This window comes from Limnospira indica PCC 8005, assembly GCF_000973065.1.
In the GTDB taxonomy this organism is placed as follows: domain Bacteria; phylum Cyanobacteriota; class Cyanobacteriia; order Cyanobacteriales; family Microcoleaceae; genus Limnospira; species Limnospira fusiformis.
On record NZ_FO818640.1, the window covers coordinates 342,194 to 457,536 of the forward strand.

The 115,343-nt window shown below is 44.4% G+C and carries 105 protein-coding genes and 9 pseudogenes (1 of these 114 cut by a window edge); 46 read left to right on the forward strand and 68 right to left on the reverse strand.

Annotated features, from left to right (window positions below; all coding sequences use genetic code 11):
• From XZ46_RS01490 to XZ46_RS01505, 4 genes are all read left to right on the forward strand, one after another.
• Nucleotides 1-195 carry the 3' end of a sodium:solute symporter family protein gene (locus XZ46_RS01490; RefSeq protein ID WP_008056610.1) on the forward strand. 1,608 nt of this gene lie to the left of the window's left edge, so 195 of the gene's 1,803 nt are visible here — the last part of the coding sequence; its start codon lies beyond the left edge, outside the window; the stop codon is at nucleotides 193-195.
• Nucleotides 196-276: 81 nt separating this feature from the next.
• Nucleotides 277-564, forward strand: a complete 288-nt coding sequence (locus XZ46_RS01495; RefSeq protein ID WP_006621964.1) for a small RNA NsiR4-regulated ssr1528 family protein — start codon at nucleotides 277-279, stop codon at nucleotides 562-564.
• A gap of 131 nt (nucleotides 565-695) precedes the next feature.
• Complete coding sequence (locus XZ46_RS01500) at nucleotides 696-1,751, forward strand: AAA family ATPase (RefSeq protein ID WP_006668906.1); 1,056 nt, start codon at nucleotides 696-698, stop codon at nucleotides 1,749-1,751.
• A 2-nt stretch (nucleotides 1,752-1,753) separates the two neighbouring features.
• Nucleotides 1,754-2,638 (forward strand): hypothetical protein, encoded by an 885-nt coding sequence (locus XZ46_RS01505; protein ID WP_008056606.1) that lies wholly within the window; start codon nucleotides 1,754-1,756, stop codon nucleotides 2,636-2,638.
• A gap of 51 nt (nucleotides 2,639-2,689) precedes the next feature.
• On the opposite strand, the gene XZ46_RS01510 is transcribed toward XZ46_RS01505, so the two are convergent.
• The 4 genes from XZ46_RS01510 to XZ46_RS01525 form a co-directional block, all read right to left on the reverse strand.
• Nucleotides 2,690-4,315 carry a vWA domain-containing protein gene (locus tag XZ46_RS01510; protein WP_008056604.1) on the reverse strand — a complete coding sequence of 542 codons (1,626 nt, stop codon included), beginning with the start codon at nucleotides 4,313-4,315 and terminating at the stop codon, nucleotides 2,690-2,692.
• 76 nt (nucleotides 4,316-4,391) lie between these two features.
• Nucleotides 4,392-4,979 carry a deoxycytidylate deaminase gene (locus XZ46_RS01515; protein WP_008056603.1) on the reverse strand — a complete coding sequence of 196 codons (588 nt, stop codon included), beginning with the start codon at nucleotides 4,977-4,979 and terminating at the stop codon, nucleotides 4,392-4,394.
• Entirely contained in the window at nucleotides 4,948-5,382 is a 435-nt protein-coding gene (gene dut / locus XZ46_RS01520) for a dUTP diphosphatase (protein ID WP_006668904.1), read from the reverse strand. The genes XZ46_RS01515 and dut overlap by 32 nt, the downstream gene beginning before the upstream one ends.
• Before the next feature lie 75 nt (nucleotides 5,383-5,457).
• Nucleotides 5,458-6,909, reverse strand: coding sequence for an FAD-dependent thymidylate synthase (locus XZ46_RS01525; protein ID WP_008056602.1), 1,452 nt, complete (start codon nucleotides 6,907-6,909; stop codon nucleotides 5,458-5,460).
• A gap of 48 nt (nucleotides 6,910-6,957) precedes the next feature.
• Between XZ46_RS01525 and XZ46_RS01530 the strand changes: the two genes are divergently transcribed.
• The 6 genes from XZ46_RS01530 to XZ46_RS01555 all read left to right on the forward strand — a co-directional run bounded on the left by XZ46_RS01530 (nucleotide 6,958) and on the right by XZ46_RS01555 (nucleotide 10,797).
• Entirely contained in the window at nucleotides 6,958-7,530 is a 573-nt protein-coding gene (locus XZ46_RS01530; RefSeq protein ID WP_174447131.1) for an HD domain-containing protein, read from the forward strand.
• A gap of 22 nt (nucleotides 7,531-7,552) precedes the next feature.
• Complete coding sequence (locus XZ46_RS01535) at nucleotides 7,553-8,689, forward strand: ABC transporter ATP-binding protein (RefSeq protein ID WP_008056600.1); 1,137 nt, start codon at nucleotides 7,553-7,555, stop codon at nucleotides 8,687-8,689.
• 104 nt (nucleotides 8,690-8,793) lie between these two features.
• A complete protein-coding gene (locus XZ46_RS01540; protein WP_008052924.1) occupies nucleotides 8,794-9,114 on the forward strand; it encodes a hypothetical protein in 321 nt (106 codons plus the stop codon).
• 8 nt (nucleotides 9,115-9,122) lie between these two features.
• On the forward strand, nucleotides 9,123-9,578 hold the full coding sequence (locus tag XZ46_RS01545) for a type II toxin-antitoxin system VapC family toxin (protein WP_008052923.1): 456 nt from the start codon (nucleotides 9,123-9,125) through the stop codon (nucleotides 9,576-9,578).
• Between the two features lie 406 nt (nucleotides 9,579-9,984).
• On the forward strand, nucleotides 9,985-10,338 hold the full coding sequence (locus XZ46_RS01550) for a hypothetical protein (RefSeq protein ID WP_006621952.1): 354 nt from the start codon (nucleotides 9,985-9,987) through the stop codon (nucleotides 10,336-10,338).
• Between the two features lie 3 nt (nucleotides 10,339-10,341).
• On the forward strand, nucleotides 10,342-10,797 hold the full coding sequence (locus XZ46_RS01555; RefSeq protein WP_008056591.1) for a type II toxin-antitoxin system VapC family toxin: 456 nt from the start codon (nucleotides 10,342-10,344) through the stop codon (nucleotides 10,795-10,797).
• 273 nt (nucleotides 10,798-11,070) lie between these two features.
• Here XZ46_RS01555 and XZ46_RS01560 read toward each other — a convergent pair whose 3' ends face one another.
• A complete protein-coding gene (locus XZ46_RS01560) occupies nucleotides 11,071-11,814 on the reverse strand; it encodes a glycerophosphodiester phosphodiesterase (protein WP_006621950.1) in 744 nt (247 codons plus the stop codon).
• A gap of 17 nt (nucleotides 11,815-11,831) precedes the next feature.
• Nucleotides 11,832-12,674 (reverse strand): alpha/beta fold hydrolase, encoded by an 843-nt coding sequence (locus tag XZ46_RS01565; protein ID WP_006621949.1) that lies wholly within the window; start codon nucleotides 12,672-12,674, stop codon nucleotides 11,832-11,834.
• A 192-nt stretch (nucleotides 12,675-12,866) separates the two neighbouring features.
• Between XZ46_RS01565 and XZ46_RS01570 the strand changes: the two genes are divergently transcribed.
• The 3 genes from XZ46_RS01570 (at nucleotide 12,867) to XZ46_RS01580 (ending at nucleotide 17,279) form a co-directional block, all read left to right on the forward strand.
• A complete protein-coding gene (locus XZ46_RS01570) occupies nucleotides 12,867-14,327 on the forward strand; it encodes a RecQ family ATP-dependent DNA helicase (RefSeq protein WP_006621948.1) in 1,461 nt (486 codons plus the stop codon).
• A gap of 175 nt (nucleotides 14,328-14,502) precedes the next feature.
• Entirely contained in the window at nucleotides 14,503-15,090 is a 588-nt protein-coding gene (locus XZ46_RS01575; protein ID WP_228116452.1) for a type IV pilin-like G/H family protein, read from the forward strand.
• A 131-nt stretch (nucleotides 15,091-15,221) separates the two neighbouring features.
• A complete protein-coding gene (locus XZ46_RS01580; protein ID WP_006668899.1) occupies nucleotides 15,222-17,279 on the forward strand; it encodes a prolyl oligopeptidase family serine peptidase in 2,058 nt (685 codons plus the stop codon).
• Nucleotides 17,280-17,302: 23 nt separating this feature from the next.
• Here XZ46_RS01580 and XZ46_RS01585 read toward each other — a convergent pair whose 3' ends face one another.
• The 13 genes from XZ46_RS01585 to XZ46_RS01645 all read right to left on the reverse strand — a co-directional run bounded on the left by XZ46_RS01585 (nucleotide 17,303) and on the right by XZ46_RS01645 (nucleotide 28,913).
• The gene (locus XZ46_RS01585) at nucleotides 17,303-17,779 is read right to left on the reverse strand and encodes a nucleotide exchange factor GrpE (protein ID WP_006621944.1); all 477 of its coding nucleotides are present in this window, start codon (nucleotides 17,777-17,779) and stop codon (nucleotides 17,303-17,305) included.
• A 4-nt stretch (nucleotides 17,780-17,783) separates the two neighbouring features.
• Complete coding sequence (locus tag XZ46_RS01590; RefSeq protein WP_006621943.1) at nucleotides 17,784-18,155, reverse strand: J domain-containing protein; 372 nt, start codon at nucleotides 18,153-18,155, stop codon at nucleotides 17,784-17,786.
• A gap of 3 nt (nucleotides 18,156-18,158) precedes the next feature.
• The gene (locus tag XZ46_RS01595; protein ID WP_006621942.1) at nucleotides 18,159-20,672 is read right to left on the reverse strand and encodes a tetratricopeptide repeat protein; all 2,514 of its coding nucleotides are present in this window, start codon (nucleotides 20,670-20,672) and stop codon (nucleotides 18,159-18,161) included.
• Nucleotides 20,669-21,199 (reverse strand): LysM peptidoglycan-binding domain-containing protein, encoded by a 531-nt coding sequence (locus XZ46_RS01600; protein WP_006621941.1) that lies wholly within the window; start codon nucleotides 21,197-21,199, stop codon nucleotides 20,669-20,671. Before XZ46_RS01600 ends, XZ46_RS01595 begins: the two co-directional genes overlap by 4 nt.
• Nucleotides 21,196-23,409: an Hsp70 family protein gene (locus XZ46_RS01605; protein ID WP_008056588.1), complete on the reverse strand. Its 2,214-nt coding sequence runs from the start codon at nucleotides 23,407-23,409 to the stop codon at nucleotides 21,196-21,198. Before XZ46_RS01605 ends, XZ46_RS01600 begins: the two co-directional genes overlap by 4 nt.
• A gap of 94 nt (nucleotides 23,410-23,503) precedes the next feature.
• Nucleotides 23,504-25,078 carry a hypothetical protein gene (locus tag XZ46_RS01610; RefSeq protein ID WP_048894888.1) on the reverse strand — a complete coding sequence of 525 codons (1,575 nt, stop codon included), beginning with the start codon at nucleotides 25,076-25,078 and terminating at the stop codon, nucleotides 23,504-23,506.
• Between the two features lie 8 nt (nucleotides 25,079-25,086).
• A complete protein-coding gene (locus tag XZ46_RS01615; RefSeq protein ID WP_006621936.1) occupies nucleotides 25,087-25,341 on the reverse strand; it encodes a hypothetical protein in 255 nt (84 codons plus the stop codon).
• Between the two features lie 237 nt (nucleotides 25,342-25,578).
• Nucleotides 25,579-26,313 carry a class I SAM-dependent methyltransferase gene (locus tag XZ46_RS01620; protein WP_006621934.1) on the reverse strand — a complete coding sequence of 245 codons (735 nt, stop codon included), beginning with the start codon at nucleotides 26,311-26,313 and terminating at the stop codon, nucleotides 25,579-25,581.
• Nucleotides 26,314-26,328: 15 nt separating this feature from the next.
• Nucleotides 26,329-26,529 carry a hypothetical protein gene (locus tag XZ46_RS01625; protein WP_006668895.1) on the reverse strand — a complete coding sequence of 67 codons (201 nt, stop codon included), beginning with the start codon at nucleotides 26,527-26,529 and terminating at the stop codon, nucleotides 26,329-26,331.
• A gap of 64 nt (nucleotides 26,530-26,593) precedes the next feature.
• Entirely contained in the window at nucleotides 26,594-27,202 is a 609-nt protein-coding gene (locus XZ46_RS01630; protein WP_006668894.1) for a molybdenum cofactor guanylyltransferase, read from the reverse strand.
• Between the two features lie 10 nt (nucleotides 27,203-27,212).
• On the reverse strand, nucleotides 27,213-27,956 hold the full coding sequence (locus tag XZ46_RS01635) for a HEAT repeat domain-containing protein (RefSeq protein ID WP_035759910.1): 744 nt from the start codon (nucleotides 27,954-27,956) through the stop codon (nucleotides 27,213-27,215).
• Between the two features lie 314 nt (nucleotides 27,957-28,270).
• The gene (locus XZ46_RS01640; protein WP_006621930.1) at nucleotides 28,271-28,738 is read right to left on the reverse strand and encodes a GNAT family N-acetyltransferase; all 468 of its coding nucleotides are present in this window, start codon (nucleotides 28,736-28,738) and stop codon (nucleotides 28,271-28,273) included.
• Nucleotides 28,731-28,913, reverse strand: a complete 183-nt coding sequence (locus XZ46_RS01645; RefSeq protein ID WP_008056580.1) for a DUF8624 family small hydrophobic protein — start codon at nucleotides 28,911-28,913, stop codon at nucleotides 28,731-28,733. The genes XZ46_RS01640 and XZ46_RS01645 overlap by 8 nt, the downstream gene beginning before the upstream one ends.
• A 198-nt stretch (nucleotides 28,914-29,111) precedes the next feature.
• On the opposite strand from XZ46_RS01645, the gene XZ46_RS01650 reads away from it, so the two are divergent.
• The 6 genes from XZ46_RS01650 (at nucleotide 29,112) to XZ46_RS01675 (ending at nucleotide 36,454) form a co-directional block, all read left to right on the forward strand.
• Complete coding sequence (locus XZ46_RS01650) at nucleotides 29,112-30,185, forward strand: J domain-containing protein (RefSeq protein ID WP_008056578.1); 1,074 nt, start codon at nucleotides 29,112-29,114, stop codon at nucleotides 30,183-30,185.
• 88 nt (nucleotides 30,186-30,273) lie between these two features.
• Nucleotides 30,274-31,620 (forward strand): P-loop NTPase fold protein, encoded by a 1,347-nt coding sequence (locus XZ46_RS01655; RefSeq protein WP_008056576.1) that lies wholly within the window; start codon nucleotides 30,274-30,276, stop codon nucleotides 31,618-31,620.
• Between the two features lie 174 nt (nucleotides 31,621-31,794).
• A complete protein-coding gene (locus tag XZ46_RS01660) occupies nucleotides 31,795-32,652 on the forward strand; it encodes a shikimate dehydrogenase (protein WP_008056574.1) in 858 nt (285 codons plus the stop codon).
• 120 nt (nucleotides 32,653-32,772) lie between these two features.
• Nucleotides 32,773-33,381, forward strand: coding sequence for a hypothetical protein (locus tag XZ46_RS01665; RefSeq protein ID WP_006621926.1), 609 nt, complete (start codon nucleotides 32,773-32,775; stop codon nucleotides 33,379-33,381).
• Nucleotides 33,382-33,470: 89 nt separating this feature from the next.
• A complete protein-coding gene (locus tag XZ46_RS01670; RefSeq protein ID WP_006621925.1) occupies nucleotides 33,471-34,835 on the forward strand; it encodes a flotillin family protein in 1,365 nt (454 codons plus the stop codon).
• A 47-nt stretch (nucleotides 34,836-34,882) separates the two neighbouring features.
• Nucleotides 34,883-36,454, forward strand: coding sequence for a flotillin family protein (locus XZ46_RS01675; RefSeq protein ID WP_008056571.1), 1,572 nt, complete (start codon nucleotides 34,883-34,885; stop codon nucleotides 36,452-36,454).
• 143 nt (nucleotides 36,455-36,597) lie between these two features.
• Here the strand turns inward: XZ46_RS01675 and XZ46_RS01680 are convergent, their stop codons facing one another.
• Both XZ46_RS01680 and XZ46_RS01685 read right to left on the reverse strand, forming a co-directional pair.
• Nucleotides 36,598-36,762, reverse strand: coding sequence for a ubiquitin conjugating protein (locus XZ46_RS01680; RefSeq protein ID WP_228116453.1), 165 nt, complete (start codon nucleotides 36,760-36,762; stop codon nucleotides 36,598-36,600).
• 110 nt (nucleotides 36,763-36,872) lie between these two features.
• The gene (locus XZ46_RS01685; protein WP_006621922.1) at nucleotides 36,873-37,577 is read right to left on the reverse strand and encodes a uracil-DNA glycosylase; all 705 of its coding nucleotides are present in this window, start codon (nucleotides 37,575-37,577) and stop codon (nucleotides 36,873-36,875) included.
• Between the two features lie 57 nt (nucleotides 37,578-37,634).
• Here XZ46_RS01685 and XZ46_RS01690 point away from each other — a divergent pair, with 57 nt between their 5' ends.
• Entirely contained in the window at nucleotides 37,635-38,351 is a 717-nt protein-coding gene (locus tag XZ46_RS01690) for a phosphoribosyltransferase (RefSeq protein ID WP_006621921.1), read from the forward strand.
• 58 nt (nucleotides 38,352-38,409) lie between these two features.
• Here the strand turns inward: XZ46_RS01690 and XZ46_RS35985 are convergent, their stop codons facing one another.
• The 4 genes from XZ46_RS35985 to XZ46_RS01705 are packed head-to-tail and all read right to left on the reverse strand — an operon-like array spanning nucleotide 38,410 to nucleotide 41,627.
• The gene (locus XZ46_RS35985) at nucleotides 38,410-38,838 is read right to left on the reverse strand and encodes a hypothetical protein (protein WP_006621920.1); all 429 of its coding nucleotides are present in this window, start codon (nucleotides 38,836-38,838) and stop codon (nucleotides 38,410-38,412) included.
• Nucleotides 38,839-38,863: 25 nt separating this feature from the next.
• On the reverse strand, nucleotides 38,864-39,562 hold the full coding sequence (locus XZ46_RS35990) for a hypothetical protein (protein WP_008056554.1): 699 nt from the start codon (nucleotides 39,560-39,562) through the stop codon (nucleotides 38,864-38,866).
• A complete protein-coding gene (gene yhdJ / locus XZ46_RS01700) occupies nucleotides 39,543-40,430 on the reverse strand; it encodes an adenine-specific DNA-methyltransferase (RefSeq protein WP_006668885.1) in 888 nt (295 codons plus the stop codon). The genes XZ46_RS35990 and yhdJ overlap by 20 nt, the downstream gene beginning before the upstream one ends.
• A gap of 21 nt (nucleotides 40,431-40,451) precedes the next feature.
• On the reverse strand, nucleotides 40,452-41,627 hold the full coding sequence (locus XZ46_RS01705) for an aminotransferase class V-fold PLP-dependent enzyme (protein ID WP_006621917.1): 1,176 nt from the start codon (nucleotides 41,625-41,627) through the stop codon (nucleotides 40,452-40,454).
• Between the two features lie 127 nt (nucleotides 41,628-41,754).
• On the opposite strand from XZ46_RS01705, the gene XZ46_RS01710 reads away from it, so the two are divergent.
• Together XZ46_RS01710 and XZ46_RS01715 are read left to right on the forward strand one after the other, a co-directional pair.
• Nucleotides 41,755-43,314: a TM0106 family RecB-like putative nuclease gene (locus XZ46_RS01710; protein ID WP_008056545.1), complete on the forward strand. Its 1,560-nt coding sequence runs from the start codon at nucleotides 41,755-41,757 to the stop codon at nucleotides 43,312-43,314.
• A 23-nt stretch (nucleotides 43,315-43,337) separates the two neighbouring features.
• Nucleotides 43,338-43,799 (forward strand): nitrate reductase associated protein, encoded by a 462-nt coding sequence (locus XZ46_RS01715; RefSeq protein ID WP_008056544.1) that lies wholly within the window; start codon nucleotides 43,338-43,340, stop codon nucleotides 43,797-43,799.
• Here XZ46_RS01715 and hypE read toward each other — a convergent pair.
• Nucleotides 43,782-44,828 carry a hydrogenase expression/formation protein HypE gene (gene hypE, locus XZ46_RS01720; protein ID WP_006621914.1) on the reverse strand — a complete coding sequence of 349 codons (1,047 nt, stop codon included), beginning with the start codon at nucleotides 44,826-44,828 and terminating at the stop codon, nucleotides 43,782-43,784. The two genes, XZ46_RS01715 and hypE, sit on opposite strands and share 18 nt — an antisense overlap.
• Before the next feature lie 61 nt (nucleotides 44,829-44,889).
• Between hypE and XZ46_RS01725 the strand changes: the two genes are divergently transcribed.
• Both XZ46_RS01725 and XZ46_RS01730 read left to right on the forward strand, forming a co-directional pair.
• A complete protein-coding gene (locus XZ46_RS01725) occupies nucleotides 44,890-45,372 on the forward strand; it encodes a hypothetical protein (protein ID WP_006621913.1) in 483 nt (160 codons plus the stop codon).
• A 1-nt stretch (nucleotide 45,373) separates the two neighbouring features.
• Nucleotides 45,374-45,814: a hypothetical protein gene (locus tag XZ46_RS01730; RefSeq protein ID WP_008056543.1), complete on the forward strand. Its 441-nt coding sequence runs from the start codon at nucleotides 45,374-45,376 to the stop codon at nucleotides 45,812-45,814.
• A 347-nt stretch (nucleotides 45,815-46,161) separates the two neighbouring features.
• On the opposite strand, the gene hypD is transcribed toward XZ46_RS01730, so the two are convergent.
• From hypD to XZ46_RS01770, 9 genes are all read right to left on the reverse strand, one after another.
• Nucleotides 46,162-47,268, reverse strand: coding sequence for a hydrogenase formation protein HypD (hypD, locus tag XZ46_RS01735; RefSeq protein WP_008056542.1), 1,107 nt, complete (start codon nucleotides 47,266-47,268; stop codon nucleotides 46,162-46,164).
• A 130-nt stretch (nucleotides 47,269-47,398) separates the two neighbouring features.
• Nucleotides 47,399-48,466 (reverse strand): amino acid ABC transporter substrate-binding protein, encoded by a 1,068-nt coding sequence (locus tag XZ46_RS01740; protein WP_008056529.1) that lies wholly within the window; start codon nucleotides 48,464-48,466, stop codon nucleotides 47,399-47,401.
• 312 nt (nucleotides 48,467-48,778) lie between these two features.
• Complete coding sequence (locus XZ46_RS01745; protein WP_006668881.1) at nucleotides 48,779-49,009, reverse strand: hypothetical protein; 231 nt, start codon at nucleotides 49,007-49,009, stop codon at nucleotides 48,779-48,781.
• Nucleotides 49,010-49,323: 314 nt separating this feature from the next.
• Nucleotides 49,324-49,722 (reverse strand): hypothetical protein, encoded by a 399-nt coding sequence (locus XZ46_RS01750; RefSeq protein ID WP_048894889.1) that lies wholly within the window; start codon nucleotides 49,720-49,722, stop codon nucleotides 49,324-49,326.
• A 14-nt stretch (nucleotides 49,723-49,736) separates the two neighbouring features.
• Nucleotides 49,737-50,729: a protein translocase subunit SecF gene (secF, locus tag XZ46_RS01755; RefSeq protein WP_008052940.1), complete on the reverse strand. Its 993-nt coding sequence runs from the start codon at nucleotides 50,727-50,729 to the stop codon at nucleotides 49,737-49,739.
• A 57-nt stretch (nucleotides 50,730-50,786) separates the two neighbouring features.
• Nucleotides 50,787-52,178, reverse strand: a complete 1,392-nt coding sequence (secD, locus tag XZ46_RS01760; protein WP_006621903.1) for a protein translocase subunit SecD — start codon at nucleotides 52,176-52,178, stop codon at nucleotides 50,787-50,789.
• A 127-nt stretch (nucleotides 52,179-52,305) separates the two neighbouring features.
• Nucleotides 52,306-53,289, reverse strand: coding sequence for an alpha-ketoacid dehydrogenase subunit beta (locus XZ46_RS01765; protein ID WP_006621902.1), 984 nt, complete (start codon nucleotides 53,287-53,289; stop codon nucleotides 52,306-52,308).
• 1,646 nt (nucleotides 53,290-54,935) lie between these two features.
• Complete coding sequence (locus XZ46_RS33710; protein ID WP_081593337.1) at nucleotides 54,936-55,160, reverse strand: hypothetical protein; 225 nt, start codon at nucleotides 55,158-55,160, stop codon at nucleotides 54,936-54,938.
• Between the two features lie 220 nt (nucleotides 55,161-55,380).
• Nucleotides 55,381-57,003, reverse strand: a complete 1,623-nt coding sequence (locus tag XZ46_RS01770; protein ID WP_008056673.1) for an adenylate/guanylate cyclase domain-containing protein — start codon at nucleotides 57,001-57,003, stop codon at nucleotides 55,381-55,383.
• A 116-nt stretch (nucleotides 57,004-57,119) separates the two neighbouring features.
• Here XZ46_RS01770 and recF point away from each other — a divergent pair, with 116 nt between their 5' ends.
• The 7 genes from recF to XZ46_RS01805 all read left to right on the forward strand — a co-directional run bounded on the left by recF (nucleotide 57,120) and on the right by XZ46_RS01805 (nucleotide 64,901).
• A complete protein-coding gene (gene recF / locus XZ46_RS01775; RefSeq protein ID WP_006668876.1) occupies nucleotides 57,120-58,259 on the forward strand; it encodes a DNA replication/repair protein RecF in 1,140 nt (379 codons plus the stop codon).
• Nucleotides 58,260-58,351: 92 nt separating this feature from the next.
• The gene (locus tag XZ46_RS01780; RefSeq protein WP_006621897.1) at nucleotides 58,352-58,720 is read left to right on the forward strand and encodes a hypothetical protein; all 369 of its coding nucleotides are present in this window, start codon (nucleotides 58,352-58,354) and stop codon (nucleotides 58,718-58,720) included.
• Nucleotides 58,721-58,917: 197 nt separating this feature from the next.
• Complete coding sequence (locus XZ46_RS01785) at nucleotides 58,918-59,523, forward strand: TIGR02117 family protein (protein WP_006668873.1); 606 nt, start codon at nucleotides 58,918-58,920, stop codon at nucleotides 59,521-59,523.
• Between the two features lie 252 nt (nucleotides 59,524-59,775).
• A complete protein-coding gene (locus XZ46_RS01790) occupies nucleotides 59,776-62,376 on the forward strand; it encodes a PAS domain S-box protein (protein ID WP_006668872.1) in 2,601 nt (866 codons plus the stop codon).
• A 445-nt stretch (nucleotides 62,377-62,821) separates the two neighbouring features.
• Nucleotides 62,822-63,229 carry a response regulator gene (locus XZ46_RS01795; RefSeq protein WP_006621893.1) on the forward strand — a complete coding sequence of 136 codons (408 nt, stop codon included), beginning with the start codon at nucleotides 62,822-62,824 and terminating at the stop codon, nucleotides 63,227-63,229.
• Nucleotides 63,230-63,322: 93 nt separating this feature from the next.
• Nucleotides 63,323-64,000, forward strand: coding sequence for a 5'/3'-nucleotidase SurE (gene surE / locus XZ46_RS01800; RefSeq protein ID WP_006621892.1), 678 nt, complete (start codon nucleotides 63,323-63,325; stop codon nucleotides 63,998-64,000).
• Nucleotides 64,001-64,172: 172 nt separating this feature from the next.
• Nucleotides 64,173-64,901 (forward strand): biliverdin-producing heme oxygenase, encoded by a 729-nt coding sequence (locus XZ46_RS01805; RefSeq protein ID WP_006621891.1) that lies wholly within the window; start codon nucleotides 64,173-64,175, stop codon nucleotides 64,899-64,901.
• A 31-nt stretch (nucleotides 64,902-64,932) separates the two neighbouring features.
• Here the strand turns inward: XZ46_RS01805 and coaE are convergent.
• Nucleotides 64,933-65,549, reverse strand: a pseudogene (gene coaE, locus XZ46_RS01810) (dephospho-CoA kinase).
• A gap of 108 nt (nucleotides 65,550-65,657) precedes the next feature.
• Here coaE and XZ46_RS36200 point away from each other — a divergent pair.
• The 5 genes and pseudogenes from XZ46_RS36200 (at nucleotide 65,658) to XZ46_RS31395 (ending at nucleotide 73,520) form a co-directional block, all read left to right on the forward strand.
• Nucleotides 65,658-66,158 carry a filamentous hemagglutinin N-terminal domain-containing protein gene (locus XZ46_RS36200; protein WP_228116454.1) on the forward strand — a complete coding sequence of 167 codons (501 nt, stop codon included), beginning with the start codon at nucleotides 65,658-65,660 and terminating at the stop codon, nucleotides 66,156-66,158.
• A complete protein-coding gene (locus XZ46_RS01815) occupies nucleotides 66,155-71,227 on the forward strand; it encodes a CHAT domain-containing protein (RefSeq protein ID WP_228116455.1) in 5,073 nt (1,690 codons plus the stop codon). The genes XZ46_RS36200 and XZ46_RS01815 overlap by 4 nt, the downstream gene beginning before the upstream one ends.
• 142 nt (nucleotides 71,228-71,369) lie before the next feature.
• Nucleotides 71,370-72,245, forward strand: a pseudogene (locus XZ46_RS31390) (IS630 family transposase).
• A 17-nt stretch (nucleotides 72,246-72,262) separates the two neighbouring features.
• Nucleotides 72,263-72,475, forward strand: a pseudogene (locus XZ46_RS33715) (IS630-like element ISMae25 family transposase); the annotation flags it as partial.
• 111 nt (nucleotides 72,476-72,586) lie between these two features.
• A pseudogene (locus XZ46_RS31395) lies at nucleotides 72,587-73,520 on the forward strand (IS630-like element ISAtsp7 family transposase).
• A gap of 134 nt (nucleotides 73,521-73,654) precedes the next feature.
• On the opposite strand, the pseudogene XZ46_RS27890 reads toward XZ46_RS31395, so the two are convergent.
• A pseudogene (locus XZ46_RS27890) lies at nucleotides 73,655-74,537 on the reverse strand (IS630 family transposase).
• 59 nt (nucleotides 74,538-74,596) lie between these two features.
• Nucleotides 74,597-75,434: pseudogene (locus XZ46_RS01850) on the reverse strand (reverse transcriptase N-terminal domain-containing protein); the annotation flags it as partial.
• Between the two features lie 1,647 nt (nucleotides 75,435-77,081).
• Here XZ46_RS01850 and XZ46_RS36205 point away from each other — a divergent pair.
• Entirely contained in the window at nucleotides 77,082-77,234 is a 153-nt protein-coding gene (locus XZ46_RS36205) for a hypothetical protein (RefSeq protein ID WP_228116456.1), read from the forward strand.
• Nucleotides 77,221-77,949: pseudogene (locus XZ46_RS01870) on the forward strand (M48 family metallopeptidase). The gene XZ46_RS36205 and the pseudogene XZ46_RS01870 overlap by 14 nt, the downstream one beginning before the upstream one ends.
• On the opposite strand, the gene XZ46_RS01875 reads toward XZ46_RS01870, so the two are convergent.
• Both XZ46_RS01875 and XZ46_RS27900 read right to left on the reverse strand, forming a co-directional pair.
• Nucleotides 77,935-79,524 (reverse strand): SBBP repeat-containing protein, encoded by a 1,590-nt coding sequence (locus XZ46_RS01875; RefSeq protein ID WP_006668863.1) that lies wholly within the window; start codon nucleotides 79,522-79,524, stop codon nucleotides 77,935-77,937. The pseudogene XZ46_RS01870 and the gene XZ46_RS01875 sit on opposite strands and share 15 nt — an antisense overlap.
• A gap of 29 nt (nucleotides 79,525-79,553) precedes the next feature.
• Nucleotides 79,554-79,946 (reverse strand): annotated as a pseudogene (locus XZ46_RS27900) (zinc ribbon domain-containing protein); the annotation flags it as partial.
• Between the two features lie 1,125 nt (nucleotides 79,947-81,071).
• Here XZ46_RS27900 and fabG point away from each other — a divergent pair.
• The gene (fabG, locus tag XZ46_RS01880) at nucleotides 81,072-81,767 is read left to right on the forward strand and encodes a 3-oxoacyl-ACP reductase FabG (RefSeq protein WP_006621878.1); all 696 of its coding nucleotides are present in this window, start codon (nucleotides 81,072-81,074) and stop codon (nucleotides 81,765-81,767) included.
• Nucleotides 81,768-81,844: 77 nt separating this feature from the next.
• On the opposite strand, the gene XZ46_RS01885 is transcribed toward fabG, so the two are convergent.
• The 6 genes and pseudogenes from XZ46_RS01885 to XZ46_RS01910 all read right to left on the reverse strand — a co-directional run bounded on the left by XZ46_RS01885 (nucleotide 81,845) and on the right by XZ46_RS01910 (nucleotide 86,181).
• On the reverse strand, nucleotides 81,845-83,242 hold the full coding sequence (locus XZ46_RS01885) for an ATP-binding protein (protein ID WP_006621877.1): 1,398 nt from the start codon (nucleotides 83,240-83,242) through the stop codon (nucleotides 81,845-81,847).
• 5 nt (nucleotides 83,243-83,247) lie between these two features.
• Nucleotides 83,248-83,796, reverse strand: a complete 549-nt coding sequence (locus XZ46_RS01890) for a methanogen output domain 1-containing protein (RefSeq protein WP_006621876.1) — start codon at nucleotides 83,794-83,796, stop codon at nucleotides 83,248-83,250.
• A gap of 156 nt (nucleotides 83,797-83,952) precedes the next feature.
• Complete coding sequence (locus XZ46_RS01895) at nucleotides 83,953-84,546, reverse strand: CPBP family intramembrane glutamic endopeptidase (RefSeq protein WP_006621875.1); 594 nt, start codon at nucleotides 84,544-84,546, stop codon at nucleotides 83,953-83,955.
• A 29-nt stretch (nucleotides 84,547-84,575) separates the two neighbouring features.
• A pseudogene (locus XZ46_RS01900) lies at nucleotides 84,576-85,639 on the reverse strand (DUF3326 domain-containing protein).
• A gap of 6 nt (nucleotides 85,640-85,645) precedes the next feature.
• Entirely contained in the window at nucleotides 85,646-85,840 is a 195-nt protein-coding gene (locus tag XZ46_RS01905) for a DUF8621 family protein (protein ID WP_006621873.1), read from the reverse strand.
• A gap of 20 nt (nucleotides 85,841-85,860) precedes the next feature.
• Entirely contained in the window at nucleotides 85,861-86,181 is a 321-nt protein-coding gene (locus XZ46_RS01910) for a 2Fe-2S iron-sulfur cluster-binding protein (RefSeq protein ID WP_006668859.1), read from the reverse strand.
• 356 nt (nucleotides 86,182-86,537) lie between these two features.
• Between XZ46_RS01910 and XZ46_RS01915 the strand changes: the two genes are divergently transcribed.
• Nucleotides 86,538-88,502 (forward strand): ABC transporter ATP-binding protein/permease, encoded by a 1,965-nt coding sequence (locus XZ46_RS01915; RefSeq protein ID WP_008056793.1) that lies wholly within the window; start codon nucleotides 86,538-86,540, stop codon nucleotides 88,500-88,502.
• Nucleotides 88,503-88,536: 34 nt separating this feature from the next.
• On the opposite strand, the gene XZ46_RS01920 is transcribed toward XZ46_RS01915, so the two are convergent.
• Complete coding sequence (locus tag XZ46_RS01920; protein WP_006621870.1) at nucleotides 88,537-88,908, reverse strand: DUF6464 family protein; 372 nt, start codon at nucleotides 88,906-88,908, stop codon at nucleotides 88,537-88,539.
• A gap of 93 nt (nucleotides 88,909-89,001) precedes the next feature.
• Between XZ46_RS01920 and XZ46_RS33720 the strand changes: the two genes are divergently transcribed.
• Entirely contained in the window at nucleotides 89,002-89,148 is a 147-nt protein-coding gene (locus tag XZ46_RS33720; protein ID WP_155839094.1) for a hypothetical protein, read from the forward strand.
• Nucleotides 89,149-89,168: 20 nt separating this feature from the next.
• Complete coding sequence (locus XZ46_RS01925) at nucleotides 89,169-89,474, forward strand: ferredoxin-thioredoxin reductase variable chain (protein WP_006668855.1); 306 nt, start codon at nucleotides 89,169-89,171, stop codon at nucleotides 89,472-89,474.
• 73 nt (nucleotides 89,475-89,547) lie between these two features.
• Here XZ46_RS01925 and XZ46_RS01930 read toward each other — a convergent pair whose 3' ends face one another.
• Nucleotides 89,548-89,784, reverse strand: coding sequence for a hypothetical protein (locus XZ46_RS01930; RefSeq protein WP_006621868.1), 237 nt, complete (start codon nucleotides 89,782-89,784; stop codon nucleotides 89,548-89,550).
• 469 nt (nucleotides 89,785-90,253) lie between these two features.
• The gene (ppsA, locus tag XZ46_RS01935; RefSeq protein WP_008056789.1) at nucleotides 90,254-92,764 is read right to left on the reverse strand and encodes a phosphoenolpyruvate synthase; all 2,511 of its coding nucleotides are present in this window, start codon (nucleotides 92,762-92,764) and stop codon (nucleotides 90,254-90,256) included.
• Between the two features lie 450 nt (nucleotides 92,765-93,214).
• On the opposite strand from ppsA, the gene XZ46_RS01940 reads away from it, so the two are divergent.
• The gene (locus XZ46_RS01940; protein WP_006668853.1) at nucleotides 93,215-93,568 is read left to right on the forward strand and encodes a winged helix-turn-helix transcriptional regulator; all 354 of its coding nucleotides are present in this window, start codon (nucleotides 93,215-93,217) and stop codon (nucleotides 93,566-93,568) included.
• Here the strand turns inward: XZ46_RS01940 and XZ46_RS01945 are convergent.
• The 11 genes from XZ46_RS01945 to XZ46_RS01995 form a co-directional block, all read right to left on the reverse strand.
• Nucleotides 93,565-93,849, reverse strand: coding sequence for a DUF427 domain-containing protein (locus XZ46_RS01945; RefSeq protein WP_006621862.1), 285 nt, complete (start codon nucleotides 93,847-93,849; stop codon nucleotides 93,565-93,567). The two genes, XZ46_RS01940 and XZ46_RS01945, sit on opposite strands and share 4 nt — an antisense overlap.
• 89 nt (nucleotides 93,850-93,938) lie before the next feature.
• A complete protein-coding gene (locus XZ46_RS01950; RefSeq protein ID WP_008056787.1) occupies nucleotides 93,939-94,817 on the reverse strand; it encodes a putative bifunctional diguanylate cyclase/phosphodiesterase in 879 nt (292 codons plus the stop codon).
• Entirely contained in the window at nucleotides 94,818-95,015 is a 198-nt protein-coding gene (locus XZ46_RS01955; RefSeq protein ID WP_006621860.1) for a hypothetical protein, read from the reverse strand.
• A gap of 135 nt (nucleotides 95,016-95,150) precedes the next feature.
• Nucleotides 95,151-95,588, reverse strand: coding sequence for a hypothetical protein (locus tag XZ46_RS01960; protein WP_006621859.1), 438 nt, complete (start codon nucleotides 95,586-95,588; stop codon nucleotides 95,151-95,153).
• A gap of 107 nt (nucleotides 95,589-95,695) precedes the next feature.
• Nucleotides 95,696-97,804, reverse strand: coding sequence for a phosphate acetyltransferase (gene pta / locus XZ46_RS01965; RefSeq protein ID WP_006621858.1), 2,109 nt, complete (start codon nucleotides 97,802-97,804; stop codon nucleotides 95,696-95,698).
• Between the two features lie 120 nt (nucleotides 97,805-97,924).
• On the reverse strand, nucleotides 97,925-99,511 hold the full coding sequence (locus XZ46_RS01970) for a glucose-6-phosphate isomerase (RefSeq protein ID WP_008056783.1): 1,587 nt from the start codon (nucleotides 99,509-99,511) through the stop codon (nucleotides 97,925-97,927).
• A gap of 131 nt (nucleotides 99,512-99,642) precedes the next feature.
• A complete protein-coding gene (locus XZ46_RS01975) occupies nucleotides 99,643-99,900 on the reverse strand; it encodes a hypothetical protein (RefSeq protein WP_006621856.1) in 258 nt (85 codons plus the stop codon).
• A gap of 84 nt (nucleotides 99,901-99,984) precedes the next feature.
• Nucleotides 99,985-101,256, reverse strand: a complete 1,272-nt coding sequence (iscB, locus tag XZ46_RS01980; RefSeq protein ID WP_008056781.1) for an RNA-guided endonuclease IscB — start codon at nucleotides 101,254-101,256, stop codon at nucleotides 99,985-99,987.
• A gap of 285 nt (nucleotides 101,257-101,541) precedes the next feature.
• On the reverse strand, nucleotides 101,542-101,793 hold the full coding sequence (locus XZ46_RS01985; RefSeq protein ID WP_006668846.1) for a hypothetical protein: 252 nt from the start codon (nucleotides 101,791-101,793) through the stop codon (nucleotides 101,542-101,544).
• A 521-nt stretch (nucleotides 101,794-102,314) separates the two neighbouring features.
• Nucleotides 102,315-104,336 carry a WD40 repeat domain-containing serine/threonine-protein kinase gene (locus XZ46_RS01990; RefSeq protein WP_008056777.1) on the reverse strand — a complete coding sequence of 674 codons (2,022 nt, stop codon included), beginning with the start codon at nucleotides 104,334-104,336 and terminating at the stop codon, nucleotides 102,315-102,317.
• A gap of 37 nt (nucleotides 104,337-104,373) precedes the next feature.
• Nucleotides 104,374-104,844, reverse strand: a complete 471-nt coding sequence (locus XZ46_RS01995) for a DUF8738 domain-containing protein (RefSeq protein ID WP_008056776.1) — start codon at nucleotides 104,842-104,844, stop codon at nucleotides 104,374-104,376.
• A gap of 111 nt (nucleotides 104,845-104,955) precedes the next feature.
• Here XZ46_RS01995 and XZ46_RS02000 point away from each other — a divergent pair, with 111 nt between their 5' ends.
• A complete protein-coding gene (locus XZ46_RS02000; RefSeq protein ID WP_006621849.1) occupies nucleotides 104,956-105,591 on the forward strand; it encodes a vWA domain-containing protein in 636 nt (211 codons plus the stop codon).
• Between the two features lie 53 nt (nucleotides 105,592-105,644).
• Here XZ46_RS02000 and XZ46_RS02005 read toward each other — a convergent pair whose 3' ends face one another.
• Nucleotides 105,645-106,205, reverse strand: coding sequence for a thioredoxin family protein (locus XZ46_RS02005; RefSeq protein WP_006621848.1), 561 nt, complete (start codon nucleotides 106,203-106,205; stop codon nucleotides 105,645-105,647).
• A 182-nt stretch (nucleotides 106,206-106,387) separates the two neighbouring features.
• On the opposite strand from XZ46_RS02005, the gene XZ46_RS02010 reads away from it, so the two are divergent.
• A complete protein-coding gene (locus XZ46_RS02010) occupies nucleotides 106,388-106,726 on the forward strand; it encodes a cupin domain-containing protein (protein WP_006621847.1) in 339 nt (112 codons plus the stop codon).
• A gap of 5 nt (nucleotides 106,727-106,731) precedes the next feature.
• On the opposite strand, the gene thrB is transcribed toward XZ46_RS02010, so the two are convergent.
• The 5 genes from thrB to XZ46_RS02035 form a co-directional block, all read right to left on the reverse strand.
• On the reverse strand, nucleotides 106,732-107,649 hold the full coding sequence (thrB, locus tag XZ46_RS02015) for a homoserine kinase (protein ID WP_006621846.1): 918 nt from the start codon (nucleotides 107,647-107,649) through the stop codon (nucleotides 106,732-106,734).
• A gap of 81 nt (nucleotides 107,650-107,730) precedes the next feature.
• Entirely contained in the window at nucleotides 107,731-107,982 is a 252-nt protein-coding gene (locus tag XZ46_RS02020; protein WP_006621845.1) for a DUF7219 family protein, read from the reverse strand.
• Between the two features lie 386 nt (nucleotides 107,983-108,368).
• A complete protein-coding gene (locus XZ46_RS02030; RefSeq protein ID WP_008056769.1) occupies nucleotides 108,369-112,034 on the reverse strand; it encodes a hydantoinase B/oxoprolinase family protein in 3,666 nt (1,221 codons plus the stop codon).
• A gap of 146 nt (nucleotides 112,035-112,180) precedes the next feature.
• Nucleotides 112,181-112,348 (reverse strand): hypothetical protein, encoded by a 168-nt coding sequence (locus XZ46_RS27910; RefSeq protein ID WP_155839093.1) that lies wholly within the window; start codon nucleotides 112,346-112,348, stop codon nucleotides 112,181-112,183.
• A 100-nt stretch (nucleotides 112,349-112,448) separates the two neighbouring features.
• On the reverse strand, nucleotides 112,449-112,736 hold the full coding sequence (locus tag XZ46_RS02035; RefSeq protein ID WP_228116457.1) for a hypothetical protein: 288 nt from the start codon (nucleotides 112,734-112,736) through the stop codon (nucleotides 112,449-112,451).
• 271 nt (nucleotides 112,737-113,007) lie between these two features.
• Between XZ46_RS02035 and XZ46_RS02040 the strand changes: the two genes are divergently transcribed.
• On the forward strand, nucleotides 113,008-114,486 hold the full coding sequence (locus XZ46_RS02040) for an aminotransferase-like domain-containing protein (RefSeq protein ID WP_035759901.1): 1,479 nt from the start codon (nucleotides 113,008-113,010) through the stop codon (nucleotides 114,484-114,486).
• Here the strand turns inward: XZ46_RS02040 and XZ46_RS02045 are convergent.
• Both XZ46_RS02045 and XZ46_RS02050 read right to left on the reverse strand, forming a co-directional pair.
• Nucleotides 114,441-114,944, reverse strand: coding sequence for a GGDEF domain-containing protein (locus XZ46_RS02045; RefSeq protein ID WP_008056766.1), 504 nt, complete (start codon nucleotides 114,942-114,944; stop codon nucleotides 114,441-114,443). The two genes, XZ46_RS02040 and XZ46_RS02045, sit on opposite strands and share 46 nt — an antisense overlap.
• Before the next feature lie 70 nt (nucleotides 114,945-115,014).
• Nucleotides 115,015-115,332, reverse strand: a complete 318-nt coding sequence (locus XZ46_RS02050) for a hypothetical protein (RefSeq protein ID WP_228116458.1) — start codon at nucleotides 115,330-115,332, stop codon at nucleotides 115,015-115,017.
• Nucleotides 115,333-115,343: the final 11 nt, after the last annotated feature.

Below are 115,343 nucleotides of genomic sequence, written 5' to 3' on the forward strand. Positions count from 1 at the left end.
GATTTACAACGGGTTTTAGCCTCTATATTTTTATTGCTGGGGTTACTATTAGCGACGGGAGGATTTCTACTCCTACAACAGGCGATCGCATGGATATCACTAATTGTGGCGGTTATAGGTGGTGTCTGGTTGCGACATTTATCAAGGCTGAAAATTCAACCGACACCCAGACCGGGATTAGATGATCCCATCTAAACTGAGGGCTAGTCATGGTGTGATACGCCTACAAATGGCTGCTATAATAATGCTGGTCAAACATGGCAGTTATAATTTATCATGAGTGCAAATTCTACCAACACCGGAGCCGACGCTATTGATGTGGCGATCGCCCAAGGACTGGATTTTGATGGGAGTCCCATTCCCCCAGAAAAGCTAGAACTATATCATAAAGTGATGGCTTTGGAAGGACAGCGCCAACGCAGTGGGGTTAGTAATACTATGCGATCGCGCATCGTCCGCATTGGAGCGAAACATATCGCCCAGTCGGAACTAAACCAGATGCTAGAAGCGGCAGGTTTTGCACCCCTAAAAGATAAAGAAATCGAGTTTTATTATAACAAATAACCCTCGGGTTTGCTGGCGGCTCATTTCTAATCGCCATGGCTTGACCATTAAATATCTGGTTGGGCTATGGCGATATTAACTCAATCTTTAATTATGCCATATTCCAGAACTTTTGTGAATGGGTAAAACCGATGAAAATTGAATCGATTAACTTGCAGTATTTTAAAAAATTTCGGCACCTGGAGTTGGATTTTACGGACTCGGAAACCGGATTAGCAAAAGATTTGATTGTTTTAATCGGAATGAATGGTGCTGGCAAAACCAGCATTTTACAAGCTATAGCAGCCACTTTAGGGATGGCAACGGGTCGGATCCATCACTTTCATGACTTAAAATGGCTGGGATTTAACTATGAATTATTAGGGAGTAATTGGGGAAAGTTTGAGCCAGGGGTTGCCGTAAAAGTTCAATTTTCATCTCAGGAAATTAAGGCGATTCAAGAGTTTTATCAAAATCTGGAAGGCTCTGGTTATTCTCATGCTCCGGCTCAAGAAAATGTGGTAACTATTAAATGGCGAGATGGACGAGTTCAGGCTGAGACAGCGGCTGAACTTTTCCAATTTAAGGGTAGAGAATATGCCAAAAAATTGGTACGTTCCCACGGATTTAATGTCTTCGAGCGAGTGGGTACAGTGCTGTGGTACACAGAACAAAGAACTTCAACTAGCTTGACTACTGAAGATCCAGATAAAACAGTTGAAATTACCGATGATATTCTGCGCGATCGTTTATCTAAGTGGCGACAGTTTCATCAAGATATTAAATCGGGTAAAATCAAAAATTTACGACCCGGACAAAGAGATTTATATGGGGATCTCGAACGTGCTTATCAAGCTATTTTTCCCGAACGGAGTTTTGATGGTCCTGTGCTACGAGAGGGAGTAGATGACATTTTAAGTGAGCCTTGGTTTTACCTGTATGATAGTAAGAATCAGTACGAAATTTCGGAAATGTCGGGAGGAGAGCGATCGACTTTTCCCATATTGGTAGATTTTGCTAGTTGGAATATTCATAATTCAGTGATTTTAATTGATGAAATTGAACTGCATTTACATCCGCCTATGCAACAAGCATTACTGAGATCTTTGCCGAAACTTGGGAAAAACAATCAATTTATAATTACTACTCATTCGGATTATATAGAGCAGCTAGTCCCCGATGCAAATATTATCAGATTCGAGATATAGTTATGAGTGTAATTAGTGGTGGAAAAACTATTTTTTGCGAGGGGAAGGAAAGCAGCTTAGATTATCGTTTCCTTAATCGATTAGTTGAGGATATATCAGGCGATCGCCCCACGATTGTACCCACGGGTGGAAAGTTTGGATTTTCCATCTTTGCACAGGCTTACTTCGGACAAAATCAAACCACAAATCCAAGATATATTGCTTTTCGCGATCGGGATTTTGATCAGCAACCGACTCCCCAGACCCAACTGCTTTCACTGCGCCATAAAAGGGGTAAAGTATCGGCATACTTGACTTACAGATCTTGTCTGGAAAATTATCTATTGAATGCAGATTTAATTGATAAATATTGGCAGGAAAAGTATCAGGAAAAAATAGAAAATCCTTCCTCAAAATGGAGTTATAATAACTCACCGGGAATCAATAAAATTTCCGAATGGATTGAAACGAGTGCTAGAAATATACAAGATTATCAAGCTGTGCGATGGTCTTTAGGTGAGTTATTAGCTGGTAGTAGCGCCCGCGAAACACTGAAAACAACCTGGACAGGAGGCAGTGGCACTCTTCCGAGTTCATTAGTTTTACAGGAGTGTAAAATTAGTGCCTTAGAAATGATTACAAAATTTCGACAAGCTGTTGATACAGTGACATCGGAGAATTTGGAAAAACGTCTGACAACTTATCAAGAAAAATTTAGTGATGAAGAATTTTGGAATCGCCAACAATACTTAATTTGGTTTCACGGAAAAGATCTGATCAAACAAATGCAGAGACAGGAGAATAGATACCCCCCTTTAAAACAATTTTTAGATTGGGGAATTACTAGAATAAATATTAATCAATATCCTGATCTATTGGAGTTGAAAAATAAAATTGAGTCCCTTTAGTTGGAAGTGGCGATCGCCTTTTAATTGACAATCGCCTAAACTGCTGCGAGGTTAACGTTGGGGAGTCCTTTTTACTAACTGGATAAATTCGGATCGATAGCCGTGTAAATCAACACCTTTGGATGATTCTGCTAATTGTAAGACTTGTGGAAAACTGGAATTTCCGCGATAGGGGGAGTTTCTTAACAGCATCCCAAACTCAGCCACAGCCGCCGCAAATCGGAAGTTATCCGAGGTTTGATTCAGGGGAAGACTACGGTTAATTATGGGCTGTTCAAGTAACCGTGATTCTGTGTCCGTTGGGGGTTTATAACGGATTTTCAACCTCATTAATTCATTGCTATTATAGGCTTCTGAACTGACGACATTTTGCTGATAAGTTAACTGATCCACCGCCGGTAAATTTACATCTGATTCTACACCAACGGGGATAATTTCATAAAGGGCTGTTACGGAATGTCCCGCCCCAATTTCTCCCGCATCTTTGGTATCATCATGAAAGTCCTGATTTTCCAGGCGGCGATTTTCATAGCCAATTAACCGATATGCTTGAACTTGGGTGGGGTTAAACTCTACTTGAATTTTCACATCTTTAGCAATGGTAAATAGGGTTCCTGTTAATTCGGTAGACATCACTTTTTTGGCTTCCATTAGGTTGTCTATATAGGCATAGTTACCATTGCCATGATTCGATAGTTTCTCCATTTTGGAGTCTTTATAATTCCCCATACCGAAGCCTAACACGGTTAAATAAATACCGCGATCGCGATAAGATTCAATCAGCCGCACCAATTCCGCATCACTGGATACACCCACATTAAAATCGCCATCAGTAGCCAGAATTACCCGATTATTTTTGGCTTCACTTAGCATCCTGGTAGCTAACTCATAGGCTAATTTAATACCTTCACCGCCAGCGGTTGAACCTTGGGCTTGTAAGCCATCTATGGCGGCGATAATTTTCTGTTTTTCATTACCAGGGGTAGGAGGTAAAACCACACCAGCCGCCCCCGCATAAACAGCGATCGCCACCGTATCCTGTTCGGTGAGTTGGTCAACTAATAACTTAAATCCTTCCTTCAATAGGGGTAGTCTATTGGGCTGATTCATGGAACCAGATACATCCAATAAAAATACCAAATTACTAGGGGGTAATTCCTCGATCGCTAAAGTTTTACCCTGTAACCCAATATGAACTAATTGATGTTGCGGGTTCCAAGGGGCTGAGGATACTTCTGTGGTAACTGAAAAGGGTTCTTCGCCTTGGGGTTGAGGATAATCGTAGGAAAAATAATTAATCAATTCCTCAATTCGGACTGCATCAATGGGCGGACGTTGACGCTGGTTAATAAAGCGGCGTATATTACTATAGGATGCTGTATCAACATCAATCGAGAAGGTAGACAGGGGATTAGCTGCTACTAATTGAAAGTTATTTTCGGCAATTAAATCATAGGTTTCTGTGTTGGGAATTTCGGCATCCAATTCCAGCGGTATTGGTGACGGTGTGGCTGGTGTTAAGCCTGCATCTAAATGGGTTTCCCCTACGGGAGGGGTAGCTAACTCCCGTGGAGGAGACTGTAAGGATCTATTATAGGCATCATCACAGGAGGTAATTAGCAATACTGGTATCAAGCTAATTCCGACTAGCCAAGGTGAAGATTTGCGAGTAATCATTTTGCTGTCATCCTCACTAATTATTAGAGGTTGATAATCAGGCTTAAACCAGCATTATCTGGGGAATCATCACCAGTCAAGGACGAGGTACAGAAGTAGGATTTAGGAGAAACATGGCTCCTTGTTGAGCGATTTCCTCAGATAGATAGATTTGTTTAATGCTGACTAAACCTTCCTGAACGAACATATCCCGCAGCATAGCTTTTTCCCCACTATTAAAAACCTTCTCATAGTAGACTTCCTTAATCCCTGTAGAAATAATCAATTTCAGGCAATAAATACAGGGTTCTAAGGTGACATAAATACTGGCACCAGCGCAGCAAATACCATGTTTGGCGGCTTGAGCGATCGCATTAGCTTCAGCATGAACCGCCCGCGAAGGTAGGGTTTGACTAGCATCACAACTACTAAGTCCAGGATAACAGAAACCCTGGGTAGTACAGTGAACCGAACCGGAGGGGGAACCATTATAACCGGTTGCGAGAATTTGCCTATCTTTGACAATTACCGCCCCCACTGGGAAAGCCAAACAGGTTGATCGGGTGGCTGCTAGTTTAGCAAACATCAAAAAATACTCATCCCAGGTAGGTCTGATGGGGGGTTGGTAATTGGGCGCGATATCTTCCATAACATTAAACCCCGAAACCTGTCGATCCAAATCCATTATAACCCCTAAAGGTTGAATTGAGTTGTTCTACGGCTTCAACTTCGACCCGTACAATTGGCGAGATGACCATCTGGGCGATTTTCATGCCTATTTCTACTTTAAATGAGGTGGTGCCATGATTAATCAAGATCACGCCAATTTCTCCCCGATATCCGCCGTCAATGGTTCCGGGACTATTTAAGACTGTGATTTGGTGTTTGAGGGCTAAACCGCTGCGAGGACGAACCTGGGCTTCGGTGTTGGGGGGAAGGGCGATCGCAATTCCGGTGCGGACTAAATGACTTTTACCAGGGGGGATTTCTATATTTTCCACTGAGAATAAATCCAGCCCGGCATCATCTTCATGGGCATATTTGGGCAAAATGGCTGATGGTTTTAGTTGCTGAACTTCGAGTTTCATGATAGCTATATTTTCCAAGAGTTTAACCCCTAAGTATTGGGGCTGATTGTTGACCAGTTTACTTGACCGGATAACTTAGGGAGCGAGTCGGCTTTTACCGAGGCGATTTTTTTGATACCATTGGGCAATGGCTGGAGTCCATTCTTGTAGATGGGGCCACATCAAATCACAGAGTTTTTGGATTTCTAGTTGAGCGTCTTTTTTATAGCGTAAATCCAGAAAATGTAGAAGCGATCGCAGATTGAAACTCACGACAAAATGCTGTCGGTAGTCAAAGGGAATTTTACCCCTAGCGTGTTCTTCTGACAAACCATTATCTAAATCGGCTTTATAGCGTTTAGCTGCTTCTAAACACCAGTCCAAATCAGCTTGTCGCTGTTGGGGGGAATAATAGTATTTTTTTCCTTGGCGGTCTGTGTAGTCTCCTACTGGACGCAAATAAAAGATATCTTCCAAGTCTTTTTTGTTTTCGGCAAGTTCAAGGATCTGATTTCCCGTATACCGATAAGAATTGTGAACCACAATCCCATTAGCCACGAAATTATGCCAGGGTCCGTCAACCTCCAGATCATAAGTCATTTGTTTTCCAATATATTCGATTTGAGTGACTTTGACCGGATGTGCTTTTAAACTTTTAACTTCTCCTCTGGGTTGGTAAAACTTAGCCAATTGCAGATTTTGATTGGGCTGATTCAATTGTGCAACTTCCCCCAGCCGAGGATTTTCCCGAAGATTCAAACCTTGATTAATCTGGTCATCACAGCAATTTTTATGGGTATAAATAGCATCATTTGTCCAAACTCCATTACACATCAACTGACAATTTTGGGTGGTCGCCAAAACTTCGTGATTTTCGTCAACTATCAAACCCAAAGCATCGCCCATGGTCTGCCAACCTGCACTGGTTAAGAGACGGTGATTGATGGTACAATTTAGGGTTTTTCCATCCGCAAGGGTCAGCCGATAGACGGGTTGCAAACCACTACACATCACATTATTGACATGACCGATTTGGAAAGTTCCGGTTTCCTCATTCAGAACCCGCAGGGACATTTTCTGAATCCGTTTCTTGCCATGGCGGCGGTATTCTCCCGGGGGTTCGCCGTTGCGACCGATAATTTGGCGAGTCCGAATCGCTTTTTCTCCATTTTCCCAAACATCATATAAATCGGCAATTTTGATTTTTCTCAAACTGCCACTGGCTTGAATAAAGGTGACTTCTGTATCACCATCTAAACATTGGACATCGAAGGAAATTCCCACGCGATGAGTACGTGCTTGCTGCATCACACTATGGGGAAAATAGCCACAGTTAAATGTGATGCTAGGATGTTCTAAGGGGCCGTAGTGTCCACGCTCCCCTGCTAGTAGACGCTTAACAATTATCTCCCCCGCTTCCAATTCTGACGGCCAATGGCTTCTACCATCAAAAACAAACTTGTCTGTATAGTCCTGGTGCATCGCTGCATAAATTACCTGTTGCGGGTTGTGGGTTTTAGCGATGACTTCAACTCGGAACCGATCCATTATGATTAAAAAAAACGCCTCTATCTATTAAACCCTAGAATGGCAACTATGCAGTTATCAAAACGATTTACCCAGGCTGTGACCTACGCGACGGAATTACACGCTAATCAGGTTCGCAAGGGGTCTGGGGTTCCTTATGTGGCGCATTTGTTGGGGGTGGCGAGTTTGGCCCTAGAATATGGGGCCGATGAGGATGAAGCGATCGCCGCCTTACTTCATGATGCGATCGAAGACCAAGGGGGAGTGAAGACGGAAAAAGAAATCCGGCGTAAATTTGGCGATCGGGTCACGGAAATTGTGAAAGGCTGTACAGATAACCATCAGACCCCATTACCACCTTGGCGGGAACGTAAACAGGCTTATATTGCACATATTCCCACGGCTTCGGCTTCTGTGCAGTTAGTGTCTGCTTGCGACAAACTTCACAACGCCCGTTCGATTTTAAAAGATTATCGAGAAATTGGAGAGCAATTATGGGATCGCTTTAGTGGCAAGCGGGACGGTACGCTGTGGTATTATCGATCATTAATAACTGCTTTTCGTGCTGGGGGACTAACGCCCTTGGTAGATGAATTAGATCGGGTGGTTTCAGAACTTGAACGGCTAGTTAAAGCAAATTAAACCCTAATTTACTGGAAAGCTAATGGCAACTGTTCGTTTGGAAAATATTACCCGTAGTTATGATAGCGCTACGGCGATTGAGGGGATTAGCCTAAATATTCCTGATGGTCAGTTTTGGGTGTTGGTAGGACCTTCGGGCTGCGGTAAATCAACGATTTTGCGGACAATTGCGGGTTTAGAAAAAGCTACCAGTGGCGATATTTATATAGGCGATCGCTTAGTTAATGACATTATGGCACGCGATCGCAATGTGGCTATGGTATTTCAGAATTACGCCCTCTATCCGCATTTGACGGTCGCAGAAAACCTGGCTTTTGGTTTAAAAATGCGGGGGACTGATAGCGCTAAGATAGAACAACGGATTCAGGAAGTAGCGCGATCGCTATCTATTGAACATCTGTTAAGCCGCAAACCTAAACAATTGTCGGGGGGTCAACAGCAACGGGTGGCTTTAGGTAGGGCGATCGCCAGGGAACCTGATGTGTTCCTTTTAGATGAACCTCTATCTAATTTAGACGCACAATTACGAGACGATACACGCGCGGAACTGAAGCAACTTCACCAGCGCCTAGGAATTACCACAATTTATGTGACTCATGATCAGGTTGAGGCTATGACCTTAGCCGATCGGATTGTGATTTTAGAACAAGGTCGTATCCAACAGGTCGGGACTCCTCAACAGGTTTACAGTAAGCCTGCTAATAGGATGGTTGCCACTTTTTTGGGTAATCCTCCCATGAATATTATCCCGGCTACCTATGGTAATAGTTTATTTTGGGTGGGTAGTCAATCGGTGGCTTGTCCGATGGTTATTCGGGAGAAAATACACCCCCAGGAAGGACAGAGATTTGAGTTAGGAATTAGACCGGAACATTTACAATTAAACCTCAGCGAGTCGGAGACTGATCCGGTTGAAAAAGATGTTTGGGCTTTGGATAAAGTCCCTCTGGAATTAGAAGTTAGTGTGGTTGAACCCCTAGGACGGGAAACTTTAGTGAGGGCTACCTGGCCATCAAATGACCCGAAAACTGTACAGGGAAACATATTACAATTGATGGCTTCCCCCAGTGTGCGTGTGCGTCCTGGCGATCGCATTCCAGTCACCCTAGATTTAAACTATTTAATGATTTTTGACCCGGCTACAGGGAAAGTTTTATAATCAATCATCATCGGTGGCTCGCAGACCAGAGGCGATCGACCTCCAATTGTCGTTGCTATAATGGTTAAATATCAACCACTATCAACCCCACGGAGGAATTTTTTATGGATACTCAGAAAATTCTCAACAATCCTGAATCGAATCGGGAAGATAATCAGGTTTCGATTCAAGAACAATTCCATCAAGAAATTGAACAAACCCCCGATGAAATTTTAGCGATCGCTTTAGAATTTCTACTATTTATGAGGTCTCGCGCCTCGGATTCATCGCGATCGACAGCAGCATCAATCCTTAAAACTCTGGAAAAAATTGGTCAATGGGAAGGAGATGACTTGGAGGAATGTTTAGAGTTAGTCCATACATCTCGTGGTCAATTATATATTTCCACTGATGACACAGATACTCAAGCATTGAAAGCAGACTAACAGATTATATGTATTTATTAGATACCAATCACTGTAGTTTAGCCATGAATCATCAACCGGATATTATGGCTAGGTTAGCAGAACTTTATCAGTCCCAAATTTGTACTTGTGTGATTGTACAAGCCGAGTTAATTTATATGGCGGAGAATTCTCGACAGCGAGACAATAATCTGAATCGGGTAATCGAGTTTTTGCAAAATATTTTGATTTACGAAATTGATTCAAAGACTGCCGAAATTTATGGCTCATTTCAAGCAGATTTGATGAACAATTTTGGACCAAAAGAGAAAAATAAACGCCGTAAAACTCGACTGATTGATATTGGAGTCAGTCAACACGACTTATGGATTGCTTCAATTGCATGGCAACACAATCTGATTTTAGTTTCAGCAGATAGTGACTTTCAACGAATCCAAACGGTGCGGGATTTGACTGTGGAAAGTTGGTACAGACCAACTAACTAAACTTGAGGCGATCGCCTGCTCTATGTGGTCGGCTTAACCTACTAAAATCGACCATTAGGTGGCTGAAATAAGACGCTGTAAATAGGGGATTATAGGGGATTATGACCAGCATATTGACATCAAAAACTGCCCCAATGATGATGAGGGAATGACTAAGTAATAAGCTACCCGATGACCTAGTTTTGTTAGGTGACTTACTAAAAATAACCATCACCCAACTTGGCTTATATCTGCTGGAATAAGTAATTCATGGCTTCCCCCTGTGTGTGCGTCATGGCGATCGCATTCCAGTCACCCTAGATTTAAACTATATCGGTGGCTCGCAGACCAGAGGTGATCGACCTCCAATTGTCGTTGCTATAATGGTTAAATATCAACCACTATCAACCCCACGGAGTAATTTTTTATGGATACTCATAAAATTCTCAACAATCCTGAATCGAATCGGGAAGCTAATCAGGTTTCGATTCAAGAACAATTCCATCAAGAAATTGAGCAAACCCCCGATGAAATTTTAGCGATCGCTTTAGAATTTCTACTATTTATGAGGTCTCGCGCCTCGGATTCATCAACGGCAAAAACGACAAAGGACGCATCAGAAACATCTAACAAACTGTCTCAATTACCTTATCGTCAAGCGTCCGGAAAATCTCTAGTAGATTACCAAGGAGAATGGGTAGGAGATGATTTTGAAGAATGTCTGCGACTGGTTTTAGATAGCCGTAGCCAGGTCAATTTATCCAACCATCAGCCATTTTAAAGTATGTATTTACTAGACACGAATCATTGTAGTTATCTAATCAAAAAAGAAGCGACCGTATGGGAAAAAGCGCTGGCGATCGGTACAGAAAACTTGGCTACTTGTGTGATAGTTCAGGGGGAACTTATTTTGATGGCTGAAAAGTCGGCACAAAAGACACAAAACTTAGCTAATGTCAATGATTTTCTACAATACTTGCGGATTTATCTGACTGATGAAACGACAGCGGTTATTTATGGGCAAATTAAAGCAGCGTTGTTCGATCAGTTTGCTCCGAAAGAAAAAAGCCAAAGACGAAAAACTAAAATTAGAGATATTGGTTTTGATGATAATGACCTATGGATTGCTTCAATTGCATGGCAACACAATCTGATTTTAGTTTCAGCAGATAGTGACTTTCAACGAATCCAAACGGTGCGGGATTTGACTGTGGAAAGTTGGTACAGACCAACTAACTAAACTTGAGGCGATCGCCTGCTCTATGTGGTCGGCTTAACCTAGTCAAATCGACCATTAGGTGGCTGAAATCAGACGCTGTAAATAGGGGATTATGACCAGCATATTGACCTCAAAAACTGCCCCAATGATGATGAGGGAATGACTAAGTAAGAAGCTACCCGATGACCTAGTTTTGTTAGGTTACTTACTAAAAATAACCATCACCCAACTTGGCTTATATCTGCTGGAATAAGTAGGCGTAGCCAGGACAGATTATCGACATAGTAAACCTAACTAATAAGTGATATTTTTGATGACATTATCACCGATTAAACAGTTAGTTATAATCCGCTCAATTCCTAAATCTACTAATCTCTCAAAGTCTATAATCTTGTCTACAGTCCAGACTACTATATCAACTCCTTTATTCCGAGTTTCCTGAATTATACTAGGTTGGTCTAATATCACTTGATATTGACTACTTAAAATGGCATTACCGGCGGCTTCTGCTTTGCTAATTTGTTGGGGTAGTTGTGAAGCATTCACTACAAAATATCCCAGTTTTATTTGAGGATCTGACTGGCGACATTGCCATAGTAAATCTTCGTCAAAGGATGTTAAAATAGTGCGATCGCCCAAATTGGCTTCCTGAATCAGACCCAGGAGAGTTTTGATTTCTAAGTCCGACCATATAGCATGGGGTTTAATATCAAAATACAGCCATCCTTTAATCGATTTTAGGGCAGCTAATGCCTCCTCTAAGGTGGGGATACGTTCTCCCCTATAAGACTCCGCAAACCACGTCCCAGCGTCTAATTCTTTCAGTTCGGAAATGGTTTTTTCGCGGATAGTTCCGGGGGTTCCAGTAATTCGATTTAGGCTTTTGTCATGAAAAACCACAGGGACACTATCTGCGGTAATCTGTACATCAAATTCTATGGAATTTGCCTGATTATAAATGGCGGCGAGTAAAGCGGTTAAGGTATTTTCCGGGGCGATACTAGAAAATCCTCGATGGGCAATTATTTCTACGCTCAAGGTGACATCCTCACGGTCTAATTGTGCTGATTTAAAAATTCGGAAATGGTTTGATTGAAGGATTCTGATGCAACTAAAAACGGCCAGTGATTTCCCGGCACTTGTTTAATAGTTAGATTGGTGAGATACTTTTGATAGGGTTTTAATTGCCATTCCATACGATTAACTCCCCTTTCCGGTTTAACCAGCAGGGTCGGTAAGGCGATCGCTTCTGTTAATCCCGGAACTTTCATCACTTCTAAAAATATTTCATTGCGCGCGCTAATGCTAAACTTACTCCCCCATTTTCCATCGGGTTTGGCTTCCATGGCGGCGGCAAAAACTTGCTGTTGCTGAGGACTCCAACCGGAAAACTGACTCAATTCTTTAGCTAGGGTTTCGGCGGCGGTGAAACTCTCAAAAGGTCCCATACATTTTAATGAGTCTAATTTACGATACACTATGGGAAGGGTTAATTTTAGCAGCCCGGGCATTTTAGTGATGAAAATAGGATCGACTAAAATCATACAGCGGAAACGTTCGGGGTGTTTTTTTGCCCAAATAGGTAGTAATTTACCCGTCCAAGAATGACCTAAAATGTGGGCGTTTGACCAGTGATGGTGATCCATTAACTCTTCGAGATCGGCGATCGCGTCATCGAATGTATAACCGTGATCTGGTTTGTCGCTGTCTCCGTGACCTCTCATGTCAGGGGCGATGATATGATAGCGATCGCCCAGATCTTCTGCTAAACTTGTCCAAACTAGGGCATGATCGGCTAGTCCATGTAGAAGCAACAACGGCTGTTGACCGTTAGGGTTCCACTCTAAATAGGAAAGTTTCAGGGTTTTTAATTCTAGGGTTTGGCGAGTCGGTGACATAGCAGAAATCACAAATTTTGATTAAGGATTGGGAATTGCCCCTACTGGTGAACAAGATTAATGGTAATCTTAAATGAAATCATCAATTTTGGCAACTAGGCTGACTGCCTAATCTGGGACTGATAATTTTTCGATGAGCTAAAATTGACAACAGTTTGGTTATGTTTTCGCGCTTTACCCCTAATTTAACCCATGATTCCACCTTCTGATTCTAACACAACTGAACAAGTAAAAAACGCCCTAAAACGTTTTTGGGGTTATGATGATTTTCGCCCCCCTCAGCAGGAAATTGTTGAGGCTATTATCAGGGGTCAAGATGCGTTGATTGTTCTGCCCACTGGAGGCGGTAAATCTATCTGTTTTCAACTGCCAGCGTTATTAAAAAATGGCTTAACCATAATAGTTTCGCCGCTGGTAGCCTTGATGGAAAATCAGGTAAAAGAATTACACGATCGCCATTTAAGTGCGGGTATTATTCATAGTCAAATGTCCCCCATACAACGGCGGCAAACTTTACATCAATTGCAAAACAACAGCCTACGATTGCTATATTTATCCCCGGAAACTTTATTAAGTAAACCTGTGTGGAATTTAATCAATAAACCCCAGGTTTCTATTAATGGTTTGATTTTAGATGAATCTCACTGTTTAGTTCAATGGGGGGATACATTTAGACCTGATTATCGCCGTTTGGGGGCGGTGCGTCCCACTTTATTAAAACATAAACCACCAGGTAGCAAAATAGCGATCGCTGCCTTTACCGCTACCGCTGACCCCACTGCCCAAAACACTATTAAAACGGTGTTACAGTTACAAGATCCTCAAGAATTTATACTGAGTCCATATCGAGATAATTTACACCTTAAAATTCGCCGAGTTTTTACTCCCATGGGACGGCGAAAATGCTTGCTAAGTTTGATGAAACAACATCAAAAGCAAACCGGTTTAATTTATGTTCGCACCCGTCGAGATAGTCAAGAATTGACAGCCTGGCTGGAGACATTTGGCTATAAAACTGCCCCTTATCATGCTGGACTATCGGCGGAAAAAAGGCGAAAAATTGAATCTCAATGGTTAGAAGGCAAGCTGCAATTTGTGGTGTGTACTTCTGCTTTTGGGATGGGAATTAACAAGCCCAATGTCCGGTGGGTGGTTCAGTTTCAACCGCCCCTATTACTATCAGAATATATCCAAGAAGTAGGAAGGGCTGGACGAGACGGAAAACCAGCAGAAGCCTTGACTATTCTCTGTGAACCGACGGGCTTGCTGTACCCTGAAGATAGACAAAGGCTGTCGTTTTTACAAGATAATTTTCGCCAACAAATGATGACCGCTAAACCCTTGATTAAAAAACTTCCCCAAAAAGGCCATTTAGAAACAGTGATCAGTCGTTTTCCCGACAGTGCGATCGCCTTGTCTCTTTTGCATTCTCAGGGAAAATTAGAGTGGGTTGATTTGTTTAATTATCAAATTAAAGATACATCACTATCTTTAACTGAAAATTCTAACACAGTTGCGATTCGCCAAATGACTCGCTATTTTGCTACCCGTGACTGTCGCTGGAAATTTATACTAGAGGCGTTTGGCTTGGGGACAGAAGCACAATCATTTCGCTGTGGTCATTGTGACAACTGCGATCGCCATGGGTCTTAAATTAGTGGCGATCGTCAATCTATTAATGCTATAATTGAAGTTGACAGTGTTACCCCAATTTTATGCCATGATTAAAAGTTGGATTAAACGGCATCCTAAGCGCATCTATTTTTCATTTTTTGCCTTGGTCTTCCTAATTAGTTGTTTGGGAATAATAGCTGCGATATGGTCCTCATTGCTCGAGAGACGAGATAGAAAAAATGAAAAAGTCGCCAGAGAAGTCTTAACCGACTTACTGCAAAACCAAAGCCAACAGCTTTTTCATTACAATCGATTCACCGACAATTTAGATGCTTTATATCGCACAACATCTGAGGGTAGACCTGGGTATAACTTTGCGATGAATGTTAATGAAAACCTGGTTTTAATTGATGCTATACCTACCAATTCACGTCTGCCTAATTTTGCTGGTGCTGTATTTATTATTCCTGGAGATAACCTCATACAAACAGTGGCGGGAATGTGTAAAAGTCAGGATAAATTATCAGCGCCGATTCAATTATCACGGGGTAACTCTCCCGTGGTTGAATGTCCTGATGATTCCGAGTTAATCATTTCTTTGGCTAGTGCTTTATTGGCAGTTACTGATGAAAATGTTACTCAAAATTTCGGAGGAGTTTGTCTAGTAGATCATTCATCTAATCAGTTGCGTAAACCGCCCAGAGCAGATGCGATCGCCCCTCCCGAAACCGGCGAAAACAGAATTAAATGTCCGGCGGGTTCTTCTCTCAAAAAATCTTGGGTGATTCCCGTTAGTCAATAGCCCATCAACTCAGTATATTATACAGTAGATGATTACCCCAGCATCTCTCATATTGTTATGTCCAAAAGTTACCTATACCGAAAAGAGAAATCATAGGTTAAACTAGAATATTGTTGTAAAATTCATTAGTTATGTCTGATCTCAATCAACCCCTGATTTATCCTCATACCCGCCAAAGTGATCAAGTAGACGAATATCATGGCATCCAAGTAACTGACCCCTATCGGTGGTTAGAAGATCTGGACTCTGACGAAACCAAGGCTTGGGTAACAGCCCAAAATCAGGTAACATTTGATTACCTCTCCACCATTCCCAGCCGCCAAAAATTAAGCGATCGCTTGACCCAATTATGGAATTATGAAAGATATAGCATCCCTTTTCGAGAAGGTCAACGCTATTTTTACTTTAAAAATGATGGCTTACAAAACCAAAGTGTTCTCTATGTAATGGACTCATGGGAAGGCGAACCCAGAGTTTTATTAGACCCAAACCAACTGTCAGAAGATGGAACCGTTGCCTTATCAGGAATTGCCATTAGTGAAGATGGGAATTTAATCGCCTATGGTCTTTCCGCATCAGGTTCCGACTGGCAAGAATGGAAAGTTATGGATATTAACACCCTCAAACCACTCGAAGATCATCTCAAGTGGATTAAATTTTCCGGTGCATCTTGGACTCATGACAATCAAGGATTCTTTTATAGTCGCTATGATGAACCAAACGAAGAAACTCAATTTGAGGATATTAACTATTACCAAAAACTGTTTTACCATCGCCTAGGAACCTCTCAATCAGAAGATGTTTTAATCTACGAACGTCCTGATCAAAAAGAATGGGGTTTCAATGGATTTGTCACCGAAGATGGTCAATATCTGATTATTTCTGTATGGCGAGGAACCGACCCCAAAAACCTAGTCTTTTATCGCGATTTAACTAAACCTGATAGCCCCGTAGTCGAATTAATATCCGAATTTGAAGCAGAATATAGCTTCATTGATAACCAAGGAGAAACCTTTTGGTTTAAGACGGATTTAGATGCCCCAATGGGTCGAGTTATCGCCATTGATATTAACACCGGAAATCGCTATCAAATCATCCCAGAAGCCATAGAAACCCTGGAAGGAGTCAGCACCCTAAATAATCAGTTTGTTGCCCTGTACCTCAAAGATGCCCGTTCCCAGGTGAATATTTTTCACCTAGATGGAACCTTAGTCCGGGAAGTAGAGTTGCCGGGTATTGGTTCAGTGGGGGGATTTGATGGTAAACGAGAGGACACAGAAACCTTTTATTCTTTTACCAGTTTCACGACTCCTCCCACCATTTATAAGTATAATATAGTCACAGGAGAAAGTCAACTTTATCGACAGCCAACTGTCGATTTTAACCCGGAAGATTACCAGACCAATCAGGTTTTTTATAGCAGTCCTGATGGCGCAATGGTTCCCATGTTTATCACCCATAAAAAGGGCTTAAAATTGGACGGCAATAACCCGACAATTCTTTATGGATATGGTGGTTTTTCTATCTCCTTAACCCCCAATTTTTCGGTAAGTCGTTTAGTATGGATGGAAATGGGAGGCCTGTATGCTGTGGCTAACCTGCGGGGGGGTGGCGAGTATGGTCAACAATGGCATCAAGCCGGAATGAAACTGAAAAAACAAAATGTTTTTGATGACTTTATAGCAGCGGCTGAATGGTTAATTCACCACAATTATACCCAGGTAAATAAACTAGCTATATCTGGTGGTAGTAATGGCGGTTTATTAGTGGGTGCTTGTATGACCCAACGCCCAGAATTGTTTGGGGCGGCACTACCAGCAGTGGCGGTAATGGATATGTTACGCTTCCATAAGTTTACCATTGGCTGGGCTTGGACTTCTGAATATGGTTCCCCTGAAAATGAGGAAGAATTCCAAGTTCTTTATCGTTATTCTCCCCTGCATAATTTACAGCCAGGAACAGCCTATCCTGCTACTTTAATCACCACGGGAGACCATGACGATCGCGTAGTTCCCGCCCACAGTTTTAAGTTTATCTCAGCCTTACAAGCCGCCCACAGTGGCGACAACCCTGTGTTAATTCGGATTGAAACTAAAGCCGGACATGGGGCGGGAAAACCGATGGCTAAAATCATCGAAGAAATTGCTGATCAGTTTGCTTTTTTAGTGCGAGTTTTAGACATTAATTAAAATTCCCACTCAACCAGCCAGTATTATTCGGACTTGGAAACAATCACTTCCACCGGACGCAAAAGGCGATCGCCATATTGAAATCCTCGCCGGACAATTTTGGTGATCGTTTCATTTTCGAGGTCGGGATTAACTTCGCGATCGATAATTTTACACACATCAAAATCCGGTTTTTCGCCCTGAAAATCAATAGTGAGCACCTCTCGTTTTTCCAGGGTATTGAGTAATTTTTTATGAATGCTGCCGATTAATTGGGGAAAACGGGCGATCGCTTTGGGATCGGGTTGGGGGTTATTGTGCAAATATTCCATCAAAAAATCGAGAGAATCCACAACCTCTAGTAGTTCTAAAAAAAGCATTTCTAGCCGGGCAAATTCTTCCTGTTCTTTACCCATTAATGCTTGTTGCATTAAAGTTTTTTCTTGGAGAAGCTGCCCTATTTTTTGTTGAATCTCGTCACGAAGTTCGGCAGGAATTTCGAGTTTGCTTGCATGATTCATAATCTTAAATACTCAAAAATTGAATAAAGATTTTTTGTCCTAATTGTTGAGCCACCTCGCCGGATTTTTCCGCGCCAATGGCTGACGATAGATCATCAAATTCGGAAATCATCTCGAAAACTGGAATCGGTTTTTCAAGTTCCGAGAAATCCTGTCGCTTAAACCGCTGAATGGGTGGTAAAACCGGATGCAAATAATCAGCAATTAAACGTTCTTTGTCATCCATCAAGGCTTTTCTCGCCCTAGCAATTAAATCGGGGGAGTATTTTTTCCGCTTCATTGCCATCGCAAAAGCCTTGGTAATTTCAGCCTTAGATGCCGAAGGAGAAACCTCTAAAACCTGATAAGGGTTAGGATTGGGTAGTTGATTTGACATAATTTAATAAATTCCACATTGACGATAAATATCCACAAATTCGGGGTCATTGGGGCAAATTTGATGCGCCCAACGGGCAAATTGTACGGCAGTTTCCCCGTTCATTTTACCTTCATTAACTCCCGCAATTAAAATTTCTATTAACATAGCAGCAATATGTCGCTTCACTTTCTGATTATGGCAGTTTTTGGCGCGACGTACCGCATCATTTAAATTAGATGGCATCAAACCAATAATTTCATTAACCTCAATCTCAAATTCTAAGGTTTCAATGACATAAATTAAACGGGGGTTTTTACTATCGGTTTTTTGCAGTTCTCGAAGCTGAGATAAAGCTCGATTTTTATCAATTTTATGATGCTGTAAATTTTCGCAAATTTCTTGAATACGAGATTCAACCCAATAGCTACAGGAGGCTTCAGTTCCCAATAGTTGATACCAAAAATCGCTAAAAGCCAGATGGTCTGATAAACTGTTTAACGCCTGACGCTGAGACTCACATAAGCGCTCAAGTTCTCGATGCCATTCTGGGTGCGATCGCCATTCATTTTTGAGAGCATTTAAAGCCGCGATTGACTCTCGCCAGCGTTGTTTTTGCAGATAGTGAATTCCCTCGGAGTAAGCTACAAATTTTTGGGCAAAATATTCGTTTTTTTGAGAAGAGTTAAATTGATAACTCTGAGAAGGTTTAAGTTTAATAGCGCGTTCTCCATCTCCGTCAAATGCCGCCGCCACAGCCAAACCCCAGGAGGTATAAAGCGCGGGCAAAATATTGGTTTCTGTTGATGCAGAATTGGCAGTTTGAGGAATCTTAATATTGCTAAATTGATGGCGATAGCGATGGTAACATCCCGGCAATAAAATTAGGTGATTAATTTGGGCGGCTTGATGGGGGAACTTTTTAACTAATTTCAGGGCGATCGCATCCAGACGAAATTGATCTCGCAGTTTCAGATACTCGGCTAAGTTATCGTCTTTTAAGCTATCGATCGCCGTTTCTAGGGTAGCCAGAAAATGACTAAAAATTTCCTCAATATCAATGGAAATTTTCGGCAGCCAAGGAATATTTTGCCAAGCCGGATCGCGCTCTAAATTCGCTAAAGCCGTGGTAGCAGCCACCACCCAATCCCGGCGGGTGTGGCTGTTAATTTGAGCATTATAATAGGTAGCGATCGCCCAATTATGCAGAGATTTACAATCTCCGTTTTTTAGCCAAACTTGTTCCGTGATTTGGGCAATTTTTGGCCAATCTTGACCCTCCCAAATTTTAGCTTCTAGGCGCGGCAAAATATGGTTATTGAGATTAGCTTCAACCACCGTATCTGAGCCGTAACTATGTAAAAATTGACGGCTCATAGCACCAGCATTGTCCAGGTTATTATCATCAACCAACTGTTGAATAGACAACATCAATTTTAAGCGATCGCGCCCCCTTAATGTGCGGACAATTTCCAATTGACTTTTAACTTGGGGATGGGATAGCGATCGCCATTCCACTTCAGCCTGTTGAAAATCACCCTGTTGGAGGTAAGCAAAACCACGCAGATATTTAATTTTTTCTCCTGAATGTCCCTGCAAATGTGCGATCGCCTGTTGCCAATTTGCTGTTTTTAGGGAAACAATTGCCAAGCGAATTTGGGTTTCTGTTAATTCCGGGAGTAACTGATATGATTTTTGGTAAAATGATATAGCCTGTCCTAAATTTCCCGACTTTTCCGCCCCAAGTCCTTGACTATAATAGTCTTTTCCTTGCATCACCCGGTTTAGTGTCCCCCGCAATGTTTGACCATCTTCGCGCTCGAACTTATCTAAGGCTAAATTAATCACATTTAGGGCGGCCTTAAATTCACCATTTTTCGCTAAATTTACCGCTTTTTCTAATGCTAATTCATACTGATTTTGTCCCTGAATATATCCTGAACAATCGGCGATCGCTTCTTCTAGCAGTGGAATGGGAAATAATGTTTTCGCTCGCTCAAAACTCAGTTTCCCTTTTTTATAATCTTTTTCTTGGCAATATTTTTGACCTTCTGTAAATAATGTCCTAAATTGATTATATTTCATCATTTTGTGTTCACAGCGAGCGATCGCCTGATTGACAAGACTTATATCAATAATTGTTCGACATTTTTTATATGTTGACAAAGCCTTTGATAAATTTGTCGTATCCAGCGGATCGCCAGCATCAGATTTTTCTAAAGCCTGAGCCGAAGCGATCATGCTTTTAGCAAATTTGATTTTCTGTTTCCACGAATTAATCTCTGACTTAAAATCAGTTAACAAATTTCCCATCAATAGCTGTCGCAGTTTTTGCTCAACCAAAGCCGGGGAATTTGACCATTTGCTAAGAGTAGATTGCCCCTTTTTAGTAGCCTCAATTAGCTTTTTTTTGGCAGCAAGTTTGTGGGCGGTTTTGATGTCCTGCTTAGTAACAGAAACTTTCTTAAAGAAATCAACAATTTCTACCTTAAACAGTGCGTATGTCAGAGCATCAACCCAATTAATAATTGCATTCATAGGCAGTATTCTGGTAAGTTTTGGATCAAAATCACTTCCCCAACTTCGATCTGATTTTCTCTACCTTTTAAATTCGGGTTCGTTTCGATTAATTGTGGCCAGCGCGACCCCTCCCCATAAAACTTGCGCGCAATTCTCGACAGGGAATCTCCCCGTTGAACCGAGTAGTAAAATCCCCCACAGGATGCCGGGCTATTTTTATCGATTTTCGGTTTATTCAGGGAGGGAAGAAATCGAGCAGTTTCTATAACTTCTGTAGGATAAACCGAGGCAGTTTGCACATCAGATTCACCCCTGATAAATCTTCCCAAGGCAATTCCCAAAAGTAAAATTATGATGCCCATTACCAACAACAACTGTTGGATATTTTGAGAGGATTTAGGGGCGGCAATAACCGCAGGTTCAACCGCCAATTGGGGGAGTTCTTGCAGTTGCCGAATGAGGGTGAGATCAGTTTCGCAGTTGGGGCAAATATTGCCCTCAATTTCGGCGCGACCGCACACCGGACAGGTGAGTTTAATCGTCATCGTGTCAATCCTGTAGCAATAGTTCCTGTGGGTAATTCCCGATCTAAATAGGGAATAATCTCAGCCTGGAGTTCTTGCAGCAGGCTATTAGCTTGGCTGCCATTTCCTTGCTGTAATGCGTTCAACAATTGATTAAATTTGACCTCCATACCTCCCGCTTGACTGGGGTTAAGATGGTGAATGCGGCCGATCTCCTCCCGAATTACCACAATCAGTTTGACGCTATCGGGAAGGTTATCAAACTCTCGTTTGCTATCTTCTATTAATTTTTGCAAGCTGGCAATATTCTTGCTATTCAAGGCTTGTTGCAGTTGATCTACTAAATTCCGCAACCGATATTTTTGATCTTCATGGATTAGCTGATCGCACACTTCCAGCGCTAATTCAAATCGCATTATGAAAATCTTGGCAATATCTAACTCATCATTAGCAAATTCTTCTAATTCCTTGAGTTTGCTTTCAGCTTGGTTAAGGCGATCGCGCTGCACTTGACCATTATAATAAATTTGGTTAGCCGATCGCACCACTTCCCCGGCGATTTCATTAGCACGTTTCACACCGATTTCCGTTAAGTTACCCGCCGCATTCAGTTGTTTAATTCGTTCCTCAACCTGGCGAGAAATCTCCTCATTAACTCCCCCCCGCGAGAATGAACAACTAACTTTAACCTGGGGATTGTTTTTGAGAGCCGCCGTCATTTGCAGCGAGTTATTTTCCTCGTCAAGTTCCACCGTCACTAAAATTTCCGTACCTTTTGGATAGGGGCGATCGAGCGCTAACCACATATCCCCGATCCGCTCGTCTTGAAATCGGCGATCGAGTTCCTGGCGGACGCGATCTGGGCTAAAAAATTTAAAGTGAATTAGCGATTGTCCGTCCGCTTCAGTTTTAAAAGTATGGAACTTTTGCACCGGAAGAATATCGCCCTGACTAATGATTACAAATCGCGGCTCATCCACCAATTCAATGCAATAATCACGGGAAACAGTCGTGACTTTTTCCGTAAGTCCCGCCGCCACGATCGCCGCCCCTTCCGCCACCGCATACATGGGGCGATCGTGAACCACAACTTGATGTTGGGGGAAGGCTTGGCGGATTTTTTGTTGCACGATCGGCACCTGCGCGGAACCGCCAACTAACAGAATTGCATCAATTTGATCGAGGGGATAATCTGAATATTTAATCGCGTCCTGAGCAATTTTTACTGAGCGATCGATTAACGGTTCGATGCGTTTTTCAAACTCTTGGCGACTGATGGTAACTTGAATCGGAATTGCCATTCCCATTTCATCAATTAAATGTGCCGAGGTAATAATTTCCGCTGCACCTTGGGTACTCAGTCTAATTTTCGCCTGTTCCGCCTGAATTTTCAATTCCGCCAGCAGCCGCACTCGTTGATAATGCGGCATTTTTTTAATTAAGCGATCGACATTATCGAGGTTTTCAATCCGGGCGATTTCCTGTTTGGCAAATTCCACAATACAGTTATCAAAATCGTCCCCACCTAACCACAAATCCCCCGATTTGGCTGACTCAATAAATTGATTACCAACCGAAGTAATAATCGAACAGTCCAAAGTACCCCCACCAAAGTCATAAACTAAGATGGTACTCACCTCATCTGAGTCCGGACGATAACCATAGGAAATAGCTGCTGCTGTCGGTTCTGGGAGAAGTTCCCGGAGTTTTAATCCGGCTTTTTGCGTGGCGATTTCCGTGGCGTATCGCTGCTTATCATTGAAATAAGCGGGAACGGTAATTACAGCTTCTGTAATGCGGCTAGTTTGCCCCGATCGCTCCTGATAAGTTTGGGCATTACTGACAACTTTTTTAAGAATTTCCGCCGATATATCTTCCGGTAGATATTCCCGTCCCCCCAACCAAACCGATAGGCTATTTTCCGTCCCTTGGCTGGATTTATCAATCTTATAATTGAAGCGAGATAATTGTTGTTGCACAACCGGATCATTAAAGCCTCTTCCGATTAGTCGCTTGATGGAAATTATCACATTTTCGGTATCTCCATCGCCCAGTTGGCGATAGGCTTGTTCACCCACGATTAACCCATTGCGATCCGCCGCCACCACTGACCGGGTTAATTTGCGATCGGGCGGTGAGTTCTCAGCAGCAGTCACTACATTGACCTCAGCCCACTTAAAAGCTGCTACTGAATTGGTAGTCCCCAAATCTATCCCAACTATATTTCCCATGATTAATTTAACCTTGATTATTTATACTTTAATTGTCTTCCGCTATTTTGGCAAGTTTTATCCGAAAATTTTAACAAATCTTAACTATCATGATTTATCCAGTTCTTAATTTAGGAATATTGTCGCTCAAGTAAGGGTGATCACAGAGCAGTTTTTTGGCGATCGCCTGCTGTTTGAGAAAATGGGAGTCGAAGTCTTGCGGGTTGCTGCCTAGTCCTAACTTATACATCACTTCTTTGGCGGCAGTCGAACGATTATCAAATCCCATCGAGTCCGCAGTTAGGGCTGATAAAGTGTCCTGTTTTTCAAGATTTAAGGCTTGTCGCCAATAGGTTAGCGATGCCTCAATTTGTAATGCTGCTGTCAGGGCTGTTGCTAATTTTAAGGTTGACCAGTAGTGATTAGAATCGAGTTTTATGGCTTTCAGATAACACAAGCAACTAATCACTAAAGAATCGCGGGAATTTTTGATAATCGTTGTGGCTTCCTGTTTGGCGGTTTCCATTCCCACCACATCAATTGATATCCCCAACATTTTGATAAAATGGCGATCATAGTTGCCAGAAAAAATGCCATCTCCCCAGAATGAACTATAGCTGCGATCGTACATTTCTCCGGCTTGAAAAAAGATGTGAGGATCTTGGGATTGTTCGGCTTTTTGATAAAGTTTATAACCCTCTGGATTCAAGGTTTGCATTTTGGCGATCGCTGCATTATTTACCCTCCTCGGTATAGGGGGAGTCATCGGTTTTGGTGGTTTTGGTGGTTTCGGTGGTGGTGGTGCAGGTGGTGGTGCAGGTGGTGGTGGTGCAGGTGCAGGTGGTGGTGCAGGTGGTCTATTTGTAAGATTGGAAAGATTGGTCAAAATAGCCGAATTTGATTGAATGGGAATAGGATTATTGACATTATCTTGATATTGGTAATTAGGATGAACCCCAGAATTTAATCCCCATTTTTCATCGAGTTGATAAATGGCGAACGGCGCAGCCCATACCCTTTTGAAGGCAGTATAAAATAAATGCAATACCCAACGTAAAAATATATTTAATAGTGAAACTGATATGATGACAGCTATAAAAGTCCCGAATCCATTCATTAAACTCGCTAATACCCAGAAAATGCTCATCAATACTGACATCCAAAATGCCAGCCAAGCATAAATATATAAGACAAACACAAACCAGATGGCGAAATAAGCTGCTAGTTTTGCTTTCCGTTTCAGAAAATAAGCAGTTAGAAAATATGGTGATATATTCGATAGTAAAAATAAAGGCAGAAGAATTACCCCAGCACCTACCTCATTGATGGCGAATAAAGACAAAAGGAATACTAAGCCAACAATACCAGCCCCAATTTTCCAGATGTTCGTAAAGATGTTATAAGCCTTTTGGAGTTGAGTTTCAGGATCGGTTTCGGAACCGGGAACCGGTCGATCGCGCCACAGAATTTGTAAATACCAAAAAATAAAGTCACGAATCAGCTTAACTTTAATTTGCGTGCCGTCTTTCAAATCAAAGCATTGTCCGTCTTTGATAGCTTGAGGATTGACAAATTTACCGAGTTCCCGTCCATCTAAATAAATGGTAAAATTTTGCCATCCCTTCTCCCAGGAAACAACCAATCTTTCGGGTCCCCCTGGTTGTAGTGCATATTGCTCTTTAAACACCATTCAAACCCTCAAATAAAATAATTGTTTCCTTGGTCCTGCGAATCTAAAAAGCTGTTGTGTCGTGGCGTTTGGCTGAATAGAAAAACCTCCCCGATCAGATCGCCAAGTTTGGTGAATTGATCACACAACTGACCGAGGGGAGGTGAATCATCAGAAGCGGGGGAATTTTCACAGAGGAGATATTCGCCACTTTTGACGATCGCCGAAAATGCGATCGCCGATAGTATCAGACCCAAAATCGTCCTGTGGCTGATGGTTTTCATCTCCTGGTCACCTGGGAGATGTGGTCGCGCGCGCCAACTGGAATAGACCATTGCTCACCTTTGCTCGAATGTTCTATGGAGTTATCGACAAATTTCGCAGGTTTTACGCAATCGTCATATTTCTTTACAAACTGAGCGATCGCCGCAGAGGTCAATCACCCCAAAACCCCTTATCCCCCAATTTGGGCAAATCTGTTAACTTAGTGATGGCATAGCAGCCACTAACTTACGGAATAACTAAAATCTGACCTTATACATTTCCCACAATTCCCCCGACTGTTTTTTAACAATCTTAGCCCCAGCTTTTTTAATCAAACTTTCCCAATTTTCCAGAGATTCTAAATAAACCTCCGTTCCCAAATAAGTCTCTAAAATCGCCCAATCTTCTGCTAGGGGTAGTTCCCCATTGAGGATATCAAATACCAAAATTCCCTGTGGTTTTAAGACTCGTTTAACCTCCGCCATAACTTCTAGCCAATATTCCAGGGGATAGTAACAACTAAAGCCAGTGGCTATAGCTAAATCAAACTTTCCAGTTTCGTACTGTAACTGGTGAGCGGGGGCTAGTTCAACCCCCTTAAATAACTTAGAATTTAACTGAGGACTTCGGGAATTCAAACCATCTCTAGCCACGGAACTAATTTCTTGACCATGAAATAAAGCATTCCATTCTCGCCAGGGATAAATTAAAAAACTTACTCCGCAACCAATATCTAAACAATATTGATTTTTCTGAGGTTTGGCTAACTCCCAAAATGGGGAAGTGAGTTTTTGTTGGAGAGTTCCCGAAATGCGATCGCGAAAAATCGGCATATTTTCGACTTCTTCGGGGAGTTCAAAAGGTTCGCCTTGATATTCCTGGTTAAAACGGCGGGCTACGGAAGTAATTTGGGACTGCCACTGGTCAGCAGTCCCGCCAGTTGATAATCCGAAAAATCCCAAGGAAGGGTTAGAGTCTGGTTTTTTAGACATTATAGCTGATACAAATTAGCGCTTCGAGCCTTTTAGAGCTTTAGAAAAGTTTTGGCGATAGGAACGATTAGCGATCAACAAAATCGGCCATAATAATGATAATGAGACACGATTTCCAAAACTCTTTTCAAAGTTGGTGCGCCCAAACCCAGACCAAAACTTCCAGACTCCACCAACATAGACGATTAATAGTGCGATCGGAATTAGGACATTCATAATATGACTCTGCTTGCCTAATTTAAGTGGTATTAGCGATTATCTGTCATCTTATCAGAAATTATCAAAGGTCTGCAGATGTTCCCTCAGATGCGATCGCCCTCAAATCTTCTGGGGTGTTACAATTGAGGAGCATCTGGGATTCTACAGTTACGACTGATATGGGTGTTACGGGAACCTGATCTAGCCACCGTTGCAGCGATCGCTCTCCAGTTGCCATAAATTCCTGTAAAGATTCTAAAGCCTGGTGGCGGTAGAATCCACAGAGAGGTTCCCACCGCGACCCATGACGGGGAATCATAGCCAAATGGGATGGTGGGACCACAGTTAACTGCTCCTTCCAGCCTCGCAAAATATCGGGTTGTAGTTGAGGTAAATCGCAAGCCAGCAACAATAGCCAAAGACAGTCAATTTGACTCAACCCAGTAGCCAAAGCCACCATTGGACCCTGACCGGGGTTAGTTTCCATCAGCAAATTATAACTAGCCCCCACAGCCTGGTAACGTTCTGGCCAAGGTGTTAATACATAGACCTGCTGAGAACAACTCCCCGCCGCCTCAACCACCCGGCGCAGTAGGGGAACCCCCGCCACGGGAATTAAAGCCTTATCCCGACCCATGCGAGAACTACGTCCCCCCGCCAGAATTAAAGCCGCCAGGAAATTATCAGCCATTCCCAAAGACCTAAATTAAGCCATCAATCTTTAACTCTTCAATAATTTGTAACCCGCGCGGATCACCAACCCGTAGCAGAGAAGACTTAGCATCATCGCGGACACTCAAATCCTCATCCTCCTCTAGGGCTTCAATTAAGGCATCGATCGCCCCAGCATAGACGACATTAGAAGGTAATTCCCGGCTTAACTGTCCCAAAGACCAAGCGCAGTTACTGCGAACCGCAGCCACCTCATCCCCACGCAAAGCCTCAATCACGGGGGGAATAGCTTTGACCACCCCATCATATCCCACCTTAGCCATTTGACCCAAAGAACTAGCCGCCCAGAGTCTCACGGCGGGAATATCAGTTTTAATAGCCTCTAGGAGAGTATCTAAAGCCCTCGGATCGCGACAATTTCCCAAAGCCCAAACCAACCCCTTGCGGACATAACCATTCCAATCGGAATTATATTGTTTAATTAGGGCTTCCACGGCATCCGGGCTAGGATTACGCCCCAAAGCATAGGCGACGCTTACCCGCACGAGGGGGCAGGAGTCCTCTAGTAAACTTATCAAAGGTGCGATCGCCCGTTGGTCTTGAAGTTCACAAAAAGCCCGCGCCGCAATCATCCGGTGTTGCGGTTCCGGGGACTCAAGCAACGGCAACATTTCCTCTGGATCTGGCTTAGGGGCTTCTTCCTCTTGCCAATGGTCTAGGGGACTATCAGCGGTTTGCTCAAAATTAACTACACTCAGATCTTGATCCTCCATAATTTCGATTCTACCAAAAAATTGGTTTTCTATAACCCCCATACTAAATTGATAATTAGTTTGGCGATCGGGTGGGTGGGGGGTTTATCATACAGTAGCTGGGCCATGGGGTGAACATTTGCCCCTTCTTTCCGGGTCAAGGTTAGCGCCGCCTTAATCCTCACCCGCCCTAGAGCATGACTGAGAATTTACAATTGATAGTTATAATTGATATTTACTAAGATGCCTCAGTGTTCAATTGTCGGGTGATTATTTATATTATTTATTGGGTGTGACGCGCCCTCCCAAAATGTAGAGGATATCATTTATCGGATTTAGAGCTGCTTAACTAAACCCAAAGATTGAGGTTGATAGCCCAATTTTTCATACAAACTCAGAGCGGGTTTATTGTTAGTAAAAACCTGTAAACTGATTTGGCGATCGCCTCTGGTTTGAGTCCATTGTTCCCCATAATTCATCAAAGCCGCCCCAATTCCCCGTCGTCGATGTTCTGGGTGAACATAAACCAGAAAAATATGAGAAATCCGATCGCCTGTCACCTGATTAATAGCAGTTCCCATCCATAAACAGGCGATCGGGGTGATGTTTGGACCGCCGGACATTTCCACCCACCAGAGAGGGGTTTGGGGTGAGAAATACTGTTCTACAGTGTTCGCCAGGTGAGAGAAATCCTGATCGGGGTACAATTCCCGATAGGTGCGATTCATGAACTTAACCAACAAAGAGCGATCGCGAGTAGATCCAGAACGGATAGTATAACCGGTGACCAAAATTTCAGACACGGATCATTAATTTATGAACAATGGGGGCCATCTCCCCTGAAGAGTTAATGACTCCCATAGGTGCTGGTGCTTGCATATCACCCGGTAGGAAAATACGCGCACTAACGGCGACCAAAGCCAACAGAAAAATCATAACCACCAACAGTGGCGCGATATATTGACGAAAAAAAGCCATAACGGGAACTCTAGCAGTTAGTTATCAAAGGGAAAAAATCTGATAGTTAATTGTAACCCTGATTGACCTGAAATGCCAAACTTACAGGGATGAACCCAACATTATGGGGGTGTCTGGCTGGGGGAGTGCTAAATTAGTGGAATGTCCTAATATATTGCCATAATTCCATAAACTACCGAAGCCCTAAAATTCCTAACTGTGGACGATATCGATCGCTACTACCAACTTCTGAACGTCAAACCTGGTGCTTCCCTAGAGGAAATCAAACAGGCTTATCGGACTCTAGCATTATTATGGCATCCCGATCGCTATCCGGCCGACTCCCATATTCAGTATCAAGCTACAGAAAAATTCAAAGAGATCAACTATGCTTACGATCGCCTCATGACCCTATTAAGGGATCCCAACTTCTCCCCTTACCCAGTCATCTCCCCGCCGCCACCCACCCCACCAGTAACCGCCACACCTATTCAACCCCCACCAAGACCCCCGAAAGTCAATCCTAGGGAAACGGAGACCAGTGACGAACTCATCCCCTGGGGTTGGTTAACCGGGGCATTTTTCAGTTATACCCTAGTAGGTTGGATTTTAGGATATTTAGACATTTACCCAGGGACGTGGTTATTAGTCGCATTGGTTTGGGTAGGACTATCTTTAGAAGCCAGTTATGGTTCCCAGACCCAGTATCCTTGGTTAATTTCTCTGATGATAGCGGGAGGAATAGCGGGAGCGATCGCCGGAAGTCAAGCGGGGGGGCTAATTACCGCGATCGCCTGGGCTATAGCCGGAACTGCTTTAGGGTCAATTATCGGTTCCGATAGTAACTCACGCACGATTATTTGGGGGTTTAGCTTCACCGGAATTTTAGCGATCGCTGGTTGGGTAGCCGGGGCTGAAACCGGGAATGGTTTAGGATCTCTAATTGGGGGAATAATTGGTTCTTCGACTGGGTGGATAATTGGCATTATTTCTGATGCTATGTTTCAAGTCAAAAAACGCGGCGGCGTTGGTAGTTGGTTCGGATTTCAATTAGGAGCGTGGTTAGGAGCGTGGTCAGGAGCCGGGTCTGGGGCAGTCAGAGCGGCGATCGCCAACACCGGACTTGATGCGATCGTCGGCGCTTGGGGAGCCATTGCCATTATTTTTGGCGTAGTCGCGCAAATGGTAGCCGGGGAAAAATTATTGGTTTCCTTCAACAAATTTTATACCGCTTTGATATTAGTTTCGATTTCCGGCTTAGGATTGACATTAGGTAAACTTCTATCAAATTAACGTAAATTTTCTCCATAACCTACGGATTAGTATAATCAACACCCGAAAATTCAACTAGGGTCAAAATCTTTAAATTGAGTGGACAACAATGAAACTAGATTTACGCCAATTTTTTCGGGCGTGTAACCCCGCCAAAACCATAGACGTAGGGAACCCGGAAGAGCGAAAATATTATATCAATTTTTCCCAAGTTCGCGGAGGTACACTCATCGAACAAATTGCTCGCACCATTTCCCGTCTCTCCCCCGATAGCCCAACCTGTCAACTGTTTACCGGACATATCGGCTCGGGAAAATCGACAGAATTATTGCGCCTGAAAGCCGAATTAGAACAGCAGGAATTTCATGTAGTCTACTTTGAGTCCTCTAAAGACTTAGATATGGCTGATGTAGATATTACTGATATCCTGTTGGCGATCGCCCGTCAGGTCAGCGAAAGTGTAGAATCAATGAACATCAAACTGAACCCCATAGGCTTTAAAAACCTGATTCAGGGTTTACTTGATGTCATTAACACCCAAATTAATGTCAAAGCAGAACTGGCCATCCCTGGACTCTCGGAACCGGGGGAATTTTCCCTCACCGTCGGAATTGGTAAACTCACCGCTAAAGCCAAAGACTCCCGCGACCTGCGATCGCTATTACGACAATACCTCGAACCGCGCACTAATAATATCCTGGAAGCCATCAATCAAGAATTACTACTTCCAGCCATTCAACAACTCAAACAACAGGGAAAAGCCGGGTTAGTCGTCATTATTGATAACCTCGACCGGATCATGAATTCCAAAAGCGCCACCGGACGACCACAACCAGAATATTTATTTATCGATCGCGGCGACCAACTCAATCAACTTCAGTGCCATGTCGTTTATACTATTCCCATCGGGTTAATTTTCTCCAGCGACTTGGGACGACTAACCAGCCGATTTGCTAGTGAACCTAAAACACTACCCATGGTTCCGGTTAAATTTCCTGATGGTACACCATACCCAGAAGGTATTGAACATCTGCGAAAAATGGTCATGGTGCGAGCTTTTCCCGCTATTGACCTCAATAATTATACTCATTTAATTACTAAGGTTTTTGATAGTGCAGAAACTCTCGATCGCCTCTGTATTATGAGTGGTGGTCATGTCCGCACTTTACTCGCCCTCCTGTATAGTTGTTTACAACAAGAAGATCCACCTATTGTCAGGAGTATCTTGGAAAATGTCATCCGCCAACGTTGTCATCAGTTACTGTTGGCTATATCATCAGAAGAATGGCAACTCTTACGTCAGGTCGCCCAAACTAAAAAAATTATGGGTCTCAGGGAATATCAAACCCTCTTACGCAGTTTATGGGTCTTTGAATATCGCCATGAGGATGAATATTGGTTTGATATTAATCCAGTTATCGCCGAAGCCAATCAATTTAACCTGATTGACCTTTAATAGTTAGTTAGTATTAATACAGCTTGTTCGCAAGTAACTTAAAACGTTACCCTCACCCTAAATCCCTCTCCTAGGCAGGGAGAGGGACTTTGAAATCGTATTACATGATTACTGAAAGGGCTGTACACCAGTTTTATCGTAAAATGTTACCGATGTCAATACCGGTAAACTTTGATGATTAAAGGCACAACCAAACTATTAGGAATTGTTGGCTATCCTGTGGAACATTCTATGTCCCCAATTATGCACAACGCCGCGATCGCTCATCTCGGCGTTGATTATGTCTATGTACCCTTTCCAGTGGCTCCTGACCAGTTAGCATCAGCTTATCGAGGCTTTCAAGCTATCGGTGTTCAGGGATTTAATCTCACCATTCCCCACAAACAAGCCATTATTCCCCTACTAGATAATGTGTCTAAATTAGCTACAGCAGTAGGGGCAGTTAATACCGTTTGGTACAGTGATCAAGGTTGGAGTGGTACTAATACAGATGTAGCGGGTTTCTTGGCTCCTCTCAAGGATTTAAACTTCCCCAATTGGCATGAAAAAATCGCCGTGATTTTAGGTAATGGCGGCGCGTCTAGAGCCGTAGTCGCTGGTTGTGCTGAATTGGGAATGGCAGAAATTCATATCGTCGGCAGAAACCCCCAAAAGTTAGAAGAATTTAGGCAAAGTTGGCTACATTCTCCCCTTCCTATTAAGGTTAATGTTCACAATTGGCAGGAATTAAACCCCTTAATTAAACAAGCAGATTTATTGGTAAATACTACCCCGGTGGGAATGTCTCCCCATATCGATCGCTCTCCGGTAGATGCCGAAAATTTTGAGGGTTTAAAATCTGGGGCGATCGCCTACGATTTGATTTACACTCCCCGCCCTACCCGCTTTTTACAACTGGCTAAAAATCAAGGTGCTGTGGCGATCGATGGCTTAGAAATGCTGATTCAACAAGGAGCCGCCGCCCTGGAAATTTGGCTACAACAACCCATCCCGATCTCAGTAATGCGTCAATCTTTAATCATCGATAATTGAGCTATAATGGTAGGGGACGGGTCGGCTCTTCGGTGGGACAACCTGCCCCTGGGGAATGGTGCAGTAGTACCGACAGATTAAGACCCTAGCAAGTATTTTTAGGTAAATGGGGACAAAATTATGATAACCCTATATATTGTCTGTCTAACGGTGGGTGGAGTATGTGTCATATTAGCCGCTGTGGAGGGATTAGACGGTGTAGAGTTTGAGGGCGAATTTGATAGCGATGTAGAATTAGAACATCGCAGGGATGATACCGAAAACCAGCCCAGCCATAGATCCAAAAGAAAAACTCTCCGGTTAAGGCTGCCTTTTGGGAGTGTGCGCTTCTGGACTTTTGGGGTGTGCTTTTTTGGGTTGACCGGAACAATTATGTCAGTTTTGAACCCCGACTTAACCCCGGCTTTTGTGGCTACAGCAGCGATCGCTATTGGGGTGTCCTGCGGAACTGCTGTCGTGTGGGTCTTTGATATTCTGCGATCGCAACAAGCCAACAGTTTAGTTCAATCCCATGATTTCATTGGTCTATCCGCCATCGTGGAAATTCCCTTTAATAGAGACAGTCGTGGAAAAGTACGCCTCAGCGCCGGAGGGTCCGTGCTGTATTTGAGCGCAATTACTGAAGAAAATCAGGAATTTTCCCAGGGCGATCGCGTTTTTGTGGTAGGAATGGAGAAAAATAAAGTTTTGGTGGTCTCAGAAGCATCCTTCGGTGTCTCAGAAGCATAATCGACAAGTCCAACGTCAGGGTAAGCGGATAGGATGACCCGACATTTCACCTTTTAAATGTTTGCTCAAACCCTTTTGGGGGAAAAACTATGAATCAGAAATTTGTTGCATCTTTAGACAAACAGAACCAAGAAATAGTCGTCTTGGTAGCCCAGGCACAAATTCCGACTCAAGGAAGAAACACAAATCAGCTAAGTGATCAGATTATAACTGCCCTACCCATAGCCCTATCAATTTTTGGAGTATTGGTTTTAATCTGGTTTCTCAATGTCTTTATGCAGATTTGCAAACCCAGTGAGGTCCTGATTTTGTCTGGTCGCAAACACCGTACCAAAGACGGACGGGAGGTAGGTTATCGGGTGATTTTTGGTGGACGGGCTATTTGTATTCCCATTCTGGAAACCGTCAAAACCATGGACTTGCGGACAATGCCAGTTCCCGTTGAAGTCAAAAACGCCTACTCCAAAGGGGGAACACCCCTAAATATTCAAGCGATCGCCAATGTGAAAATCTCCAACGATCCTGAAGTCGTCGGAAATGCGATCGAAAGATTTTTAGACCGCGATCGCTCCGAAATTTCCCGCGTTGCTCGCGAAACCCTAGAAGGAAACCTGCGGGGAGTTGTTAGCACCCTCACCCCCGAACAGCTTAACGAAGACCGCCTACGGTTCGCTGAACATATCGCTGAGGATGTTTCCAGGGATTTAGCCAGATTAGGATTACAATTAGACACCCTCAAAATTCAGAGCGTCTCTGATGATGTCGATTATCTTAACTCCATCGGTCGGCGCCAAATTGCTCTCATTGCCAGAGATGCCGAAATTGCCGAATCTAATGCTGTCGCTGAAGCTGAACAGGTAGAAGCCGACTGTCGCCGCCAATCGGAAGTCGCCCTAAGTCAAGCCAGAACCTTTGTCCAAAAGAAAGAAAACGAACTGCGGAAAATTCGCGCCGAACTTGAACAGCAAGCTAGGTCCGAAGAAGAACGCACCATCGCTGCTGGTAAAGAAGCCCGCGCTAGGGCTGAACAACTCCTGCAAACTGTCCGCGCTGAGTTGGAAAGGTTACGACTCGAAGCTGATACCGTCCTACCTGCGGACGCGGAACGACAAGCTAGGGAACTGCAAGCCAGAGGTAATGCGGCTGCTTTAGCGGAAAATGCCCGCGCGGCGGCGGAAGTAAACGACCTGATTAACGCAGTTTGGCAGGAAATGGGCGAGGATGCTTCGGAACTGTTCTACTTACAACAAATCGAGATGGTATTGCGGGAAGCTGCCCAAATTCCCCGCCGGGTTGGTCTGGAATATGTCAATGTGATTGATAGTGGAGACGGAGAAGCGATCGCTGGTTTGGTTCGCGCCTATCCGGAAATTTTCCGTCAATTCCTCGAAAGTGTCGATCGCACTTTGGGAATTAATGTATCTAGGACTTTGGGGAACACAAGCAGAAATTAAATAACAATCAGTAAATTTCATGGCAGCCCAACACAGGTATAGGAATTATGGAAATTATCATCGCCTTATTAGCAGCCCTAGGTTTAGGAAGCGGAGCCACTGTATTTATTATCCGCAATCTCTACTATATTTGTCAGCCTAGCGAAGTGTTGATTTTTGCGGGTAGTCGTCGCTCAACAGAAAATGATCGCACTGTGGGATATCGCCTGGTGAAAGGTGGTAGCAGCATTCGGACACCCCTGTTAGAACAAGCCTTTCACATGGATTTAACCAATATGATTATTGAGTTAAAGGTGGCTAATGCTTACTCGAAAGGAGGCATTCCTTTACAGGTTGATGGGGTGGCGAATATTAAAATTGCTGGGGAAGAACCCACAATTCATAATGCGATCGAGCGTTTATTGGGGAAAACTCGCCAGGAAATTGAACGCATTGCTAAAGATACTCTGGAAGGAAACCTGCGCGGGGTGTTAGCCAGCCTTACCCCTGAACAGGTCAATGGGGATAAATTGGCTTTTGCTAAAAGTCTCCTCGAAGAAGCTGAAGATGATTTACAACAACTGGGGTTGATTTTGGATACTCTCCAAATTCAAAATATTTCCGATGAGGTGGGGTATCTTGACTCGATTGGACGACAACAACGGGCGGAATTGTTTAGAGATTCTCGTGTTGCTGAAGCACAAGCTAAGGCTGATGCTGCTATCCGTACTGCGGAAAATCATAAAATGACTCAGTTGAAAAAGTTGGAAACTGAGGTAGAGGTATCTAAGGCGGAAGCTGAACGCCGGGTGGCTGATGCTATGACTAAACGGGCGGCGGTGGTCGCAGAGTCGGAGTCGGAAACAGCCGCTGAGGTGGCTAGGACTCAGGCTGAGGTCTCTGTTCAAAAAGAAAGGATTAAGCAGGTAGAACAGCAACTACAAGCTGATGTGGTCGCACCAGCAGAAGCGGAATGTAAAAAGGCGATCGCTAGGGCGCGTGGGGATGCTGCCCAAATTATTGAAGATGGGAAAGCTCAAGCTGAAGGTACACGACGGCTGGCTGAGTCCTGGAAAGCAGCCGGTCCTAATGCTCGGGAAATTTTCCTTTATCAGAAGTTGGAAGTCTTACTAAAAACTATGGCTTCTACTGTTCCTGAAATTACTGTTGATAGTGCTACTATTGTTGATGCTAATAAGGGGAATACAGCTTCTAAAATGGCTGCGTTTTTGGAAGAGTTGCGCCAAACTACCGGTATTGATGTGGCGACGGCTGTCCAAAATTGGGGCGGCGGTTCTTCTCAACCTCAACCTGCTTCAACAGCTAAAAATCTCAAATCTGCCCGCACTAATGGTCAAGCTGTACGCCGCACTAATGGCGCTGCACCTAAGCCAGAAGATACTACACAAAGCCTACAGACCGAGGTTAAACAACTACTTGATCATGTCGCACAAAATACTAAGAATAATGCTGAGGCTGAAGAGGCGATCGCTCAGGCTTTGCGACAGTATCCTAACTTCAAGCGTCGTTTACAGATGGTTTTCAAGTCTCAGGGAACTCAGGCGATCCGAAATATGTTTAATCACCCTACTATCTACATCCCTACCGCTATGCTGCAAATGTGGCTAGAACAGGATTAGATTCTATTCCCCCCCCTCTCCTCTAGGGTGGGGGATCTGTCTCTGGATCGGTCTATGCACAAAATGGCGTTTTTGTCAATAGGTCTAAAAATCGACCCCGCTTTCAACCCCAAAACTCGTGCATCGCCAGTTTTATTTTTTGCTCAGATAATAATTATAACCGCCACATAATCAGGGTTGTAGCCTTGATTTTGGGAAATAGACAGAGGAACCCCTTGGGTGCGATTTCCTAGAGCATAGCATAACCCCCATAATCTCGTCAACTTTTGGCGAGGTATTTGCCCTAAAATTGTATCAATTCTTAACAATATTTTAAAAATCAAATTTATCTAGCCGTATAAATTAGCAAAATTTATGTAATTTTCAGATTTGAGAACAATTAATAGAGGGTGTAGGTGTGGGGAGGTTTATATTCAAATTAATGTGATTGGATCTCATTTAACCTCTGACGTACTGCTTGCATATCCTGCCACATTAACCATTTAGGTTTACCAACATCTCGGGAGGAATTTCTGAGTAGGTATGCGGGGTGAAAAATCGGCATACATTGACGACCTTCCCACTGAAACCACTGACCGCGAATTTTAGTAATCGGGCGTTTATCTCCTAGAAGAGACTTAACTGCAGTCGCCCCCGTGAGGAGGATAATTTGAGGATTAATGAGGCGGATTTGTTCTAATAGATAAGGCTTACAGGCTTGGAGTTCTGAAGCAGTTGGGGTGCGATTTTCCGGGGGACGACAGCGGATAGCATTAGAAATATAAACTTCGGTATCTGTACTAAGTCCTACGGAGTCTAAAATCTTATCAAGAAGCTGTCCAGATCTACCCACAAAAGGAAGACCTTGTTCATCTTCATGTTGTCCTGGTGCTTCTCCGATAATCATAATGGGGGCGGTGGGGTTCCCACGACCAATCACAGCATGAGTGCGGTTTTTTCCCAGTTGACAGCGCGAGCACCTATTACAATGATCAGCAATTTGTGCAAGAGTTTGATAGGTTCCCGGCGGTATGGGAGTATGAGCATTTTTGGGAATTTCTTCTAGGTCAAAATCTACGGACTCAGGGTCTTGATTAAGACTAGGAATATCGAAAAGGCTGAGTTGTTGGTCTTGGTTAGACATGAATTTCTAAGTAAAAGTTCAAATCCTGGTATATGCTGAACTGGGATAGTTGCAACTATGAGCCACACCAGTCATTATATATCTAACGGGACTGCTAAGGATGAACCGATTATGTTCCCTAACCCACTATTTCGCGATCGCACCCATGCCGGGGAGGAACTAGCTCAGGTAGTTATTGATAAGATTACCACCGACTCCCCTGGGGCTATGAGTCCGTTGGTGTATGCTTTACCGAGGGGGGGTTTACCCGTGGCTGAACCGATAGCCCGCCGTTTGGCTTGTCCCCTCAGTGTAATTGTGGCTAAAAAAATCACCCAGCCAGATAATCCCGAGTTAGCATTAGGGGCTGTTACTGCTGATGGTTATGTGATTTGGTCTAACCGTCGTCCTAGCCAGTTTTGGGAAAGCCATTCTATTCTGCGTGACGCACAAGAAAAAGCCTATAGTCAATGGCAGGAATTCGCCACCTATTGTCCTTCTAATTCGGTTAAGGATAATTTAATTATAGTAGTTGATGATGGTATTGCTACGGGTATGACTATGGTAGCGGCGATTAAGGCTTTGCGATCGCAAAAACCCGGCGCTATTTGGATTTGTGTTCCCCTCGCACCTATCGAGTTAGTCAATTCTTTACAACAGTTATGCGATCGACTAATTATCCTAGCCACACCAGAAGTTTTCCTGAGTGTTAGCCGTTTTTATCAGGAATTTGACCAGGTGGAAACTACTATAGCGATCGCCTGTCTTCAGCAGCAAACAGAATGGTTATCTTAGATTTTGATATGGGAGGCAATAATTATCATCATCTCACAGTTTTTACCCAGATACTTGATTAAATTAGTCTACCCTCATCTTGATAATTAATCAGATCATTTTCCTCAGTTTCCAGGTGAAACTCAATACGACTTTGTATAACTATTTCCTCAATTACATCTGGTGCTTTTCCTTGTGTTAAAACTGCATCAAAACGGTGCATCAGTTCGGGGATATTGATGACTTCTTCTATAGACTCTAAATATCTTTGAACAATAGCTTTTATATGATATTTAGCTGTAGCTTGTTTCTTAACTTGATCTAAAACTTCCTCCGGTGGCTGTTCAGTTTTCACAACAAAGGTAATAGGGTATCTCTGTACTTTATCGATATCTAAGAAATATTTACCAGCATCAATAGTTTCTGTCACTTGGAAGAATTTACCTAGGGGTTTCATCACAAAATCTATACCACCATCATTCGCATTAGTTCTACCAGTTTTATACAAAATTAAGTATTCAGTATTTAGACTATTAAGAGACCCAGTAGATTTTTTGCTCTCCGTAATACTGTTTTAAAATCGCATAACTCACAATTTCAAACACTCTGGCATCTACATCCTTGTTTAACAAACTGCGAATAAACTCAATAGCTTGTAAAGGTTCTTGGTTATGAATCTCAATCATCTGTTTACAATAGATAATAAACTGATTAAAAGACTGTCTTCTGGCTATCACAAAAGCATCTATAATATCTATGATTGCCTCAGCAATGTTGATTTGATTACCATTGATAGAAACCTGAAGCAGATTTTCATTTATCCAGTATCTATTAGTTTTTGTATCTCTGATTACCGGTACATAAGATAAAGTGGGGAAGTATTTTTTAAACTCCTGATTTAGTCGATGATTCAGGGCATGATTTTGCAGTTTATTCCCAAAGGGAAGTTGTCTTTGTCTCTGTAAAAGATTAATAAACTGAGCCCCTTCATAATCATCATAGCCACCTCTAATGTGAAATTTATTATTGAGATAGTCTTCAACTAATACATAGATAGCATAGTGGTTAGCAAATCCAGCCCGTGATTTAGAACCTCGATTAGCAGCTTTGGTTTTAATATTGAGATATTGCAATAACTCACTATTTATCAAAACTTGCTCTCCCTGATTGGGAAAATGAGAATTGAGAATTTCGATAATCTTTAGAGTGAATTCATGCTGTAGTATCGGCATCAAAAATACTGGGTTGAATGAATTGATTTGTAGGAAAATTGGTATTTTGTTTAGTCTGATTTTTCGCGGGTGGTAGTAGCTTTTCTCCTTGGTATTCTTGCCATCCTAAAACCCGCCTTAGACCAATTTTAAGATATTCTTCTTGAGATTCTATACTCATAGAAATTCGTCCTAAGCGTTTAGCTACGGCCGCAGTGGTAAAAGTTCCAGCAAAGGGATCAAGTACCAAATCATGTGTGTTGGTACTTGCTAGAATAATTCTTTCTAACAATGATTCTGGTTTCTGTGCTGGATGATTTTCATATTCTGCCATGCGATACCTTACACGGGGAAAATACCAGACATTACCAGGCACTTTTTCACTGTTGTATTGAGTAGGTACTGGTTTTCTATAATCAATTAATTTACGTTGTGCGCCAGTCTTGGCTTCCACTTTAATATCGGCTGAATTGAAAATATAATTTTTCTGGTCTTTCACGCAATGAAGTATGGGTTCATACATAGACCCAAAATACTTCTTTGCTTGCACTCCAGAACTATCATAATGCCAGACAATACGACTAAGAATTGACATTTTTTGCCGCAAGTAAATATCAAAGTATGGCATAGATTGAGTGCTGGTCATTACATATAATGTTCCGTTAGGTTTCAATACCCTGACACATTCATCAAGCCATTGATATGACCAATTGATATAATCTTCTTCGGAATTCCATTGGTCATGAAACTTGGAAAATTTCTTCCCTATATTGTAGGGAGGATCTGCAAAAATCAGATTCACAGAATTAGCTGCAATTTGACTAGATAAAATCTGAATTGCATCTCCATGAAATATAGTATTTCTATCATCTTGATACCGTTGAAACATAAGGATATATCGCCTTTAAAATTAGCCGCCACCCGATATTTTAGCCAGACAAGTAATCAGTTCATCAATTTCTGATGGCTGAGTGAAATAATGAACGCAGGCGCGAATACAGTCGGGGTCGAGGATAGTTCGCACTAAAATATTTTCCGATTCTAAGGCTCTGACTATCTGTGGGTGGGGGAGACTTTGGGTAACTTTAAATGATACTAAACCCGATTCTGGTGGAGAAGTGCGTAAACAATCAATTTGGGGAAGTTCTGATAAACGTTCCCATAGGTATTGACTAAGATTACAAATTTGTTGATAACGTTCGGTGGCAGTTCCCCATTGGTTATGAATAGCGATCGCCTCTCGTAAACCCACCATCAAAGGATAAGCTGAGGTGGCTATTTCATAGCGTCTTCCGTCAGATTTCCAATTAGTCGGTGTTCCCCTTTCGTCAACTTCAATACCCCGCCACCCGATAAAAGTAGGACTCAGATCTGATACAGCATCAGGACTGACGTATAAACCCCCTAAACCCTCTGGACCACATAACCATTTATGACCCGTAAAACCATAAAAATCTACTCCAGATTCCGCTAAATTTAACGGCAGAACCCCTACAGACTGCGCCGCATCCACCAATACCCTAACCCCTCCTGAAGCGGCTTTACAGGCTTGCATAATCGCGGTGAGAGGCAAAACCTGTCCTGTATTCCATAAGATATGACTAATTACTACCAGGCGAGTGTTGGATTTGATTCGAGATGCGATCGCCTCTACCGGATCACCCTCATTTAAAGTCTCTAACAGGGGACAGACAGATACCTCTATCTGAAACCGCCGCACCAATTCCCCCACCGTGGCCACTACCCCTGGGTGTTCACAATCCGAGATTAATAGATGATCTCCTCGTTGCCAATCAATCCCCCATAGGGCAATATTACAGCCTACGGTCACATCTTCCGTCAGGGTAATAGTTGCAGATTGTACCCCTAACTCAGAGGCGATCGCCTCCCGTGTTAAGCCTAACTCCTGCTGAACCCAGCTATTTACCTTTTGGGAAAAAGGACCACACTCCTGGACAAACTGATAGGATTTGATAATCTTATCCATCGAGACTTGTGGCAAGGGTCCCTGTCCCCCATAGTTAAAATATGCCTTATTCTCCAAAGCTGGAAAATTTTGTCGGTGGGTTTCTAATGACTTGTTCATGGGTATCAGATATCGCCTTATGATCCACTTTTACCACGAATTTTCAACAACTAACCCATCTACATCAGAATTGGTGCTACCATAGCCTATAATCATAAATTTACCTTGCCCATCCTCAACAATATTAATGCTGATCGAAGATCAACAGCTTCTATTTTACCAACGTTGCGATCGACGGGCCTTTTTAGATGTCTACGGCGATCGCACCCTGAAAGAACCCCCTAGCGATTTTCTCCTGAAATTGATAGCTGATAGTGTCACCTATCGAAAAACTATCATTGCCGATCGCATTTATTCACAGCCTAAATATCCCCCACAAGACTGGGAAGCCGGAATGCAAGCTACCCTAGAATTGATGCGGCAGGGAGTAGATTATATTTACCGTGGGGTGTTATTATATCATAGCCATTCCTCCGATTCTGCTTATGGCGATCGCTCCTTTTTTGACCAACTCCCTGAACAGGTAAGTTATCTCAGTCGCCCAGATTTGTTAGTCAAAAAACCTGGGGCTTCCCAGTTTGGTGATTGGCTATATATCCCCCAAGATATCCGCCTAGGAAAACGTCCGAAACTTGATTATCAAATTGTAGCCGTATTTCATGGGGAAATATTGGCGGCGATTCAAGGGGTAATGCCAGAAGAAGTGGTGCTACTATTACGCGATCGCGGTGCTTATTCCGTAGACCTCAAACAGCGACTTCCTCAAATGCGGGAAATTGTCCAGGATTATCTGACTCTGATCAAAAACGCTCAGGAACCGGATATTTTTATCAGTCGCCAAAAATGCAGTCTCTGTCAATGGTATACTAACTGCCATGATATTGCTAAATCCCAAAAAAATATCTGTTTATTACCAGGAATTACCCCCATTCGTCAAACTCGCCTTAATAGTTTAAATTTGACCAGTGTTGAGTCTCTCGCACAAACTCAACCCGAAATCCTCCAAACTTATCCAGAGTTTGATAATGGTGTCGCTGTCCAAGTAATTAGGCAAGCTGAATCTGTTTGGAAAAATCAAGCCATTCTCAAGCAAAATATTGATGATATTATTAATGTTAAACTATCGACAAAAACCAGCCATAAATATCTGCCAGATCCCTTTTGGTTACAAGCACCTGTAGAACTATATTTTGATATTGAAGCACAGCCGGATCTAAACTTAGATTATCTTCATGGTGTGTTGGTAGTTGATAGGCGATCGCAAAGGGAAAAATTCTATCCCTTATTAGCCGAAACTACCGCCGATGAACAAATAGCCTGGGAGCATTTTTTAACCCTCGTGTGGCGATATCCCATTGCGCCAATTTTCCACTTTTGCGACTATGAAGCCAAAACTATTAGCCGTTTGGCTAAACTGTATCAGACTCCATCTTATTTGTGGCGACCTTTGATTAAACGCTTAGTTGATGTTCATTATCAAATTGTAGAAACCGTCACATTACCTGTGGAAAGCTACGCCTTAAAATCGATCGCACGCTGGATGGGTTTTGAGTGGCGAGATGCTAAGGCTAATGGCGCGCAATGTGTTTGTTGGTATGAGGAATGGTTAAAAACAGGCGATCGCAGTTTATTAGATGCGATCGTTCGTTATAATGAAGATGATTGTCGTGCTACCTATCACGTTAGACGGTGGTTAGCCGATTTTATCCACAGTCAATCTGTTGGCGCAGAAGTCAATTTTTTGTAGGTCAACTTTGTAATAGGTAAATAATGAGTCACTTGTTTAAATTTGAGGATGATTTTGTCTCTTCCCTACGCTGTATTCCTATGGCGGTTCGCTACAAACTCGATACCTGTGGGATTAAATTAAAACTAGCCCACTGGAATCAATTTCCCCTGTCGGTGCGTCAACAATTAATACAACACCCGACCGAAACCCAAAACGATATTAATACCTATCGTAATTTACTGCAAGATTTCGCCAGTAAATATACAGATATACCCCTAAAAGATTTGCCAGTTGATTCACAGCCAGCTTGGTTAGATGCTAGTCAAGTTCCTGAAGCCGTCCAAAATAAAGCCGCCGAAACCCATTTACAAATTTCTGTAGAACAGTGGGAAAAACTCACACCTATCCAGCGTTTTGCATTGATTAAACTCAGTCGTTCTAACCATGAAAACGCCAACTTTATTCCAGCCATGAAAGAGTTTAACTTAACAGATGCGGGGTAGTTGTTCCCCACTGAGTAAGTCAACAATGCGAGTCGATCCGATTTTACTTCGCATAGTCACTAATCCCCCAGCTTTGTCTTGAACTTGACCAATCACAGACGCTTGGGGATTTTTGGCAGTTAAAATTGAGCAGGTTTTTTCAACATCCTTAGCAGGTATAAAAGCCACAAAACGACCTTCATTCGCTACATAAATAGGGTCAAAACCCAGAATTTCACAGGCTCCTTGGACATCTTCCCGGATGGGTAGTTGATTCTCGTCTATTTCCATTTGTAAGTTACTGGCTGTCGCTATTTCATGTAAAGCACTAGCTAAACCACCTCTAGTTAAATCCCGCAAACAGTGAATTTCTACCCCTGCATTTAATAATTCTAAAACCAGGTCAGCCACTGGTGCAGAATCACTCTCAATTGTGGTTTCAAATTCCAACCCTTCACGCACTGCCATAATAGCAATACCATGACGACCTAAATCACCACTAACTAAGATGATATCACCTGGCTGTACAGACTCAGGACAAATCCTTAATTCATGTTCAATAATTCCAATTCCTGCTGTATTAATAAATATGCCATCTCCCTTGCCGCGATCTACTACTTTGGTGTCCCCGGTAACAATCTGAATATCAGCCCCTTTAGCTGCCATTTGCATCCTTTGAATGATTTGCCATAAAGTGGTCATGGGTAGTCCTTCTTCGAGGATAAATCCCACGCTAAGATATAAAGGACGCGCCCCCGCCATAGCTAAATCATTCACAGTTCCATAAATTGCCATTGAACCGATATCTCCCCCTGGGAAAAATAGGGGATTAACCACATAAGAATCTGTGGTCATTGCGATTTTTTTGCCCGTTAAAGTCAGGGTGGTTGCATCATGGGGAATATCTGATGATGTGCCGAAGGCGGGACGAAACATTTGCTCAATTAATTGATTCATTAATCGTCCACCACCACCATGCGCTAATAAAACTTGGGGATAGTTGTCAATGGGAATAGGACAGGTTAAATTAAAGTCGGGGTTGCTTTCCATGGGTTAATTAATTGGCTGAAATTTGCTGTTGCTCAGATGTTCTTGTATAATATACAATATCGTGATAACTGTTAAAGAGACTGTGGCTGATAAATTTTACAGCTATCCCCGATTTTGGATCTATACTATCACTTTATTTTTGGGCTATACTGTGGCTGGGTGGTTCCTGGCGGCGTTTGAGGTTCCCTGGTTGGTGTGGTTAATCACTTTCGCGGTTATCCTACATTTGGCTAAGGTCGGGGAAGAAGCTATTGTTTTGGCGAATGCTTGGCTAGTGTTGATTATGTTTATTGGCACTATTCTCAAGACATGGCCAACGGTGTGGCTGCCAGATTTACCATTCCAAAATGCACCCCTTTGGGCGATGATTTTAATGGGATTATGGGCTTTTTCTATACTGCTAATTATGGCTTTAGCATGGGGTCGCACTATCCTATCTACGGTGGGTTTAAATGACGATCGCCTTTTTTATATACTACTGGGTATCCCGGGGGTCGCTTTCATAGTCGGTTCGGTAATTTTTCGCTTAGGTTGGATGATTTAATATGAACAGGAAATCTCAACAATATCCGAGAAATTTACCTCGGATTCAACCCCCAAATGCTGATGAATATTTACAAAAAATGACTCCCGAAGTTTTGGCAAGTTTTAACCCCCAACAACTGGCAGAAATTCGGCAAACTTTAGATGCAGCTATACCCCAACCTTCCTCGAAAATTGTCGATCTGAGATTTACTGTCGATTTGATTATAGATCGGTTTTATGTGGTGGTTTTCGTGGGTAAGGAACGCCGACAAAAAAAGCGATCGCCTTTCTTTACCCAAGCCCATAAAATTGCTAATATCATAGCCGCTTCCTTATTGCTCATCGGCTTAAACCTGATGATTAGTGCTATCATATTTCTGGTGCTATATTTAATCAAATCAGCTTTAGGAATTGACTTATTTCCAGGGGAACACCTGATAGACATTTTACCTATCAATTAAAATTTTAATCCTCACTTTATAATTGGTCTGGTGCGTCAGTCATCAATTATCGGGTTTTTCTCCTGGTTTTCCCTGTCTGACGCACCCTACTATATAATTGGTCTAATAATCTAATACCTTTCCAAGTAATTCCCCCGTGGGGTAGGGCGGGTTTATTAATATCGTCGTGGGGAATTGAGAATTGACAGCAGAACCCGCCCCTACAATAATTAATTATTAATTATTAATTATTAATTAATTCTGATTGAGGGTGAGGGTAATATTTTAAGCTATTTCCGAACAAGTATTCTGGTGCGTCAGAAATAAATTATCGTGTTTTTCTGATGGTTTCTGGTGTCTGACGCACCCTACTGTAATAACTCGGTTTCTCCATGGTGACGGTAACGATAATAGGCGGCGCAAGCGCCTTCCGAAGAAACCATGGGCGCACCGAGAGGATGTTCTGGTTTACAGCGGCTTCCAAAGGCGGGACACTGATGGGGTTTTTTGATTCCCTGCATAATTTCACCGCTAATACATTCGCTATAATTATCCGGTTGTGGCGGTGACAAATTAAACCGATGTTCTGCGTCAAATTCCGCGTAGGGCGATCGCAACCCTAAACCACTTTCGGAAATTTCTCCTATGCCGCGCCATTGACGATTGACTACTTCAAATACTTGTGATATAATGGTTTTTGCCGTCTTATTTCCCTCTCTTTGTACCGAACGAGTGTATTGATTTTCTAATGTAGCTTGTCCCTCTTCTAGCTGTTTAATACATAGATAAATCCCCTGAAGAATATCCACAGGTTCAAAACCAGTCACAACAATGGGAATATTATATTTTTTTACAATCGGCTCATATTCAGTGTATCCCATCACTGTGCAAACATGACCAGCCGCTAAAAACCCCTGTACTCGACAGTTAGGACTAGATAAAATAGCCGCGATCGCCGGAGGAACTAACACATGAGAAACCAGCATCGAAAAATTCTCAATTGAGAGTTCTTTGGCTTGATAAACCGCCATAGCTGTAGCGGGTGCTGTAGTTTCAAAGCCGACCGCCAAAAATACCACCTGTTTGTCGGGGTTATTCTGAGCAATTTTTAAACTATCTAAAGGGGAATAAACGATGCGAATATCTCCCCCCATAGCCTTAACTGAAAGCAAGTCTTTTTCGGTTCCAGGGACTCGTAACATATCCCCAAAGGAACAGAGAATAGTATTAGGAAGGGTGGCTATTTCAACAGCGCGATCAATCATGTGAATGGGAGTCACACAGACGGGACATCCAGGGCCATGAATTAAAGTAATTTGTTCAGGTAATAACTTGTCAATGCCATATTTAACAATGGAGTGGGTTTGTCCCCCACAAATTTCCATGATTGTCCAGGGTTGGCTAGTAATAGATGCGATCGCCTGAGCGTATTTTTGGGACAATTCCAAATCCCGATACTCATCCACAAATTTCATCTTGATATGTCCCCATAAGCTGCTGTGATGTTATTCAGCTTGACCATGATAGATGAAAGGTGGATCAGTTTTGGTAGTCGAAAAAACCGCCTCAACTAATAAGATCCTACCCTTCACCTAATTTTTGTCATTAACGGAATGGTGGAGAAAAGAGTAAACCCCCATTAGTCCATAGCTCATTTTCATTGCGAGGAAGATTAAACTGGGAACCTGCACCTAAATTGCGATCGTAAACTTCCGCATAGTTTCCGACGTGCCTAATCACCCTAGCAGCAAAATCATTAGTTAAACCCATTCCTGTACCTAAATCCCCTTCCACGCCAAGAAAACGGCGAATGGTAGGATTCTCGCTAGTTTGGGCAATTTCTTCGACATTAGCTTGAGTAATTCCTAGTTCTTCGGCTTCAAACAAAGCAAATGTCACCCATTTGACGGTATCAAACCAAGCTGAGTCATTATTGAGGGTTACAGGTCCGAGGGGTTCCTTAGACATAGTAACATCCAGGATAATATGATCATTGGGGTTGGGAAGGGTGCTGCGACGAGCGAGGAGTTGAGATTTATCAGAGGTCATACCTTCACAACGACCCTCAGCATAAGCCGCATAGGCGGGGTCAGCCTGTTGGAATGTCACGGTCTCAAAGGTGATACCCCGTTCGCGCATATTATCAGTAAGATTAAGTTCGGTGGTAGTTCCCGCTTCTACACAGACGGCGCGATCCTGAAAATCTTCTAAGCTGGTAATTCCACTATCTGCGCGAACCATCATACCCTGACCATCATGGAATGTGGTAGGGGCAAATTCCATCCCTACAGATGTATCACGGCTGAGAGTCCAGGTAGTATTGCGCGAAAGCATATCTACTTCCCCGGCTCTCATGGCTTCAAAACGTTCTGTGGAATCTAAGTTCCGATACTGAACTGCATTAGGGTCATCAAATAAGGCTGCTGCTACGGCTTTACAGACATCTACATCTAAGCCAGAGTATTCGCCACTCTGATCAACAAAACTGAAGCCAGGAATACCACCATCTACCCCACAAATGAGGAATCCTCGGTTTTTGACAACATTTAGGCGACTTTGACCGCTGCCTCCGGCGGCTAGTCCGTCAGAACCTGGAGATCCTCCGGGTTCACAAGCTGTGAGTGATAAGGCTGACAAGCAACTTACCAATAATAGAAAACCTCGTTTACCCATAGTTTTTGAATTGTCTTTGAATCGGTTTACATATCGCCACTAAGCTACCCACTATTAAGGTTTGCACCTATGAGGGAGACTTAAGAGAATAGGGAGAGCCCAATTAATTTGCCATCCTACTACAGGACTACCTTACAACAGCCTGAGAAGGGAGTTGACAATTTTCATAAGCTTACCTTAACCTGGCGATATCGTTCGTGGACAATTTCAAGGGAGTTTGACATAAATTGGCTATATATCGCGATCTTCGGGGAAATTGTGGGGGGGTAATATATAGAGCGATCGCACACTATACTCCGTCCCTATTGAATATTAAGCCATTGATTCCCCAGACAGACGAGCCTCGGCTAGGTCACGAATTAGAGATATACGAGAGTTGATATACTCATCCAACATATCCACCTCCTGACCATTGATGCTTGACTGACTCTTTAGGCGACCCATCAAGCACTGAACCAGGCTATCATCATCCAGACTAACTAAATGTGAAGGTTGGGTATTTTCAACTAAAGACCAAAGTTGACGGAGCATTGTTGGAGTCATAAGACCTCCTTATGGTTTGTTCATTTTCTCCCCAAAGCCGGGAGTGGGTGAGCGTCTTAGATATGCAGCCTGTTCACACTAATCTTAAATTTGTGGTGGCCGCCTTTATTTTTTCTTTATAGTCTCAACCATAACTCAAATTCGCCTGATCAAACATCAAATTACACAAGATTTCACATGATTTACAAATCTCTTAACTAACTGAAGCATAACTTGACATAAAGGGTTAATTGTAATAATTTATACAAACTTATGGCAGATAATTCTCAGAGAGTCTTCTAGTGGTAGCTGATCTGCTCAGTTATGGAGGCTAATTATTGATAATTATTAATTACCCACCGCCACAGGGGATGAGTCGAACCCTGTTGGCGAATTTTGAGGACTTGTCTTTCTAGGCGTTGGCGATAACGAAGGGGGAAACCCATAAGAATGTTGCGACTTTGCCAAAGTAAGGTGCTGGTAGTCATGCCTACACATATACCTAAACCGATCGCAGATAGGCGATTATGAAATAGGCCGTGGCGGACTGTAGCCCAGGTAAAATGTTCCATGAGTAGGGAAATGTCCGATCGCATTCCCCACAAACTCAGTGAGCCAATAACCAACCATAATAGGATAATCACCAGCCAGCGACTCCAAATTATCAACTCATGGAGTCGTTTCATTTGAGTTTTCAGGACTGGATCATCTAATGAGGGTTCAGGATAGGACATGGGACTGTAATTATTTATTTTTCCCTAGACACTGGCTGAGGTTCATCATTAGGGACGATGGTTGACTTAGACGCTTTGCGATCGCGCCACCAACCCAGAAGGGTACTAGCAATAAAAATACTAGAGTAGGAACCTGCAATAAAACCTATAATCAGGGTGAGGGCAAAATATTTGAGAGTTTCCCCGCCAAACAGGAAAATGCAAAACAGGGGTAGGATGGTGGTAACTGTGGTATTGATAGAGCGCGCCAAGGTTTGGTTAACGGCATTATCAACGACTTCCCCGGTAGAAGCATCAGGCATTTGTTTCAAGATTTCCCGGATGCGATCGTAAATTACCACGGTGTCATTAACAGAAAACCCGATAATTGTCAAGAGGGCTACTAAAAATAGGGTATCGGCTTCTAAGCCAAAAACCAGACCGAAAATGGAGAATATCCCCATAGTCAGAAAAACATCATGGAATAGGGCGACAAATGCAAATACTGCATAGTCAAACTGGAACCGGAAAGTTAGATAGACGGTAATTCCGGCGAAAGCGACGAGTAAGGCTTGGAGTCCAGAAATAAAGATTTGACGGCCGAGAGTTGGTCCCACGGTGTCGATTTGGGTAGCGAGGGGGTCAAAAACTCCGATCGCCTCTCGCAAGGCGGCTTCTAGCTGAGTTCGTTCATCAACATTGAGGTTTTTAGTGCGAACGGAAACAATTTGGCGATCGCGTTGAATGGGGTCTTTATCCAAAAGTTGAATGGAACTGCTACCCAAGTCCTGAGCCTGCAAAACTTCCCGCACCTGGTCAATCTCAATGGGGCCATCACAATTACCGGGAACAGTGCAATCAAGTTCCAACTGGAGGCGAGTTCCTCCCACAAAGTCTAGTCCGGGGCGTATGGGTGAGCCAATATCAGGATTAGTCCAGGAAATTAACATCCCCACTATTCCGGCGAGGATAACCGCCGCCGAAATCATCCACCAAAGCGATCGCCGTTTTGTCACACTAAAAGTCATAGTTTCAGATCAAGCCATAATTTAGGGGCAACACAAGAGTTGAGAAAACCATCAAACCTAATTAGTCTTAGGGAGATTTGGACAAAACAATTCAGGCTTGCGGAACTCAGGTAAACTAATCACGGTAAACATGAGAGTGCGGCTAAAGGTAACAGCGGTAAACATACTCACAGCCACCCCCAAACCGAGGGTAAGGGCAAATCCCTTCACCAGTCCAGTTCCCAGCCAGAACAGAGCGGCACAAGCAATACCAGTGGTAACATTTCCATCCAGGATACTGCCAAAAGCCCGATAAAAACCAGACTCGACGGAACGATAGAGGGTTTTTCCGGCTCGGAGTTCTTCCCGGGTGCGTTCAAAAATCAGGACGTTAGCATCAACAGCCATACCGATACTAAGGATAAACCCAGCAATTCCCGGTAGGGTAAGGGTAACTCCCAAGAGGGCAAAAATGGCTAGGGTAAATAGGGCGTAAACCACCAAAGCCACATCAGCGATCGCCCCTGGTAGGCGATAATAAGCCACCATAAAAATTAGCACCAAAATCAAGCCGCCACTGCCGGCATAAATACTGCGCTGAATGCTATCACGTCCCAGAGTTGCACCGACGGTGCGGTTTTCGACAATTTCCACCGGAACCGGAAGCGCTCCCCCTCGCAATTGTACGGCGAGATCATTAGCTTCGGCGGCGCTAAAATTGCCGGTAATTACGGCACTTCCCCCGGTAATTCCGGTATCGGCAAATTCCACGGAAACGGTGGGAGAACTTAACAGACTGTCATCTAAAAAGATGCCAATGGTGCGTCCTGTCCCGGCTAAGTTTTTGGTAAGTTCAGCAAAATTTCTGCCGCCTTCACTATTAAAGCGCAGGACAATTTCCCAACCATTCCCCCCTTGAGTGGGTTGGGGGAAGGCATCTTGTAGCTGCTGGCCGCGAATTATGGGTTCTTTATAGAATGAGGCGATCGCCTGATTACTTTCATTGAGTTGTTGGAGGAGTTGTTCGAGTCTATCATCGTCTCCGGTGGCGATCGCCTGTCTTAAATCAGCATCTAATGCTCGATTAACCTGTATTTCCGCAAAAAGCTCTCCCTCAGTCCCCGGTCTTTGCTCCCGGAAATCCAACTGAGCCGTCCCTCCCAAAACCCGTTCCGCTTGTTCTGGGTCACTGACACCGGGGAGTTGCACCAGAATCTGATCATCTCCTACAGTTTGCACCACAGCCTCAGAAACACCCAAACCGTTGACACGGTTTTCGATGACACTCTGAACCCCCTCCAAAACCCGCTCATCAATGCGTGGCACATCATCGGAGGTTTGCAACTGAATTGTGAGTTGAGAACCACCCCGCAAGTCTAGTCCCAGGCGAATAGGAACCCGGACCAAAATAATCAGGGAAGTGATGACCAGGAGTAAGATCAGGAAAAGGAGCGATCGCTGTTTTCGCATACTGAATTCAAAATCAGGGATAACGACTCATTTTATCATTAAAATCCGATCCCACGCCGAACTACCAGGAAAGCCATGGAACTTCACCCCAACTCAACCCAGAAGTCCAGACGCGGAACCCATTAAGCTAAACCTGGTGGGATAACATCTTCTGAACCGCCTCCAGAACCTGTTCCGGCTGTACAATCGTCAACCTTTCCAACATCCCGTTATAGGGGGTAGGGATATCCTGGGAGGAAAGCCGCAACACAGGAGCATCAAGTTCATCAAAGAAATTATCATTAATCGAGGCCGTCAGTTCCGCCCCAATTCCCCCGGTTTTCATGCACTCTTCCACAATAATCACACGGTGAGTTTTCCGAATCGACTCGCCAATGGTATTCAGGTCTAAAGGCTTGAGGGAAATTAAATCAATCACCTCTGGGTCAAAACCCTGTTTCACCATAGCCGGAACCGCCTGCATTACATGATGGCGCATCCGAGAGTAGGTAAGAATCGTGACATCTTTACCCGATCGCACAATTTCCGCCTGGTCAATAGGAACCAAATATTCCTCTTCCGGTAGATCTTCCTTGAGGTTATACAGCAGGACGTGCTCAAAGAACAAAACCGGGTTATCATCCCGAATTGCCGATTTGAGTAGACCCTTAGCATTATAGGGCGTAGAACAGGCGACAATTTTTAGACCCGGAACCGCTTGGAAATAGGACTCTAGGCGTTGAGAGTGTTCGGCTCCCAATTGACGACCCACCCCGCCGGGTCCACGAATTACCAAAGGCATTTTAAAGTTACCCCCGGAAGTGTAGCGCAGCATTCCACCATTATTAGCAATTTGGTTGAAAGCCAGCAGCAGGAATCCCATGTTCATCCCTTCGATTATGGGTCGCAGTCCGGTCATAGCGGCACCAACTGCCATCCCTGTGAAACTATTTTCAGCAATGGGGGTATCGAGAACTCGCAGATCCCCATATTTCTTATGCAAGTCTTTGGTCACTTTGTAGGAACCACCATAGTGACCTACATCTTCCCCTAGAACCAATACAGCAGGATCGCGAGCCATTTCTTCGTCAGTGGCTTGACGCAGTGCATTAAAAAGTAGAGTCTGTGCCATGAAGATTATCCGAGTATAGTGGATTAATTATTTTAACCAGGGAAGGCGACACAAATATAGAGTAGGCGCGACTCTGTAGGGGCGGGTGCTAGAGCAGCCACGGGAGAAACCAGCCCACTAGCTGCACCCGCCCTAACCTAACCCTAACCCTAACCCACGATTCCCACCGCCAGTAGGGGCGGGTGCTAGAGCAGCCACGGGAGAAACCAGCCCACTAGCTGCACCCGCCCTAACCCACGATTCCCACCGCCAGTAGGGGCGGGTGCTAGAGCAGCCACGGGAGAAACCAGCCCACTAGCTGCACCCGCCCTAACCCACGATTCCCACCGCCAGTAGGGGCGGGTGCTAGAGCAGCCACGGGAGAAACCAGCCCACTAGCTGCACCCGCCCTAACCCACGATTCCCACGGCCAGTAGGGGCGGGTGCTAGAGCAGCCACGGGAGAAACCAGCCCACTAGCTGCACCCGCCCTAACCCACGATTCCCACCGCCAGTAGGGGCGGGTGCTAGAGCAGCCACGGGAGAAACCAGCCCACTAGCTGCACCCGCCCTAACCCACGATTCCCACCGCCAGTAGGGGCGGGTGCTAGAGCAGCCACGGGAGAAACCAGCCCACTAGCTGCACCCGCCCTAACCCACGATTCCCACGGCCAGTAGGGGCGGGTGCTAGAGCAGCCACGGGAGAAACCAGCCAACTAGCTGCACCCGCCCTAACCCACGATTCCCACCGCCAGTAGGGGCGGGTGCTAGAGCAGCCACGGGAGAAACCAGCCCACTAGCTGCACCCGCCCTAACCCACGATTCCCACGGCCAGTAGGGGCGGGTGCTAGAGCAGCCACGGGAGAAACCAGCCAACTAGCTGCACCCGCCCTAACCCACGATTCCCACGGCCAGTAGGGGCGGGTGCTAGAGCAGCCACGGGAGAAACCAGCCCACTAGCTGCACCCGCCCTAACCCACGATTCCCACGGCCAGTAGGGGCGGGTGCTAGAGCAGCCACGGGAGAAACCAGCCCACTAGCTGCACCCGCCCTAACCCACGATTCCCACGGCCAGTAGGGGCGGGTGCTAGAGCAGCCACGGGAGAAACCAGCCCACTAGCTGCACCCGCCCTAACCCACGATTCCCACGGCCAGTAGGGGCGGGTGCTAGAGCAGCCACGGGAGAAACCAGCCCACTAGCTGCACCCGCCCTAACCCACGATTCCCACGGCCAGTAGGGGCGGGTGCTAGAGCAGCCACGGGAGAAACCAGCCCACTAGCTGCACCCGCCCTAACCCACGATTCCCACGGCCAGTAGGGGCGGGTGCTAGAGCAGCCACGGGAGAAACCAGCCCACTAGCTGCACCCGCCCTAACCCACGATTCCCACGGCCAGTAGGGGCGGGTGCTAGAGCAGCCACGGGAGAAACCAGCCCACTAGCTGCACCCGCCCTAACCCACGATTCCCACGGCCAGTAGGGGCGGGTGCTAGAGCAGCCACGGGAGAAACCAGCCCACTAGCTGCACCCGCCCTAACCCACGATTCCCACCGCCAGTAGGGGCGGGTGCTAGAGCAGCCACGGGAGAAACCAGCCAACTAGCTGCACCCGCCCTAACCTAACCCTAAACCTAACCCACGATTCCCACCAGCCCACGGAAAGCGATCGCCCTAACCCACGATTCCCACCAGCCCACGGAAAGCGATCGCCCTAACCCACGATTCCCACCAGCCCACTGAAAGCGATCGCCCTAACCCACGATTCCCACGGCCAGTAGGGGCGGGTGCTAGAGCAGCCACGGGAGAAACCAGCCAACTGAAAGCGATCGCCCTAACCCACGATTCCCACCGCCAGTAGGGGCGGGTGCTAGAGCAGCCACGGGAGAAACCAGCCAACTAGCTGCACCCGCCCTAACCTAACCCTAAACCTAACCCACGATTCCCACCAGCCCACGGAAAGCGATCGCCCTAACCCACGATTCCCACCAGCCCACTGAAAGCGATCGCCCTAACCCACGATTCCCACCAGCCCACTGAAAGCGATCGCCCTAATAGGGGGGATATAGGCGCTTTGTGAGTTCGTCCCCGGTCATATCAACGGGTAATAGTCGCCAGATTATAGGGAAATGGTATGAACTTCTTCCCAATGAAGACGGTAAAGCTGGAGGGCTTGATCCTTACCTTTCACTCGAATATGGGGCATTTTTTCCAGGGGGAAACTATGGTCGCCCAGTTGCTTAAATGTACTTGCCGAAATCATAATTTCTCCGGCTTGGGCGGCACTACAAATGCGGCTGGCAACGTTCATAGTATCACCAATATGGGCGTATTGAATTAATCGCTCAGAACCTATATTTCCGGCCGCTACGAGTCCGGTATTTAAGCCTATGTGAATTTGCAAAGGTTCCGCATAATCCTTAGTCCAGCGATCGTTCATGCGGCGGACAGCCCATTGCATATCAATGGCTGCTTTAACTGCTCTTTCCACATCATCTTTGCGGGCGTAGGGAGCGCCCCAAACGGCTACTAAAGCATCACCGATATATTTTTCTAAGGTTCCTTGATAGGGGAAAACAATATCCTCTACCATGACTTTAAAGTATTCATTCAACATAGATATTACTTGGCGGGGTTCCAGGCGAGAAGACATTTGCGTAAAGCGAGTAATATCAGAAAATAAGGCGGTAACTTCAGCTTCGATAATTTCTAGTTTGCCTTCTTCCCGTAGTTTGCGACTCACCGCCGGAGCAAAAAATTGCTCTAGTTTGTTACGCATTACCGCTTCTTCCTGCATTTTTTTGCGCAGTTCGGCGTTGTCGATCGCAATAGCCGCTTGATTGGCTAAAGTGCTTAAAAACTCCACATCTTCATTAGAATAAACATCAGACATCGATAGATTATCTACATATAAAACCCCAATTACTTTGTCTCTGGGTTTGAGAGGAACGCACACGGAAGCATGAATACCCTGGTAAATAATTGACTCGCAATCCTGAAAACGCTCGTCTACATGGGCATCTGAAGTTAAGATGGCGTTCCCAGTTTCTAGGACTGTATTAGTAATACTTTTACTATAAAAATATTCATCCTCTAACACTTGAGAACGATAACGAACTGCTTTTTCTTCGATTGCTTTAGTTTTGTTATTTACTAATAAAATTGCCGCGCGGTCAACCCCCATAATTTTAAACAGTAAATCTAGGATTTTATCAAGTAGTTTATTCGTGGATTCTGGGGATGATAATTGTTGGCTAACATCTAATAATATTTTGAGTTTATCTACGGCTCGTAAATGGGTATCGGATGACCGCAGATTAAGAACTGAGTGACGATCTCGTTCTTCGGGTTCCAATAAATCCTGCATCCCAATCATATCTGAACGGGGAGAAAACTGGGTAACTACAGCCGTGGGCGATCGCTCAATACGGGGAGACTTTTGGGAGGAGGTGACACCGGAGGCGACAAATTTTAACACCACCCTCCCTAAGCGGAGTACATCTCCATCTTTGAGTTGACAATTTTGGATCATGGCTTCATTGACAAACACATGATTACTGCTGTTGCGATCGCTCACAGTTACCCGGTTGTCCTGAACCTCAATCACGGCGTGTTGTCGGGACAGACTCATATCTGTAATACAGATAGTATTATCCCGGCTACGCCCGATGGTATTGACACCGCGCATTAACTCATAAGTGACCGGACTCGATGTATCGGGGTTATAGATTAGATATGGCACGTTTGCTCAAGTTTAGTTAAGATAACATAGTGAAGATCGTCCCTGATGTGGCAGCAGAAAGAATTTATCTGGTTAGATGAGACAATTAAGACCGGATCTTTTTTTCTCCTGACTCTATGTATCTGAAAACGCTACATCTCCGACAGTTTCGCAACTACGAAGCTCAAGACGTGGCGTTTGATGCTCCCAAAACTATTTTAGTGGGCAACAACGCTCAAGGCAAATCCAATCTACTCGAAGCCGTCGAATTGCTGTCTACCCTCAAAAGTCATCGGGTTAACCGCGATCGCGATCTGGTTTTGGACAATCATGCGATCGCCCAAATTACTGCTACCCTTGAGCGTGATAGTGGTACACTTGACCTGGCTTTGACTTTGAGGAGTCAAGGTCGCCGAACAGTTGCCATCAATGGTCAATCGGTCAAACGTCATCTTGATTTTCTCAGTATCCTTAATGTTGTCCAGTTTTCTAGTCTGGATTTGGATCTTGTGCGCGGTAGTCCCGCTGAACGCCGCCACTGGCTTGATCGGCTTCTGATTCAACTAGAACCAGTTTATGCCTATATGTTAGATCAATATAACCGGGTGTTGCGACAACGTAATGCTTTGTTAAAACGGGGACCCATGGCAGGAACTACCCCGGAAGAATTAGCCGTTTGGGATGCTCAATTGGCAGTGGCTGGGGCGCGGGTACTCCGTCGCCGCGATCGCGTTATTGAAAGGCTCGAACCTTTAGCGCGGATGTGGCATCAAAGTATTAGTGGCAGTAGGGAAACCCTGAATATCACCTATCAGCCTAACATTGAACCCCCTTCTAAACAACAACAGAGGTGGTCTCGGTGGCCTCCTGAACAGGTACAACAGGCATTTTTGACCAAAATTAGCACCAGAGCGATCGCCGAACGTTCTCAAGGGTTGACTCTAGTGGGTCCACACCGTGATGATGTCATTTTTACCATTAACCAAACTCCCGCCCGCCAATATGGATCATCCGGTCAGCAGCGGACTTTGGTTTTAGCCCTCAAGTTGGCGGAATTGCAACTCATTGAGTCCGTCATCGGTGAACCCCCTTTACTTCTGTTGGACGATGTACTAGCAGAACTTGACCCCCATCGCCAAAATCAGCTTCTACAAGCCATCTCTGAGCGATTTCAAACTCTGATTACTACTACCCATTTAGGCGCTTTTGACCATCAGTGGTTGCAACAAAGCCAAATTCTCATGGTGGAACAAGGTAAAATTACTGATTTTTTCTGATTTTGCCAAATTTGATACCACCCAAAATCAAAATTAGCTGCTAACATATCTATCTAATGTTTTGTAGACCACTATTATCATACTGATTCAACATGAAGCGACTTTCTGTATTAGCATCTGCTATGGCGATCGCCACCATTTCCTTGACTGCTACTGCGACTACCGCTTGTGTGTTCAGCAGCAAAGGTCAAGCTAATGAAGGGGCTGCAACTACTAAGTTGACCTCTTTCTGGCATAATATGAGCCTTTTTAAATCCGACTATAAAGCGATCGCAGCCATTGCTGGTGTCGCTGGGTTGGCTGCCGCTGGTGGGGCTTATGCCTATCGCCGGATGGCTATTTCTACCCAACACCCAGAAGCCCCTGGCGGTTCCCTGGATCTTAATGATGACATCATTACCGAAAATACTGCGATCGAAGCCGAACAGCCCACCGAATCAGAAGTGGTTGCTGTCAAATAACTTGACCTCAATTCCAGTTTAGGACAGTACAATTATGGGGTGTGATTTACTCGCACCCCTTTTTCGCGCCCCTCCATCCTTAATCACCTTGCCCCTCAATCAACCCCTTCACAGTGAAGATTATATCTAAGCTAAAATTCCCCGCAAAAGCTAAATATAAAATTATCACCATCCTGGCATTTTTGATATGTTTAATCATGCCATTATTTTTGCCTTATTTCTGGATTTTACCCTCGCAAAAAAGTTGTGATATAACCATTTATATAACCGGAAATATATTACATACAGATATCTTGGTGCCAGTGGAAACCTCCGTATTTGACTGGCATCAGTTTATCGACTTATCAGAAGTTGGGAGACAAACCTCTGGCAATTATCGATATCTAGCCATGGGTTGGGGCGATCGCCAAGTTTACCTAGAATCTCCGACCTTCGCGGATTTACAATTAACAACCGCCCTGAAAGCATTATTTATACCTACTCCATCAGTTTTGCGAGTTCAAGTATATCAGACCCTCCCAGTAGCACAAGATTTACAACCCCTTAATATCAGTGAGGATAATTACTTAAAATTGGTCGATTTTCTGCAAAATTCCTTTAAACTTGACTCCGCCGGAAATCCCATCAGAATCGGCTATGGTTATGGTATCAGAGACAGTTTTTATGAAGCCCAAGGTGTTTATTCCCTCCTCAGACATTGCAATACATGGATAGCAGAAGCATTACGGACCGCCCGGGTGCAAACCCCACGCCACCCTAGCTTACCCATTTTGCTACTCCCGAAAGCTAGAAGCAATTGTTAAATTACCTACCTCCTAGGGTAGATAAAAGTTAAATGTTGTCCGATTAAGATGATGTTTTGGTTAAAACTAGCGGGTATATCTCGGCATTAATTTGGGGATGCCCCACCAGGGGATACTTGGCAAAAAAAATATTTTGGTTTTATCTCAGAAAAACTGTATTTTTTCAGGACTCAAGCTATAATTTCCTCAAGACCAGATGCTAGAGAAAGTGGTTGCAAATTTAAGTCGCCGATGACATCAAGGGAAAATCAAATGTCCGACAATGAAAATTGGTCCAGTAATGGTGTATACTTGACCGTTAACGATAGCTTATCCAATAATTCTTGTGATTGTGATTATTCAGAAGTGGAACCGACCAACCATCTGCAAGGGGAACTTGCCGAATTACGTCGTCATGTAGTCCAACTGCAACAGGAAAATCACAGTCTGAGGCAAAAATTACAGCAGCAGAAAATTAATGTGATTGCCAATCACTCCAATTCCATAAATTGTGACCACCTGTTACAGATGGTAATTGATTATGTTCCTCAAGCCGTTTTTTGGAAAGACTGTAACTCTGTTTACTTGGGATGTAACCGTCAATTTGCGGAGAAAGTCGGATTACAAGACCCCAGAGAAATTGTGGGTAAAACTGATGATGATTTACCTTGGACTCCTCAAGAGGCTAAATTGTATCAGGAATTCGATCGCCAAGTTATATCCTCAAAATCGCCTCAAATCAAAGTCAGAGGAACCCGCCACCTAGTCCAAGGAAAAGAAATTCTGGTCGAAACTACCAAAATTCCCCTTGATAATCACCAGGGAAATATAGTTGGAGTGTTGGGAATATTAGATGATATTAGCGATCGCCTACAACAAGAGGAACTACTCAAACAGCGACTCGCCGCCATTGAAGCCAGCACCGACGGTATCGCCTTACAAAATTCCGAGGGAGTATTTACCTATGTTAACCGTGCTTATTTAGAAATGTTCGGCTACAGCCAAGCTGAAGAGATTTTAGGCAAAACTTGGCAGGAATTATATGATGGGGATGAGATAGAATATATCCGGCGAGAAGTCTCTCCCGTCTTTGCTGCTGAAAATGAATGGCAAGGAGAACTCCGTAGTCGTCGCCAAGATGGTAGTTTCTTCATCCAGGAGATGTCTGTAACTAAAAGTGCCGCTGGGGTGGTGTGTATTTGCCGTGATGTTACCGAACGCAAACAGGCTGAAGCTACCTTAATGCTTTATAAACAGGCTGTGGAAAGCTCTAGTGATGCGATCGCTATGGCTGATGCACAGTGGAATCACTTTTATCAAAATCCCGCCTTTTCTGAGATGTTTGGGTGTGAAACCCCAGAAGAATTTAACCAAGTATTTGGGGGGATATCTGGCGCTTATACTGACCCGCAAATTCCCCGACAAATTTTTGCGGTCATTAGCCAAGGCAAAAACTGGGTGGGTGAAGTCGAACACCGCGCTAAAAATAACCGTGTCTTTCAGGTGTTACTGCGTGCTAGTGCTATCAAAGATGGTCGGGGTAATGTTTTGGGTGCTGTAGCATCTTTAAATGATATTACATCCCGGAAAAAAGCCGAAGCCAGCCTGCGGGAAATCACCTCCGATCTTCAGGAAGCCCAGGAATTAGCCCATATTGGTAATTGGGAATTGGATATCGATACTGGGGAACTTACTTGGTCTGATGAGGTATTTAGGATTTTGGGCTTAGACCAGACCTTGGGTATACCTTCCGTAGAGCAATGTCTGCAATGCTATCACCCCGAAGATAGACCATTGGTTGAGAAAGCCCTAGCAGAAACTCGCAATAATGGAACTACTTGTCAGGCAGAAGCAAGAATTATCAAGGATGAAAACTCAGTTAGCTATGTTCATATTAAGTTTAAAGCCATTTTGAATCACGATAACCAAATTGTCAGCCTGTTTGGGACGATTATGGATATTACTGAGCGGAAACGGGCGGAAATTCACCTCCAACAACAGACCGAGAAACTAGAAAAAGCCTTAACTAAACTCAAACGCACCCAAACCCAACTAATTCAGAGCGAGAAAATGTCTGGCTTGGGACAAATGGTGGCCGGGGTGGCTCATGAAATTAATAATCCCGTGGGATTTATTGTTGGTAATGTGCCTCACCTGGAAGAATATACCCAGGATTTACTGTTGCTAATTGAATCCTATCGACAATATTATACAGAACCACCATTGGCAATTACAGAATTAATCGAAGAGATTGATCTCAATTTTTTAATTACTGATATTCCTCAGTTGATTAATTCCATTCAGAATGGTGCTAAAAGGATTCAGGAAATTGTTAACTCCCTGCAAAGTTTTTCCCGATTGAATGAGTCGGCAATTAAGGAAATAGACCTTCATCAGGGGATTGATAGCACTTTGATGGTCTTGACAAGTCGCCTCCGACCCTTACCTGGAGAGCGGGAAATTGTGGTGATTAAAAATTACGGTGATTTGCCTAAAGTTGAATGCTATGCTGGCCAGATAAATCAGGTGTTTTTGCATATCTTTAATAATGCTATTGATGCCCTAAAAAGCTCCGAATGTCAGCAATCTGCTAAGGAACCTACACTGACAATTACTACTGGTTTAACTAAAAATAACCTGGCATTTATTCGCATTGCTGATAATGGAGTGGGTATACCTGAAGAGTTGCGATCGCGCATTTTTGACCCATTCTTTACCACTAAGCCTGTGGGTCAGGGGACTGGGTTGGGTCTATCCGTTAGCTATCAAATTGTCGTCGATTTGCACAAAGGGAAGTTAAACTGCACATCAGAACCAGGTGTGGGTTCGGAGTTCTGTATTCAGATCCCCATACATAGCGAATATAACACCTAGAACCTGTATCAATATAGCCAAGCCGGGGAGTTTGGGCAGTTCCGCATCCCTCCGGCTAATGGCTAGAGTATCTTAAACAAAAGCCTGATGCCCCAACTCTAACATATTCATCGGAAAATTGGGTTGTTGATCACATAATCTTCACAATTGCTGTTTATATTTGGTAAGTAGTTGTACGGGAGGTCATTCAGTAAGGGACTCTGGGGGAACTAAAAGTCTGATGGCTGGTTACCGGACTGTTATGGGACTGGTTAGTAAAAAGTCATTGGTCAATAACCTGGGGTCGTGGGGTCGATAATTGATGATTGGATCATTAATCCTCCTCTCCCTGTCACCTGTTCTTGATTTCCTCCATTGATGGGATTGTGTGAAATTATCAAACTAGATTTATCGGATTGAATCGGTGTCGCACTATTCCTAGTTAATACACTGTGGGGACAAAATTATGATATTTGATATTTTATGGGTGGAAGAAAACCAGGATTTTAACTCAACTTTAGAGGATGCGATCGCCTTGGAGCAGTTTAATATTATCTGTGCAGAAGGCGGGAACTGGGCGGTGCAAATCGCTAAAGAAATCAAACCGCATCTCATTATCAGTAGTTTAAATTTGAGCGATCGCAATACCTATAGATTTATTCATCGGCTACAGCAGAATCAGAAAACCGCTGATATTCCCGTCATCCTAATTCAATCAGAATCGGCGGTTAGTTCTCGCTCCCTGGGTTTTCAATTGGCACGAAATCATTATGTGACTACTGCGAAAAACGTCAATAATTTGATTAAAACCATCTTTAATGACCTGAGCCAAAAAGCCGCATCTCGCTCAATTTTTATGCCCTACGTGGCTTAATCTCATTTCACATAAAAATCTTAATCGGGAAACCGGAAACCGGATCGGCACTTGTCGGTTAAAATGTAGGGACGGCAACCGGACTTCCTAAATATGACGATTATATTAACTAATGATGATGGAATTGATGCACCTGGAATTAAAGCCTTATCGGCCGCTGTAAAGAGTCCCTGCCTTTGGGTCGCTCCCCGCGATCACCTTTCCGGCTGTGGTCATCAAGTCACCACCGCTACCCCCATTAATATATCACGCCGTTCTCCCACTCATTATGCGATCGCTGGAACTCCTGCCGATTGTGTTCGCCTGGCCATTAGCCATTTATGTCCAGATTTGTCCTGGGTTCTCTCAGGGATTAATGCCGGGGGTAATTTAGGTGTTGATACCTACATATCTGGGACTGTAGCCGCTGTTAGAGAAGCCGCTATACATGGTATTCCGGCTATTGCTATTTCTCAGTATCGAAAAGGCGGTAAACCAGCCGACTGGGAACGCGCGACTCGCCTCACCCAAGCCGTCTTGGAAAACCTGCTTAATCAACCTTGTTTACCGCGCAGTTTCTGGAATGTCAATCTCCCCTATCTACAGCCAGAAGAACCAGACCCGGAAATGGTCTTCTGTACTCCCTCCTGTGACCCGCTTCCGGCTAAATATCAGGTGAATGGGGAACAATACCAATATATCGGAGATTATGGTCAACGCGATCGCACCCCTGGTACAGATGTAGATGTTTGTTTCAGCGGCAAAATTGCTATTAGTCAAATTTTCCTCTAAGCAACAGCGGTTTCTGGTACTCTCAATCTCTCCTGTCTACTATCTGTGACAATTCTTAACACTATTTTTAAGCAAATAGGTTTAAGGTAGAAAATCGGGCGGTATAATCAGCCGTTTCCCCAAGATAATACATCTGCTGTAAAATCTCGTTAACAGATCAAATAAATTTACTATGAGTGTTAATCTAGCCACCCAGTTGCGGGAAGGAACCAAAAAGTCCCACACCATGGCGGAAAATGTGGGTTTTATCAAATGCTTTTTAAGAGGGACAGTTGAGAAAACCTCCTATCGGAAATTAGCCGGGAATCTCTACTTTGTCTATACGGCAATGGAAGAGGAAATGGATCGCCATAAAAATCACCCCGTCCTCTCGAAACTATATTTTCCTGAGTTAAACCGCAAGTCTGCTATTGAGCAGGATTTATTGTTCTACTATGGTAGCAACTGGCGGGAGGAAGTTCAGCCTTCCGAAGCGGCTCAGACTTATGTGGCTAGAATTAGAGAGATTTCTGAGCAAGATCCGGTTTTGTTGATTTCTCACCTGTACACCCGTTATTTGGGAGACCTTTCGGGGGGACAAATCCTGAAAGGTATTGCTCAAACAGCCATGAATTTATCGGACGGTCAAGGAACTCAGTTTTATGAGTTTGACGAAATTCCTGATGAGAAGGAATTTAAGAACAATTACCGTCAGATCATGAATGATTTGCCGATTGACCAGGAAACAGCCGATCGCATTGTGGAGGAAGCTAACGCCGCTTTCGGAATGAACATGAAAATGTTTAATGAACTCGAAGGCAATTTGGTAAAAGCGATCGGAATTATGCTATTTAATAGCTTAACTCGCCGACGCGGTAAAGGTTCCACAGAACTAGCGACCGCTACTGACTCGGTGAACTAACGCCATAAGCAGGGGTGGGGTCAACTCTGAGTTAAACCCCTTCCCCTTTTAAGGCTCGATCGCACTGTTGATACAAGTGCTGTAGACTACCATCATTGTATATGATCACATCCGCGCGATCGCATTTTTCGCTCAAAGGCATTTGGCTATCAATTCTAGCTTGGATCTGTGTAGTGTAGGAGTTAGGGAAGATCCATGTCGCTGGATAAGTCGCTGTTTTTGGGTAGACGGTGAACAGTACACCACCCAAATTTCCGTGACTAAATCAGTCATATTCGCTTCAAATAGCAGAGGAATGGCTAAAACCGCCGTAGCTTCTGCTAAATGAGACTGTTTTTCTAGTTCTTGGCGTTTTTCCAGGAAGCGATCGCGCACAAAAGGATGGATTTGGCTTTCTACCCATTGCCTTTCCGTTAAGCTATTAAAGATAATATCCCCCAACTTGCCTCGATTTAAGCTACCATCGGGATATAGTAAATCTGAGCCGTAGCGAACCGCCAAAGTATTGAGAACAGGTGAGTGAGGTTCTACCGCTAGGCGAGAATAAATGTCCGCATCCCATATCGGTAGTTTATGGGTAGCAGCCAAATAGTTAGAAACAGTGGTTTTCCCCGTACCAATACCGCCTGTCAAGCCAATTAACCGCATGAGTGAGCCAATCAAATACTACAACTACCACTACAGAAGTGAAAATGGGGTGCGAAAAGGGAGGATATCATAAACTTGTAACCAGTTAGGGAAGGGGAGGAGATAATTATGAACCCAGTACACCATCTGCAGTTAGTGCTGATCCCGGTTTCCTGTGCCAGTTTGATGGTTCTGGATATCCTCTCCATTATACCACAAAACTTTTTCGATATCCGGTATAACAGAGCGATCGCTCAACCAATTGTACCCGAACCCAACAGCACCAACACCATTACCCATCAACAGGGAAACCAGACCAACATCACTGGGGGACAACTTTCGGGAAATGGGAGTAATCTGTTCCACAGTTTTACACACTTTAACGTAGAATCCGGCGCTGTGGCTAACTTTATTGCCACTCCCGAAATCCAAAACATCCTCACCCGTGTGGTGGGTGGGGATGCTTCCCGCATTAACGGACTTTTGCAGGTCACAGGCGGCGCTTCTAACCTGTTTTTAATCAACCCAGCCGGGATTTTATTCGGTGCGGGTGCGCGGTTAGATGTTCCAGGTTCCTTTACCGCTACTACCGCTTCTGGTCTGGTATCGGTTTTGGCGATCGCTGGATGAGTGCGATCGGTGCAAATGATTATAGCACCCTAGTCGGCACTCCCAACGCCTTCGCCTTTGGGACTAATCCTGGTAGCATTGTCAACGCCGGAGAACTCGCCGTTACCCAGGGAGAACAAATCACCCTACTGGGGGGAACTGTCATCAATACCGGGTCACTGGTAGCTCCTGGGGGAGAAATTACCATGGCGGCGGTCGAAGGTGAAAATATCCTCCGCATTTCCCAAGCCGGACACCTTCTCAGTTTAGAAGTTAGTCCAGCCGCCTCCCCTGATGGATTATCAACTAATCTTACCCCCCTATCCTTGCCGGAACTACTCACCGGAGGGGACGAAAATTATGCCACCGGAGTCAATATTTTAGCTGATGGTCGCATACAACTAACTGGTTCTAATACCCCCATTACTCCTAATCCTGGAGTTGTGGCTGTGTCGGGAACCATCGACACCGACTCCACTATTTTTAACCATTCCCCCCAGATTAACATTTTTGGCGATCGCATCGGAATTTGGGGTGCGAATATCAGCGCCTCCGCACCAGATAACGGCGGTACAATTAGAATTGGAGGTGATTACCTCGGACAGGGTACTGTTCCTAATGCCATCTATACCCTCATCGATGATAATTCTACCCTAGCAGCCAACGCCACCACTAACGGAGATGGCGGCAGGATTATTATTTGGTCTGACGGACATACCCAATTTTCCGGCAATATTTCCGCACAAGGACAACACCAGGGAGGGTTTGTAGAAATCTCCGGTCTCGAAACTCTCAGCGTTGATGGTAGTGTCAATTTGCGCGGCGGAGATGGTAACTTAGGAACCCTACTTTTAGACCCTTTAAATATCAGGATTGTAGACTCCGAAGCCTCTCCCAATAATAATATCGACTTTGATGGTGTAGTCACCGCTGACCAAGGACCAGCAGAATATACCCTCTCCCAAACTACCTTGGAAAATTTAGCCGCTGATGCTGATATTACTCTGGAAGCACGAAATGATATTCGCATCGACCAGTTATCTAACCAAAAACTCGACTTGAGAACTACCACCGGAACCGTGACTTTCCGCGCTGATGCTAACGGAGATGGTCAGGGTTCTTTTATCATGCACAGTGGCGATACTATCTTAACTAGAGGTGGTAATCTCAATATTTTTGGTGTCAATATTGCTACCGGGAATATTAGAACCAGTGGCGGAGATGTTAATCTAACTGCTAGTGGTATTGGTCAGATTAATACCGGGGTTATATCTACTGCTAATAGTGACAATACAGGCGGTGATATTACTCTCCGTAGTAGCCAGGGTTCAATTACTACTAATAATCTGAAAACAGACGGGAGATTTTCCGGCGGTAATATTACTATTAATAGTGGTCGGCAAATTTTCACCGGTCCCCTATCTTCCCAGGCGACTGATACAACCGGAGTCGGGGGAAATATCCAACTAGAAGCCAGTCGGGAGATTTTTTTAGAGGGTATCAATACTTCTGGCTTTCGGGGTGGTGGTGATGTGTCTATTATTAGCGAAGGTAGTCGGATTATTATGGATGATACTAATAATCGGACGAGACCATCTCGGATTATTACCTCCTCCGTTAGGGGTGAGGGAGGCGATGTCTTGATTACCACTAGCGAGAGTATGGATTTAGGTGCGATCGACTCGCGCGGACGGCAATCTGGTGGTAATATTACTTTGGATGCTGGTATAGAAATTAGTGTGGGTGCTATCTCCACCGGGGTTTGGGATGGTCTACTATCTCCTGATACTACAGGGGGTAATATTATGTTGACGGGAGATACTATTAATCTTAATGGTGGTCTTTCCGGGAGTGGGTCTCTCTTATTACAACCTGCTTCACCAACCCAAGATATTAGGTTAGGTAGAAACTCGGGACTCTCTGCTAACTCTTCGCCAACAGGAGACCCTTTATCTCTGAATTTTAACAGCTTGGAATTGTCACAAATTACTAGGGGGTTTTCCGAGATTATTATTGGTAGGTCTGATTCTCAGGGGACTATTTATATTGAGGGAGATCTCAGGTTTCAAGACCCCGTGATGATGCGATCGCCTCAAGGTAGAATTATCGCCACTGGTGATGAAAGTTTACCCACCATTAGAGGTGTAGGGAATTCTAGCTTAACCTTAGAGGCGGAAAATGAGATTATTCTCGGAAATCTCGTGACAGAAGGCGGAGATATTAGCGTAATTAGTCAATCGGATATCATCCAAATAGAGGGAATCCACACCCTCCCAAATGGCTCTAATCAAGGCAATATTTTATTACGAGGTTCCGAAATTAATTTAGTCGGTGGTTCTCATTCAGTTCGTGGTAGCGGTTCTTTACGATTAGAATCCAGCCATTCCGGTCAAATCATGACTTTAGGAAGTGAGGAAAATACCACTGGTTTGGATATCAAGTTATCAGATATAGACGCTTTCGCGCCGGGGTTTGAAAGGATTATTATTGGTAGTCCTGATGGAAATAGTATCATAGAAATAGCTCAAGATATCACCTTTACCAGTCCCGTCTTATTACAATCTTCCAGTGATTTAGGTCAAATTATAGCTGAGGGAAATATTACCGGAATTGGTGATGCTTCCATCTCCTTACAAGCTGATGGTGATATCCGCATTCGTGACATTAATAGCAGTGGATTAAATATATACATTAATAGTGCTAGAGGTGAGGTGATTACCGGGAATTTGCAGTCGGGAGGTAATATTAATATACGGTCTCAAGGGAATATTCAGACCGGAGAACTTCGTTCTAATGCAAGTTTAGATAATCTGGCTTTTCGGACAATTGACCTCAGCAGTCAGCGGGGACAAATTACAGTTGATGGCAATATTTTGGGGGATGCAACCTTTTTAAGTCTCGTAGGTCGGGATGATATCCAAACCGGAAATATCACCGCCGGACGTGGTATGAGTTTAAATAGCGATCGCGGAACCATTACCACCGGAAATCTGCAAATAGCATCCCCTGACAGCCTCGACAGTAGCATTAATATCACCGCCTTGGGAAATATTAACACAGGTGATATCAGCACCGCTACCGACTCAGGAACAGGCGCAAATATTACCATTACCAGCCGCCAAGGAGGAGTACAAAGCCGTAATCTTAACACCTCCGGTTCCACCGCCGGAGGGTCTATAGTAGTACAAGCACAAGACCAGATTTTTCTAGGTGCTATTAACACCAATTCCTCCGAGGGAAATGCGGGTTCCGTCAGGCTAACGAGCGAGAATGATATTGAAGTCTCCCTAATTAATACCGAAGCCCAATTGCGGGGAGGTTCCCTAATAATTGACACCTCTCGATTTTTCCGAGTTACAGATACCTTTGAAGCCATGAATGATGTAGAAGCAAGTATCTCTACTATCGGTTCAACAGGTAGCGGGACAATTAGATTACCCGCTTTTTCCACCCCTCTAGTTATTGGTGATCCTAGTCAAAATGGGACCGCTGGAGCTATTACTGATGGTCAATTAACCGCTGGTGCAGATACTACAATTGTCGGCAATAATTTTGAGCAAAACTCAATTAGACAAACCACCGTTAACCAACCAGAAATTACCACTGAAAATCAAGATTTATCTGATGTAGAAACCACCGGATCTTCTGTTTCTAGTATCCCCGAAAATTTAAGCAACAGTAACTCTAACACCTCCGACAGTGATCAGAATATCTCCGGTAACTCCAATCATGATGCAGAGTCACCCCTAATCAATTCCAACACCGAAGCCAACCCCGACATAGACCAGGCTGGAAACCTCGTAGTTCAGGTAGAACCAACCACCGTACCTACTGACCAAATGGCTCGTTCTCCCTTAGTTTCCTCAGTGTTGCAAATTGATTCATTCCGAGGTCGGGAATTTCTCAACTATTTCGGCTATAATCTCAGTAAAAACACCGTAGATGACCAAAGTATCCGTCAAACCCTCAGCGATATTGTCCGCATCACCAACTACAAACCCGCAATTATTTATGTGTCCATACAACCTGAAATACTAGAATTAAGATTGCTTTTACCCAATGGGGAAGCAGTGTTTAAAAGCGTGGCGGTTAATCGTGAGGAACTCCTACAAGTAGCGCGACAATTTAGCCATCAAATTCGCACCCCCCAAAATTTCCAAGATACTCAGTATAAAGAATCAGGACAACAATTATATAATTGGTTAATTGAACCCATCAAACAGGAGTTAGAAAAACATGGCATTGATATCCTAATTTTCTCAATGGATGCTGGTTTGCGTACCCTCCCCCTAGCCGCATTATATGACGGGGAACAGTTCCTAATAGAAAACTATAGCCTCAGTCTGATTCCTAGCCTCAGTCTAACTGATACCAGTTATGTTAACCTGCAAAATGCTAGGGTTTTGGCTATGGGTGCTTCTAAGTTTCCTAATTCTAACCTAGATCCTTTACCAGCAGTTCCCCTAGAATTAGATTTGATTGTTGGCAATATTTGGCCAGGTCAAGCCTTTTTAAATGAGGAATTTACCATAGCTAATCTGAAATCCCAAAGGGAACAGGGAGAATATAAAATTGTTCACCTAGCAACTCATGGAGAATTTGTATCTGGGGGTGCTGACCGTTCTTATATTCAATTTTGGGACCAAAAGCTATGGTTAAATCAACTGCGAGAGTTACGACTAAATCAACCTCCGGTAGAATTATTGGTATTGAGTGCTTGTACTACGGCTGTGGGGGATGAAAAAGCGGAATTGGGATTTGCTGGACTAGCTGTTCAAGCTGGGGTGAAGTCGGCTATGGCTAGTTTATGGTATGTTAGTGATGCGGGAACTTTGGGATTAATGACGACATTCTATAATGCTCTAACTGCTACTCCCATTAAAGCAGAAGCTCTCCGACAGTCTCAATTAGCGATGTTAAATGGTCAGGTACGTTTAGAAAATGGTTACCTACTTAGTCAGACTAACATGAACACTCGTCGCGGTGATATATCAACTCCAGTCCCCCAAGAATTAGCCAAACAAAACCCTGTTGATTTATCTCATCCTTTTTACTGGGCTGGGTTTACTCTTATTGGTAGCCCTTGGTAATAATATATAGTAGGGTGCGTCAGACCAGGCGACACCAATAAGAACCGGAGAACTGATAAACTGACGCACCAGGTATCTATAGCATAAGACAGAACACTTAGGACGTATAATGGAGAGGACGAGATGACTAAGAAGACCAAAAATGCCAGCCCCCTATAGTTACGACCTCAGACAAAAAGTTATTGATGCCATTGAACTAGACGGTATGCCCAAAACATAAGCCAGTCAAGTTTTCCATGTCAGCAGGAACACCATTAATCTCTGGCTGCAAAGAAAAGCACAGACCGGAGACTTCCTCCCTAAAGCTCATCACCGACCTGGCAATAACCACAAAATTACCGACTGGCAAAAATTCAAGGCTTTTGCCCAAGAGCATGGCGATCAAACCTCCGCTCAAATGGCTGAACTTTGGGATGACGACATCTCTCCTCGCACCATATCCAGAGCCTTGAAGAAAATTGGCTTCACCAGAAAAAAAACTTACGGCTACCAAGAACGTGATGAGCAACAGCGAGAGGAGTTTATGGCTCAGATTGAACATATGGAGCCACAAGAAGTGGTCTACCTCGATGAAGCCGGCATGAATAGTCAGGACTCGGATTACCCTTATGGTTACTGCGAGGAAGGAAAACGCTTCCATGCCCTCAAATCAGGGAAGAGGCAGGGCAGGGTGAGCTATATGGCCCCATGGTGTCATCAACAACTCTTAGCCCCCTTTAGCTTTGAGGGTTGTTGTAATCGGACAGTGTTTGAGTTGTGGTTGGAGTTCATCTTAATTCCAACACTGAAGCCAGGTCAGACTCTAGTGCTAGACAATGCAACGTTTCATAAAGGGGGACGGATTCCTGAGCTAGTGGAGGCGGCTCAATGCCGTTTGCTCTATCTACCACCTTATTCGCCAGACCTCAACAAGATAGAGAAATGTTGGTCGTGGTTGAAAGCCCGCATTCGCCATTGTATTGAGCAGTTTGATTCTCTCTATGATGCCATGGATTCCGTTCTCAAAACTGCGTCCTAACCACCTTGACTAATGCTATAGCTGAGACTGAGTTATCGGTGTTGAGCCAACAGTGTTTGAAGCGACGTTTAGAAAGTGCCGAGAAGCTCGAACGCGAAGTAGTGGCGTGGCAGCAAGAGCGTAATGAGAAGCGAGCCCAAGTGAGTTGGCAATTTACGACCGAAGATGCACGAGTGACTCTGCGTCATCTTTACCCAAGGTTTGAGGAGGTCTCGTCCTCCTCAAACTAATGCACTATTTTAAGCGTGTCATGCCACTACAAGGTTATTTACAGCCTTTACACAAAACACAAAGTACGGTATAATGTATGGCTATTGTATAAGTTATCACAACCAACTACCATGAGCCGTTACTCTTTAGATTTTCGGAAAAAGATAGTAGAAGCCTATGAAAAAGGAGACACTTCTATCCGAAAAGTAGCGAAACGCTTTTTGGTGAGTCCAGACACGGTAAGGCGACTGGTCAAACAGTATCGATTAACGGGAGACTTATCTCCTCGTAAGTGTGGCTCTAAAAAGAAAAGCATTTGATCTAAGCATGAGGAAGCCGTGATAGATATTGTAGAAGCCCACCCCGACCTGACCTTATGGCAATATAGTGATAAGCTCAGAGACAAGCTGGGCATAAATGTCAGTACGACCATGATAGATAGATTTTTAAAGCAGCACGATATAAGTCTAAAAAAAAACATACAGGAGCGAAAAAGTAGTAACTGAAGAAGTACAGAAAGCGCGAGTAGATTATTGGTAAAGAATTAGAGATGTGGCTCCTGAAAAGCTTGTGTTTATTGATGAAAGTGGGTTATGGGTAGGGATGAGCAGACCGTTAGCCAGAGCTACGAAAGGGAAAAAAGTCTATGAACTGCGGAAATCCTATCGAGGTCAAAAAATGACAATAATTGGTGCAATTAAGCTCTCCGGAGTGGTAGCGACTCAAACATTAGAAGGGTCCATGAAAAAAGAGGATTTTCTCCAATTCATCAAGTTAGATTTATTGCCAAAATTAAAAAAAGGAGATGTAGTGGTAATGGATAACTTAAATTCTCATCATCGAGAAGAAGTCAAAGAAATGATAGAGTCAGTAGGAGCCAGGGTAGAATATCTGCCGGTGTATTCCCCTGAGTTTAACCCGATAGAGATGATGTGGTCACAGCTCAAAAGTTTAGTGTGCAAGTTCAGGACGGAGACCATGGAATTATTAGTGAGATTGGTAGAAGTGGCGGTAAGCCTTGTGGATTTACAGTGTTTGAATAACTGGTTTACCAAGTGTTGTTAATGTGCTTAATGATTGAGAGAAAGGCTGTAATTAGATACCTGGTGCGTCAGTTTATCAGTTCTCCGGTTCTTATCGGTGTCGCCTGGTCTGACGCACCCTACAAGGTTATTTAATTATAGCATTAGTCAAGGTAGTTAGGACGCAGCTTGGAGAACGGAATCCATGGCATCATGGAGAGAATCAAACTGCTCACGTGCAGTGGCGAATACGGGCTTTCAGCCACGACCAACATTTCTCTATCTTGTTGAGGTCTGGCGAATAAGGCGGAAGATAGAGTAAACGGCATTGAGCTGCCTCCACCAGTTCAGCAATCCGTCCCCCTTTATGAAACGTTGCATTGTCCAATACTAGAGTCTGACCTGGCTTCAATGTTGGAATTAAGATGAACTCCAACCACAACTCAAACACTGTCCGATTACAACAACCCTCAAAGCTAAAGGGAGCTAAGAGTTGTTGATGACACCATGCGGCTATCATACTTACCCTGCCCTGCCTCTTCCCTGATTTGAGTGCATGGAAGCGTTTTCCTTCCTCGCAGTAACCATAAGGGTAATCCGAGTCCTGACTATTCATGCCGGCTTCATCGAGGTAGACCACTTCTTCCGGCTCCATCTGTTCAATCTGAGCCATAAACTCCTCTCGCTGTTACTCATCACGTTCTTGGTAGCCGTAAGTTTTTTTTCTGGTGAAGCCAATTTTCTTCAAGGCTCTGGATATGGTGCGAGGAGAGATGTCGTCATCCCAAAGTTCAGCCATTTGAGCTGCTGTTTTGTCGCCATGCTCTTGGGCAAAAGCCTTGAATTTTTCCCAGTCAGTAATTTTGTGGTTATTGCCAGGTCGGTGACGGTGATGAGGTTTAGGGAGGAAGTCTCCGGTCTGTGCTTTTCTTTGCAGCCAGAGATTAATGGTGTTCCGGCTGACATGGAAAACTTGACTGGCTTCTGTTTTGGGCATACCGTCTAGTTCAATGGCATCAATAACTTTTTGTCTGAGATCGTAACTATAGGGGGCTGGCATTTTTGGTCTTCTTAGTCATCTCGTCCTCTCCATTATACGTCCTAAGTGTTCTGTCTTGTGCTATATCTTATTAGGTTGACCTGGGTGGTTGTTCCTTTATTCGGATACATTTCTTTAACTAGCCTTTCCATACCATCCAGTGCGATGTTGGCTAGGAGTGGACTTATTACCCCTCCTTGGGGTGTCCCTGCTTCTGTATCCTCGAATACGCCGTTATCTAGCACACCCGCTTTGAGCCATTGTTTCAGGTCTCTCTTCAGGCTGCTTGGACAATTAATTTTTGACAGTAGATAATCATGGTTTATTCGGTCAAAACACTTCGTTATATCCGCGTCTAACACATAGTATTCATCTTTGTTAATACTCTGAAAAATTCGTGCTATTGCATCTTGGGCAGACCTACCCGGTCTAAACCCATAACTAGTGCCTTCAAATCTCGATTCCCATTCAGGTTCGAGAGCCGATTTAACCAAGGCTTGCCTCGCTCTATCTTGGATTGTGGGTATTCCCAGGGGGCGTTTTTCATCCCTACCGGGTTTTGGAATCCACACTCGTCGCAGTGGTTTTGCTTTGAGGTTTCCTTTAATGTTCTCAACAAGTTCAAACCTTTGCCTTGGAGAGATTGCTCTCATTCCATCGACACCGGCTGTTTTCTTGCCTTGATTATCTTGGGTCACTCGCCGCACTGCTAAGAGTCGGGCATAATATGACTTCACCAGTAGACGTTGCAACCTTCGTGCCTTTGCGTCTTGTCCCGATTTAGCTGCTTGAAATATCCTCTTTTGGAGCTTGAAAACTTTTCTCTGAACTTTCGCCCAGGGAATTTGTTTCCATACAAACGCACGTCTTGATTGGCTTCGATTTCTCAAAACCTTTCTTTAAACTCGCTTTCGTCATAGTAACTCCTACTAGACTCTATTCTTTACAATCAAACCGTGACCCGTTAGCATATCCCTACCATTACAGTCGGGCATTAGCTTCTGGTCACATCTCACCCCCTAATAGGCTTACGCTTACACTTTCACTACTAACTTTCTCGACCAGATTGTTAGAGCCTAAAAGGGGTTACAACGTTCCGTTTATATGGGCATTCCATCTTTAGACTTGTCCTATCCACCGGGGTACTTTTAAAGGTCTGTGTAGGTGATGATAGAATTACCCTACTTTTTCCCTTTCTCTTTTGAGTGCAGCGTATCAACCTGTTTCGCTACTAAATAATTACGATGGTTCAAGTCGGAGCATTCAGATTTCCTTAGTCATGGATGGTTGGCAGTGGTCGCGTCTGGCAGTAGGTTCTACTTTACGCCTTCCGTTCCCCGCTTCAATCCTGGGGTTGTGATTCCCAAAACTGGGGGTGGCTATCGCCGTTACTCTCGACGCAATTGTTAAGGAATCATTAAGATTTCCAATTTTGCGTTTTGACCCCGAGTTCCCTGCCTTGTTTTGGTAGGGGTCGAGAGGGAAGTCGCCTTCCCCCACTCCCATTCAAAACCGTGCTTGATACTTTCGCATCACACGGCTCCTGATGTAGATACCCCTTGGCAACGGGAACAGAGTTACCAACCCCTGCTTTTGTACTTCAACTTTTGGAGCTAAATACAACATCGTAGTGTTTAAACTCGCTTTCGCCGTTAAACTCCTGTTGATTGCAGTAACTATATCTACACCGTGACTAGTGGGCATATCCTAACCATTACAATTAGGCTTTGGCTTTCAGTCACATCCCTTCCCCTTAAAGGCATACGATTACACTTTCACTACTCAACAAGATGTACTTGTCGAGAGCCTAAAAGGGGTTTAAACGTTCCGTTTATACGGGCATTCCATCTTTAGATTTGTCCTATCCACCGGGGTACATTAAAGGTCTGTGCACAACTTTCGTTGCTTCTGGGTAGTATATACAAACCCCCACTTTTCCCCTTGTTCTTTTGAACGCAGCGTGTCAACCTATTTCGCTACTTTATATTGACGATGGTTCAAGCCGGACATTCGGTTTCCCTAATCATGGATGGTTGGCAGTGGTCTCGTTTCTGGTGTTGGGTTACACCACACCTCGGAACCTTCCGTTCCCCGCTTCAATCTGACGGGTTGTGAATCCTGAAATTGGGGGTGGCTATCGCCGTTACTCTCAACGTCCTGATTTCTCAGTTTGTTTATGACCTTGAGTCCCCTGCCTTGCTTAGATTTCTCCAAGCGTCGGGACATATAAACAGTTATGGGATGGTCAGGAATATGAATTCCTTATATTCCACCAAGGGGTGAAAGTCCCATTAGGAGGTTATTTCGGGCATCGCAGCCCTATTTCACTCCTAAACGTTTCGCACGTATATTTCTATACTAAACGTCGGGACATATAAACAGTTATGAGGATGGTCAGGAGTTCGCTCCTTATATTCAACCAAGGGGTTGAAATCCTCACCAGGCGGTTATTTCGGGTATTGCAACCCTATTTCATGCCTGAACGTCTCGCACTCAATACCCTATTTTAGCAATGTCACGCCACTAGGCAAAAATGAAGCCTTAGGCCTCAAGATTGATCAGGTCGTGATCACCACCAAAAAAGACAACTGGATTGGCAACCGTTTCCCAGAAATCGAGGTAAAAAATGCCCTTAATGCCGTCCTAGTTGATGCTAAAGTAGACCTACCCGTTGACACCATTTTAGAGTTAATTAAACAGCAACATGACTACCAGTAAATCTCCCACAGATTACCAGATAACCATTGCTCAAATTCCCGTGCAAGTGATTCGCAAATCGATTAAAAATCTGCATATTGGAGTCTATCCCCCAGAGGGTCGGGTGCGGGTAGCTGCGCCGCTTCACTTCACTGATGATAATATCCGACTGGCGATTATCTCCCGCCTATCTTGGATTAAAAAACACCAGGCAAAATTCGCCGCCCAACCCCGTCAATCCCCGCGATAAATGGTATCCGGCGAAACTCATTATATCTTCGGTAAACGCTACGGCTTAGAATTCATAGAACGCCGAGGGAAACATGAACTTAAAATTCCCAATTCTCGGATAGTGCAATTATTCGTTAATCCCGGAACTTCTCGGGACAATCGCGCCCAAGTTTTAGCCGAATGGTATCGGCAAAAATTCCATGATATTATACCACAATTGCTGAATAAATGGCAACCCATTATCGGGGAAAATGTGACCGATTGGGGGATTAAGAAAATGCGGACTAAATGGGGGAGTTGTAATATCACTCAGCGCCGCATTTGGCTAAATTTAGAACTCGCAAAAAAGCCCATAGAGTGCTTGGAATATGTGGTAGTTCATGAGTTAGTACATCTCTTAGAACGTTATCATAATCACCGTTTTCAGGCTTATATGGACGAGTATCTTCCCCCATGGCGACAATATCGAGATATTCTGAACCGGGAACCCTTAGAAGACTTCTAAATCTGCCGGAACCGGAGCATAATGACCATCAACGGTCAACTGAAAACCGTCATAGTTACCATCTTGATTAAAGTACCACATAAAATCCGGGTCAGGACCGGGAGCATACCAGAGAATATCTGTGATTCCCGAACCATTAAAGTCGCCCGCTATGGGAATATAATAACCATTAATCATGAACAAACGACTCCCATAACTACCATCTGCATGAAAGTACCACATAAAATCCGGGTCAGGACCGGGAGCATACCAGAGAATATCTGTGATTCCCGAACCATTAAAGTCGCCCGCTATGGGAATATAATCACCGTTGAGAGGTAACAATGGGTCGATAAATTCCGGTGGCGGCGGTACAGGTTCCGCTACAGTCCCATCGACTATCACCCTAACAAAGGCATTTCCGGCCATATAAATAGACCCATCAATTCCCGTGGTGAGGTCATTAACTGTGTCCCAGTCATTGCTGGCTAACAGCCTTGTCCACGCCAAAGCGCCATCAGTTTCGTATTTGGCGATAAACCCATCGGAGTAACCACGATTCATTTCCTCAGCCAGGTTGCCTTGAGTCCAACCCGCCATATAAATAGACCCATCAAGGCCGGTGGTGAGGGCATTGGCTTGGTCAGCATTAGGGGTTCCCAACTGTGTTGTCCATACCAGAGCCCCATCCTCCGGTTCGTATTTGCTGATTAAGGCATTTCCGCCACGACTAAAAATTTCCTCGTTGATGTCGCCCTCGGTTAGACCAGCGACATAAATAAACCCATCAATTCCGGTGGTCAAGGCATGGGCTGCCCCCCAACCATTGCTTCCCAACAGTCTCGTCCATACCAGAGTCCCATCAGGTTCGTATTTGGCAATAAAGCCATCAGCACCACTCTGATTAATTTCCCCATTCAGGTCGCCCCAAGTCTCACCCGCCATATAAATAGACCCATCAAAGCCAGTGGTGAGGGCTCTGGCACCATCCCAATTACTGGTTCCTAACAGCCTTGTCCATGTCAGAGTCCCATCGGGTTCGTATTTGCTGATAAAGGCATCCGTGCCACCATTATTTATTTCCCCACCTAGGTCGCCGCTAGTAAAGCCAGCTACATAAATGGACCCATCAAGGCCGGTGGTGAGGGCATGGGCTATTTCCGACCTATTGCTTGCTAACCGGGTTGTCCATACCTGGCTGCCATCGGGTTCATACCGGGCGAGAAATACATCGTTTTCATTACTGGGAATTTCGTATGGCTGTCGAGGAATTTCTACAATCTGGTCACTCCGAGTCCAACCCGCCATATAAATAGACCCATCAAGGCCGGTGGTGAGGGCATTGCCATAAGAGTTAGAATAATTACCTCCCAACAGTCTTGTCCATACCAGAGTCCCATCGGGTTCATATTTGACAATGAAGCTATCAGTACCACTCTGATTGATTTCTCCATTCAGGTCCTCTCTAGTAGAACCTGTTATATAAATAGACCCATCAAGGCCGGTGGTGAGGGCATTGCCACCAGTTCCATAACTGGTTTCCAGTAGCCAGGTCTGGCTGAACTCTGGTGGCGTTGAAATCTGTACTGTTAGCATCTGTACTGTTAGCAGTTGTTCTGATACATTTACGCGACATTTTTCCGGCTGTTCCCTGACAATGCGACGATAGCACTATTACCCGTTAAGGTAACAGAGGCGGTATCCCGCAAAGCTTTTAGAAAGATTCCAAAAGCACCGTTCCAGTCCCGTGGTAGAGTGAACCCGCACTCAGGACATCGGAACACTTTTGAGCCACCTAGCTGGGAATGGACATGACCACAGTGAGTACAGGTTTTGCTGGTGTATTCTTCGGTCACATCTACAACTGTTCAGTTATTTCCGCGCTTATGTCTCAGGGTTAGTTTGAATCGATAATGCGCCCATGTCAGCATGGCGCGGGCAGTCTTAGACCTGATTAGACGCTTCACCTTGGCAACCATATTGGAAGTCTCGAAGGTGGGCCAAAAAATCCGGCTGTGTTATGGGATGGCCAGGGATGCGACCCAATCAAGCAAGGGGTTGAAGTCCTCACCGGGTAGTCCCCACGCCCATTTCAGCTCTATTTCATACCCGAAGGTCTCGCACCATACTTGGTATTATACCGTATTGCCGTAAAATGTTAACCTAATTTGAGATTAAATCATGCTCCTACCGAGATTAATTCCCTATCATCGGTTACAGGATTTATATCATTCGATGACTCAATCATCTGGGTATCCCCCTCAATGAATTGAGGCGATTTTTACTGCTGAGATTTTGCGGCAATTTCGCCTGTTGACACTCCCCGCTCTGAAGAGACGGGGATTCTTGGCTCACCGAGACCACTTAAACGAGATTCCTTGCGTCGTCTAGCCCAGAGGTGGGACTCTCCCCAAGCGTTACTTTCGGTATGCCCTACCGTAGTTGCATTTCTGCCAATCCTGTTTAGATTGAAGCCAATATACCTCAAAGACTGATTTGTCTAGTTCCTGTGAATCTTTTACCTGCTGCCAGGAGGAAGCTAGAACAATGCAGCCAAACCGCATAGATTCAATGGTCAAGGTTCAGTGTACGCCTTGAGGCAACAAGGTTTTTTAAGTGGTTGGTTACCTGGCACTACTAAAATCAGTGTAGCATTTATCTAGTAAGCGTGTCAAGTCAAACAGCGATGTTGTTCGAGAGTTGATCAGATCTTGGGCTGACGGGCACTAAAGTACCCGTGTCGCCTTTCATCCTTGCTCTCTTGAGACAAGGTTTTCATGCTCCAGTGCTGTTCGTATAATCTCACCTACCCACCCAGATTGGCAAGCTGCTAATCTGTAGCACCGGGCGGCTTTATTCATAAAGTCGTGAGTAATTCAGAATTTACAGGGGAGGCGCGCCCCCGCCATTAACAATTAATAATTGTTACACATTTATCATAATTCCTCTTGACAAATCTCCTAACTTGACGTATCCTAGGATAATGGGAAACAGTGCCACTATATATGGTATAATCAGAGGTCTATGGTAAATTTTCCCTGCCCTAGGATGGGGTTTTTAGCCACCGCCAAGATTTGTATGAGCCTAGATCTGCAACCAGAAAACCATTAAAGTTAATTGAAAGCCGATTATCAATTATCCAGATGAATAATAAACAGGTACTAATCACTGGCGGAACTGGGGGACTAGGTTTAGGAGTGACCCCCCTAGTGCTTAACCAAAAAGCTAAGGTCACGATACCCTATCGCAGTGAAGCAGAAGTCGATCGCCTTAAAGGTATCCTTTCCCCGACGGACTTTGAGCAAATTCGGTTTGTGGCGGTCGATCTCACGGACGAAAACGCGGTTAGTAAACTGATTAATGATATGGGTCGGGTTGATGTTCTGATTCATCTAGTGGGGGGTTTCTCCATGGGGGCTACCCACGAATATAGCTATGATAGCTGGAAACAAGACATAGACCTTAACTTAAATACCACATTCCTTGTATGCAAGCACAGCCTAGCTAAAATGCGACAAAATAACTACGGTAGAATCGTGACGGTAGGGAGTCGTGGTGCTATAGACCCAGCCGGACAATTAGCGGCTTACTGTGCTTCTAAGGCGGCGGTAGTGGCTTTAACTAAAGCGATCGCAGATGAAACCAAAAACACCAATATCACCGCCAACTGTGTGCTTCCCAGCGTCATTGACACCCCCAGCAACCGCGAAGCCATGGGTAGTGATAACGCTCACCAATGGGTAACACCCCAATCTCTAGGAGAGGTGATCTGCTTCTTAGCTTCAGAAGCCGCCAAAGACCTACGCGGTGCTGCTATTCCCGTCTACGGCAACATTTAAGCCTACATTCCCGTAGCGTCAGAAGCGACCATATCCAAACCCACCCAGATGGATATATTCTGACGCACCAGCACCACCTAGGTTTTTTGAGCCATATCCAAAATGTCAACCTCTACCAACCTTTCTGGGTCTGACCTGCTACTTTTAACGGGGGTTTGATGAATAGGAATCTCTACTCCCAATTCTGTTCCTTGGTGGGGGGTTGACCGACAAATCAATTGACCTTGATGCAGTTGGGTGATAATCTGATAACTAATTGATAACCCTAATCCCGTACCTTTCCCGACAGGTTTGGTCGTAAAAAACGGGTTAAAAATGTGAGGACAAACTTGGTCACAAATTCCTGAGCCATTATCTTTAATGGAAATCCTAATAGACTTGTGATCAATGAGTTGGGTAGAAATTATAATTTGGCTATAATGTGGGGAGTTGCGGTCTGGGGGTGGTTTTTGGTCGGATTCTACTAAAGCATCGATCGCATTACTAATCAAGTTCATAAATACCTGATTAAGTTGACCTGGATAACATTCTATTAAAGGTAAGTTTCCATAGTCTCGGATTACCTCGATTTTACCAGATTGTAAGGAAGTTTCTAAGCGATCGCGTAAAATCACTAAAGTGCTTTCAATACCTTCGTGAATATCCACCGCTTTGCACCCCGACTCATCCAACCGCGAGAAATTGCGTAGGGATTTAACAATCTTTAAAATCCGTTGAGTCCCTTTACGCATGGAATCTAACAAATTCTCTAAATCCTCTACCACAAAATCCAGATCTATTTCTGCTTTAAACTCTTCAATTTCTGGCGATGAGTCTGGATATGCTGTTTCATACATTTGGACTAGCTGCAATAAAGTCTCAATATATTCTTCAGCATGAACCAAATTGCCATCAATAAAGGTAACCGGGTTATTAATTTCATGAGCTATCCCGGCTACTAATTGACCGAGACTGGACATTTTTTCCGTTTGTATTAACTGAAGTTGAGTATTTTTTAATTGACGAAATGCCTCTTCTAATTCCTGGTTTTTCAGGGATAATGCGGCTTCGGCTTGTTTCCGATGGTGAATTTCTTGGCTGAGTTGATCAATTTTTTGATTTAAGACGGCAAAATCTAAATTGGCGGCTGCACTATTTTGTAAACGCAGTAAAATCAAAGCCGGAGATTCATGGGAAGCTGGTTGAATTACCGCACCCTCCGCACGACAGCTTAAATGCTCATCATTGGGGAGGATAAAATTTAAGGAACCGAAGGAGAATTGACGATTTCTGGCGCAGGTTTTTAAATATTCAAGAACTGAATCATGGGGGTTTTCAACAATTTCTAATAAATTCTTACCTCGTAGGTCTTTACTGCGACAATTAAGAAGTTTAGCAACCGGACGATTTGCTGCCAAAATATCACCGCTAACTGTAGCCAAAATTAACGGCTCTGGCAATACAGAAGCCACCTCTAAAAACTGTTCCGGTGTCATCTTTCTTATATTCCAAAATACTCCCGACCTTCGGCATCTTCGGCATCTTCCGTCTGTTGAAGATACACAACTACTCGACAGCCTGAATGACCTTGAGCAATAGTTTCCTGTAATTCTACTTTCGCATAACCGAGATTATCCGCAGCAATTGACCCAAATACATTAGAGGTCATCATACACATAGAAGGACGATTTAAGACCTTATCTCCAAAGGGACAAACTCGATTCCCAAAAACTATTTTTTCGTCGTCTTCTTCAATGACATAAAAATCGCCGTTAATGCGTCGCTTGAGGTCTACCAACACTTGAGCGACTTGTGAACGGGAGAGTTGAGAAAGTTGCAGGGCTGATTTATAATCTTGCTCAATGGCTCTACCCATTGACTGACCGACAACGCTGATAAAACCGGATGCTTCTTGTAAGCCGACAACGTTTTCCAGTGTCCCAGCGAGTTCTCTGATTAAGGTACGGAGAAAAATATCTCGTTCCAGGGGAATATCTAACTCCGTGAAAGATTGGTTGTTATCAGGGGATGAATGGGTAAGATTACTCATATTCCTGTGATTTGGTTAAGACTGATGTGCTTATTGACGTGACCCTAGGGAGATTATCGCATAAATAACTTGTATATGTCCACCGCTGAGATATTTATGCTGACCGGGTGGCTGGAGGAACAGAGATTGATTATGATTAGGGGGTTGATGAATGTTTTAGGTATGGGAACTGCCGATATATTTAAACTTCCAGAGAAAACCGGATATAAAATTAGTAAAAATGTGAGCCACAATGGGCACGACAAGGTTGCCTGTAGCTAAGGCACTATAGCCTAAAATTACTCCCACTAGGGTAGCCCAAATAATGTAAGGCCACTGTTGAGAACCGCTGAAATGGAGTAAGCCAAAAAAGATGCTGGAAACGACTAAACCCAGGGGATTCAACCCAATGGCTGCGAAAATTACACCCCGAAATAGTAACTCTTCACTGAGACCGGGAAGCAATCCCAACCAAATTAAATCTGGCCAGATTAAGGGGGTGAGAATTAGTTTTAAATAAATATCGGCACTGCGACTATAAGCCGGCCAAAGACGATAGAGAATTGCACTAGCCCCAGTAATTCCTACACCGATCGCTAATCCTTGAATTATGCCCAAAGTGGTGATTTCCACAGGTAAGATATAAAAATCACCAAAGAAAGACACGACTTTAGCAATGACTAGCAACAATAGGGCTGTCCCCCCCATGGCGATTAAAATTTGGGTACGGGTAAAGGATTCAAATTCTGGCTGATTGGGGATTTTTTCCACGATGATATTAGGGCTGGAGTATGGTTCTGTTAAGGGGTGTGCAGTCGGTTGAGAGTTGTTAGATTTGGTCTGAGGGCTTGATGATTAACTCCCTGTCGCCATGTTACCAAAACTCCGATCGCCTCTAAATATGATTTTACCGGGACGGTCTTAATACCGATCGCCTCTGGGGGGGTTGCCATAGTGGTGCGATTTTCGGCTACGGTGATCATCAGTTTGGCACTATTAGCAAAACTCAGGATAGCACTACCACCACAGGCGGTTTCTGGAACTACCACCGCATCAACTTGATTAGCCCAGATGCTATCAGGTGCTGTCAACCGAGACTGGACATATTGGGGCGCACGACTCAACCCGGCTAATACACAGGGAAGGAATGTATAGCCTATTTCTTCGGCGGCGGAACGGGGTGATAAATGGGGGTCTAGGGGTAAAGGTAACAGAGCGGGAGCGTGGGCGCAGGGGATGCGAAAATGTCGGACAATGAGATGGCTAATAATAGCCTCGGCTCCGGCGAGAGGATCAACACCCTGTCCCTGTCGATACTGGCTGAGAGCCACACTGCCTTCATCATCGGGAAATCTAGCCACCACTGCGATCGCTTCCGCTCCCGCTTTATCGATCAACTGTTTTGCCCCCCGCAGTAAACTATCTGGGTTGCCAATGGTTCCCCAAGAAGCACCAGAGGGGGCTATTCTATTCTTAGCTCTACGTTGAGGGGAGCATCGGTAATGACATAATCAGTCATATTGATGCCCAGAGTCGCTCTAGCGCCATCGGCGGCCTGTAGGTGTCGCAGTTGCAATTCTGGTTCCATACCGCGATCGAGTAATAGTCCCACTCGGTTACTGTGGACGGGTTGGAGTCCCCAACACCCCGCGGCCATTTGGTCTAGGGCATATCCTTCCACATAGAGGGCATTAGGTATAGGCCAGTACAACTGAGCGCCGTTAAGGACGTTGGGATGGGTGATTAACCTATCACAGACTCCAGATAGCGATCGAGCAATGGGTAAGGCATCCCCCGCATAGCCACCCAAATCCGCCCCTATTCCAGTAGGGACTATCATTACCACAGTAAAGGGGCGAGCCATGATTGTCTATTGAGGCTGACCGGGATGGTCGCCTGTCGTGACAACTGCTTCTACATGGGCGATTTGGCGGTCAGTATCCACCTTGGTAATCGCCCAGCGCAGGGGTTCGCCCCGGCTTTCTAATTCCGTGGCGATCGCTTCTTGTAAAGCCTTTGGGGATTCAGTTAAATCTATTTCAGCAGTAATAAAGTGGGTAGTCATTTGTCGTCAATTCAAAAATCCTATGAACTTGCACCAAATTGGCGCTGATAGACCTCTTCTTCCTTTCCGGTTTCCACCTTCAAATCTGAGCGCGGATGGGCTATACACAGCAATACATAGCCCTGTGCTTGCAGATCGGGGCTCAACCCCATACCCTCACTCTGATCAACTTCTCCTTCCAGGATTTTAGCAGCACAGGTAGTGCAAACTCCAGCATTGCAGGAATTTGGTAAACTAAACCCCGCCTCTTCCGCTACTTGCAGGATATACTTATCCGACGGCACATCAATCTCGTGAATTTGGCCCTCGTGGTGAATCTCCACCCTATAGGTGTTAGACATGATTGGGTTAATACTCCTTCCACATTGAACAATCAGTTTTATAGTTTACAATGACAGGGTCAAATATATCCCTGATTGTTCGCTGAACCTAACCATTCAGGATAATAGCGCCCGCCGGGTTAACTTCCTCTATTGCAACTTTATCGGAAATTATTGTTCTGTATGATAGAGTAATTCCAGGTTTTTGTTATAAACTTTTTGGGTAAAAGTCAGAAACCTTGTAGATCTACTTTTGGTCGTTATCACCTATAAGTTTAACCGGCCTTCCCTCCATTGTGCTTTGACCTTCTTGCCTAATCTGGGTATGGCTCCCGGGTTATCCCATTCAAGTTCAATAATTGGTCTAGCATTAACAGATGAATCGATTTGATAGTCAACTTTGGAGACGATTTCTCAGCATCGCACAACCGTTTTTTTATCCCCTAGGACCTGGTAGTGGCAGGGTTTTTTTGTTATTGATGTTGCTGCTGCTGGTTTTCTTGTTTGGGGTCGCTTTTGTGTTGGTCACCGCCGTTACTTTCGCTAGTCAACTGCTGTTTCCTGAGTTTTTTAATCGCATCGCTCCCGGCTTATTGGAAACTATACAAGGGGTGATTTATTCTCCCTCTATTATAGTCGTGGCTTTGATGCTGCTTGTACCCGCCATGGTATTCTACTGGTATCGCCGTCAATGGTTGACTCGCTGGCAACCTTGGGCTTTTTTGAGTGTCCTGCTATTTATTTCTTTGGCTGTTAGTGGCTTAAATGTCATTATTAGCTATGTGGGAAACTTTTTTATGACCGCTCTCTCAGAGAGAAATGAGGAGGAATTTTGGCGGTTTCTGTTTGTTTATGCTGGTGTCTTTGTCGTGGGTACTCCCATCGTGGTTCTCTATGGTTACACACGCGATCGCCTCGGGAACTATTGGAGGAAATGGTTAACTAATCGATTTCTGGATAATTATTTTCAGAATCGCTCCTACTATGAAATAGACTCCCATAAAGATATTGATAACCCTGACCAACGTATCTCTGAGGATATTCGGGCTTTTACGATTACTAGCCTCCGATTTTTACTGATTATTTTAGGCGCGGTAATTGATGTAATTTCCTTCACGGGTATTCTGTGGTCTATTTCTAAACAATTGTCCCTGTTCCTGTTAATTTATGCCGTATTTGGTACAGGGGTCACAGTCTTATTAGGTCGGCGCTTAATTACCCTCAATTTTAATCAGCTTAAACTGGAGGCAAATTTCCGTTATGGTTTAGTCCATGTCCGCGACAATGCCGAATCTATCGCCTTTTATCAGGGAGAAGACCGCGAATCAGAGCAAGTTAAAAAACGCTTTTTCCAAGCCTTTAATAATTTTAACCTCCTGATTGGTTGGCAGAGAAATGTAGATTATTTCACTACTGGGTATCGCTATCTTGTGATTATTTTACCCTCTCTGATTATGGCTCCTCTGTATTTTTCCGAACAAATCAGATTTGGAGATATTACCCAGGCGGGTTTTGCCTTTTCTCAAGTGTTAAGCGCTTTTTCGATTGTGGTCAGTCAAATTGAACCCTTGAGTAGATTTGCGGCGGGTATTAATCGTTTGACTGGGTTCTCCGAAGCCCTGGAAGTGAGCGATCGCACCCCCACAGGGAAACCTCAAATTGACCTCATGATAGACTCTCCTTTGGCGGTGAAAAATCTCACCTTAGAAACTCCTAACTATCAGAAAACATTGGTGCGGGATTTATCCCTAGAGTTAGCACCCGGTGAGGGTTTATTAATTGTTGGTCAAAGTGGAGTAGGGAAAAGTTCCCTATTACGAGGAATCGCGGGTTTATGGCGATCGGGAACTGGGGTGCTAGTGCGTCCGGAACTTAGCGAAATGCTATTTCTCCCCCAGCGTCCTTATATGATTCTGGGAACCCTGCGAGAACAATTACTCTATCCTAACTCCCATCTAAACATCGACGACACCGAATTAGAATCCGTTTTGAAACTCGTTAATCTGGGTGATTTAAGCGATCGTGTTGGTAGCTTTGATGTAGAATTGGATTGGGCTAATGTTCTCTCCCTCGGAGAACAGCAACGCCTGGCTTTTGCTCGTCTGTTGCTCACTCAACCTCGCTATGCTATCCTTGATGAAGCTACCAGCGCCCTTGATATGAAAAATGAGGAGTCGCTGTATCAGAAACTCAACCAGATGAACACCACTTACGTTAGTGTCGGACACCGGATGAGTTTACTGCGATATCATCACCACGTTTTAGAGTTGATGGAAAACCAAAAATGGCGTTTAATATCCGTACAGGAATATGAAGCAGACCTGAATTTATTTGCGGGATAGTCTCCGTTTTTGACCGCTTCTGATTTCGCCGTCATTATCCGGGGGGTGTTTCTTCCAGGGACTCATAAAAGCGACATCGATCGCAGGGTCCCTGGGGATTTACCGCACAGCGAAATAACTCCGATCGCGCATTAAACCGACAACTAGCATCCCCTATTACCCAATGTCCATTGACTAAACTCTTCTCCTGGGGTTCTTCAGCCGACTGTACATATAGAGCAATTTTACTTAGGCGGTAACGACCTGATTTTAAATGATAACGGTGTCGGCGTTCCAAAACTGCATAGGTTTGACCCTCTAAAACCAAATAATGGCCAGGTTGGGGAGTCCAATCAAAACACACATTTCCTAGGGACTTACGCGGCTCGGTTAAAATTACTTCTGTTGGTAGTGAATATGATTCCATGAATTTCCCCAATTTTCACAAAACACCTGCCCAATTGTATCTTAAAATATACCCCCAGAAGCTGAACCAAGATTGGTCCACTTTTCTGGCAAAATGTCAAGGGTCTTAGGTAGTCCCTCCCGCTTCCCCACTGACCCGAATAATTCCCGGAAATCCCCAATTATCGATGATTTCAGGCGATCGGGAACTGTGATTTTCCCCGCCGGGAGTTTGAGATTTGCCTATTTCATGTCAAGATAAAAAACTGTCTGTTCTAGTGAGTGTCGCTGGGTGGTCGCACAACTATCGCAGCCACTTCTGTAGGCATTTTTACCGAAATACATGAGTTGGAATTTATGAAAGTCGGCGATCGTGTTCGCGTCAAAGAGTCAGTGATTATCTATGTCAATCCCGAACACCGCAATCAACCTTCTGATGCTAAGGGATTGGAGGGGGAAATTGTATCCATCCTAACAGACTGGAATGGTAGACCTATTACCCCTAATCTGCCTGTTATAGTACAGTTTAACCCCAAGTTTAAGGTTCACTTCAGAGAGGAGGAGTTAGAAGTGATTGAGGAGAGTTAGAAACTATCTGGGGAACTATTGGGGACAAAGAGACATCAGTTGACCGTTTCTTGAGTCCCTCACCCCGGCAGCTTTAGTGGCGACCCCGCAAAAACCACCCCAGCAGGTTAAAATCACCTAGCATTTTCTGCATCTCTTGACGGTGGCGATTGGCTGTCTCATAATACCACTGGCAATAGCGATCGAAGTCCTCACGATATTCGACTTCCTGATAAAATTCCCGTGTTGTCGTCGTGGCTTCTAATGCTTCTATGATTTCCCCTGGGGGTGGCGGCGCTTGTGGAATTATGTGTTCCCAGTTGGAGTGCATAATCTTTCTGGCTAAGGTTGACTTTTCCGTACATCAAGCAGGGGTCGCTGTTAGTAAAATCCAGGCGATCGCTAAACCGATGGCTACAAACAGCTTTAATATGACCCCTTTACCTGTCTTTAATTTCTCTTTCACCGATTCATAGAACCGAGTTACTTTCGGTTACAAATAGCATCCACATCATATCACCGCCTAGATTTTTTGTCAACCTGTTGGTGAGAGTTTAGAAACCCGGTTTCTCACCAGCCATCTCTTGGGGAAAGAGAAACTCTCCTAGAAACCGGGTTTCTCCTGGGGTGGGTGAGAGTTTAGAAACCCGGTTTCTCACCAGCCATCCCTTGGGGAAGGAGAAACTCTCCCAGAAACCGGGTTTCTCCTGGGGTGGGTGAGCGAAAAAAAACTGCCCCGGCTTTCACCAGAGCAGTTTTAAATTAGAACTCAGAAGTTACTTAGTATCCTAAACGGAACTCTATTTAGCCTGAGCGACTTCCATGATATCATCAACCAAAACGCCAGACTCTTCCATCTTGCCAATGTCGAGGATGGTCTTAATCACAGAGTCGGGGTTCAAACTCATCGAGTCAATACCCAACTCAACCAAGAACCGAGCAAACTCTGGATAGTCACTAGGCGCTTGACCACAAATACCAATCTTGCGACCATATTTCTTAGCTGCTTTGATGGCGATCGTGACCATCCGACGTACCGCCTCATTGCGTTCGTCAAAGATATGAGCCACCAGTGCGGAGTCACGGTCCAAGCCTAGAGTTAACTGGGTCAAGTCGTTCGATCCGATGGAGAAGCCATCGAACACTTGAGCGAACTCATCAGCAAAGATGACATTACTCGGCAATTCGCACATCACATAAACCTGGAGACCGTTTTCGCCTCGTTTCAGGCCATGTTTCTCCATTTCAGCCAACACCTTGCGGCCTTCATCAGGAGTCCGACAGAAAGGAATCATCGGCACCACATTGGTCAGACCCATTTCGTCGCGCACCCGTTTCAGAGCCACACATTCCAGACCGTAGGCTTCCCGGTAGTTGGGGTCGTAGTAACGGGATGCACCCCGCCAGCCGATCATCGGGTTCTCTTCTTTGGGTTCAAACTGACGACCACCTAACAGGTTGGCGTATTCGTTACTCTTGAAGTCCGACATCCGCACAATCACTGGGTTCGGATAGAAAGCCGCTGCGATCGTGCCAATACCATGAGCCAGTTTATCAACAAAGAAGTCCGGCTTATGATCATAGAGTTTGGTCAGTTCGCCAATTTCCCGCTTAACTGATTCATCTTCCAGTTGGTCATACTTGAGCAACGCCAAGGGGTGAGCCTTAATATGATTAGCGATAATAAACTCAAGACGAGCCAAACCTACACCATCGCAGGGAATAGATGCCAAACCAAAGGCTTCTTCTGGGTTCCCCACATTCATCAGAATTTGAGTGCGGGTCTTAGGTAAGTTGTCCAGAACAGTTTCGTTCACATCAAAGGGCACTAACCCTTCATACACCCGTCCTTCTTCCCCTTCCGAACAGGAAACTGTAATGTCTTGTCCGGTCTTGACCACTTCCGTAGCATCTCCGCAACCAACGATCGCCGGAATACCCATTTCACGAGCAATAATCGCCGCGTGACAAGTCCGACCGCCAGCGTTAGTGACAATAGCACTGGAACGCTTCATAATCGGTTCCCAGTCGGGGTCAGTCTTGTTGGTAACTAATACTTCTCCCGGTTGGAAATCATCAATCCGGTGAACATCCATAATTACCCGTGCTTTACCCTGACCGATCATTTCGCCAACTGCACGACCGCGAGATAGCACGTTGCTAGTTCCGTTGAGTTTGTAAGACCGCAGGACACTGCCCGATTTTTGGGATTGTACCGTTTCTGGACGTGCTTGGACGATGAACAGTTCACCCGTGACACCATCTTTCGCCCACTCAATATCCATAGGTGTATAGCACCCACGAACTGTTGAGTAGTGATTTTCGATGATAACCGCCCATTCAGCCAGCTTCAGGATTTCATCATCTGTAATACAGAACTTCTCGCGTTCGGAAACTGGGACGCTTACGTTTTTGGTGAGTTTCGTGCCACCAATGTCGTAAACCATCTTCAGTTCTTTTGTGCCTAAGCGCTTCTCTAGGATAGGACGGAATCCTTGTTTCAGAGTAGGCTTGAATACAAAGTATTCATCAGGGTTAACTGCACCTTGTACCACGTTTTCCCCTAAACCATAGGCCGCTGTCACTAGGGCAGCATTCTTAAAGCCCGTTTCTGTGTCAATTGAGAACATGACACCGGAGGAAGCTAGGTCAGACCTAACCATTTTCTGTACACCCACCGACAAGGCAACATCGAAGTGATCAAAGCCTTTAATTGTCCGGTAGGAAATCGCCCGATCTGTAAAGATGGAAGCAAAACACTTATGGCAAGATTTTAAGACTGTATCTTCCCCATAAACGTTTAAGTATGTTTCTTGCTGACCTGCAAAACTCGCATCAGGCAAGTCTTCTGCTGTAGCACTAGACCGCACCGCTACGTCAATATCACTGGCATAGCGTTTGCATTCTTCCTTATAATCTGAATCGAACTTCTCACAGAATTCTGCTGAAGTCCCGTAACGTTCACACAGTTTTCTGTAATAACTAACAATTGCTTCTTCAAGTTCTGGAGGGAAGGGGGTATCTAGGATCAAAGCGCGAGCCTGCTTACCCCGCTGCCGCAGGTTGGGCATATCTTCTACATCTAGATCCGAGAACAGTTCGCGTAGTTTGACTTCTAAGCCCGCTTTTTCGATAAAGTAGCGATAAGCATAGGCCGTGGTAGCAAAACCTGTGGGAACGCTAACCCCTTGGGAGCCTAGCTGTTGGATCATCTCCCCTAGGGATGCGTTTTTTCCACCTACTAATGGAACATCGACAATTCCTACTTCCTCAAACCACAGTACGAATGCTTTTTCTTTATTTTCAACCATTATGAAATTCCTCCAAACTTGAATAACAGTCTGGTAGAGAGTACAGCCAAATCTTTCTACACTTCCAGAATATTCAGTCTTACTGATACTCTGATTTTCATGCAAATAGACTATCTGGCAATAGGTATGGCAAACCTTATTGCTCCAAAACTCAGCATTTAGACTTAGTTAATTTTGGTTTGACTGTCGATCTACAGGCTGAGATTTTTTTTCGTCACAGAGGGTTTTTTTTCCCTCTGTTTATAGAGTATTACTTTCTATAAAAATTACAATATAGTTTACTAAAGTTATCTTAGTTACCCAAAGTACAAAAATATTGCTATGATGGAAATACAGCCGCTTATTAAAAAAGTTTAAAACTTCTGTGGCGGTTGGTAACCACTAAAGTAAACCTTAAAATTTGTTAAAATGAAAGTTACAAAACATTGCGAAAACTCCCAAGCAGGCCCAATGTCAACTAGTTCGGAAAACTCTACTGAGACCGAACAGCCTTGTCCTATAGAATATATATTGGATAGAATTAATAGTAAGTGGTCTTTTCTAATTTTGCGGGAACTTTTGATAGATAACCGCCGTACTCATCAACTACAGGAAGCACTTCCGATTAGTACGAAAACCTTGACAATTCGGTTGAGGGAATTAGAAAAATATGGTATGATAGAAAGGAAGGTTTATCCAGAAATACCCCCTAGGGTAGAATATTCTCTCACACCTAGGGGACGAAATATCAAGCCAGTCATTGATGCCCTACAAGAGGCAGGAGAAGCTTGGTTATCTGATGAACAGGTAGTCGGAGGTAGTTAAACCTCGACTTTTACGCCTCTCCAGAAGGCGATATAACCTTGGATCTTCTGGGCAGCGGGTAATGGGCTAGGATAATACCAAGCAGCATCTTTGTTAACTTCGCCTCCCACCTCCAGGGTATAGTAACTAGCGACCCCCTTCCAGCCACAGGTGGTGTGGGTGTCGCTATTTCGGAAGTATTCTTTTTTAATGGAGTCTGGGGGGAAATATTGATTGCCTTCGACGACTTCACAATTATTGCTTTCGGCAATAACGACCCCATTCCAAATTGCTTTGGCCATAAAATTTTCCTAAACTCAAGTTTTGTGATGGCTTAATTATACATAGTTTTTGATGGTTGGTGAGGGGATAACTTCTAACCTGCTTCTTTTCAACAATTATGATGTTGGCGCTGGAGATAGTCTTCGAGTGCGGCTACGGACATGGGTTGAGCGAGTAGATATCCTTGGATGGTTTGATATTTGAGGTTTTGTAGTTGTCTGAGTTGACCTTGGGTTTCGACCCCTTCAGCTACTAAGTTGATATCTAAACAGTTTGCCATTAAGGCGATCGTTCTGACAATTTCAACACTTTTCTGATCTCGTTCCATACCGCTAATAAATGATTTATCAACCTTAATGGTGTCGAAGGGGAAATTGTGGAGATAGCTTAAAGATGAATACCCGGTGCCAAAATCATCTATACATAGGTTAATTTTACGGGATTTGATTTGTTTTAAGATGTCGGTAATATCTTCGGCATTATTCATTAAGGCGGTTTCGGTAATTTCGAGTTGAATTTGTTGGGGGGGAATTTCAGTAACTTTTAAGATATGATCAATTTGGCTTAATAAATTGGGCTGCATCAGTTGTATCACGGAAACATTAATGTTAATAAACATGGAGGCGACCTGGGGAAATTGCGATCGCCACTGTTGAAATTGCCAACAAGCCTGACCAAATCCCCAGGTTCCCAAGGGAATAATAAAACCGGTTTCTTCCGCCAAAGGAATAAATTCAAAGTTAGAAATAAGCTGAGTGTTATTATACCATCTAATCAGGGATTCAAAGCCGACTATTTTGAGGGTCTCAGCGCCGAAAATTGGTTGATAATAAAGCTGAAACTTACGGTCATTAAAGTCTCGTCTCATTTGATTATCCAACTCTAGCTGACGACTAGCATAGGCTTTAAATTCGTGATTAAATATCGTATAACTTGTATTGGGGGAACGGCGACATTGATGCACAGCTAATTCTGCTGCTTGTAACATTTATTCGGGATTTTCCCCACAGTCATAACTCAAAGCCAACCCCATTTTTACCTGTTTAAAAAGTTCATGTTCTGAGAGATTAAATGGTTGAATAAACAGATGGCTAATATAATTGAGAATTTGATGGGCTGATTCCAAGTCTCCTACCTGTTCCCAGAGAATGATAAACTCATCAGCCATACCGACTCTAGCAATCATGACGGCATCAGGAAGATAGGTAGTCAGGCGGTTAGTGATAGCGATTAATAGCTGTTATGAGAATTCATATCCCAGGGTATATTTAATGGATTTGAAATGGACAACATCAAGGTGAATAACTGCAAATGTATGATTTTATGGGTGAGTTTGTTTTAATAAAGACTCCAGTTTATCTAACAAGAAAGACCGCCAAGGCAGTTTAGTCAAAGAGTCATATTCAATGTAGCTTCTCAGTTGCTTTTGTAACTTAATATATTCGGTAATTTTGCTTAAAATTATCAGTAATTGCATGGTTTTTTTGGATGCCATTTTATGGTTCATTTCCTGAAGCGATCGCTGATATTTTTGGAGAAGCTGATATAATAAAAGGCTGGTAATAGCCATAAATATTAAGCCTTTGAAAGTAGTCAGATAAGTAAACTGGCTATAATTACCAATAATAGTTTCTATAGCCTGATCAGAAATGAGTATCCAGACCGCGCCAATAACAGCGTAACTGAGGACTATTCGACGAGGGAGGTCTTTGGTTAATGTATGTATATTCATGGTCAAAGCCATTGACAAGGTAAACATCAGAGCATAGACTCTGTTATGGTGAAACCAGGATGGCTCACCATTATGGAGTCTTACCCATTAACAGTATTCTATCTGAGATGCTACAATGTCCAGTGTTTATGGAATTAATGGGAGTGACAATGTGTGCCTAGATTCGCTTGAATAGCAGTAATTGCTACTGTATTAACAATATCGGTGACGGTGCAACCGCGACTCAAATCATTAACGGGTTTTTTCAATCCCTGCAAAATTGGTCCGATCGCCACAGCATTAGCCGATCGCTGTACAGCCTTGTAAGTATTATTCCCGGTATTCAAATCGGGAAAAATAAAAACTGTGGCACGACCAGCCACCTGGCTATCAGGTAGCTTAGTTTTAGCGACACTCTCATCAATAGCAGCATCATACTGGATCGGGCCTTCAATTTTCAAGTCGGGGCGCAGTTGACGAGCGATGATGGTAGCTTGCTTAACCTTTTCGACATCCTCACCCTGTCCGGATTCTCCAGTAGAATAAGACAACATAGCCACCCTAGGTTCAATGCCAAACATTTGAGCAGTCAAAGCGGAACTGATAGCAATATCAGCCAATTGTTGAGGATTAGGATTAGGATTTACGGCACAGTCGCCATAAACCAAAATCCGATCTTCCAACCCCATTAAAAAGACACTAGAGACAATAGAAGTACCGGGAATGGTGCGAATAAACTCCAAAGCGGGGCGGATCGTGTGACCTGTGGTATGGACTGCTCCCGACACCATACCATCAGCGTGTCCCTTATAAACCATCATGGTACCAAAATAGCTAACATCGAGCATGACATCATAGGCCCCGTCTTTAGCAATACCCTTATGTTTACGGAGATTAAAATAGGTTTCAGCATAGTCTTCATACCAGGGGGATCTAGCCGGATCAATAATCTGGACTTGGGATAAATTCAAACCGAGGGCGGCAATACGTCCGCGAATTTCTGCTTCTGAACCTAATAAGGTAATATCTGCGACTCCCCGCCGCCACAAAATCTCAGCGGCTTGTAAAATCCGATCTTCGCGTCCTTCGGGTAGAACAATATGCTGTCGATTAGCTTTAGCCCTTTGAATCAATTGATACTCAAACATGATCGGAGTCATGCGAGAGGGACGGGAAACCTGTATGCGCTCCTCAATTTGACCCAAGTTGACATGAGTTTCAAATAACCCCAAAGCTGAGGCAATTTTGCGATCGTTGTCCGGGGTAATAGCACCATGTACCCGGTCTACATTCATGGCAGTTTCGTAGGTATCAGTCTTAACTGTGATCATGGGAACTGCCCAATGGGGACATCCATCGATGAGGCTTTGGATAGTGGCTGGTAGTTCCAGACCGCCACTAAGAATAATTCCGGCAATATTAGGATAGTTCTCGGAAGTAGCGGCGACGGCGCAGGCGAGAATAATATCAGCCCGATCGCCTGGGGTAATAATTAGGCTACCTTCTTTGAGGTATTTGAGGAAATTGGGAACTTGCATGGCGGCAACGCGCAAATCAAAAACCTCGCGGTTAAGGCGATCGTCGGATGGGCCATAGATTTGTTGACCGCCGAGTTTCTGGGCAATTTCGGCGACTGTGGGTTTAGCTAAAATAGGTTCTTCTGGAATGACAAATAGGGGATCTGGAAATTTCCAGAGAGTTGTCAACTGTTCCATAATTCCTGGAACATTGTGGTTATCGACACGGTTAACTACAGTAGCGGCGATCGCGCAACCTTCTTCAATAAAGGCTTCCCGTTCGGCTAGTAAGGCACTCATTAATTGATTGGGGGTTTTACCGCTACCGCTGGCTACAATCAAAATGGGACAACCTAGGTGGTTAGCAAATCGGACGTTAAAATCAAACTCGAAGGCGGAAGCGATATCAGTAAAATCGGTTCCCTCGCAGACTACAAAATCACAATCTTGCTCAACGGCTTTATATTTTTCGATGACTTGCTTAATGACTTCATCATAGCGACCCTCACCAATCAAATTTTGAGCTTCTTCGTGGGTGAGAGCATAGTAAGATTCATAGGGTAGGGCTTGGTGTAGGCGACTGCGAACTAATTGGATATCTCTGTCAGGAGTGGTGTGACTACGAATAATGGGACGGAAAAATCCCAATTTTTGAATTCGTTTGGAAAGCAATTCTATGATTCCGAGTACGACTAGGGATTTGCCACTCCCGGGTTCAATGGTAGCAATGTAGAGGTTCTCAGCCATTCCTTTCACTCCTAGTTATGTCCTGCCCTCCCATGCTACACCAATGAAAACTTACCCGATCTGTGGGGGGAGAAAGACCGGGTGAATAGGAATTATGGATTGGGCGCTAGTGGGTTAAGTTTAGCGCCATTTGGCGATCAGTTGGCCGGGTTTACTGGGGTCTCCGCTCAATTCTACTCCTCGGTCATTAGCTGCTAGGTGACGCAGGATTTTATATAGGGTTTCTACCTGTTCCTGGGCATCTATTTTGGTGGCTAAGTCGGAGATAGAAATACCTTGGCTATGGCTGCGTAAGGCTTGTAAACTTTGGTGTTGTAACTCTAGGACTTGGGCGGCGGCTTTTTTCCCGGCTTCGACTCCCGGTTGGTGATAGGCGTTGATGTTGACTAGGGAAGCATATAGACTGACAGCACGTTCATAGAGAGCGACTAGAGCGCCTACAGTGTATGGATTTACTTCGGTAATAGTTACGGTAATGGAGTCTCGTTGGTTGTCGTATAGAGCCTCTCGTGTGCCTTGTAGGAAGCCTGAGAGATAGTCTCCGGCGGTGACTCCGGGTTCGATTTCTGGGGATTGTCCTTGGCGATCGCGTAGGACTTCGATAAAGGTGGCGAAGAAGTTAGGAACCCCATCTCGAAGCTGTTGGACGTAGGCGTGTTGGTCTGTGGAACCTTTGTTACCGTAGACGGAGATACCTTGGTTGACGATGTTTCCATCTAGGTCTTTTTCTTTTCCCAAGGATTCCATGACTAATTGTTGCAGATAACGGCTCAAGAGTATGAGTCTGTCCTTGTAGGGGAGAATTACCATATCTTTTTGACCACGGCCACCTCCGACGGCATACCAACATAGGGCCAGCAGGGCGGCGGGGTTGGTTTTGATGTCGGGTTGGCGGGTGGCTATATCCATGGTTTGAGCCCCTTGGAGTAGGGCATGAATATCTATGCCTTGTAGGGCGGCGGGAAGTAGTCCTACGGCTGACATTTCCGAGGTGCGACCACCGATCCAGTCTTCCATGGGGAAGGTTTCCAACCATCCTTGGCTGGTGGCTTCTTGGTAGAGTTTACTACCGATTTGGGTAGTGGCGATCGCTTGATCGGGAAAGTGGAGGTTTTGCTTGAGTAAGGCTTGTTTAACTTCCATCATGCCGTTACGGGGTTCTGGGGTGCCGCCGGATTTGGAAATTACTAAGATTAGGGTACTCTTTAGGCGATCGCCTAGTCGTTGCAGAATCCGATCTATGCCATCGGGGTCACTATTATCAATAAAGTGGATGTTGATCAGTGGGTAATCTGGGGCTAAAGCATCAGCCACAAATTGTGGTCCTAGGGCTGATCCTCCAATACCAATGGAGAGTAAATCTGTAAATTTTTCGGCTTGGGGGGGTTTAATCTCACCCTTATGGACTTTAGCGACAAAGGTTTCTATTTTGTTAACTGTGTCGATAATTTGCTGTTTGATTTGGGGAGTAGGTGCTAACTCCGGGTTTCGCAGCCAATAATGGCCTACCATTCGCTGTTCATCTGGATTAGCGATCGCCCCACCTTCGAGGGCTTCCATGTCTCGAAATGCCCCGTCAAACTTGGGCTTCATGGCTTCCAGAAAAGCCTGATCAAACCTAATCCGACTGATATCGAGGTACAGTCCTATTTCTTCGTGGTAGTACAGCCAGTCTTGGTATCTTTGCCAGAGTGTAATGGCATCCATAATCACTGTTTCCCCGTTATGTACAAGTTGCCAGTCCAGAACATCTATGAGGGTTTAACCGCTTTTACCCTTCCGCAATTCATTGATAGAGCCTTATCTATCAGCACATATTCTACAACAGTTCTCAAAACTTAAACATGGGGTTTAGGCAGAATTCTCAGAAACTTGACGATTTGGCCCGTCATCTCTAGGCCGATTAAATAGCGATCGATGGTGAATCGATAAAAAATACCAGTCGAACCCACCGCACGAAATTCCGGTAATTCTTGTAAGCGATTAATTTGGGGAAACTTGACGAAAACGATTTGATAAACTCGCCAATAGGCATCCGTGTCTAAGGCAGTTAAGTCTTGTAAAAAAGAGCGTGCATAACGAACTTCAACATTCACGTAAACCTCTTGGGAGCGTGGAAGCCCCGTGTCTTTAGACCGGGGAGGAAACGCGACAGGGGGACTTTAGTCCCCGTCAATCTTTCAAGCATAGGCGTAACCATCCTTCCTGTGAATGGGTTGGCAGTATTTGTGGCTGATGCCTGCCACCCGTACAGAAGCGGTGGTAATATCAAAACTACCAGACGCACGGCAGAGAACCCGTCCTAGATATGAGCCAATTTTCTTCCCCGCTGTGACCAGTACCGTCACCATGTCGCCAGTCTGAAAGCCTTTATGAATTTGCCTCCTGGAGCGGTGACGATTCGGGAATCCGTACTTATTCGTCCCGCACATCTGACGGGTTCCATGCCCCTTTGCTAAAATCAGCAACGGTTTTGAAGTCAGAACTTCCAGTGATTCGACTGGTCCAACACAGGCAGCATCAAGCCAGTGAGCTTTAGGTAGGTTGAGCCTCAGTCGATTGAACTTCGTTTGTCCGCCCGTTCCTGTGGTAACTGGGAGTCCTGTTGCTTTCAGAGCCTTGAACAAGGCCCATCGGGTCGAGTTAACGGCAGCCGCATCTTTAAGGGGTGATTTGGCCTGCCTGAGAAGACGACTCAGGACATCAGGCTGGCCCGATAAAAAATCCCGAATGTCCCCATTGCCTTTGGCTTGATTGCATGAGTGGCAAGCCATCGTCAGGTTAGAAACCCGGTCAGAGCCACCCTTAGACCGAGGGTGGATATGCTCAACTTCAAGTGGTACATTTTGAGCCCCACAGTAAGCACAGGTTCTGTCCCACTTGAACAACAGGTATTCCCTGACTTCATAGCCTTGTAATTCTCCCTGCTGATACTCAACACCTGATATCTCAGGGTTTTCCATCAATTGCAGGTCGAACCGTACTAGCTCTTGAGCAATGCAGCCAACTGGGGCAAGTCTACGAAATCGGTGAACCCAGGTCATTAGAGTATCTACTCGATGCTGCCAGCTGGGAGCTAACCAACCCTTGCTCCGAGTCCGATTCAAGAACCGAGCTGGTCGATATCGGGTCTTGCGGTTTCGTCGAGAACGTCGGAGTTGACGACGAGAGAGCAATGCTTCTTTAATCTGCTGTCCTCGGTGCTGCAACTCGGCAGCAAAGATAATATGATTCCCTTGCTTCAAGGCAATTCCAGTGACTTTAGAGCCTGGGTCTAATTTGAGTTCGAGGGGTTCAGGATTAGCGTCAACCTCCTTGTTTAGAATAATGGTGAATGGGTAGCGTCGAAATACCGATGCTTTCCCCGCTTTGAGCAGTGATCGTGCTACCCCTGGCTTGCACGGTGTCAGGGGCTTGCGGTTGGTATCTAAAACGAAAATATGGTTAGACATTGTTGCGTCTGTTCTGATTGCTCGTAACGTTTGCGCTTGCGCTAACGCGCACGCTGCGCGAACGCTAATGTTCAGAGTCGGTACTTTCCAAATCGCACTGTCTTAACCCCTTAGAACTGTTTAACGATTTGGTTCTAGTGCCTGGAACTAGCACGCATTCCAGGGTAGGAACTTTAACTCTTGCTCTGAACGTAGCCAGTTAAGGCTTAAGCTGGTCAGCTACCTGAAAGCGGGGGGCACGAAGCCCCCGTGCTTCAGCCGGGGGTGCTGACGACATAACCAATATCAAATGCTTTCTATATCGGGATTCAATCCATGGGGGGCTAGGGGGACACGCCCATAATCAAAATACAGCACTTGTAGGGCTTCTTCTCTCGTCAAGGCATCTCCTGGCCTTAATTTTTGATGGGCATTATCAATGGCTTTGAGCATGAAAGCATCCTCATAGAGGGGGGTCAGAAACTCCCAGGCAGTTTTCAGGTCCTCGTCTGATATTCCTTCTATTAAACGGTGTAGTTTTTTTCTCAAAGATATCATGACTCTTGCCTCCCTTTCCATGATTTCAATCTAGCAGAAAACTATGAAAGTTGATCATAATATCAGCCCAAACTAGATGCCCACACTACCTGAGTAGTTCTTGAATTATATTGTAGTGGGAGCATCAATTAACAATTAACTATAAAAACTGCATCAGGAAACTGGCAAGGCCCTTAGCACCTTTGGGTAATACCCCGCAATGAATCCATCAAGTTCTGATATTCAGGAGGATTAATCAACCCTGAACTGTAAAACTGTGCTAGACAGCTATTTAGGGCATTAAATGCTGTTTCCTTATCAATCCAGGACTTGCCCCCAAGCAGTGCCTCTTCTGGAGTGGAGTAGTCGTTATTGGAAGTTAGATGGTCACCGTAGGGCAGGATGATCTGCCACTTCCAACGGTGACGGAAACTGAGGGTTGATATCAGTAGCCCATAATAATCCTTGTGCATTGATTTTTGTTACCTAGGTGACAAAACTTAATTTTTATTTAACAATTGTATTATATTTTCTAATCAATATCAAGTTTGGGCGGCGTGATACCAAATCTTCACGAGTCGGTCAGATCCGCCACTAGCTATGGTTTTGCCGTCAAGACTAAATGCTAGGGATAATACGTCTGCTGAATGGGCGGCGATGGTTTCTAATAATGTGCCGTCGCCCAGTTGCCAAATGTCGATTTGGCCTTTACTGTTGCCAGTAATTAACTCTGTACTATCGGGTTTAAAGGCGATCGCAAATATATCGGCATCATCAGCCCGCAGGGTACGCCATAGCTTCCAGGTCTGGTCTTGTTGATGCCATAGACCGATGGAACCATCCCGACATCCTCCGGCTAACATTTGACCGTTAGGACTAAAAGCAACGGTTCTCACCCAGTCAGACCAACGGGGTAGGCTTCCTAATTCTTGTCTTTGCTGTAGGTTCCACAGGCGGACAGTTTTATCCCTAGAGGCGCTGGCTAGGGTCTGACCATCTGGGGAAAAGGCGAGTCCATAAATGCGATCGCTATGACCATAGAGAGTGTAGGAAGGCTTCCCTTTTTTGAGATCCCAAATTTGTATGGTTTTGTCCCGGGAGGCGCTGGCTAGAATATCTCCCTGGGGGGAAAAGGCCACCTGTTCCACAGCATCTTGATGACCAATGAGGGTATACCAGCGTTTACCTTTTTTGAGATCCCAAATTTCCACAGTCTGATCACGACTACCACTAGCTAAAATGTCTTCCTTCGGGGAAAAGGCGATCGATGTTACCCAATTTTCATGACCAGTTAGCGTGTACCAACGTTTCCCAGTTTTGAGTCTCCAAATTTCTATAGTCAGATCTTGGCTACTGCTGGCCAGTATTTCCTGATCAGGAGAGAAAGCTACACAGGTGACTTGATTACGGTGTCCTGTCAGCGTATGTAGCAGTTTCCAGCTAGGTGATGACCGTTGAGGTTGAACACGGCTAGGTTTTGGTGGGGTGGGTGGCTGAGAAGTTCTAGCCGTCGGTGGTGGGGTGATTTGCTGACTGGTTCTAGCTGTCCGTGGTGGCGGTGGGGGCAGTGGTGGCCGCGGTACTCTCACCGATGCAGCCGGGCTAGGGAGTGCCGTATTATCAAAGTTATTAATATTAATGTTGTGCAGAATCGTCGGGGGTAGTCCACTAGGATGCAGTGCCCTCAGTACATTCAGTGGGGAATTATAGCGCTGGGAAGGTAGGGAAGCCACCATTCTATCTAAAACTAAGCCCAGTTTATTACTAACCGTATTTTCCTGTAAATAATCTCGCCAAACCCATTTATCTTGGTGAATATCATAGAGGTCAAAGGGCGAGATTTGGGTGAGTAAATATAAGCAAGTCACCCCCAAACTATAAATATCACTAGCATATATGGCTTGACCCCTAGTTTGTTCTGGAGCCACATATTCAGGACTGCCGATAATAGTTCCTGGTCCTGATAAGTTGGTGCTTTGTACTACTTTCGCCGCCCCAAAGTCCACTAATACCAACTTACCCGATGTCGAGCTATTTACTACTGTTTGAGATTGAATAATATTGGCGGGTTTAATATCCCTATGAATGACTTTATTTTGATGTATAAATTCTAAAACTGGCAAGAGTTCATCAAGTAGTTGAATTATTTGAGTTTCGTTAAAAGTTCCCTGGCTAATTACTAAGTCTTCTAAATTGGGGCCGTTAATATATTCTTGGACTAAGTATTGATTATTGTCCTGTTGAAAATGTGCCAGCAAATCTGGGATGTGGGGATGTTTTCCTAGTTCATCGAGACGTTGGGCTTCTTGGTGGAATAATTCCGCCGCTTTGCGAGTAGTTTCTACCCCTTGGGTTTGGGGGAAAAATTGCTTAATGACGCAGGGGGGATGGGAGGGTTTATCGTGATCAACTGCCAAAAATGTTTTCCCAAATCCGCCATGACCAATAGGTTTAATAGCCTGGTATCTCTCCCGTAGAAACAGTTTAGCACCACAGGTGAGGCAGAATTTAGCATCATCTGGATTTTGGGGATGAGAACATTGGGGATTGAGGCAATAACTCATGGTAGAAAATAATTACCAGGGGACTAGGTTGGGGTTTTTATTCTGTTTCTAAGCGGAAGGTTTGACCATTATGATTGGTGCGGTAAAGCCAATGGCGCTGACCATCAGACACTCGGACCCGCCAGCCATCTACTAACATTTGACCACATAATTCGTCTGGCTGGGCGAGTCCTAAACAGGTATTTGGCCAAGTCTGTCTTTCGGCGGCGAGGATTTCGATTTCATCTGGGGAACTTCCAGTGCGATCGATGACATCTTGGCGCAATTTGGTGGTAATTTCCGGGGGGAGATCGGCTAAATTTTGGGAGGTTTCATCCATGATCATCACGGCTTCAGGGTTTTCTACCATAATGGGGTCTGGAGTAGGAGAGTCGGTTTTGACTAAAACCACATAGGCGACTAGGGCTAACACGCCTATCAGTAGGGCGAAGATGACCCGGGGAGGTTGTAGGTAGATGGGTCGGTCTGGCTGGTCTTGGTTGGCAGAATCCTGGGGCTTAGGTTTCATAACTAGGACTCGCAAAAACTAGATGATGACGCTTGGAAATATTATAGCTTAATAATTATGGGAAGGAAATGATACAGTATTAAATTAAGTACAATTGTGGGGGTTTGATGTATGGATGTACTATTAGAGGGGGGTGCAGTCCTGGAAAAACGGGATTATACCTTAATTGTGGATGTCAGCGAGAGTATGGCAATGGCTGGCAATAAAAAGGGGCAGTCTCGCTGGGAGTTAATGCGACAATCGATTTTAGAGTTGGCAACCTATTGCGAACATTTTGACCCGGATGGGATTACTTTATATTTATTTGCTGAAGAGTTTAAGCGCTACGATCGCATTACTTCTGACCATGTGGGAGAGGTTTTTGAGAATCATAAACCAGCCGGAAAAGCTGATTTAGCCTCGGTTCTCAAAGATGCCACTGATAGTTATTTTGCTAGACGGGCGACGGAACAATCACAGCCTAATGGTGAAACTATTTTTGTGGTGACGGGTGGGGAGATTATTAATACGTTATTGGAGGTTAAACGCATCTTGATTAATGCTTCCAATCAATTAACCCATGAGGAAGAGTTGGCTGTGGAAATGATTAGGGTGGGCTCTAGTGAAGAGGCTACGGCGTTTTTTAAGGTGCTTGATGATGAGTTAACGGCGGCGGGCGCTCGTTACAATATTTGTGATACAGTGAGTTTGGAAGATATGGAAGAGATTAGTTTGACGGATGTTCTATTGCGGGCAATTACTGATTAGATTTGAGGGGATTTCCTGGAAATAGGCAACCATTGGGGTTGCCTTGATTGATGTTATTGCGGATGCCATTTGATATTGCAACCAATACTGGGTTTTTGGTCGCTGTTGATGGGTTTGTCGGCGATAATGGCATCTAAAGCCGCCCGCAAATCTGCCCCGGTGACGGGTAAGTTATTCCCGGGGCGACTGTCATCTAATTGACCGCGATAGACTAATTGGCGATCGCTATTAAACAAGAAGAAATCGGGGGTACAGGCTGCTGTATAGGCTTGGGCTACTTCTTGGGTTTCATCGTAGCAGTAAGGGAAGGAAAAACCTACTGTTTCCGCTTGGTTTTTCAGGTGTTCGGGTCCGTCTTGGGGATGGGTTTTGATGGAGTTGGCGCTAATGGCAACTATTCCTATTCCTAGGGGTTGATAATCACGTCCTAATTGGGCTAGTTCATCTTGAATATGTTTAACGAAGGGACAGTGACAACATATAAACATGACTAGCAAGGCTTTTTTATCCTTAAATGTATCGACGGATATCATTTCCCCAGAGGTCACGTCTGGGAGTTGAAAATCTGGGGCGCGCGTCCCCAAACTTAACATGGTTGATGCTGTTAAAGCCATGATTCAAGATTCCTAATTTCTACTATTGGATAACATCTGTTATCATTATAGCGGATCATTCTCGACTCAGGTTAGGTAACGCCATGGCTGATAACTAGGATGTTTGGGGGTGGGGGGTAAGTTGACATGAAGGGAATGTGATATGATCTCAAATAGCCACCCATAAAATGGAGAGAGCTATTATGAGCGATATCATATCCCTAAATACTTCAACGGCTATTAAGTTGGATGATTATATCCAATATGCGGAGGGGGGAATTGTTAGCCGGGTTTTGCTGAAAGATGCTCACTGTCAATATACCCTATTTTGTTTGGGGGCTGGCACGGAAATTTCGGAACATACAGCTACCAAAAACGCGACGGTTAACGTTTTGGCAGGTCGCGGAATTTTAATTCTGGAGGGGAAAGAGATTACCTTAGAGGCGGGAGTGTTTGTATTTATGAAAGCCAACGCACCCCACGCCCTGAAAACTGAGGAAAATCTGGCATTTTTACTGACTCTTTCGGCTGGTAATGAGTAGGGAAATTAAGTGACTTTAGCGCCTTGGGTATCAATTGCAAGCGATCGCACATCTACCCCGATGTTATAGCCCCTCCAAGCCTCCCTCATGGCAGATACACATAAGTGGGTGTGGGGGGGGTCTGTGAGGGCTAGAAGGGTCGGTCCTGCCCCGCTAATGGCTAATTCGTAAGCGCCTGCATCTAAGGCGGCTTGTCTGACGGTATCATAACCCTGAATCAGAGATTGGCGGTAGGGCTGATGGATTTTGTCAGCCATAGCCACGCGCAACCAGTCTCCCTGTCCGGTTTCTAAGCCTCGGACTAATAAACCTAGGTGGGCGGTGTTGAAAATGGCATCGGCGCGGGTATAATGGGAGGGGAGGACGCTGCGGGCTTCGGCGGTGGATAGTTCAAAGTCGGGAATAGCGACGACGGGGACTATATCTTGATGCCAAGGAATTTCGCAGATCTGCCAGCGGTGGTTATGGTCGGCTACTGATAACTGACAGCCCCCCAACAGGGCGGGAACTACGTTGTCGGGGTGTCCTTCTATGGCGATCGCCATTTCCATAATTTCTGTTGGAGTTAGGGGGTTTCCGGCTAGGGTATTTGCACCCACTAAACCCCCGACAATTGCTGTGGCTGAACTTCCTAAACCTCTGGCGAGGGGGACTCCTAGTTTGATGTGAATTTTGACGGGAGGGGGAGTTTGATTGATGTGATGGTAGAATTTGAGAAAGGCTTGATAAACTAAGTTGCGATCGTCTGTGGCTACGCGATCGCTTTCTAGTCCTTCGGCGGTAATTTGGTGGGGTTTTTCTGTATCTGTTAAAGGCGAAAATTCTAGGGTATTATATAGGCTGAGGGCTGCACCAATACAATCAAACCCTGGTCCAATATTGGCGGTGGTGGCGGGGACGGTAACGGTAATTGGGTGAGACATTGAAAATGATGAATATGGGCTAATTTTGTGGGAAAATTAGGGATTTTATCCCTGGCTTGTAGTTATGCAGACCATGGCTAGTTATTCTGGGTCTTGGTTGGCTGAATTTTCGCCAATATTAAGATTCTTTTTGGACTCTTTTAATTCTTTCCAGAGTTGTTTGATTCTTTGGTAAGCCACTTCGGAACTCAGTTTACCATTGGTTTCTAACCCACAGATATAGTTCACCTTATGTGCAAACTCTTGGAGGTTAGAGTTAAACATCATATTTTGGGGGCTAAATTCTCCACGATAACGGGTTTTGGGGTAAAGAAATTCGTCTTTTTCGTTCATATATTTAGGCTGAATATGTTAGTTGGTATCCTGGGGGAAAGCTACTACTAACTCCCTCAAAAAAAATGCTATTCTGGCTACATTTTTAGGTGCTAGTAATATCATTAATGAAAATCAAGGACTGACACTTAGGGGGTATCTGGGTTTAAGTCTGACCGTGGTGATTATAGTATTTCAGGCGGGTTATACAAGGGAAAGGATTATATTTTTGACCAGTATTTATACTGACTCAATCCGATTAAATGATTAACTAAATCCGGGTCAACTTAGCTGAAGATCATATAGCATTATGTATTATATGTTAGGCGATACCAAAAGGGGAGTCAATATGTCTATGGGTTTAGACAAACTCCCCATGGTCAAAGAGGTTTCTAGCCTATTATAGGTTATTGTGGCGCACCATATCCCCCGCCGCCGGGAGTTTGGATGGTCAACACATCCCCTATACCCATAAGGGCGATCGCCGTACTACCGAGATCTTCAACAGTCCCATTTTGGCGAGTAATGGAATTACGCCCCACCATACCCGGTTCACCCCCAGCCATACCAAAAGGTGGAATGATGCGATGTCCCGATAGGATAGTGGCAGTCATTTCCTCCAAAAATCGAATTTGGCGGATAATACCATTACCACCGCGATAGTTTCCGCCGCCGCCGCTGTGGGGGCGAATAGCAAAAGCATCGATCAGAACTGGATAACGCCATTCTAACACTTCTGGATCAGTTAGGCGAGAATTAGTCATGTGAGTATGTACCGCGTCGGTCCCGTGAAAATTTGGACCTGCGCCAGATCCGCCGCAGATGGTTTCATAATACTGATAGCGATCGCTTCCAAAGGTCAAATTATTCATAGTTCCCTGGGAAGCCGCCATAACCCCCAAAGCGCCATATAAAGCATCAACCACAGCCTGAGAAGTTTCGACATTTCCCGCTACTACAGCCGCCGGAAATTTGGGGTTAAGCATACAGCCTTGAGGGATGACAATTTCCAAAGGTTTTAGACATCCAGCATTGAGGGGAATACTATCAGCCACCAAAGTCCGAAATACATACAAAACCGCCGCTTTACAAACCGCCTGGGGCGCATTAAAATTACTTTCCAATTGTCGAGAAGTTCCGGTGAAATCTATTTTGGCGCTGCGGTTTTGGCGATTAATGCTAATCGCCACTTGAATAACTCCCCCATTATCCAGAATATAAATAAACTGACCATCCCGCAGAACATCAATAGCCTTTCTAACGCACTCCTCAGCATTATCCTGGACAAATTTCATATAAGCCTGGACTGTAGCTAACCCATATTGTGCGACCATTTTCTGTAATTCCGTCACCCCTTTTTCATTAGCCGCAATTTGTGCTTGTAGGTCAGCAATATTAGTCTCCGGGTTCCGCGCCGGGTAGGGATGATGAGTTAATAATTTCAGCACTTCTGCTTCTCGGAATTTGCCACTATCAACTAACTGGAACTTATCGATTACAATCCCTTCTTCCAAGACTGTTTGACTATGGGGCGGCATAGAACCGGGTGTTATCCCTCCCAGGTCAGCATGATGACCGCGAGATGCTACATAAAATAAAATGTTTAATCCGGCGGTATCAAATACTGGAGTAATGACGGTAATATCAGGTAAGTGAGTCCCGCCATCATAGGGATTATTTAGCATATAAACATCCCCAGATTTGAGAGTTTCGGCTTTGGCTTTAATTAGGCTGCGGACACTTTCTCCCATAGAGCCTAAATGTACAGGAATATGGGGAGCGTTAGCTACGAGTTCCCCCAATTCATCGAAAATTGCACAGGAAAAATCTAGGCGTTCTTTAATGTTAACTGATGATGCGGTATTTTGTAGGGTAATTCCCATCTGTTCAGCGATAAACTGAAACAGGTTTTTAAAAATTTCCAGACGCACGGGATCTGGTTTATTGGTCAAGGTATTGGTGTCAATGGGGGAGGTTTGGGGCTGGGAAATTTTGGCTAAAACTAAGTGATTGCGTTCGGTTAATTGGGCAGACCAACCTGGTTCAACAATATTAGTTCCGGTGGCTTCAAGAATAATCGCGGGTCCGATTACTTCATCTCCTGGCTGTAAAATCTCTCTGGGAAATACGGGGGTTTGTTGCCATTTCTGATTAGCAAACATAGGGACGGTAGCAATAGGAGATGGGGGTTGATCATTTCGACGAGATAATATGGTTTCCGGGGGATTTTCCATCTGGCGGACTACTTCGACGGATACAGATTCAACTATTAATTTTTTGTCGGCTTTGACAAAACCATAACGGGTGCGGTGTTCGGTTTCAAAGGCGGCTTTCATGGGTTCGACTTGGGGGGAAAATGGGACGGTTAGGGTGGAGTCAGTCCCCTGATATTTTAAATTAGCGCGATAAAAAACTATGTCGTTGGGGGAATTGTGGGGGTCAAGTTCCGATCGCATTTCGGTTTCTAAATCGGCTAAAACTGGGGTGATATCTGCTAATAAATGTTCGTTTAGCGTGGCTTCTATGGCTTTCTCGCGGATGTTACCTACATCTGCTAGGGCCATGCCATAGGCAGATAAAACGCCAGCGTAGGGATGAATAAACACCCGTGTAATGCCTAATGTATCTGCGATCGCACAGGCGTGTTGACCTCCTGCGCCGCCAAAGCAACAGAGGGTATATTCGGATACGTCATAACCCCGCTGTAGGGATATTTTCTTAATCGCATTAGCCATATTTTCTACGGCGATCGCAATAAAACCCGCCGCCACTTCTTCCGGTTGGCGAGGGTCTCCGGTGGCTTGAGTAATATCTGCGGCTAACTGGTTAAATTTGGCTTTAACTACTTCTGCATCAAGGGGTGAATTGGCTTGGGGTCCGAATACTTGGGGGAAAAATTCGGGTCTAATTTTGCCTAACATTACGTTACAGTCAGTAACTGTTAAAGGTCCCCCACCACCATAGCAAGCGGGACCTGGATCAGCACCCGCAGACTCTGGACCGACACGATAGCGGAAACCGTCAAAGCATAAAATTGAACCTCCCCCGGCTGCTACAGTATGAATAGAAAGGATAGGCGTTCGCATTCTGACTCCCGCAATTTCGGTCTCAAATTGTCTTTCATATTCGCCATTATAATGCGCGACATCTGTGGATGTTCCACCCATATCAAAGGTGATAATTTTGTCAAAACCTGCCTGTTTACTGGTTTTCACTGCGCCGACAATGCCGCCAGCAGGTCCTGATAAAATGCTGTCTTTTCCTTGGAAGTTTTGGGCGTTAGTTAAAGCACCATTGGACTGCATAAACATTAATTTAGGCAGGTTTTGCGGCGGGCTAGATACTGCATCTATTGGGGGCTGGTTGCCATATAATTCCTGGGCAACTTTATCAATATAACGCCTTAAAATGGGTGAGAGGTAAGCATCCACTACGGTGGTATCTCCCCGGCTGATTAGCTTCATTAGGGGGCTAATTTGGTGGGATGCGGAAATTTGGGTAAAGCCAATTTCGGCGGCTAGTTGGGCGATTTGTTGTTCGTGTTTGGGGTAGCGGTAGCTGTGCATTAGGGCGATCGCACAACTGCGAATTCCGTCTTGATAAGCCTTTTGTAGGGCGATTTTTAAGGGTTCTAATTGGAGAGGTTGCAGTTCTTCCCCTTGGGCGCTGTAGCGTTCTTCTGCTTCGATTACCCTTTCATATAGCAAAGATGGTAAAATGATTTCTTGGGCAAAAATATCGGGGCGATTTTGATAGCCAATGCGGAGAGCATCTTTAAAGCCTTTGGTGATGATTAATAGGGTGCGATCGCCTTGGCGTTCCAGGAGTGCATTGGTTGCTACTGTGGTTCCCATTTTTACCTCAGAAATACAATTTTCTGGGATGGGTTGATGCAAACCAATTCCTAAAATTTCTTTGATACCAGCTACCACAGCATCCTGATAACGTTGAGGATTTTCTGATAGGAGTTTATGGGTCACTAAACTACCGTCTGGTTTCCGCGCGACAATATCTGTAAATGTACCGCCTCTATCTACCCAAAATTGATATTTATTTCCTAAGTTTTCAGCCATTGAATAATTCCCAATCATGTGAATTGTTGACAGTTACTCTAGTCCCATTCTATATAGCCATTCTCAATCAATACAGAAATCAGCCCCCACCCCCCCACCTTCTCACCTTCTGGGAGAGGGTGGTTAGGGGGTTAGGTGATCTGGTCTTATTTATGAGACAGTTGCTTTAGTCTTTGGTCGGGAGGTATGACTATATATTCACCATAAAAGAGACTAAATTCGATGGTATTGTGTATCAGTTTGATGAGACGATCGCCCCAAAGATGCGATCGGGATAATAACCGATGATTTTGCCAATTCTGTTGTTTCACCATAAAAACCCCCTGAATCAAAAATTGGGTATAAGTAGGGTCTAACCTACTGACAGACTCAATAGATATCCCTCAGATATTGGGTTGATAAATAATCGGCGGATTATTTAGAATAGCGGGATTCTAACCAAATTCTGACATCTTGTTCCGTATAAAAACGTTGATTGCGCCGAGTGAAAGGGTCATAAACATCCCAGACTAAATCACCATCTTGATCATAACTTTCAGAGATTCTGATATCCCCGCCACCCAGCAGAAAATTACACAATAAACTAGGTATTTTTTGCCACCAATTAACAATACCTTTTTTGGGGTAAATGCCGGAATAATTCACCAAAGCATTACCCGTCAATGGCATGGTACTACAAGCAGTTCGTTCCGTTGATTTCATCGCCACAATTCCTCCATGAATATTCAGTTGTAACAAACCATAAAGTAGAGGAGATGCTAACTTTAAACTCCCTTATTTATCGCGGTTCACATAAATAAGCGATCGCCAAAATAAGTAAATTTCGATCACTCTATAAAAAGTATGACCTACCCTAGCCAAAAATAACAGATGCAGTTATGATGAATTGTAGCCATAACAGTTTAATTTTTGGCAACTGTTATGGTAAGAAAATCAGCAACTGTATCCTTGTAAGGGATTTGGAGGTATGACCATGAAAGCCAGACCCGTGGAAAAGTCTCCCGGAGTGAATTTGTATGAACAGGTAGCCAACCGCATTCAGTCCCTCATTAAAGAAGGGACCCTGAAACCAGGCTCGCGCATTCCCTCAGTCCGCAAAATGCACCAACAGATGAGTGTTAGCATCACCACAGTATTAGAAGCCTATCGCCTCCTCGAAGACAGAGGGCTAATTGTCGCGCGTCCTCAGTCGGGGTACTATGTTCGCCATATTCTGTCACTTCCACCCGCAGAACCCACCTCCTCAGCCCCTCCGGGACTAGCCTGTAACGTAGATACCTCAATAGCTTTTAAGATCAATAAAGTCCTACGGGAACCAGGAATGATTAAACTCGGTGCGGCCGTCCCTGACCCGGAACTATTCCCCCTCGCCGCATTAAATCGACTGATGGGACAGGTAATGCGTCAAAACCCAGAAGTCTGTCACTCCTATAACGCGCTACCAGGGTTGGAACCTTTACGCGATGAAGTAGCCAGGAGATTAATGGATGCGGGTTGTTCCCTCACCCCAGACCAAATTTTGATTGTGAATGGGACGACAGAGGGGATGTATTTATCTCTACGCGCGATCACAAAACCGGGGGATACAGTGGCGATCGAGTCCCCATCCTATTATGGATTGTTAGAAATTTTGCAATCTCTACACCTAAAAGCGTTGGAACTTCCCACCCACCCGCGATCCGGCTTATCATTACCAGATTTGGAAAACGCCCTGAGTCAAGGTCAGGTGGCTGCTTGTGCGATCGTTTCCAATTTTAGTAATCCCCTGGGAAGCTGTATGGAAGATAGCAAGAAAAAAGCCTTAGTGGAAATTCTGGAACGCTACGATATTCCTTTGGTGGAAGATGACGTTTATGGAGATTTAGGTTTTGATGAGATGCGTCCGAAGGCGATTAAAGCGTTTGATAAAAAGGGTTTGGTTTTATATTGCTCTTCTTGTAGTAAAACCATTTCTCCCGGTTTGCGGGTAGGTTGGGTGGTCGCTGGTCGTTATCAAAACACCGTCGAACAACTCAAATTGTTTACTAACATTGTCACAGCGGCAGCTAATCAATTAGCGATCGCTGCCTTTTTAGCCAATGGAGGTTATGACCGCCATCTCCGACACCTACGACGGGCTTATGGGGAACAGGTTTTACGAATGACTCAGGCAATTTGTGATTATTTTCCCCCAGAAACTAAAGTAACGCGCCCCACAGGAGGTCACGTCTTATGGGTAGAACTTCCACCCCATTTTGATGCGATCGCACTTTACCAAGAAGCCTACCAACGCCAAATTAGCATTGCTCCTGGAACCATGTTTTCTGCATCAGGAAACTATCAAAACTGCTTTCGCTTAAATTGTGGTTTACTTTGGTCCCCCAAAATAGATATGGCTATGAAAACTTTAGGAGAATTAATTGCCAATCAAGACTCTGATAAAACTCGGTTACGCCCGCTATTTTTCGCTTGATCCAATCCCCTATCTGCACTTAATATCAGGTCTTCTGGTGATAAATCATCCCCAATAATTTGACTGGCAACTCCCGCACTTAGCGTAATACATGAACCAATCTCAGACCCACAGTGGGGGATATTTTTAGCCAAAACCTTCAGGCGAATTTGGTTCGCTACATTCAGGGCTTCTTTTAATTTAAGACCCGGTAGGATAATCGCAAACTCTTCACCACCGTAGCGGGCGGCTAAGTAGGGCTTTTGCTTATGAGAAGCCGTGATAGCTTCTTGAATAGCTTTGGCAATTCTTGGCAGACATAAATCTCCCGCTAAGTGACCATAATTATCATTGTAGGGCTTGAAAAAATCTATGTCTAAGAGAATTAAAGAGATGGGTTGTCCTTTTTGGCTTGGTAAAGTATGTTCCATATAAAGATAGAACTTACGTCGATTTGCTAATTGCGTTAAATCATCCAAAAAAGCTAGTTCTTTCAGCTTTCTGTTTTCTTGCTGTAGCTGCCGAATCCTGATATTTTGATAGTAAATCTTACGATACAGTTTCCGCTAGAGCAATATTGTGGAGGATGTTAATGGGATATTGATCAATATTCTCCATGGTATTACTATCAACTAAAATGTCCTGAACTATTGGGCGATTTAGGATGTCAATATTCATGGTAGTATTATCTTGATAGTTCCTCGAAAAATGGGGATGTTCATGATGCAAGTTTTGGTGATTATTTAAACCCAACTTGCTGACCATTTTAGTGAAGATGACTTCCAGCTTGGACTTCAGATTAATTTCCTGGAAATATCTTGACTTTTCGATGGAAATAAGATTTAATAGTTGTGGGTTCAGAATCACGGTTAACTTAC

Bases quoted from the DNA above. Each gene is read 5' to 3' on its own strand.
- XZ46_RS01625 (WP_006668895.1), bottom strand. From the start codon at position 26,529: ATGAATGTCCTAATTCCGATCGCACTATTAATCGTCTATGTTGGTGGA.
- recF (WP_006668876.1), top strand. From the start codon at position 57,120: ATGTATCTGAAAACGCTACATCTCCGACAGTTTCGCAACTACGAAGCT.
- XZ46_RS01660 (WP_008056574.1), top strand. From the start codon at position 31,795: ATGATTAAAGGCACAACCAAACTATTAGGAATTGTTGGCTATCCTGTG.
- XZ46_RS01635 (WP_035759910.1), bottom strand. From the start codon at position 27,956: ATGGAGGATCAAGATCTGAGTGTAGTTAATTTTGAGCAAACCGCTGAT.
- secF (WP_008052940.1), bottom strand. From the start codon at position 50,729: ATGACTTTTAGTGTGACAAAACGGCGATCGCTTTGGTGGATGATTTCG.
- XZ46_RS01945 (WP_006621862.1), bottom strand. From the start codon at position 93,849: ATGGCCAAAGCAATTTGGAATGGGGTCGTTATTGCCGAAAGCAATAAT.
- XZ46_RS01940 (WP_006668853.1), top strand. From the start codon at position 93,215: ATGTCAACTAGTTCGGAAAACTCTACTGAGACCGAACAGCCTTGTCCT.
- XZ46_RS01525 (WP_008056602.1), bottom strand. From the start codon at position 6,909: ATGGATCGGTTCCGAGTTGAAGTCATCGCTAAAACCCACAACCCGCAA.
- XZ46_RS01805 (WP_006621891.1), top strand. From the start codon at position 64,173: ATGAGTGTTAATCTAGCCACCCAGTTGCGGGAAGGAACCAAAAAGTCC.
- pta (WP_006621858.1), bottom strand. From the start codon at position 97,804: ATGGCTGAGAACCTCTACATTGCTACCATTGAACCCGGGAGTGGCAAA.
- XZ46_RS01690 (WP_006621921.1), top strand. From the start codon at position 37,635: ATGAGCCACACCAGTCATTATATATCTAACGGGACTGCTAAGGATGAA.
- XZ46_RS01785 (WP_006668873.1), top strand. From the start codon at position 58,918: ATGCCATTATTTTTGCCTTATTTCTGGATTTTACCCTCGCAAAAAAGT.
- hypD (WP_008056542.1), bottom strand. From the start codon at position 47,268: ATGAAATTTGTGGATGAGTATCGGGATTTGGAATTGTCCCAAAAATAC.
- XZ46_RS01540 (WP_008052924.1), top strand. From the start codon at position 8,794: ATGGATACTCAGAAAATTCTCAACAATCCTGAATCGAATCGGGAAGAT.
- XZ46_RS01585 (WP_006621944.1), bottom strand. From the start codon at position 17,779: ATGAATCATGCAAGCAAACTCGAAATTCCTGCCGAACTTCGTGACGAG.
- XZ46_RS02030 (WP_008056769.1), bottom strand. From the start codon at position 112,034: ATGGCTGAAAACTTAGGAAATAAATATCAATTTTGGGTAGATAGAGGC.
- XZ46_RS01495 (WP_006621964.1), top strand. From the start codon at position 277: ATGAGTGCAAATTCTACCAACACCGGAGCCGACGCTATTGATGTGGCG.
- XZ46_RS35990 (WP_008056554.1), bottom strand. From the start codon at position 39,562: ATGCCGATACTACAGCATGAATTCACTCTAAAGATTATCGAAATTCTC.
- XZ46_RS01605 (WP_008056588.1), bottom strand. From the start codon at position 23,409: ATGGGAAATATAGTTGGGATAGATTTGGGGACTACCAATTCAGTAGCA.
- XZ46_RS01500 (WP_006668906.1), top strand. From the start codon at position 696: ATGAAAATTGAATCGATTAACTTGCAGTATTTTAAAAAATTTCGGCAC.
- XZ46_RS01920 (WP_006621870.1), bottom strand. From the start codon at position 88,908: ATGGAATCATATTCACTACCAACAGAAGTAATTTTAACCGAGCCGCGT.
- hypE (WP_006621914.1), bottom strand. From the start codon at position 44,828: ATGGAAAGCAACCCCGACTTTAATTTAACCTGTCCTATTCCCATTGAC.
- surE (WP_006621892.1), top strand. From the start codon at position 63,323: ATGACGATTATATTAACTAATGATGATGGAATTGATGCACCTGGAATT.
- XZ46_RS27910 (WP_155839093.1), bottom strand. From the start codon at position 112,348: ATGGTGAAACAACAGAATTGGCAAAATCATCGGTTATTATCCCGATCG.
- XZ46_RS36200 (WP_228116454.1), top strand. From the start codon at position 65,658: ATGAACCCAGTACACCATCTGCAGTTAGTGCTGATCCCGGTTTCCTGT.
- XZ46_RS01630 (WP_006668894.1), bottom strand. From the start codon at position 27,202: ATGGCTGATAATTTCCTGGCGGCTTTAATTCTGGCGGGGGGACGTAGT.
- XZ46_RS01535 (WP_008056600.1), top strand. From the start codon at position 7,553: ATGGCAACTGTTCGTTTGGAAAATATTACCCGTAGTTATGATAGCGCT.
- XZ46_RS01595 (WP_006621942.1), bottom strand. From the start codon at position 20,672: ATGAATGCAATTATTAATTGGGTTGATGCTCTGACATACGCACTGTTT.
- XZ46_RS01950 (WP_008056787.1), bottom strand. From the start codon at position 94,817: ATGTTACAAGCAGCAGAATTAGCTGTGCATCAATGTCGCCGTTCCCCC.
- XZ46_RS01705 (WP_006621917.1), bottom strand. From the start codon at position 41,627: ATGAACAAGTCATTAGAAACCCACCGACAAAATTTTCCAGCTTTGGAG.
- secD (WP_006621903.1), bottom strand. From the start codon at position 52,178: ATGCGAAAACAGCGATCGCTCCTTTTCCTGATCTTACTCCTGGTCATC.
- XZ46_RS01795 (WP_006621893.1), top strand. From the start codon at position 62,822: ATGATATTTGATATTTTATGGGTGGAAGAAAACCAGGATTTTAACTCA.
- XZ46_RS01685 (WP_006621922.1), bottom strand. From the start codon at position 37,577: ATGTCTAACCAAGACCAACAACTCAGCCTTTTCGATATTCCTAGTCTT.
- XZ46_RS01590 (WP_006621943.1), bottom strand. From the start codon at position 18,155: ATGTCAAATCAACTACCCAATCCTAACCCTTATCAGGTTTTAGAGGTT.
- XZ46_RS01580 (WP_006668899.1), top strand. From the start codon at position 15,222: ATGTCTGATCTCAATCAACCCCTGATTTATCCTCATACCCGCCAAAGT.
- XZ46_RS01915 (WP_008056793.1), top strand. From the start codon at position 86,538: ATGAATCGATTTGATAGTCAACTTTGGAGACGATTTCTCAGCATCGCA.
- XZ46_RS02010 (WP_006621847.1), top strand. From the start codon at position 106,388: ATGAGCGATATCATATCCCTAAATACTTCAACGGCTATTAAGTTGGAT.
- XZ46_RS01530 (WP_174447131.1), top strand. From the start codon at position 6,958: ATGCAGTTATCAAAACGATTTACCCAGGCTGTGACCTACGCGACGGAA.
- XZ46_RS01970 (WP_008056783.1), bottom strand. From the start codon at position 99,511: ATGGATGCCATTACACTCTGGCAAAGATACCAAGACTGGCTGTACTAC.
- ppsA (WP_008056789.1), bottom strand. From the start codon at position 92,764: ATGGTTGAAAATAAAGAAAAAGCATTCGTACTGTGGTTTGAGGAAGTA.
- XZ46_RS01985 (WP_006668846.1), bottom strand. From the start codon at position 101,793: ATGATATCTTTGAGAAAAAAACTACACCGTTTAATAGAAGGAATATCA.
- XZ46_RS01960 (WP_006621859.1), bottom strand. From the start codon at position 95,588: ATGTTTACCTTGTCAATGGCTTTGACCATGAATATACATACATTAACC.
- fabG (WP_006621878.1), top strand. From the start codon at position 81,072: ATGAATAATAAACAGGTACTAATCACTGGCGGAACTGGGGGACTAGGT.
- XZ46_RS01510 (WP_008056604.1), bottom strand. From the start codon at position 4,315: ATGATTACTCGCAAATCTTCACCTTGGCTAGTCGGAATTAGCTTGATA.
- XZ46_RS01990 (WP_008056777.1), bottom strand. From the start codon at position 104,336: ATGAGTTATTGCCTCAATCCCCAATGTTCTCATCCCCAAAATCCAGAT.
- XZ46_RS01615 (WP_006621936.1), bottom strand. From the start codon at position 25,341: ATGAAAACCATCAGCCACAGGACGATTTTGGGTCTGATACTATCGGCG.
- XZ46_RS01765 (WP_006621902.1), bottom strand. From the start codon at position 53,289: ATGGCACAGACTCTACTTTTTAATGCACTGCGTCAAGCCACTGACGAA.
- XZ46_RS01505 (WP_008056606.1), top strand. From the start codon at position 1,754: ATGAGTGTAATTAGTGGTGGAAAAACTATTTTTTGCGAGGGGAAGGAA.
- XZ46_RS01740 (WP_008056529.1), bottom strand. From the start codon at position 48,466: ATGGGTAAACGAGGTTTTCTATTATTGGTAAGTTGCTTGTCAGCCTTA.
- XZ46_RS01890 (WP_006621876.1), bottom strand. From the start codon at position 83,796: ATGAGTAATCTTACCCATTCATCCCCTGATAACAACCAATCTTTCACG.
- XZ46_RS02035 (WP_228116457.1), bottom strand. From the start codon at position 112,736: ATGAAATCAACGGAACGAACTGCTTGTAGTACCATGCCATTGACGGGT.
- XZ46_RS01955 (WP_006621860.1), bottom strand. From the start codon at position 95,015: ATGATTGCTAGAGTCGGTATGGCTGATGAGTTTATCATTCTCTGGGAA.
- XZ46_RS33720 (WP_155839094.1), top strand. From the start codon at position 89,002: ATGTCAAGGGTCTTAGGTAGTCCCTCCCGCTTCCCCACTGACCCGAAT.
- XZ46_RS01515 (WP_008056603.1), bottom strand. From the start codon at position 4,979: ATGGATTTGGATCGACAGGTTTCGGGGTTTAATGTTATGGAAGATATC.
- XZ46_RS01600 (WP_006621941.1), bottom strand. From the start codon at position 21,199: ATGACGATTAAACTCACCTGTCCGGTGTGCGGTCGCGCCGAAATTGAG.
- XZ46_RS01555 (WP_008056591.1), top strand. From the start codon at position 10,342: ATGTATTTACTAGACACGAATCATTGTAGTTATCTAATCAAAAAAGAA.
- XZ46_RS02020 (WP_006621845.1), bottom strand. From the start codon at position 107,982: ATGAACGAAAAAGACGAATTTCTTTACCCCAAAACCCGTTATCGTGGA.
- XZ46_RS01550 (WP_006621952.1), top strand. From the start codon at position 9,985: ATGGATACTCATAAAATTCTCAACAATCCTGAATCGAATCGGGAAGCT.
- iscB (WP_008056781.1), bottom strand. From the start codon at position 101,256: ATGTCTAACCATATTTTCGTTTTAGATACCAACCGCAAGCCCCTGACA.
- XZ46_RS01570 (WP_006621948.1), top strand. From the start codon at position 12,867: ATGATTCCACCTTCTGATTCTAACACAACTGAACAAGTAAAAAACGCC.
- XZ46_RS01750 (WP_048894889.1), bottom strand. From the start codon at position 49,722: ATGTCCTATCCTGAACCCTCATTAGATGATCCAGTCCTGAAAACTCAA.
- XZ46_RS01675 (WP_008056571.1), top strand. From the start codon at position 34,883: ATGGAAATTATCATCGCCTTATTAGCAGCCCTAGGTTTAGGAAGCGGA.
- XZ46_RS01565 (WP_006621949.1), bottom strand. From the start codon at position 12,674: ATGTCACCGACTCGCCAAACCCTAGAATTAAAAACCCTGAAACTTTCC.
- XZ46_RS01930 (WP_006621868.1), bottom strand. From the start codon at position 89,784: ATGCACTCCAACTGGGAACACATAATTCCACAAGCGCCGCCACCCCCA.
- XZ46_RS01995 (WP_008056776.1), bottom strand. From the start codon at position 104,844: ATGAAACCTAAGCCCCAGGATTCTGCCAACCAAGACCAGCCAGACCGA.
- XZ46_RS01710 (WP_008056545.1), top strand. From the start codon at position 41,755: ATGCTGATCGAAGATCAACAGCTTCTATTTTACCAACGTTGCGATCGA.
- XZ46_RS01745 (WP_006668881.1), bottom strand. From the start codon at position 49,009: ATGACTCCAACAATGCTCCGTCAACTTTGGTCTTTAGTTGAAAATACC.
- XZ46_RS01875 (WP_006668863.1), bottom strand. From the start codon at position 79,524: ATGCTAACAGTACAGATTTCAACGCCACCAGAGTTCAGCCAGACCTGG.
- XZ46_RS01780 (WP_006621897.1), top strand. From the start codon at position 58,352: ATGAAGCGACTTTCTGTATTAGCATCTGCTATGGCGATCGCCACCATT.
- XZ46_RS01645 (WP_008056580.1), bottom strand. From the start codon at position 28,913: ATGGCTTTTTTTCGTCAATATATCGCGCCACTGTTGGTGGTTATGATT.
- thrB (WP_006621846.1), bottom strand. From the start codon at position 107,649: ATGTCTCACCCAATTACCGTTACCGTCCCCGCCACCACCGCCAATATT.
- XZ46_RS01655 (WP_008056576.1), top strand. From the start codon at position 30,274: ATGAAACTAGATTTACGCCAATTTTTTCGGGCGTGTAACCCCGCCAAA.
- XZ46_RS01815 (WP_228116455.1), top strand. From the start codon at position 66,155: ATGAGTGCGATCGGTGCAAATGATTATAGCACCCTAGTCGGCACTCCC.
- XZ46_RS02005 (WP_006621848.1), bottom strand. From the start codon at position 106,205: ATGGCTTTAACAGCATCAACCATGTTAAGTTTGGGGACGCGCGCCCCA.
- XZ46_RS01670 (WP_006621925.1), top strand. From the start codon at position 33,471: ATGAATCAGAAATTTGTTGCATCTTTAGACAAACAGAACCAAGAAATA.
- XZ46_RS01730 (WP_008056543.1), top strand. From the start codon at position 45,374: ATGAACAGGAAATCTCAACAATATCCGAGAAATTTACCTCGGATTCAA.
- XZ46_RS02000 (WP_006621849.1), top strand. From the start codon at position 104,956: ATGGATGTACTATTAGAGGGGGGTGCAGTCCTGGAAAAACGGGATTAT.
- XZ46_RS01715 (WP_008056544.1), top strand. From the start codon at position 43,338: ATGAGTCACTTGTTTAAATTTGAGGATGATTTTGTCTCTTCCCTACGC.
- XZ46_RS01790 (WP_006668872.1), top strand. From the start codon at position 59,776: ATGTCCGACAATGAAAATTGGTCCAGTAATGGTGTATACTTGACCGTT.
- XZ46_RS01665 (WP_006621926.1), top strand. From the start codon at position 32,773: ATGATAACCCTATATATTGTCTGTCTAACGGTGGGTGGAGTATGTGTC.
- XZ46_RS01885 (WP_006621877.1), bottom strand. From the start codon at position 83,242: ATGACACCGGAACAGTTTTTAGAGGTGGCTTCTGTATTGCCAGAGCCG.
- XZ46_RS01620 (WP_006621934.1), bottom strand. From the start codon at position 26,313: ATGTCTAAAAAACCAGACTCTAACCCTTCCTTGGGATTTTTCGGATTA.
- XZ46_RS02040 (WP_035759901.1), top strand. From the start codon at position 113,008: ATGAAAGCCAGACCCGTGGAAAAGTCTCCCGGAGTGAATTTGTATGAA.
- XZ46_RS01905 (WP_006621873.1), bottom strand. From the start codon at position 85,840: ATGACTACCCACTTTATTACTGCTGAAATAGATTTAACTGAATCCCCA.
- XZ46_RS01610 (WP_048894888.1), bottom strand. From the start codon at position 25,078: ATGGTGTTTAAAGAGCAATATGCACTACAACCAGGGGGACCCGAAAGA.
- yhdJ (WP_006668885.1), bottom strand. From the start codon at position 40,430: ATGTTTCAACGGTATCAAGATGATAGAAATACTATATTTCATGGAGAT.
- XZ46_RS01910 (WP_006668859.1), bottom strand. From the start codon at position 86,181: ATGTCTAACACCTATAGGGTGGAGATTCACCACGAGGGCCAAATTCAC.
- dut (WP_006668904.1), bottom strand. From the start codon at position 5,382: ATGAAACTCGAAGTTCAGCAACTAAAACCATCAGCCATTTTGCCCAAA.
- XZ46_RS01545 (WP_008052923.1), top strand. From the start codon at position 9,123: ATGTATTTATTAGATACCAATCACTGTAGTTTAGCCATGAATCATCAA.